Annotated in this window: 123 protein-coding genes, 1 other RNA gene, 1 pseudogene, 1 riboswitch and 3 other annotated features (1 of these 129 cut by a window edge); of the genes and pseudogenes, 101 read left to right on the top strand and 24 right to left on the bottom strand. The window is 47.0% G+C overall.

The features are described 5' to 3' along the window. From R5H20_RS16720 to ysxE, 5 genes are all read left to right on the top strand, one after another. A protein-coding gene (locus tag R5H20_RS16720) for a uroporphyrinogen-III synthase (protein ID WP_006637867.1) crosses the window boundary here: on the top strand, positions 1 to 132 show its 3' end. Its footprint begins 657 nt before the window's first position; the window shows 132 of its 789 coding nt (coding positions 658-789); the start codon falls outside the window, past its left edge; it ends in the stop codon at positions 130 to 132. A gap of 3 nt (positions 133 to 135) precedes the next feature. Continuing rightward, positions 136 to 1110 (top strand): porphobilinogen synthase, encoded by a 975-nt coding sequence (gene hemB / locus R5H20_RS16715; RefSeq protein WP_006637866.1) that lies wholly within the window; start codon positions 136 to 138, stop codon positions 1108 to 1110. A gap of 26 nt (positions 1111 to 1136) precedes the next feature. Continuing rightward, the gene (hemL, locus tag R5H20_RS16710) at positions 1137 to 2432 is read left to right on the top strand and encodes a glutamate-1-semialdehyde 2,1-aminomutase (RefSeq protein ID WP_006637865.1); all 1296 of its coding nucleotides are present in this window, start codon (positions 1137 to 1139) and stop codon (positions 2430 to 2432) included. A gap of 148 nt (positions 2433 to 2580) precedes the next feature. Next, positions 2581 to 4212, top strand: a complete 1632-nt coding sequence (locus R5H20_RS16705) for a LysM peptidoglycan-binding domain-containing protein (protein ID WP_088272780.1) — start codon at positions 2581 to 2583, stop codon at positions 4210 to 4212. Between the two features lie 15 nt (positions 4213 to 4227). Further along, positions 4228 to 5250 carry a spore coat protein YsxE gene (ysxE, locus tag R5H20_RS16700; RefSeq protein ID WP_006637863.1) on the top strand — a complete coding sequence of 341 codons (1023 nt, stop codon included), beginning with the start codon at positions 4228 to 4230 and terminating at the stop codon, positions 5248 to 5250. A gap of 27 nt (positions 5251 to 5277) precedes the next feature. On the opposite strand, the gene R5H20_RS16695 is transcribed toward ysxE, so the two are convergent. Next, the gene (locus R5H20_RS16695) at positions 5278 to 5469 is read right to left on the bottom strand and encodes a hypothetical protein (protein WP_006637862.1); all 192 of its coding nucleotides are present in this window, start codon (positions 5467 to 5469) and stop codon (positions 5278 to 5280) included. A 167-nt stretch (positions 5470 to 5636) separates the two neighbouring features. Next, positions 5637 to 5866, top strand: a binding site (T-box leader). A 57-nt stretch (positions 5867 to 5923) separates the two neighbouring features. Here R5H20_RS16695 and R5H20_RS16690 point away from each other — a divergent pair. The 11 genes from R5H20_RS16690 to minD all read left to right on the top strand — a co-directional run bounded on the left by R5H20_RS16690 (position 5924) and on the right by minD (position 17599). After that, positions 5924 to 8566 (top strand): valine--tRNA ligase, encoded by a 2643-nt coding sequence (locus R5H20_RS16690; protein WP_006637861.1) that lies wholly within the window; start codon positions 5924 to 5926, stop codon positions 8564 to 8566. A 74-nt stretch (positions 8567 to 8640) separates the two neighbouring features. Beyond that, positions 8641 to 9939, top strand: coding sequence for a bifunctional folylpolyglutamate synthase/dihydrofolate synthase (locus R5H20_RS16685; protein ID WP_006637860.1), 1299 nt, complete (start codon positions 8641 to 8643; stop codon positions 9937 to 9939). Positions 9940 to 10086: 147 nt separating this feature from the next. Then, complete coding sequence (locus tag R5H20_RS16680) at positions 10087 to 10821, top strand: prepilin peptidase (protein ID WP_006637859.1); 735 nt, start codon at positions 10087 to 10089, stop codon at positions 10819 to 10821. 197 nt (positions 10822 to 11018) lie between these two features. Next, complete coding sequence (locus R5H20_RS16675) at positions 11019 to 12050, top strand: SPOR domain-containing protein (protein WP_006637858.1); 1032 nt, start codon at positions 11019 to 11021, stop codon at positions 12048 to 12050. A 150-nt stretch (positions 12051 to 12200) separates the two neighbouring features. Continuing rightward, complete coding sequence (locus R5H20_RS16670) at positions 12201 to 12773, top strand: Maf family protein (RefSeq protein WP_006637857.1); 573 nt, start codon at positions 12201 to 12203, stop codon at positions 12771 to 12773. A 54-nt stretch (positions 12774 to 12827) separates the two neighbouring features. Next, complete coding sequence (gene radC / locus R5H20_RS16665) at positions 12828 to 13502, top strand: RadC family protein (protein WP_006637856.1); 675 nt, start codon at positions 12828 to 12830, stop codon at positions 13500 to 13502. Positions 13503 to 13589: 87 nt separating this feature from the next. Beyond that, positions 13590 to 14600: a rod shape-determining protein gene (locus R5H20_RS16660; protein ID WP_006637855.1), complete on the top strand. Its 1011-nt coding sequence runs from the start codon at positions 13590 to 13592 to the stop codon at positions 14598 to 14600. Between the two features lie 30 nt (positions 14601 to 14630). Next, on the top strand, positions 14631 to 15539 hold the full coding sequence (gene mreC / locus R5H20_RS16655) for a rod shape-determining protein MreC (RefSeq protein WP_006637854.1): 909 nt from the start codon (positions 14631 to 14633) through the stop codon (positions 15537 to 15539). After that, a complete protein-coding gene (gene mreD, locus R5H20_RS16650) occupies positions 15536 to 16054 on the top strand; it encodes a rod shape-determining protein MreD (protein WP_006637853.1) in 519 nt (172 codons plus the stop codon). The genes mreC and mreD overlap by 4 nt, the downstream gene beginning before the upstream one ends. A 55-nt stretch (positions 16055 to 16109) precedes the next feature. Continuing rightward, positions 16110 to 16790, top strand: coding sequence for a septum site-determining protein MinC (gene minC / locus R5H20_RS16645; protein ID WP_006637852.1), 681 nt, complete (start codon positions 16110 to 16112; stop codon positions 16788 to 16790). A 2-nt stretch (positions 16791 to 16792) separates the two neighbouring features. Next, entirely contained in the window at positions 16793 to 17599 is an 807-nt protein-coding gene (minD, locus tag R5H20_RS16640; protein WP_006637851.1) for a septum site-determining protein MinD, read from the top strand. A 47-nt stretch (positions 17600 to 17646) separates the two neighbouring features. Here minD and R5H20_RS16635 read toward each other — a convergent pair whose 3' ends face one another. Together R5H20_RS16635 and R5H20_RS16630 are read right to left on the bottom strand one after the other, a co-directional pair. Next, positions 17647 to 17979 (bottom strand): ArsR/SmtB family transcription factor, encoded by a 333-nt coding sequence (locus tag R5H20_RS16635; protein WP_006637850.1) that lies wholly within the window; start codon positions 17977 to 17979, stop codon positions 17647 to 17649. Then, positions 17979 to 18413 carry an SRPBCC family protein gene (locus R5H20_RS16630; RefSeq protein ID WP_006637849.1) on the bottom strand — a complete coding sequence of 145 codons (435 nt, stop codon included), beginning with the start codon at positions 18411 to 18413 and terminating at the stop codon, positions 17979 to 17981. Before R5H20_RS16630 ends, R5H20_RS16635 begins: the two co-directional genes overlap by 1 nt. Before the next feature lie 148 nt (positions 18414 to 18561). On the opposite strand from R5H20_RS16630, the gene R5H20_RS16625 reads away from it, so the two are divergent. From R5H20_RS16625 to pheA, 9 genes are all read left to right on the top strand, one after another. Further along, a complete protein-coding gene (locus R5H20_RS16625) occupies positions 18562 to 19338 on the top strand; it encodes a peptidoglycan DD-metalloendopeptidase family protein (RefSeq protein ID WP_006637848.1) in 777 nt (258 codons plus the stop codon). Beyond that, entirely contained in the window at positions 19331 to 20197 is an 867-nt protein-coding gene (locus R5H20_RS16620; RefSeq protein WP_006637847.1) for a M50 family metallopeptidase, read from the top strand. The genes R5H20_RS16625 and R5H20_RS16620 overlap by 8 nt, the downstream gene beginning before the upstream one ends. 59 nt (positions 20198 to 20256) lie before the next feature. Further along, positions 20257 to 20332 (top strand) — a sequence feature (ribosomal protein L21 leader region). Positions 20333 to 20344: 12 nt separating this feature from the next. Beyond that, a complete protein-coding gene (gene rplU, locus R5H20_RS16615; RefSeq protein ID WP_006637846.1) occupies positions 20345 to 20653 on the top strand; it encodes a 50S ribosomal protein L21 in 309 nt (102 codons plus the stop codon). Positions 20654 to 20665: 12 nt separating this feature from the next. After that, positions 20666 to 21007, top strand: coding sequence for a ribosomal-processing cysteine protease Prp (locus R5H20_RS16610; RefSeq protein WP_006637845.1), 342 nt, complete (start codon positions 20666 to 20668; stop codon positions 21005 to 21007). 12 nt (positions 21008 to 21019) lie between these two features. Beyond that, positions 21020 to 21301, top strand: a complete 282-nt coding sequence (gene rpmA / locus R5H20_RS16605) for a 50S ribosomal protein L27 (RefSeq protein WP_006637844.1) — start codon at positions 21020 to 21022, stop codon at positions 21299 to 21301. A gap of 244 nt (positions 21302 to 21545) precedes the next feature. Beyond that, complete coding sequence (locus R5H20_RS16600) at positions 21546 to 22136, top strand: sporulation initiation phosphotransferase B (RefSeq protein ID WP_006637843.1); 591 nt, start codon at positions 21546 to 21548, stop codon at positions 22134 to 22136. 21 nt (positions 22137 to 22157) lie between these two features. Further along, positions 22158 to 23444 carry a GTPase ObgE gene (obgE, locus tag R5H20_RS16595; RefSeq protein ID WP_006637842.1) on the top strand — a complete coding sequence of 429 codons (1287 nt, stop codon included), beginning with the start codon at positions 22158 to 22160 and terminating at the stop codon, positions 23442 to 23444. 95 nt (positions 23445 to 23539) lie between these two features. Next, positions 23540 to 23983 carry an ACT domain-containing protein gene (locus R5H20_RS16590; RefSeq protein WP_006637841.1) on the top strand — a complete coding sequence of 148 codons (444 nt, stop codon included), beginning with the start codon at positions 23540 to 23542 and terminating at the stop codon, positions 23981 to 23983. Between the two features lie 26 nt (positions 23984 to 24009). Further along, the gene (gene pheA / locus R5H20_RS16585) at positions 24010 to 24861 is read left to right on the top strand and encodes a prephenate dehydratase (protein ID WP_006637840.1); all 852 of its coding nucleotides are present in this window, start codon (positions 24010 to 24012) and stop codon (positions 24859 to 24861) included. 47 nt (positions 24862 to 24908) lie between these two features. On the opposite strand, the gene R5H20_RS16580 is transcribed toward pheA, so the two are convergent. After that, entirely contained in the window at positions 24909 to 25451 is a 543-nt protein-coding gene (locus tag R5H20_RS16580; RefSeq protein ID WP_006637839.1) for a transcription repressor NadR, read from the bottom strand. After that, complete coding sequence (locus R5H20_RS16575; protein WP_006637838.1) at positions 25420 to 26598, bottom strand: IscS subfamily cysteine desulfurase; 1179 nt, start codon at positions 26596 to 26598, stop codon at positions 25420 to 25422. Before R5H20_RS16575 ends, R5H20_RS16580 begins: the two co-directional genes overlap by 32 nt. A 98-nt stretch (positions 26599 to 26696) precedes the next feature. Between R5H20_RS16575 and nadB the strand changes: the two genes are divergently transcribed. From nadB to R5H20_RS16540, 7 genes are all read left to right on the top strand, one after another. Then, positions 26697 to 28271 carry an L-aspartate oxidase gene (nadB, locus tag R5H20_RS16570; protein WP_006637837.1) on the top strand — a complete coding sequence of 525 codons (1575 nt, stop codon included), beginning with the start codon at positions 26697 to 26699 and terminating at the stop codon, positions 28269 to 28271. After that, the gene (gene nadC, locus R5H20_RS16565) at positions 28252 to 29109 is read left to right on the top strand and encodes a carboxylating nicotinate-nucleotide diphosphorylase (RefSeq protein WP_006637836.1); all 858 of its coding nucleotides are present in this window, start codon (positions 28252 to 28254) and stop codon (positions 29107 to 29109) included. Before nadB ends, nadC begins: the two co-directional genes overlap by 20 nt. 3 nt (positions 29110 to 29112) lie before the next feature. Further along, complete coding sequence (gene nadA / locus R5H20_RS16560) at positions 29113 to 30222, top strand: quinolinate synthase NadA (RefSeq protein ID WP_006637835.1); 1110 nt, start codon at positions 29113 to 29115, stop codon at positions 30220 to 30222. Between the two features lie 112 nt (positions 30223 to 30334). Further along, on the top strand, positions 30335 to 31495 hold the full coding sequence (safA, locus tag R5H20_RS16555) for a SafA/ExsA family spore coat assembly protein (RefSeq protein ID WP_006637834.1): 1161 nt from the start codon (positions 30335 to 30337) through the stop codon (positions 31493 to 31495). A 181-nt stretch (positions 31496 to 31676) separates the two neighbouring features. Then, positions 31677 to 32291: a YhcN/YlaJ family sporulation lipoprotein gene (locus R5H20_RS16550; RefSeq protein WP_006637833.1), complete on the top strand. Its 615-nt coding sequence runs from the start codon at positions 31677 to 31679 to the stop codon at positions 32289 to 32291. A 111-nt stretch (positions 32292 to 32402) separates the two neighbouring features. Then, positions 32403 to 33125, top strand: coding sequence for a YebC/PmpR family DNA-binding transcriptional regulator (locus R5H20_RS16545; RefSeq protein ID WP_006637832.1), 723 nt, complete (start codon positions 32403 to 32405; stop codon positions 33123 to 33125). Positions 33126 to 33269: 144 nt separating this feature from the next. Further along, positions 33270 to 33590, top strand: a complete 321-nt coding sequence (locus R5H20_RS16540) for a hypothetical protein (protein ID WP_006637831.1) — start codon at positions 33270 to 33272, stop codon at positions 33588 to 33590. A gap of 72 nt (positions 33591 to 33662) precedes the next feature. On the opposite strand, the gene R5H20_RS16535 is transcribed toward R5H20_RS16540, so the two are convergent. Beyond that, positions 33663 to 33845, bottom strand: coding sequence for a DUF8096 family protein (locus R5H20_RS16535; protein WP_006637830.1), 183 nt, complete (start codon positions 33843 to 33845; stop codon positions 33663 to 33665). 423 nt (positions 33846 to 34268) lie between these two features. On the opposite strand from R5H20_RS16535, the gene R5H20_RS16530 reads away from it, so the two are divergent. The 4 genes from R5H20_RS16530 to R5H20_RS16515 all read left to right on the top strand — a co-directional run bounded on the left by R5H20_RS16530 (position 34269) and on the right by R5H20_RS16515 (position 36122). Next, entirely contained in the window at positions 34269 to 34979 is a 711-nt protein-coding gene (locus R5H20_RS16530) for a poly-gamma-glutamate hydrolase family protein (protein ID WP_006637828.1), read from the top strand. Positions 34980 to 35062: 83 nt separating this feature from the next. After that, positions 35063 to 35527, top strand: a complete 465-nt coding sequence (locus R5H20_RS16525) for a DinB family protein (RefSeq protein WP_006637827.1) — start codon at positions 35063 to 35065, stop codon at positions 35525 to 35527. An 82-nt stretch (positions 35528 to 35609) separates the two neighbouring features. Next, the gene (locus R5H20_RS16520) at positions 35610 to 35789 is read left to right on the top strand and encodes a small acid-soluble spore protein H (protein WP_006637826.1); all 180 of its coding nucleotides are present in this window, start codon (positions 35610 to 35612) and stop codon (positions 35787 to 35789) included. Between the two features lie 33 nt (positions 35790 to 35822). Further along, complete coding sequence (locus tag R5H20_RS16515; RefSeq protein WP_006637825.1) at positions 35823 to 36122, top strand: hypothetical protein; 300 nt, start codon at positions 35823 to 35825, stop codon at positions 36120 to 36122. A 36-nt stretch (positions 36123 to 36158) separates the two neighbouring features. Here R5H20_RS16515 and R5H20_RS16510 read toward each other — a convergent pair whose 3' ends face one another. Both R5H20_RS16510 and R5H20_RS16505 read right to left on the bottom strand, forming a co-directional pair. After that, positions 36159 to 36287, bottom strand: coding sequence for a hypothetical protein (locus R5H20_RS16510; RefSeq protein WP_255130738.1), 129 nt, complete (start codon positions 36285 to 36287; stop codon positions 36159 to 36161). A gap of 87 nt (positions 36288 to 36374) precedes the next feature. Next, complete coding sequence (locus tag R5H20_RS16505) at positions 36375 to 37082, bottom strand: protein kinase domain-containing protein (protein ID WP_006637824.1); 708 nt, start codon at positions 37080 to 37082, stop codon at positions 36375 to 36377. Between the two features lie 223 nt (positions 37083 to 37305). Between R5H20_RS16505 and R5H20_RS16500 the strand changes: the two genes are divergently transcribed. The 7 genes from R5H20_RS16500 to yajC all read left to right on the top strand — a co-directional run bounded on the left by R5H20_RS16500 (position 37306) and on the right by yajC (position 42362). Then, positions 37306 to 37854, top strand: coding sequence for a BofC C-terminal domain-containing protein (locus tag R5H20_RS16500; RefSeq protein ID WP_006637823.1), 549 nt, complete (start codon positions 37306 to 37308; stop codon positions 37852 to 37854). A gap of 144 nt (positions 37855 to 37998) precedes the next feature. Further along, positions 37999 to 38604 carry a Holliday junction branch migration protein RuvA gene (gene ruvA, locus R5H20_RS16495; protein WP_006637822.1) on the top strand — a complete coding sequence of 202 codons (606 nt, stop codon included), beginning with the start codon at positions 37999 to 38001 and terminating at the stop codon, positions 38602 to 38604. A 10-nt stretch (positions 38605 to 38614) separates the two neighbouring features. After that, positions 38615 to 39616: a Holliday junction branch migration DNA helicase RuvB gene (ruvB, locus tag R5H20_RS16490; protein ID WP_006637821.1), complete on the top strand. Its 1002-nt coding sequence runs from the start codon at positions 38615 to 38617 to the stop codon at positions 39614 to 39616. Then, positions 39613 to 39813 carry a DUF2905 domain-containing protein gene (locus R5H20_RS16485; protein ID WP_006637820.1) on the top strand — a complete coding sequence of 67 codons (201 nt, stop codon included), beginning with the start codon at positions 39613 to 39615 and terminating at the stop codon, positions 39811 to 39813. Before ruvB ends, R5H20_RS16485 begins: the two co-directional genes overlap by 4 nt. Before the next feature lie 34 nt (positions 39814 to 39847). Continuing rightward, entirely contained in the window at positions 39848 to 40876 is a 1029-nt protein-coding gene (gene queA / locus R5H20_RS16480) for a tRNA preQ1(34) S-adenosylmethionine ribosyltransferase-isomerase QueA (protein ID WP_006637819.1), read from the top strand. A 29-nt stretch (positions 40877 to 40905) separates the two neighbouring features. Beyond that, complete coding sequence (gene tgt, locus R5H20_RS16475) at positions 40906 to 42051, top strand: tRNA guanosine(34) transglycosylase Tgt (protein WP_006637818.1); 1146 nt, start codon at positions 40906 to 40908, stop codon at positions 42049 to 42051. A gap of 47 nt (positions 42052 to 42098) precedes the next feature. Continuing rightward, the gene (yajC, locus tag R5H20_RS16470; protein ID WP_087962507.1) at positions 42099 to 42362 is read left to right on the top strand and encodes a preprotein translocase subunit YajC; all 264 of its coding nucleotides are present in this window, start codon (positions 42099 to 42101) and stop codon (positions 42360 to 42362) included. A gap of 77 nt (positions 42363 to 42439) precedes the next feature. Here the strand turns inward: yajC and R5H20_RS16465 are convergent, their stop codons facing one another. Further along, on the bottom strand, positions 42440 to 42823 hold the full coding sequence (locus tag R5H20_RS16465) for a TIGR04086 family membrane protein (protein ID WP_006637816.1): 384 nt from the start codon (positions 42821 to 42823) through the stop codon (positions 42440 to 42442). Positions 42824 to 42978: 155 nt separating this feature from the next. On the opposite strand from R5H20_RS16465, the gene R5H20_RS16460 reads away from it, so the two are divergent. Continuing rightward, positions 42979 to 43629: a DUF421 domain-containing protein gene (locus tag R5H20_RS16460; RefSeq protein ID WP_006637815.1), complete on the top strand. Its 651-nt coding sequence runs from the start codon at positions 42979 to 42981 to the stop codon at positions 43627 to 43629. A 6-nt stretch (positions 43630 to 43635) separates the two neighbouring features. Here the strand turns inward: R5H20_RS16460 and spoVB are convergent, their stop codons facing one another. Then, on the bottom strand, positions 43636 to 45189 hold the full coding sequence (gene spoVB / locus R5H20_RS16455; RefSeq protein ID WP_006637814.1) for a stage V sporulation protein B: 1554 nt from the start codon (positions 45187 to 45189) through the stop codon (positions 43636 to 43638). Positions 45190 to 45305: 116 nt separating this feature from the next. Here spoVB and R5H20_RS16450 point away from each other — a divergent pair, with 116 nt between their 5' ends. From R5H20_RS16450 to dtd, 8 genes are all read left to right on the top strand, one after another. Next, on the top strand, positions 45306 to 45602 hold the full coding sequence (locus R5H20_RS16450; RefSeq protein WP_006637813.1) for a post-transcriptional regulator: 297 nt from the start codon (positions 45306 to 45308) through the stop codon (positions 45600 to 45602). Positions 45603 to 45641: 39 nt separating this feature from the next. Next, positions 45642 to 47867 (top strand): protein translocase subunit SecDF, encoded by a 2226-nt coding sequence (gene secDF / locus R5H20_RS16445; RefSeq protein ID WP_006637812.1) that lies wholly within the window; start codon positions 45642 to 45644, stop codon positions 47865 to 47867. Positions 47868 to 47998: 131 nt separating this feature from the next. Continuing rightward, the gene (locus R5H20_RS16440) at positions 47999 to 48505 is read left to right on the top strand and encodes a cation:proton antiporter regulatory subunit (RefSeq protein ID WP_006637811.1); all 507 of its coding nucleotides are present in this window, start codon (positions 47999 to 48001) and stop codon (positions 48503 to 48505) included. A gap of 146 nt (positions 48506 to 48651) precedes the next feature. Then, positions 48652 to 48945, top strand: a complete 294-nt coding sequence (locus R5H20_RS16435; RefSeq protein WP_006637810.1) for a LapA family protein — start codon at positions 48652 to 48654, stop codon at positions 48943 to 48945. 67 nt (positions 48946 to 49012) lie between these two features. Continuing rightward, on the top strand, positions 49013 to 51373 hold the full coding sequence (recJ, locus tag R5H20_RS16430; RefSeq protein ID WP_006637809.1) for a single-stranded-DNA-specific exonuclease RecJ: 2361 nt from the start codon (positions 49013 to 49015) through the stop codon (positions 51371 to 51373). A gap of 5 nt (positions 51374 to 51378) precedes the next feature. Beyond that, positions 51379 to 51891: an adenine phosphoribosyltransferase gene (locus R5H20_RS16425; protein ID WP_006637808.1), complete on the top strand. Its 513-nt coding sequence runs from the start codon at positions 51379 to 51381 to the stop codon at positions 51889 to 51891. 167 nt (positions 51892 to 52058) lie between these two features. Next, positions 52059 to 54260: a RelA/SpoT family protein gene (locus R5H20_RS16420; protein WP_006637807.1), complete on the top strand. Its 2202-nt coding sequence runs from the start codon at positions 52059 to 52061 to the stop codon at positions 54258 to 54260. 12 nt (positions 54261 to 54272) lie between these two features. Then, positions 54273 to 54716 carry a D-aminoacyl-tRNA deacylase gene (dtd, locus tag R5H20_RS16415; RefSeq protein WP_006637806.1) on the top strand — a complete coding sequence of 148 codons (444 nt, stop codon included), beginning with the start codon at positions 54273 to 54275 and terminating at the stop codon, positions 54714 to 54716. Between the two features lie 28 nt (positions 54717 to 54744). Here dtd and R5H20_RS16410 read toward each other — a convergent pair whose 3' ends face one another. Further along, the gene (locus R5H20_RS16410; RefSeq protein WP_006637805.1) at positions 54745 to 56322 is read right to left on the bottom strand and encodes an N-acetylmuramoyl-L-alanine amidase family protein; all 1578 of its coding nucleotides are present in this window, start codon (positions 56320 to 56322) and stop codon (positions 54745 to 54747) included. Between the two features lie 144 nt (positions 56323 to 56466). Here R5H20_RS16410 and R5H20_RS16405 point away from each other — a divergent pair, with 144 nt between their 5' ends. The 6 genes from R5H20_RS16405 (at position 56467) to R5H20_RS16380 (ending at position 61826) form a co-directional block, all read left to right on the top strand. Next, positions 56467 to 56631 carry a YrzK family protein gene (locus R5H20_RS16405; protein ID WP_006637804.1) on the top strand — a complete coding sequence of 55 codons (165 nt, stop codon included), beginning with the start codon at positions 56467 to 56469 and terminating at the stop codon, positions 56629 to 56631. Between the two features lie 55 nt (positions 56632 to 56686). After that, positions 56687 to 56921, top strand: a binding site (T-box leader). Positions 56922 to 56999: 78 nt separating this feature from the next. Continuing rightward, complete coding sequence (gene hisS, locus R5H20_RS16400) at positions 57000 to 58274, top strand: histidine--tRNA ligase (RefSeq protein WP_006637803.1); 1275 nt, start codon at positions 57000 to 57002, stop codon at positions 58272 to 58274. A gap of 14 nt (positions 58275 to 58288) precedes the next feature. Continuing rightward, positions 58289 to 60067: an aspartate--tRNA ligase gene (gene aspS / locus R5H20_RS16395; protein ID WP_006637802.1), complete on the top strand. Its 1779-nt coding sequence runs from the start codon at positions 58289 to 58291 to the stop codon at positions 60065 to 60067. Between the two features lie 68 nt (positions 60068 to 60135). Beyond that, a non-coding RNA gene (gene ssrS, locus R5H20_RS16390) (6S RNA) lies at positions 60136 to 60331 on the top strand. A gap of 171 nt (positions 60332 to 60502) precedes the next feature. Further along, positions 60503 to 61267 (top strand): tRNA threonylcarbamoyladenosine dehydratase, encoded by a 765-nt coding sequence (locus R5H20_RS16385; RefSeq protein ID WP_006637801.1) that lies wholly within the window; start codon positions 60503 to 60505, stop codon positions 61265 to 61267. Positions 61268 to 61571: 304 nt separating this feature from the next. Next, positions 61572 to 61826, top strand: coding sequence for an SF0329 family protein (locus R5H20_RS16380; protein ID WP_051056674.1), 255 nt, complete (start codon positions 61572 to 61574; stop codon positions 61824 to 61826). A 17-nt stretch (positions 61827 to 61843) separates the two neighbouring features. On the opposite strand, the gene R5H20_RS16375 is transcribed toward R5H20_RS16380, so the two are convergent. Next, the gene (locus R5H20_RS16375; RefSeq protein WP_006637800.1) at positions 61844 to 63109 is read right to left on the bottom strand and encodes a replication-associated recombination protein A; all 1266 of its coding nucleotides are present in this window, start codon (positions 63107 to 63109) and stop codon (positions 61844 to 61846) included. Between the two features lie 360 nt (positions 63110 to 63469). Here R5H20_RS16375 and cymR point away from each other — a divergent pair, with 360 nt between their 5' ends. From cymR to R5H20_RS16270, 21 genes are all read left to right on the top strand, one after another. Next, on the top strand, positions 63470 to 63886 hold the full coding sequence (cymR, locus tag R5H20_RS16370; RefSeq protein WP_006637799.1) for a cysteine metabolism transcriptional regulator CymR: 417 nt from the start codon (positions 63470 to 63472) through the stop codon (positions 63884 to 63886). 19 nt (positions 63887 to 63905) lie between these two features. Next, positions 63906 to 65060: a cysteine desulfurase family protein gene (locus tag R5H20_RS16365; RefSeq protein ID WP_006637798.1), complete on the top strand. Its 1155-nt coding sequence runs from the start codon at positions 63906 to 63908 to the stop codon at positions 65058 to 65060. A gap of 92 nt (positions 65061 to 65152) precedes the next feature. Then, positions 65153 to 66271: a tRNA 2-thiouridine(34) synthase MnmA gene (gene mnmA, locus R5H20_RS16360; RefSeq protein WP_006637797.1), complete on the top strand. Its 1119-nt coding sequence runs from the start codon at positions 65153 to 65155 to the stop codon at positions 66269 to 66271. Between the two features lie 122 nt (positions 66272 to 66393). Further along, on the top strand, positions 66394 to 67014 hold the full coding sequence (locus tag R5H20_RS16355; RefSeq protein WP_373870185.1) for a tetratricopeptide repeat protein: 621 nt from the start codon (positions 66394 to 66396) through the stop codon (positions 67012 to 67014). 75 nt (positions 67015 to 67089) lie between these two features. Then, positions 67090 to 69456 (top strand): SF1B family DNA helicase RecD2, encoded by a 2367-nt coding sequence (locus R5H20_RS16350; protein ID WP_034326475.1) that lies wholly within the window; start codon positions 67090 to 67092, stop codon positions 69454 to 69456. Between the two features lie 88 nt (positions 69457 to 69544). Next, positions 69545 to 70006 carry a PRC-barrel domain-containing protein gene (locus R5H20_RS16345; RefSeq protein WP_006637794.1) on the top strand — a complete coding sequence of 154 codons (462 nt, stop codon included), beginning with the start codon at positions 69545 to 69547 and terminating at the stop codon, positions 70004 to 70006. A gap of 17 nt (positions 70007 to 70023) precedes the next feature. Continuing rightward, entirely contained in the window at positions 70024 to 70215 is a 192-nt protein-coding gene (locus tag R5H20_RS16340) for a hypothetical protein (protein WP_006637793.1), read from the top strand. A 15-nt stretch (positions 70216 to 70230) separates the two neighbouring features. Next, a complete protein-coding gene (locus R5H20_RS16335; protein WP_006637792.1) occupies positions 70231 to 70362 on the top strand; it encodes a DUF3918 family protein in 132 nt (43 codons plus the stop codon). A 94-nt stretch (positions 70363 to 70456) separates the two neighbouring features. Further along, on the top strand, positions 70457 to 71515 hold the full coding sequence (locus R5H20_RS16330; RefSeq protein ID WP_006637791.1) for an AI-2E family transporter: 1059 nt from the start codon (positions 70457 to 70459) through the stop codon (positions 71513 to 71515). Between the two features lie 343 nt (positions 71516 to 71858). Next, entirely contained in the window at positions 71859 to 74495 is a 2637-nt protein-coding gene (gene alaS / locus R5H20_RS16325; RefSeq protein WP_006637790.1) for an alanine--tRNA ligase, read from the top strand. Between the two features lie 87 nt (positions 74496 to 74582). Next, positions 74583 to 74849, top strand: a complete 267-nt coding sequence (locus R5H20_RS16320; protein ID WP_003183920.1) for an IreB family regulatory phosphoprotein — start codon at positions 74583 to 74585, stop codon at positions 74847 to 74849. 6 nt (positions 74850 to 74855) lie between these two features. Then, positions 74856 to 75272, top strand: a complete 417-nt coding sequence (ruvX, locus tag R5H20_RS16315; protein ID WP_006637789.1) for a Holliday junction resolvase RuvX — start codon at positions 74856 to 74858, stop codon at positions 75270 to 75272. 12 nt (positions 75273 to 75284) lie between these two features. After that, positions 75285 to 75572 carry a DUF1292 domain-containing protein gene (locus tag R5H20_RS16310; RefSeq protein ID WP_006637788.1) on the top strand — a complete coding sequence of 96 codons (288 nt, stop codon included), beginning with the start codon at positions 75285 to 75287 and terminating at the stop codon, positions 75570 to 75572. A gap of 105 nt (positions 75573 to 75677) precedes the next feature. Beyond that, a complete protein-coding gene (gene mltG, locus R5H20_RS16305; protein ID WP_006637787.1) occupies positions 75678 to 76778 on the top strand; it encodes an endolytic transglycosylase MltG in 1101 nt (366 codons plus the stop codon). Positions 76779 to 76952: 174 nt separating this feature from the next. Then, a complete protein-coding gene (locus tag R5H20_RS16300; RefSeq protein WP_006637786.1) occupies positions 76953 to 77615 on the top strand; it encodes an O-methyltransferase in 663 nt (220 codons plus the stop codon). Continuing rightward, positions 77612 to 78541: a peptidase U32 family protein gene (locus R5H20_RS16295; RefSeq protein ID WP_006637785.1), complete on the top strand. Its 930-nt coding sequence runs from the start codon at positions 77612 to 77614 to the stop codon at positions 78539 to 78541. The genes R5H20_RS16300 and R5H20_RS16295 overlap by 4 nt, the downstream gene beginning before the upstream one ends. 14 nt (positions 78542 to 78555) lie before the next feature. After that, entirely contained in the window at positions 78556 to 79824 is a 1269-nt protein-coding gene (locus R5H20_RS16290; protein ID WP_006637784.1) for a peptidase U32 family protein, read from the top strand. A 4-nt stretch (positions 79825 to 79828) separates the two neighbouring features. Next, on the top strand, positions 79829 to 80464 hold the full coding sequence (udk, locus tag R5H20_RS16285) for a uridine kinase (RefSeq protein ID WP_006637783.1): 636 nt from the start codon (positions 79829 to 79831) through the stop codon (positions 80462 to 80464). A gap of 239 nt (positions 80465 to 80703) precedes the next feature. Further along, positions 80704 to 81180 (top strand): transcription elongation factor GreA, encoded by a 477-nt coding sequence (gene greA, locus R5H20_RS16280; RefSeq protein WP_006637782.1) that lies wholly within the window; start codon positions 80704 to 80706, stop codon positions 81178 to 81180. 55 nt (positions 81181 to 81235) lie between these two features. After that, positions 81236 to 82990 carry a peptidoglycan D,D-transpeptidase FtsI family protein gene (locus R5H20_RS16275; RefSeq protein WP_317907648.1) on the top strand — a complete coding sequence of 585 codons (1755 nt, stop codon included), beginning with the start codon at positions 81236 to 81238 and terminating at the stop codon, positions 82988 to 82990. A 63-nt stretch (positions 82991 to 83053) separates the two neighbouring features. Beyond that, the gene (locus R5H20_RS16270; protein ID WP_006637780.1) at positions 83054 to 83728 is read left to right on the top strand and encodes a YrrS family protein; all 675 of its coding nucleotides are present in this window, start codon (positions 83054 to 83056) and stop codon (positions 83726 to 83728) included. 37 nt (positions 83729 to 83765) lie between these two features. Here R5H20_RS16270 and R5H20_RS16265 read toward each other — a convergent pair whose 3' ends face one another. Then, a complete protein-coding gene (locus R5H20_RS16265) occupies positions 83766 to 83963 on the bottom strand; it encodes a DUF2536 family protein (protein ID WP_006637779.1) in 198 nt (65 codons plus the stop codon). A gap of 186 nt (positions 83964 to 84149) precedes the next feature. Here R5H20_RS16265 and R5H20_RS16260 point away from each other — a divergent pair, with 186 nt between their 5' ends. The 7 genes from R5H20_RS16260 to R5H20_RS23635 all read left to right on the top strand — a co-directional run bounded on the left by R5H20_RS16260 (position 84150) and on the right by R5H20_RS23635 (position 88846). Then, a complete protein-coding gene (locus R5H20_RS16260; RefSeq protein ID WP_006637778.1) occupies positions 84150 to 84791 on the top strand; it encodes a class I SAM-dependent DNA methyltransferase in 642 nt (213 codons plus the stop codon). 20 nt (positions 84792 to 84811) lie between these two features. Further along, the gene (mtnN, locus tag R5H20_RS16255) at positions 84812 to 85507 is read left to right on the top strand and encodes a 5'-methylthioadenosine/S-adenosylhomocysteine nucleosidase (RefSeq protein WP_006637777.1); all 696 of its coding nucleotides are present in this window, start codon (positions 84812 to 84814) and stop codon (positions 85505 to 85507) included. Positions 85508 to 85559: 52 nt separating this feature from the next. Continuing rightward, positions 85560 to 86483 carry a PLP-dependent cysteine synthase family protein gene (locus R5H20_RS16250; protein WP_006637776.1) on the top strand — a complete coding sequence of 308 codons (924 nt, stop codon included), beginning with the start codon at positions 85560 to 85562 and terminating at the stop codon, positions 86481 to 86483. A 1-nt stretch (position 86484) separates the two neighbouring features. Beyond that, the gene (locus R5H20_RS16245; RefSeq protein WP_006637775.1) at positions 86485 to 87627 is read left to right on the top strand and encodes a bifunctional cystathionine gamma-lyase/homocysteine desulfhydrase; all 1143 of its coding nucleotides are present in this window, start codon (positions 86485 to 86487) and stop codon (positions 87625 to 87627) included. 85 nt (positions 87628 to 87712) lie between these two features. Continuing rightward, entirely contained in the window at positions 87713 to 87946 is a 234-nt protein-coding gene (locus tag R5H20_RS16240; protein WP_006637774.1) for a YrhC family protein, read from the top strand. A 397-nt stretch (positions 87947 to 88343) separates the two neighbouring features. Continuing rightward, positions 88344 to 88493: a YrzI family small protein gene (locus R5H20_RS16235; protein ID WP_006637772.1), complete on the top strand. Its 150-nt coding sequence runs from the start codon at positions 88344 to 88346 to the stop codon at positions 88491 to 88493. A 167-nt stretch (positions 88494 to 88660) separates the two neighbouring features. Next, positions 88661 to 88846, top strand: a complete 186-nt coding sequence (locus R5H20_RS23635) for a hypothetical protein (protein WP_006637771.1) — start codon at positions 88661 to 88663, stop codon at positions 88844 to 88846. Positions 88847 to 88920: 74 nt separating this feature from the next. Here R5H20_RS23635 and R5H20_RS16225 read toward each other — a convergent pair whose 3' ends face one another. Continuing rightward, positions 88921 to 89076 (bottom strand): YjcZ family sporulation protein, encoded by a 156-nt coding sequence (locus R5H20_RS16225; protein ID WP_006637770.1) that lies wholly within the window; start codon positions 89074 to 89076, stop codon positions 88921 to 88923. A 305-nt stretch (positions 89077 to 89381) separates the two neighbouring features. On the opposite strand from R5H20_RS16225, the gene R5H20_RS16220 reads away from it, so the two are divergent. The 5 genes from R5H20_RS16220 (at position 89382) to R5H20_RS16200 (ending at position 97692) form a co-directional block, all read left to right on the top strand. Further along, positions 89382 to 89984, top strand: coding sequence for a class I SAM-dependent methyltransferase (locus tag R5H20_RS16220; RefSeq protein ID WP_006637769.1), 603 nt, complete (start codon positions 89382 to 89384; stop codon positions 89982 to 89984). 174 nt (positions 89985 to 90158) lie between these two features. Next, positions 90159 to 93302: a S8 family peptidase gene (locus R5H20_RS16215; RefSeq protein WP_006637768.1), complete on the top strand. Its 3144-nt coding sequence runs from the start codon at positions 90159 to 90161 to the stop codon at positions 93300 to 93302. 167 nt (positions 93303 to 93469) lie between these two features. Continuing rightward, positions 93470 to 93646, top strand: a complete 177-nt coding sequence (locus tag R5H20_RS16210) for a hypothetical protein (RefSeq protein ID WP_157678830.1) — start codon at positions 93470 to 93472, stop codon at positions 93644 to 93646. A 229-nt stretch (positions 93647 to 93875) separates the two neighbouring features. Beyond that, positions 93876 to 94448, top strand: coding sequence for a TetR/AcrR family transcriptional regulator (locus R5H20_RS16205; RefSeq protein WP_006637766.1), 573 nt, complete (start codon positions 93876 to 93878; stop codon positions 94446 to 94448). A 34-nt stretch (positions 94449 to 94482) separates the two neighbouring features. Then, on the top strand, positions 94483 to 97692 hold the full coding sequence (locus R5H20_RS16200) for a bifunctional cytochrome P450/NADPH--P450 reductase (RefSeq protein WP_006637765.1): 3210 nt from the start codon (positions 94483 to 94485) through the stop codon (positions 97690 to 97692). 34 nt (positions 97693 to 97726) lie between these two features. Here the strand turns inward: R5H20_RS16200 and R5H20_RS16195 are convergent, their stop codons facing one another. Both R5H20_RS16195 and R5H20_RS16190 read right to left on the bottom strand, forming a co-directional pair. Next, positions 97727 to 98095, bottom strand: a complete 369-nt coding sequence (locus R5H20_RS16195) for a YoqO family protein (RefSeq protein WP_006637764.1) — start codon at positions 98093 to 98095, stop codon at positions 97727 to 97729. 151 nt (positions 98096 to 98246) lie between these two features. Continuing rightward, positions 98247 to 99461 (bottom strand): MFS transporter, encoded by a 1215-nt coding sequence (locus R5H20_RS16190; protein WP_006637763.1) that lies wholly within the window; start codon positions 99459 to 99461, stop codon positions 98247 to 98249. Between the two features lie 120 nt (positions 99462 to 99581). On the opposite strand from R5H20_RS16190, the gene R5H20_RS16185 reads away from it, so the two are divergent. Then, positions 99582 to 100472 (top strand): LysR family transcriptional regulator, encoded by an 891-nt coding sequence (locus R5H20_RS16185; protein ID WP_006637762.1) that lies wholly within the window; start codon positions 99582 to 99584, stop codon positions 100470 to 100472. A gap of 115 nt (positions 100473 to 100587) precedes the next feature. Here the strand turns inward: R5H20_RS16185 and R5H20_RS16180 are convergent, their stop codons facing one another. Then, the gene (locus R5H20_RS16180) at positions 100588 to 101538 is read right to left on the bottom strand and encodes a cupin domain-containing protein (RefSeq protein WP_006637761.1); all 951 of its coding nucleotides are present in this window, start codon (positions 101536 to 101538) and stop codon (positions 100588 to 100590) included. Positions 101539 to 101651: 113 nt separating this feature from the next. Here R5H20_RS16180 and R5H20_RS16175 point away from each other — a divergent pair, with 113 nt between their 5' ends. Further along, positions 101652 to 102455 (top strand): uroporphyrinogen-III synthase, encoded by an 804-nt coding sequence (locus tag R5H20_RS16175; RefSeq protein WP_006637760.1) that lies wholly within the window; start codon positions 101652 to 101654, stop codon positions 102453 to 102455. A gap of 44 nt (positions 102456 to 102499) precedes the next feature. Here the strand turns inward: R5H20_RS16175 and R5H20_RS16170 are convergent, their stop codons facing one another. Continuing rightward, a complete protein-coding gene (locus tag R5H20_RS16170) occupies positions 102500 to 102895 on the bottom strand; it encodes a winged helix-turn-helix transcriptional regulator (RefSeq protein WP_006637759.1) in 396 nt (131 codons plus the stop codon). 103 nt (positions 102896 to 102998) lie between these two features. Between R5H20_RS16170 and R5H20_RS16165 the strand changes: the two genes are divergently transcribed. The 7 genes from R5H20_RS16165 (at position 102999) to kdpDN (ending at position 111391) form a co-directional block, all read left to right on the top strand. Further along, entirely contained in the window at positions 102999 to 104276 is a 1278-nt protein-coding gene (locus R5H20_RS16165; protein ID WP_236835524.1) for an MFS transporter, read from the top strand. A 28-nt stretch (positions 104277 to 104304) separates the two neighbouring features. Then, entirely contained in the window at positions 104305 to 105153 is an 849-nt protein-coding gene (locus R5H20_RS16160) for an aldo/keto reductase (RefSeq protein ID WP_029419274.1), read from the top strand. A 241-nt stretch (positions 105154 to 105394) separates the two neighbouring features. After that, positions 105395 to 105540, top strand: a riboswitch (cyclic di-AMP (ydaO/yuaA leader). A 226-nt stretch (positions 105541 to 105766) separates the two neighbouring features. Continuing rightward, entirely contained in the window at positions 105767 to 105844 is a 78-nt protein-coding gene (kdpF, locus tag R5H20_RS23630) for a K(+)-transporting ATPase subunit F (protein ID WP_081605373.1), read from the top strand. Positions 105845 to 105870: 26 nt separating this feature from the next. After that, positions 105871 to 107541, top strand: a complete 1671-nt coding sequence (kdpA, locus tag R5H20_RS16155; protein WP_006637756.1) for a potassium-transporting ATPase subunit KdpA — start codon at positions 105871 to 105873, stop codon at positions 107539 to 107541. Between the two features lie 68 nt (positions 107542 to 107609). Further along, a complete protein-coding gene (kdpB, locus tag R5H20_RS16150) occupies positions 107610 to 109622 on the top strand; it encodes a potassium-transporting ATPase subunit KdpB (protein ID WP_238548700.1) in 2013 nt (670 codons plus the stop codon). A 12-nt stretch (positions 109623 to 109634) separates the two neighbouring features. Further along, positions 109635 to 110210: a potassium-transporting ATPase subunit KdpC gene (gene kdpC, locus R5H20_RS16145; RefSeq protein WP_006637754.1), complete on the top strand. Its 576-nt coding sequence runs from the start codon at positions 109635 to 109637 to the stop codon at positions 110208 to 110210. A gap of 20 nt (positions 110211 to 110230) precedes the next feature. Next, the gene (gene kdpDN, locus R5H20_RS16140; protein ID WP_040348241.1) at positions 110231 to 111391 is read left to right on the top strand and encodes a KdpD-like non-kinase potassium sensor; all 1161 of its coding nucleotides are present in this window, start codon (positions 110231 to 110233) and stop codon (positions 111389 to 111391) included. Positions 111392 to 111443: 52 nt separating this feature from the next. On the opposite strand, the gene R5H20_RS16135 is transcribed toward kdpDN, so the two are convergent. Together R5H20_RS16135 and R5H20_RS16130 are read right to left on the bottom strand one after the other, a co-directional pair. After that, positions 111444 to 111962 carry a methylated-DNA--[protein]-cysteine S-methyltransferase gene (locus R5H20_RS16135; protein WP_006637752.1) on the bottom strand — a complete coding sequence of 173 codons (519 nt, stop codon included), beginning with the start codon at positions 111960 to 111962 and terminating at the stop codon, positions 111444 to 111446. Further along, positions 111959 to 112528 carry a bifunctional transcriptional activator/DNA repair enzyme AdaA gene (locus R5H20_RS16130; RefSeq protein ID WP_006637751.1) on the bottom strand — a complete coding sequence of 190 codons (570 nt, stop codon included), beginning with the start codon at positions 112526 to 112528 and terminating at the stop codon, positions 111959 to 111961. The genes R5H20_RS16135 and R5H20_RS16130 overlap by 4 nt, the downstream gene beginning before the upstream one ends. A 218-nt stretch (positions 112529 to 112746) precedes the next feature. On the opposite strand from R5H20_RS16130, the gene catA reads away from it, so the two are divergent. Further along, positions 112747 to 113397, top strand: a complete 651-nt coding sequence (catA, locus tag R5H20_RS16125; RefSeq protein ID WP_006637750.1) for a type A chloramphenicol O-acetyltransferase — start codon at positions 112747 to 112749, stop codon at positions 113395 to 113397. A gap of 46 nt (positions 113398 to 113443) precedes the next feature. Here the strand turns inward: catA and R5H20_RS16120 are convergent, their stop codons facing one another. The 4 genes and pseudogenes from R5H20_RS16120 to R5H20_RS16105 form a co-directional block, all read right to left on the bottom strand. Beyond that, complete coding sequence (locus tag R5H20_RS16120) at positions 113444 to 113791, bottom strand: DUF4064 domain-containing protein (protein ID WP_006637749.1); 348 nt, start codon at positions 113789 to 113791, stop codon at positions 113444 to 113446. Between the two features lie 95 nt (positions 113792 to 113886). Next, a complete protein-coding gene (locus R5H20_RS16115) occupies positions 113887 to 114024 on the bottom strand; it encodes a hypothetical protein (RefSeq protein ID WP_155910171.1) in 138 nt (45 codons plus the stop codon). 383 nt (positions 114025 to 114407) lie between these two features. Next, entirely contained in the window at positions 114408 to 114662 is a 255-nt protein-coding gene (locus R5H20_RS16110; protein WP_006637748.1) for a YciI family protein, read from the bottom strand. Between the two features lie 29 nt (positions 114663 to 114691). Then, positions 114692 to 114970: pseudogene (locus R5H20_RS16105) on the bottom strand (YrhK family protein). Positions 114971 to 115343: the final 373 nt, after the last annotated feature.

The raw sequence follows: 115343 nt of genomic DNA, 5'->3' as shown, positions 1-115343 counted from the left end.
GCTTTTATCAGCATCGGGCCTTTGACGAGAAAGGCGCTGTCTGAATACGGAATCCCTTCAGCTATGCCGGAGGTTTATACAATAGATGGAATGCTGGACATGATGTGCCGCATTTCAAGAAAAGGAGAATGACAAATGAAATCATCATTTCACAGGCACCGCCGTCTGCGGACAACCGCAGGCATGCGGCAGCTGGTAAGAGAAACCGAACTGAGAGCAACTGACTTTATATATCCGATATTTGTCACAGAAGGCGAGAATATAAAAAGTGAAGTGGAATCCATGCCTGGCGTGTATCAGCTGTCATTAGACAGACTGAGGGAAGAAGTCGAGGAAGTTGCCAGCCTGGGCATTCAATCGGTCATTGTCTTCGGTGTGCCTGAACACAAAGATGCTGTTGGAAGTGAAGCATATCATGATCACGGCATTGTCCAAAAAGCGATTTCGAAAATTAAAGAGGATTTCCCCGAGCTTGTCGTCGTTGCCGACACATGCCTTTGCGAATATACAGACCACGGCCACTGCGGCCTTGTGGAGAACGGCGAAATCTTAAATGACGAATCTCTCGTTCTATTAGCGAAAACGGCGGTCAGCCAGGCCCGCGCCGGTGCAGACATTATCGCTCCGTCCAACATGATGGACGGTTTTGTCGCCGCTATCAGGGAAGCGCTTGACGAGGAAGGATTTACAAACGTGCCGATCATGTCGTACGCTGTAAAATACGCGAGCGCGTTTTACGGCCCGTTCCGCGATGCCGCCGGAAGCAGCCCGCAGTTCGGGGACAGAAAAACTTATCAAATGGATTATGCCAATCGTTTGGAAGCCATCAGAGAGGCGAAATCCGATGTGGAAGAAGGCGCTGATTTTCTGATCGTCAAACCGACGCTCTCCTATCTGGATATTGTCCGCGAAGTGAAAAACGAATGTAATCTGCCTGTTGTCGGATACAATGTAAGCGGAGAATATGCTATGGTGAAAGCGGGAGGCCAAAACGGCTGGATCGATGAAAAAGCGCTTGTCCTTGAAATGCTGACAAGCATGAAACGGGCCGGCTGCGACTTGATCATTACGTATTTTGCCAAAGATGCGGCAAAATGGCTTGCGGAATAAGGAAATTGGACTGGAGGTTTTAGAGAATGCGGAGCTATGAAAAATCTAAAGCTGCTTTCAGGGAAGCGCAGCAGGTGATGCCGGGCGGAGTGAACAGTCCGGTTCGCGCTTTTAAATCGGTAAACATGGACCCGATTTTCATGGAGCGGGGCAAAGGGTCAAAGATCTATGATATTGACGGAAATGAATATATCGATTACGTCTTATCATGGGGGCCGCTCATTTTGGGACATAGCAACGAACAAGTGGTGAACGGCATTCAGAAGACGGCTCAATACGGGACAAGCTTCGGTGCGCCGACAAAGGTTGAAACCGAGCTTGCCAAGCTTGTCATTGAACGGGTCCCTTCCATAGAAATCGTCCGGATGGTCAGCTCTGGAACAGAAGCGACGATGAGCGCCTTGAGACTGGCACGAGGATACACGGGCCGGAATAAAATCGTGAAATTTGAAGGCTGTTACCACGGCCACGGCGATTCGCTCCTCATCAAAGCCGGCTCCGGAGTCGCGACGCTCGGTTTGCCGGACAGCCCGGGGGTTCCCGAAAGCATTGCCAAAAATACGATTACAGTCCCTTACAATGATCTTGAAAGCATGAAGCTCGTCTTTAAGGAATTCGGAGATGACATCGCCGGCGTCATCGTCGAGCCGGTCGCCGGCAATATGGGCGTCGTGCCGCCGGTTAAAGGGTTCCTTGAAGGGCTCCGCGAACTGACGGAAACATATGGCGCTCTATTGATCTTTGATGAAGTCATGACAGGCTTCAGGGTGGACTACAATTGCGCCCAAGGCTATTTCGGCGTGACGCCTGACTTGACGTGTCTCGGAAAAGTGATCGGCGGCGGGCTTCCTGTCGGCGCCTACGGAGGTAAAGCCGAAATCATGGAGAAAATCGCGCCAAGCGGACCGATTTATCAGGCAGGCACACTGTCCGGAAACCCGCTTGCGATGACGGCCGGACTTGAAACATTGAAACAGCTGACACCTGATTCCTACCGGGAATTCTCGCGCAAAGCAGACCGCCTGGAAAAAGGGATCTCCGAAGCCGCCCGGAAAAACGGCATTCCTTATACATTTAACCGCGCGGGGTCAATGATCGGCTTCTTTTTTACAAACGAGCCTGTCATTAACTATGACACTGCTAAGCGGTCGGATCTCAGCCTATTCGCCGACTATTATAAAGGAATGGCGGATGAAGGCGTGTTCCTTCCGCCATCTCAGTTTGAAGGGCTGTTTTTGTCAACCGCCCACACGGATGAAGACATTGAATATACGATCACAGCCGCTGAAAAGGTATTCAGCGCGATCAGCTGCACAAAGTAAAAGCGGACGGGGCTGCCGGCATTGCCGGCGGCCTTTTTGCATGCGCCGTTAACAATCCGGTTTTTTTTCTGTTCATATTTTGACGCTGTTTTTCATACATCTTTACTGACATCTAATTTTAAAAATTAGGTGAAGGGAGGATATCAGTTTGCCGCAAAACCATCGTTTGCAATTTTCTGTAGAAGAGTCGATCTGTTTTCAAAAAGGACAGGAAGTATCGGAATTATTATCGATATCATTGGATCCTGACATTTCGGTTCAGGAAGTGAATGATTATGTATCCATACGCGGGTCATTAGAGCTGACAGGCGAATACAACATAGATCAAACCCGGGAGTATGCTGAGCTGCCTGCGACAAGCCGATTTGTGGAAGACGTGACATTGAAGGGAGACGGAAGCGCCGAGCTGACGCATTGCTTCCCTGTTGATATTACCATTCCAAAAAACAAGGTAAGCCATTTAAACGACGTGTTTGTCTTTATTGATGCTTTCGATTATCAGCTGACAGATGCCCGCATGCTGACGATCCAGGCGGATTTGGCGATTGAAGGTCTGCTGGATGTGAGCGGGGAGGACGAAGAGAAAAAAGAGACGCACCCCCAGCCGGTTCTCGAGGAAGCGTCTCAGTATGAAGAAGAGCCTGAACCGGCGTACAGGGCTTATTCCAGCGAAGAAAAGGATGCTGATGACGCCGCGGAAAAGCCATTCTCGATTAACCTTGACAGTCCGTACGAATACCAGGAAATCGAAGAAGAGCAGGCAGACGAAGATGACGGGGAGAGCGATGAAAACACAGTCCCGATCTATCAATCGTTTCTCGGCGAATCCGAAAGTGAAGTAAAACCGTTTTTTACTGCATCACTCTCTGCCGCGGAAAGAACGAAGCGGGAACAGGAAACCCATAAGGAAGCGCCTGATAATGAAGAGCACGTAAAAGCGGAATTGGCAATGAAAGAGAGCAGAGAGGGCAAAAAAGCGGAATTGGCAAGGAAAGAAAGCGAAGAGGGCAAAAAAGCGGAATTGGTAAGGAAAGAAAGCGAAAAGGGTAAAAAAGCGGAATTGGCAAGGAAAGAAAGCGAAGAGGGCAAAAAAGCGGAATTGGCAATGGAAGAGAGCGAAGAGAGCAAAAAAGCGGAATTGGCAAGGAAAGAAAGCGAAGAGGGCAAAAAAGCGGAATTGGCAAGGAAAGAAAGCGAAGAGGGCAAAAAAGCGGAATTGGCAAGGAAAGAAAGCGAAGAGGGCAATAGAGCGGAAATAGCAATGAAAGAAAGCGAAGAGCCTGAACCGCTTTACAGAACTTACCCCGGCCATGAAGAAACAAAAGAAGCGCCGTTCTACGGGGTTCCCCACATTTTGCAGGATGAAGAGGAACAGGATGAGAGGGAACCACAGTCCTTTGAAATTGAAGTGAAGCAGGAAGCAGCTGAAGAAGAGTCTGAACCAAGCCATTCGATTGAAATTCCGGAATACTCATTTCATGAGCAGGAAGAACCTGAAAAAGAAAGGGATGAAAGCGGAGAAGGCGATGAGGCGGACGGATCAGTCAAGGAGAACGACAATGCGCTTTATTTAACGAAGCTATTTACAAAACAGGGAGAGGAGGAGTTTACGCGAATGAGAATGTGCATCGTTCAGCAACATGATACAATCGATCTTCTGTGCGAACGTTACGGCATTAATGCCCAGCAGCTCATCCGGATGAATTCCCTTTCTCTTGATGAGGAAATAAAAGAAGGACAAATCCTTTATATTCCCGACTACCATAACAGCCATGCCTAATGCGTGGTGAACGGAATGGAAGACATTCAGCCTGTATTAAAAGAATACGGCCTTGCCGCTCAATATATTGAGCCTGTCAGCCGAAAAGTGTGGAAGGTATACACGGACCACGGCGTGTTTGCCATGAAAAAGCTGGAGGCTTCAAGGAATACCCGTTTTACTGACCAGATGATCTTGCTTGAGGAGAAAGGCTACAGAAATTTCGTCCCCGTTTACAGGAATCGGGCCGGGGAATTTTTGACCGGGGCGGGCGCCGATTTCTGCTATTTGATGCCATGGCTTGCTCTTGAAAAAGAGGAAGAACGTGATCAAAAGCATGAATATTTATTTCGAGAAATCGCCCTTCTTCACCAAAGAACCGAAAAAGAGACTCGATTGAGGAAAGAGGATATCATCGGGCACTATGAACGGACAAAACGAAAGTGGGAAGCGCAAAAACAAAGATATGAAGAGATTGTCGCCGCGGCTGAAAAAGAATGGTATATGTCTCCCTTTCAGCTTCAGGCGGCGATGTATTACAGAGAGACGATATCGGCCGTCGACTTTGCGCTTGAACGCCTTGATGATTGGCATGAAGCCATCAAAGATAAAGAGTCTTCCAGACTCGTCTTAAATCACGGGCAATTATCGGTTCATCATTTTCTCTATAATGATATGGGAACAGGCTATTTTACCAATTTTGAAAAAGCGGGATATGCACCGCCTGCAAATGACCTGATCGTATTTTTTACAAGAACGTTCAAGACGAATCCCGTCATATGTCCGGAATGTGTGAACTGGTTTTATGCGTATCACAAAGCCTATCCTTTGCGGGAGGAGGAAATCAGCTTATTTTTAAGCTATATGGCATATCCGGCACCCGTCTTTTCCGTGCTGAAGCGCTACCAGACCGGGAACCGCTTCGGGGAGAAAGAAGAATGCGCAAGACTGCTGAAGGCGTATTGGCAAATGAAAAATGCGGAACCGCTTGTGATGAATATTCATGAAACAGAGGAAAACCGCAAGCTCCAGGAAGAAACAGAGTCCCCATCAACATGATGCGGACTTTTTTGCTTGCAGCCGGTTTTATATCCAGTCAAGGTGAAAGGCGCATGCAAGGAAAATGAGAATGCCCAAGAGGAGAACGTCAAATGTCGTTGGAAAGATTATGGTTCGAATGCCTTGAAAGACCGTAATCGGGAGGACGACCTGGACAGCGACAAGTCGGATTTGTTTTAGCCACGGCTGAAGTGAGTATGTGTTGAATTTTTTTCGCACCTTATGCCTCCTCTCCTTTTCGTTACAGCATCATATGAGAAAAATAAGCTCATGTGCATGGCCCAATCTCGTATAAAACGAGAGAAAAACGGAAAAGATGATTGACGAAATAAAAAAAGATTTAGTAATATAAGAACAAGAAAAAGTACGTGCTGAAAAGTCAATGATCACCCGCTTTGAATGGGAAGAGTACAAAAACAGACGCTTACAGAGAGGGAAGCCGCCTGCTGAAAGGTTTTCCAGCCAGTCTTTTTTGGAAGGTCGCCCAGGAGCGCAATTTCTTGAACTAGAGTAGAGAAATTCGGGAAAGCCCCGTTATCCCATTTAAGTGCGTGAATGCCTGTTTGGCATTCATGAAAAAAGGTGGTACCGCGAGAGAGTTCTCTTCGTCCTTTTACAGGATAAAGAGGACTCTTTTCTATTGATCAGCCGTTTATACGCTGGAGGTTTGAAAATGGATAAACAAGAACTGACGATGCCGACAAAATATGACCCGGCTACAATTGAAAAAGACAGATATGAATATTGGGTGAACGGCAAATTTTTTGAAGCCAAAAACGATCCTGAAAAAGAGCCGTATACTGTTGTCATTCCGCCGCCGAATGTAACAGGAAAGCTGCATTTGGGCCATGCCTGGGATTCGACGCTGCAGGATATCGTGACAAGAATGAAGCGGATGCAGGGCTATGATGTGCTTTGGCTGCCGGGCATGGACCATGCCGGCATCGCGACGCAGGCAAAGGTTGAAGCCAAACTCCGCGAAGAAGGAAAAACCCGCTATGATCTTGGACGGGAAAAATTTCTCGAGGAAACGTGGAAATGGAAAGAGGAATACGCTGATTTCATCCGCAGCCAATGGGCAAAACTCGGCCTCGGCCTCGATTATTCGAGAGAGCGGTTTACCCTTGATGACGGGCTCTCAAAAGCGGTGCGCGAAGTCTTTGTCAAGCTTTATGAAAAAGGGCTGATTTACCGCGGAGAATATATCATCAACTGGGATCCGTCCACAAAAACGGCTCTATCCGACATAGAAGTCATCTATAAGGATGTTCAAGGCGCGTTCTACCATATGCGCTATCCGCTCAAAGACGGCTCAGGCTCGATTGAAATCGCGACGACCCGTCCGGAAACAATGCTCGGAGACACAGCCGTAGCGGTTCATCCGGAAGATGAACGGTACAAACACTTAATCGGAAAAACAGTGATTCTGCCTATTACGGGAAGAGAAATTCCGATTGTCGGTGACGACTACGTCGATATGGAATTCGGTTCAGGCGCCGTTAAAATCACGCCGGCACACGATCCGAACGACTTTGAAATCGGTAACCGCCACAATCTCGAGCGGATTCTCGTCATGAATGAAGACGGTACGATGAATGACAATGCCCTTCAATACAAAGGCATGGACCGTTTTGAGTGCCGTAAAGCGATTGTCAAAGATCTTCAAGAACAGGGCGTGTTGTTCAAAATCGAAGAGCATACGCATTCCGTCGGCCACAGCGAGCGCAGCGGCGCCGTCGTTGAGCCTTATCTTTCAACGCAATGGTTCGTGCAAATGCAGCCGCTTGCCGATGCGGCAATCGAATTGCAAAAAAGTGAAGGGAAAGTCAATTTCGTTCCAGACCGTTTTGAAAAAACCTATCTACACTGGATGGAAAATATCCGCGACTGGTGCATTTCCCGCCAGCTGTGGTGGGGTCATCGAATTCCGGCCTGGTATCATAAAGAAACGGGCGAAATCTATGTTGGCGTTGAAGCGCCGGAGGATGCCGAAAACTGGGAGCAGGACAAAGATGTTCTTGATACATGGTTCAGTTCGGCTCTGTGGCCGTTTTCGACAATGGGCTGGCCTGACGTTGACACGGAAGATTTCAAACGCTACTATCCGACAAACGTCCTGGTCACAGGCTATGACATCATTTTCTTCTGGGTGTCCAGAATGATTTTCCAAGGCATCGAGTTCACTGGAGAGCGTCCGTTTAAAGACGTCTTGATCCATGGACTGATCCGCGATGATCAAGGCCGCAAGATGAGCAAATCGCTCGGAAACGGAGTCGATCCTATGGATGTAATCGACAAGTACGGCGCCGATTCGCTCCGCTATTTTCTTGCGACCGGAAGCTCGCCTGGACAGGACTTGCGCTTCAGCTTTGAAAAAGTTGAATCAACATGGAATTTTGCAAACAAAATCTGGAATGCTTCAAGGTTTGCATTAATGAACATGGACGGCATGACGTATGAAGAGCTTGATTTATCAGGTGAAAAATCGGTTGCTGATAAATGGATTTTAACAAGATTAAACGAGACGATCGAAACGGTGACACAGCTCGCTGACAAATATGAATTCGGAGAAGTCGGCCGCCATTTATACAACTTTATTTGGGACGATTTCTGCGATTGGTACATTGAAATGGCCAAACTTCCGCTTTATGGCGATGATGAAGCGGCTAAAAAGACGACACGTTCCATTTTGGCGTATGTTTTGGATCAAACGATGCGGCTCCTGCACCCGTTCATGCCATTCTTGACAGAAGAAATTTGGCAGCACCTTCCTCATCAAGGCGAATCGATCACGGTCGCGAAGTGGCCTGAAGCCGTCAAAGAATATACCGACAACAAAGCCGCGGCCGACATGAAGCTTCTCGTTGAGGTGATCCGCGCTGTGCGGAACATCCGCAGCGAAGTCAATACGCCGCTCAGCAAACAAATCGAGCTCTATATTAACACAAGCACTCCTGATGTCGCAGAACGTCTTGAAGAAAACCGCTCATATGTGGAACGTTTTACGAACCCGAGCGTGCTTCAAATCGGTACGGACATCAAGACGATTGATAAAGCGATGACCGCCGTTGTATCAGGCGCGGAATTGATTTTGCCGCTTGAGGGCCTGATCAACATCGATGAAGAAATCAGCCGCCTTCAAAAAGAACTCGACAAGCTGACGAAAGAAGTAGAACGGGTTCAGAAAAAATTGAGCAATGAAGGCTTTATGAAAAAAGCGCCTCAGCACGTTATCGACGAAGAACGGGCGAAAGAAGCGGATTATACGGCAAAACGCGAAGCTGTAGAAAAACGAATCGCTGAATTGAAAAACTAGAAAATGAAAATGAGGTGTTTTTCAGTCTTCATCAGGCTGGGAAACACCTTCATTATTGAAGGGAAGGAATAGCCTTGTTCAGTACTTTTGATGAAGCGCTCAGCTGGGTTAACGGAAGGCTTAAATTTGGGATAAAACCGGGACTCGGGCGAATGGAAAAGCTGCTCGACGCGCTTGACCGCCCGGAGAAGAAGATCAAAGCCATACATGTGGCCGGAACGAATGGAAAAGGCTCAACGATCGCTTTTATCCGTTCGATACTAAATGAAGCCGGGTATACGGCAGGCACGTTCACTTCTCCTTATATCATCACCTTTAATGAGCGGATCAGCGTAGACGGCATTCCGATTTCGGATGAGGAGTGGACGGCGCTTTTTAATGAAATCGCACCGCTCGTGCTCGAGCTTGAAAAAACCGAATACGGGGCGGCTACGGAATTTGAAATTATTACAGCATGCGCATTTTTATATTTTGCCAAATACCGCAAGACAGATTTTGTGATTTTTGAAACCGGCCTTGGCGGCCGTCTCGATTCGACCAATGTCGTAGACCCGATTTTGACGGTCATCACGACCATCGGTCATGACCACACCGCCATTTTAGGAGAAACCCTCGAGGAAATCGCAGCTGAAAAAGCCGGGATCATCAAGTGCGGCGTTCCCGTTTTAACAGCCGTTCATCAGCATGAAGCGGCAGAGGTCATCAAACGGAAAGCGGCTGAAAGCGGATCTTCCTTCATATCCCTTTATGAACATTGCGACATATACGGGGAGCGTTCATTGCCGGATGGGGAGCAGTTTTCGCTGAGGACGCCGGGGCATCAGTATGAAAAGATGGAAACCGGTCTGATGGGAACCCATCAGCGGCAAAATGCGTCCTTGGCGATTCTGGCCGTTGAATGGCTCGCCGCTGAACAACATGCTGCCATTCGTTCTGAGGAGCTTCGTGCCGGTTTGAAAAAAGCGGCATGGGCCGGACGTTTTGAAAAAGTGCTCGAAAAACCGCTTACGTTTATTGACGGCGCCCATAACAAGGAAGGCGTCGACAGGCTGGCTGAGACGATTGCCGCTCATTTTGGGGAGCGAAACATCCATGTTTGTTTTAGTGCATTAAAAGATAAGCCATATCAGGACATGATCCGCAAATTGGAGACGTTTGCGTCTTCGGTTCATTTTACATCCTTTGATTTTCCGAGAGCCGAATCCGCCCAAAAGCTGTATGAACAATGCCATGCCCGCTGTAAAACGTATGATGAAAACATCGCTTCCGTTTTCCGGCTGATCGACGAAAAAGCAGCGGACGAAAAAGCACTTGTGATCATCACGGGTTCGCTTTACTTCATTTCCGCCGTCAGGTCGGCACTAAAAGAATAAAGGGCAAAAAATGCGTTTTCAGCCCCCGGCTGGGAGCGCATTTTTAGATTTTAAGAAAAGCGCGTCTTTCCCCGGTTTGCTAAACTTATAGCCTCCGGCCCTTTCAGATTCAGGCCGGCAAATCATGCGAGAGGCTGATGTCTATTGATGTATTTATTTATATTCGGTTTAGTGCTCGGTTCTTTTTTTAATGTGGCCGGCCGCCGCATACCCGAGAACACCTCTTTGATCGCTCCCCGCTCCGCCTGCCCTGACTGCTGCCGCCCGCTCACTTTTCTTGAACTGATTCCGGTGTTGTCCTATATATTGCAGAGGGGAAAATGCAGGGGATGCAAACGGCCTGTTTCCATCGTGTATCCGGCCGTTGAGCTTGCGGCGGCATTGCTGTTTGCCTTTGCCTATTTAAGGATTGGCGATCCCGGAGAGCTTGTCATCGCGCTTTTCCTCATTTCTTTATTGCTTATCGTGTTTGTCTCAGATGTGATGTATATGGTCATACCTGATGCCGTCCTTTGTTTTTTTCTGCCTGTTTTTGCCGCCGGGCGCATCCTGTTCCCGCTTGAGCCTTGGCATTCAAGCTTAACTGGAGCGATTGCCGGTTGTCTGCTGCCGCTTGTTGCGGCTGTGATGACGAAAGGCGGCATCGGCGGGGGAGATGTAAAGCTGTTTGCCGTTCTTGGCATCGTCCTCGGGGTTCGCCAGATTTTGCTCGTATTCGTTCTGTCTGCGGCTGCCGGAATGGTGATGGGTTTCGCGGCGATGCTGGCTGGGAAGCTAAAACGAAGAGAGCCATTGCCATTTGCGCCCGCCATTTTGATCGGAACATTGACAGGCTATTTTTATGGCGACCCGCTGATCGGCTTATACATTCAGATGATATGATGAAAAATTTGACGAAACCTTTTTGAACGAGACGACAAAAGTCTTGTTCTTTTTTTTGCAGGCTGTGATAAAGTGTGGACAATAAGAGGGACAGGCCTTTAGGGGATCTCCTCCTTCCTTCTGGCTTCCCTCTAATAGAATCGTTTTTTCCTGCATGCTTATCATAAAATCAAAAACGGAAAGCGAGGGAAGTACATATGAAAAAACGGAAAAGCAAGAGAAATTCGGCCCGGAACATTGGGAAAGAAGATCCGCTTAAAGTGATGATCAACGGGAAAGAAGAGACGATATACGGAACTGAGAAAGAGGCGCCGAAAAAAAATCAAGAAAAGAAACTCACTTTTTCGAATTGGGAAGAAAAGCGAAAGGCCGAGCAGGAAGTGTCGGCTTCCAAAGAAAACAGCAAACCCGAAACAGACGACGAGTTTACATGGGCTCCGCCTGATGAGGAAGAAGACGTGTTTCAAGATGATCCCAAAGTGGTGGCGCCCTACAAAAAGAAAAATGAAGGCAAAGTCTATCAAAAGGCGAAAAAATCGTTCTCTTACCCTTTTAAGCGTTTTGCAGTGACCATTATATTCGCCGTTTTGCTCGGTACAGGCCTCGGTGTGTTTGCTCTTAATCTCGCATCAAATCAAGAAGAAGTGCCGGCATCAGCAAGCCTCGGTGCGGATGAGGGAGGCGGCAAAACCGCCAAAGCCGGCGACACGACAGGAAGCGATGGGGGAGAAAAAGCAGTCAGCGAAGCAGGTGCCGATCTTAAAGCCTTTGCCGTTCAAGCGGGCAAATTCTTTTCAAAGGAAGGGGCGGAAACCTTGGCGTCTCAGATCGTGGAAAAGGGCTATGCCGCCGTTCCGCTGGAAAAAGATGACGGATATTATGTCATCGCCGGCATCGCCGGAGAGAAGCAGATGACCTCACAGCTCGGGCAGATATTGATTGATCACGATTTTGAAGCATGGGGCGGAAAAGAGCTGTCATTTTCGCTTGATTCAGGCTTATCACCGGCCTTTAAAGAAGCGGCGGAGCTGTCAGCCAAGGCGATTCTCGGCGCAGAGGTGACCGAAAAAAACATCGCCGATCTCAAAGCGGAAATTGATGGAATCCAACCGGAAGGCGACTCTAAAAAGGTGAAAGAGGGCATACTGAAAGCCGTGGACCTGCTGGAAAAACCGACTGCAGCGAACGGCTGGAAAAGCCAGCAGCTATTGCTCAGCCAAATCAAGTAATCAGGAACCAGCCGATGCGCTGGTTTTTTTATTTTTCGCTTTTTGTCATCAAAAAGTTACTTTTCTGAAATTGTGGCTGAGCCGTTCTTTTGGTAGGATAAACAAGTATCTTTTTTCTGATAGCAAAAACCCATGAAAGGATGGCTACTGATGACACAACCGCTGATTTTAGCTTCGCAATCACCCCGCAGAAAGGAACTCCTCAATCTTTTGCAAATACCATACAGCATCGTTGTCAGCGATGCAGAAGAAAAATTAAATCGAAACTTTTCCCCCGCAGAAAACGTCAAATGGTTGGCGGAACAAAAAGTGCGGGTAGTAGCCGACCAATATCCTGATGCTGTCGTGCTTGGGGCCGACACCATTGTTTGTTTTGAAGGCGTCTGTCTCGGCAAACCGAAAGATGCCGAGGAAGCGGAAAGAATGCTTAAAATGCTTTCCGGTCAGACCCATTCTGTGCTTACGGGTGTCTGCATCAAGTCAAACAGCAAATGCGAAACATTTTTTGAAGAGACCGAAGTCACGTTCTGGCCCCTTGACGAAAAAGAAATCAGCGCCTATATCGATACAGGCGAACCGTTTGATAAAGCGGGCGCCTATGGCATACAGGGAAAAGGCGCGCTCTTTGTCAAACATATAAAGGGAGATTATTATTCCGTCGTGGGGCTGCCGATTTCAAAAACGATGAGAATGCTGAAGCGATTTGGTCTGAACTCCTATTGATAAACCGAACGGGAAGGGGAATCACAGGGAGGGTTTACCATAAGCGACATGCCAATGAAATTAAGAGATTTTCCGGAGGATGAAAGGCCGCGCGAACGGCTGCTGAACATAGGCGCCGAAAGCCTGTCGAACCACGAACTGCTGGCGATTCTTTTAAGGACCGGGACAAAAAAAGAATCGGTCCTGCAGCTGTCAAACCGCCTTCTTCAGACGTTTGACGGTCTGCGTCTGCTGAAAGAAGCCTCGGCTGAAGAGCTTTCCAGCATCTCCGGCATCGGCCGCGCAAAAGCCGTTCAAATATTGGCGGCTCTCGAGCTGGGACGGCGGATCCACCAGCTTGTATATGAAGAGCGTTATGTGATCCGTTTTCCTGAGGATGCTGCCAATTTGCTGATGGAAGATATGAGGTTTTTGTCTCAGGAACACTTCGTTTGCCTTTATCTGAATTCTAAAAACCAGGTGATTCATAAGCGCACGGTTTTTATCGGAAGCTTGAATTCCTCCATTGTTCACCCGCGGGAAGTATTTAAGGAGGCCTTAAAGCGGTCTGCCGCTTCTTTCATCTGCGTGCACAACCACCCTTCTGGAGATCCGACCCCAAGCAGTGAAGATATTGATGTAACAAGGCGTCTCAATGAATGCGGACAGCTGATCGGAATCGAATTGCTCGATCACATTGTCATCGGCGATCAAAAATTTGTGAGCTTAAAAGAAAAAGGCTATTTGTAACACTTTTTTTTTCATTAAATTAAGCTATAATAGAATTTATGGGTTTTTGCTTAGGAATTTCGTTTTAAGAAAGGAAGATACATACAAATGTTTGGAATTGGTGCGAGAGACCTTGGAATAGATTTGGGAACGGCGAATACGCTTGTTTTTGTGAAAGGAAAAGGAATTGTCGTCAGGGAGCCTTCAGTTGTTGCGCTCCAAACGGATACAAAGCAAATTGTCGCAGTGGGAAATGATGCGAAAAATATGATCGGACGGACTCCCGGCAATATCGTTGCCCTCCGCCCGATGAAAGACGGAGTCATCGCCGATTATGAAACGACGGCGACGATGATGAAGCATTATATCAGCAAAGCTGTGAAAAACAAAGGCTTGTTTGCAAGAAAACCGTATGTGATGGTTTGTGTACCTTCAGGGATTACGGCTGTAGAACAGCGCGCGGTTATCGATGCCACACGCCAGGCGGGCGCTCGTGATGCATATCCGATTGAAGAGCCGTTTGCCGCAGCCATCGGCGCGAACCTTCCTGTTTGGGAGCCGACCGGCAGCATGGTTGTTGACATCGGCGGCGGTACGACCGAAGTCGCGATTATCTCCCTTGGCGGGATTGTGACATCCCAGTCTATCCGGGTAGCGGGGGATGAAATGGATGAAGCGATCATCTCTTATATCAGAAAAACGTATAACTTGATGATCGGTGATCGTACAGCTGAAGCTATCAAACTTGAAATCGGCTCGGCCGAAGCCACCGAAAACGGAGAAAGCATGGAAATCCGCGGCCGGGATCTTTTGACAGGGCTGCCGAAAACAATCGAAATCACTGAGAAAGAAATTACTGCGGCGCTCCGTGATACGGTGTCCGCAATTGTTGACGCCGTAAAAAACACGCTTGAAAAAACCCCGCCTGAACTTGCGGCTGACATTATGGACCGGGGAATCGTCCTGACGGGCGGCGGCGCGCTTCTTCGCCACCTTGACAAAGTCATCAGCGAAGAAACGAAAATGCCGGTTTTAATTGCGGAAGACCCTCTTGACTGTGTAGCGATCGGAACAGGAAAAGCACTTGAACAAATTCATCTATTTAAAGGGAAAAATTAAGGACACAGGGAATAGAAGAGGTGTATAATCATGCCGCAGTTTTTTACGAATAAACGGTTGATGCTTTTACTCCTTTGTATCATCATTTTGGTGGCAATGATTGGATTTTCGTTGAAGAACGACCGTAATGCAACTTGGCCCGAAAAATTCATTGGCGATACAACTGGTGTATTCCAAAACATTTTTCATACGCCCGCCCAGTTTTTCGCGGGCTTCTTTGAAAATATAGAAGACTTAAAAAACACTTATAATGAAAATGAGCGCCTTCGGAAGAAACTTGACGGCCAAACGCAATATGAAGCAAAACTGCAGGAGCTTGAAAATGAAAACAAGTCTCTTCGCAAAGAACTCGGCCATTTGAAGTCGATCAGAGATTACAATCCGATTTTGGCTACTGTCATCGCGAGAAATCCCGACAAGTATGAATGGTGGAATCTGATTACCATTAACAAAGGCTCAAAGCACGGCGTTGAAAAGGATATGGCCGTCACGGACGAAAACGGCAACCTGATCGGAAAAATCAAAAGCACGAAAGTGAATAACTTCACTTCCACTGTTCAGCTTTTAAGCGCAACAGACAGAAACAATCGAATTTCCACCGTCATCTCGGCTGATAAAGGCAAGAAAACCGTAAACGGCATTATTAATGGTTATGACGCCGATAAAAAGGCGCTGTCAATGGAAATTATTGAGCCTGATGAAGAAAGGGAAGTCAAAAAAGGCGACCTTGTCGAAACCTCCGGGGCAGGCGGAGTTTTTCCGAAAGGCTTGACGATCGGAAAGGTGACAGAGGTCGAACCGGATTCCTACGGTTTGACGAAAATCGCTTACGTGAAGCCGGCTGCTGATTTATATAACCTTGATAATGTAATCGTCGTTGACCGGACGCTGGATACGGTCGATGTAGACAAGATGGATGAGAAGGAGGAAGGTTCGTGAAACGTTTCCTTCTTCCTGTCATCATGATGTTTGTTTTGTCATCTGAAAGCGTCTATGCCGATTTCATCAGGCTGCCCTTTACAAGCGATGACCAGCAGCTGATTCCCCGTTTTCTGCTGCTTGTCCTGGTTTTTATGACGGCCTATGTCAATCAGCCGTACGCCATTACATATGGATTTATTTTCGGACTGTTATATGATATTAACTACACTGACCTATTAGGTGTGTATATGTTCGGATTTGCCGGTATTTGCTATTTAACGTCAAAGGCGTTTAAAGTGTTGCAGACAAACGCTCTTGTCGTCATCTTTATAGCGGTGCTTGCCGTCTCTGTGCTTGAATTTTACCAATACGGCGTGCAGACGCTGATTCGCCCGGAGATCATGCCGTTCTATCAATTTGTACTGGGAAGGCTGCTTCCTACGCTCGGATTAAACGCTGTTGCGGGGATTTTGCTCATTTACCCGTTTAAAGTGTTTTTTACCAGTCTAAAGAAAGAGCTTCGGGAAGAGTAAAAAAAGGATTTTATCAAGCCGATGTCGAAATGAGTATGATGTTGAGGTGAACACCGTGAAGACCCAAAAGCAGCAATATGTAACAATTAAAGGAACGAAAAATGGACTGACGCTTCATCTTGATGACACATGCTCTTTTGAAGAATTATTGTACGGTCTTCAGGATATGCTGTCACTCGAACATTATATGGATGGGAAAGGCCAGAAAATCAGCGTTCTCATTAAGCTTGGCTACCGCTATGTGACAGAGGAGCAAGAAGCAAAGCTGACAGAAGTGATCACTGAGAAGCAGAATCTGTTTATCCACTCCATTGAAAGTGAAGTCATGACCAAAAAAGAAGCAGACCGCTTAAAAAAAGAAAGCGAAATCGTTTCTGTCGCTAAAATCGTCCGCTCGGGACAAGTGCTTGAAACAGAGGGCGATTTGCTTCTGATAGGGGATGTGAACCCGGGAGGAATGGTGAAGGCCGGAGGCAATATTTTTGTTCTCGGCTCATTAAGAGGGATTGCCCACGCTGGTTTTAATGGAAATAAACGAGCTGTTATTGCGGCTTCGGACATGAGACCGACTCAATTGCGCATCAATCATGTGCTCAACCGCTCCCCAGACCACATCCAAGAAGGGAACGACATGGAATGTGCTTATTTAGACGAAGAAGAGAATATGGTCATTGACCGCCTTCAACAATTGGCTCATTTAAGACCTAGTTTAACAAGGCTTGAGGGAGGAATGTAAAGTTGGGTGAAGCTATCGTAATAACCTCGGGGAAAGGCGGAGTAGGAAAAACGACGACATCCGCGAATCTTGGCACCGCCCTTGCCATTTTGGGAAAGCGTGTATGTCTTGTTGATACAGATATTGGATTGCGCAACCTGGATGTCGTCATGGGCCTTGAAAATAGAATTATCTATGATCTGGTGGATGTTGTGGAAGAAAGATGCAAAATCCATCAGGCGCTTGTGAAAGATAAACGTTTTGATGATCTGCTATATTTGCTTCCGGCGGCACAGACGAGCGATAAATCGGCGGTTCTGCCTGAGCAAATGGTCAAATTAATCCAGCAGCTGAAGCAGGATTTTGATTATATCATCATCGACTGTCCGGCAGGAATCGAACAGGGATATAAAAATGCGGTTTCGGGCGCAGACAAAGCCATCGTTGTCACGACACCGGAAATTTCCGCCGTTCGTGATGCCGATCGGATTATCGGTCTTCTTGAAAAAGAAGAAAACATTGAACCGCCCCGTCTGATCGTCAATCGGATTCGCAACCATTTAATGAAAAACGGCGATACTCTTGACGTTGATGAAGTGATCCAGCATTTATCAATCGAATTGATCGGCATCGTCGCTGATGATGATGATGTCATCAAAGCATCCAACAACGGAGAGCCGGTTGTCATGGATCCCAATAATAAGGCTTCAATCGCATACCGGAACATCGCCCGCCGCGTTCTCGGCGAGTCCGTGCCTTTACAGTCGTTTGAAGAAGAAAATAAAGGCGTATTTGCCAGAATCAAATCGTTTTTTGGCGTTCGCTCGTAATGCAAAAAGCAATCTCAGGTGATGAGATTGCTTTTTTTAATAGAATTTCATTCCGCATCTTCATTCTCCACATAATGCTTCAGCATGGAGAGCTTGTTATCCCAATACCGTTCGAAATAGGAGAGCCATTCTTGCAATTCAATCAGCGGTTCGGGGTGAAGCGTGTACAGTTTTTCTCTTCCCGACTTTCGTTCACTCACAAGCCGTGCATCAGACAAAATCCGCAGATGCTTGGAGACGGCTGTCCGGGTCATCGGGAAATGGCTGCTGATATCGGTAATGGGCATTTCCCGATCAGCGAGAAGCTTCAGCAGTTTTCTCCGCGTTGGATCAGCGACCGCCCGAAACACATCATGTTGTTTTTGCGCTGATGAAGACACTAGTTTTCAACAGCCTGACGAAGCTTTTTGTTGACGATCGCTTCCCAGCCGTTGTTCATTGTGTCCCGGACAGACGACTGACTTTGTCCCGCTTTTGGATTGATATCTTCAGGCTCTCCCCATCCGGAGTGAATCAGAGTAAACTCTGTTTTGCCGCCGTCTGTTTCTTTTAATTCAAATGTCACGACCCAGCCTGATGTATCCCAGCTGAAGGCGAGGCGATGCGGGGCTTCAAGCTCAATCACTTTGCACGGTGATGGACCAAACGGCGACTGCAGGGTAAATTCATATCCGATTTCAGGCTGAAAATCGTTCGGCATGAACCAGACTGATATTCCTTCGCTCGTGGCCACCGCCTTCCATACGTTTTGAATCGGTGCATCAAAAGTCACCCTTTTATGTATATCAGGCACACGATTGTTTTGTTCTGTCATTGGTAATACCTCCGTCAAAAAAAATAGAACCAAAAGGTTTCGCTTTTATTATATAAAACCTTTTGGTTTCATGTCAATGTTATCGGTATAAATATGATGGACAAGACATATCATGTACAAACCAACCTGGATGTAAAGGATGAGGGTGATGAGTCACAGAGCAGATGAAATTCGCAAAAGAATGGCGAAAAAAAGACGGAAAACGCCGGGAAACGGGGCAGACCGCTTTGATAGAACAAAGCCGCCCGCCTGGACAGCCTTTTCAGAGGATAAACCTGAAGAGTTTCCCCCATATAAGGGGAGTTCAACTCTGATCAATGGAAAGCATCCGCTTGTGAAAGCCGATGCGCTCATCATAAAATGCCTCCTGTCAGCGTGTCTCGTTCTTGTTTCTGCCATTGCCTACAAAGGCCAATTTGAACCTGTAAAACAGATAAAACCCGTGATCGGACAGGTTTTCTCAGAAGAATTTCAGTTTGCGGCCCTTGAGCATTGGTATCAATCAACGTTCGGACACCCGATTTCCCTATTTCAGCCGAAAAACGGCAAACAGACTGATCAATTAGAGGTAAACCAGGGGCTTGTCACCCCTGCGATGGGGAAAGTTCAGGAAAAATTTTCCGGTGAGGGAATTAAAGTGGAAACGGAAAGCGAAACGATTGAAAGCATGAAAGAGGGCTATGTCGTTGAAGTGGAAAAAAGCCCAGAAACTGGACTGACCGTTGTCATTCAGCATGCTGACAACAGCCATACTTACTACGGCCAGCTGAAAAAAGCGAATGTCGCTTTATACGATTTTGTCGACAAAGGAGCCAAGCTCGGAACGATTCAGCAAAATAAAGACCATAAAGGCGTCTATTATTTTGCGATCAAACAAGGAGAGGAATTTGTCGATCCGATACAGGTGATATCATTTGGTGAATAGATGGACAGAGCTCATCACAAAGCTTCATATTCATCCATTGCTATGGCTTGTGATGGCGCTCGGTTTAATGACCGGGCATGTAAAAGCATTATTTTGTTTAATGATCATTATTTTGATCCACGAGCTCGGCCATGCCGCCGCCGCCGTTTATTTTTCATGGAGAATCAAACGCATTTTTTTGCTTCCGTTTGGGGGAACGCTTGAGGTTGACGAGCATGGCAACAGACCGTTGAAAGAAGAGCTTGCCGTCATTGCGGCGGGCCCGGTCCAGCATATCTGGCTTCAATTCGCAGCCTGGCTTTTGTCAGCCAATTCGCTGATTGAACCGAAAATGTTTGACATGTTCACATTTTACAACATGACGATCCTGCTTATTAATTTGTTCCCTGTCTGGCCGCTTGATGGGGGGAAATTGCTGTTTCTGCTCTTTTCGAAATATGTTCCGTATCAAAAAGCACAGCAACTGAGCCTGTCGGTATCGTGTTTCTTTTGCGCTATATGTATCATTGCGGTGTTAGCGATTTCTCCTATGCAGCTGAGCGCCTGGGTGCTGCTCGTTTTTCTGGCCGTCTCCCTTTATCAGGAATACAGAAACAGGCATTACGCCCATATCCGTTTTCTGCTTGAGCGCTATTACGGGAAAGAGCGGGAAGTCCGCCGGCTTTCGCCGCTTACCGTTTGCGCAGATGAACAGATATACGATGTGATGCTGATGTTCAAAAGAGGCTGCAAGCACCCGATCATCGTCGAGAAAGACGGGGCAAAACTGAGCCAGCTTGATGAAAATGAAGTTCTTCACGCCTATTTTGCCGATAAGCGAACAACATCTTCAATGGAAGAGCTTCTTTTGGTGTATTGAGAAACTCATTGACATTCGGCTCTAATTTTGATATATTTTTTAATGTTATGGATGTAGCACCCGTGCTACAACCGCTCAGCACAGGTGTTAAGTGCTTTCTTAAGCCCCCTGTGACTGGCGAGTCTTAGTTTATTAGGAGGTGCAGAGATGTACGCAATTATTCAAACAGGCGGAAAACAAATCAAAGTTGAAGAAGGTCAAACAGTATACGTTGAAAAGCTTGCTGCTGAAGCTGGCGAAACAGTTACGTTTGACAATGTATTGTTTGTCGGCGGTGAAAACGTAAAAGTTGGCAACCCGACGGTTGAAGGTGCTACGGTAACAGGCAAGGTTGAAAAACAAGGCCGCGCTAAAAAAATTACCGTGTTTAAGTACAAGCCGAAGAAAAACCAACACAAAAAACAAGGTCATCGTCAGCCTTACACAAAAGTTGTCATTGAAAAAATCAACGCTTAAGGCGTGTAGGATATGATTCAAGCAACGATTACAAGATCCCGATCGAACAAAGGCATTTTGTCCTTTGAAATGTCGGGGCACGCGAATTTTGCTGAACATGGACAGGATCTCGTTTGTGCAGGAGCATCGGCTGTTGCCATCGGGGCCATCAATGCGGTCATCAAGCTGACAGGCATTGACCCGGTTCTGGATCTTGGGGAAGATGGAGGATTTTTGTCTTTTGCATTCCCCGATGAGACGGATCAGGAAGCGAGGGAGAAAGCCCAGCTGCTTCTTGAAGGCATGCTCGTTTCCCTGCAAACCATCGAACGGGACTACAAAGGTTACCTAAAAGTAACCGAGAAAAGAATATAGGAGGTGAGTTACATGCTTAGACTAGATCTTCAGTTTTTCGCTTCTAAAAAAGGAGTAGGTTCAACAAAGAACGGACGTGACTCTGAGGCAAAGCGCCTTGGTGCTAAACGTGCTGACGGTCAATTCGTAACAGGCGGTTCCATCCTTTACCGTCAACGCGGAACAAAAATTTACCCAGGTGAAAACGTGGGCCGCGGCGGAGATGACACTCTATTTGCGAAAATCGACGGAACTGTTAAATTCGAACGTTTCGGCCGTGACCGCAAAAAAGTGAGCGTATATCCTGTAGCCTAACCTTTAAACGAAACTCCGGTCGTTCTTGACCGGAGTTTTTTACATAGACCACCATTTCCCATTTAAAACGCAAAAACACTGTCCGGCAGATGGCGACCGCCGCAGCAAAAGCCGGATCCCGCTCTGATTCTGCTTCGCTTAAAGCGATAAACGTGTTTCATTTATACAGCCTTCTCTGTTATAATTCAAAGTACAAACCGAATCAGACTCCTAAAAGAGAGACCAAACGATTGGGAGTGCCAAAATGGAAGAAATTTCGAAAAAACGAGAAAAGAATATGGATGATACGGCTTTGACCCATGAGCTCATCCACTTACTCAGCCATTCAAGACACGACTGGATGAATAAACTTCAATTGATTAAAGGAAACCTAACATTAAAGAAATATGACCGCGTGTTTGAAATCATTGACGAAGTGGTCATAGAAGCTCAGCATGAATCAAAGCTTTCAAACCTGAAAATACCGCGTTTTGCTTATGATTTGCTTACATTTAACTGGACGGCTCATTCACTGACTCTTGAATATGAGGTGATCGGGGAAGTCAGGGACCTTTCTGCCTATGATGAGAAACTTGTGATTCTCGCCAGAAAGCTGTTCCGGATTTTTGACGACTCCGTTTCCGAAGGCAGTGAGAATCATTTAACCTTTACGCTCCAGACGGATGGGCCTGACGGCAGTCTCGTCATCTACCTGGACTTTCACGGCGTCTTCACAAAGCTGACCGGTTTTGAAGAATTACACCAATCAGATGAAGATTTTTATCAAATCAAGCGGCTTGATGTTTCAGATCGGGAATGTCTTGCTGAAATCCATATCAAGTCATGCGGTTTTTGAAGGAATAGAACGGAGGACATTATGTTTGTTGATCAGGTAAAAGTATATGTTAAAGGCGGAGACGGAGGCAATGGAATGGTCGCTTTCCGCCGCGAAAAATATGTGCCTAAAGGCGGCCCCGCAGGCGGAGACGGCGGAAAAGGCGGAGATGTTGTTTTTAAAGTCGACGAAGGCCTGAGCACACTGATGGATTTTAGATATCAAAGGCATTTTAAGGCGCCGCGCGGAGAGCACGGAATGTCCAAAAATCAGCATGGCAGAAATGCGGATGATATGGTCGTTAAAGTTCCGCCGGGCACCGTTGTCATTGATGATGATACAAAACAGGTCATCGCCGATTTAACAGAGCATGGACAGGAAGCCGTCATTGCTAAGGGCGGCCGCGGCGGCCGTGGGAATACGCGGTTTGCCACGCCAGCAAATCCGGCTCCTCAGCTTTCAGAAAACGGCGAACCGGGCAAAGAGCGCTATGTCGTTCTTGAGTTGAAGGTTTTAGCCGATGTCGGGCTTGTCGGTTTTCCGAGCGTCGGAAAATCAACGCTTTTGTCTGTCGTTTCTTCGGCAAAGCCCAAAATCGCCGATTACCACTTTACGACGCTCGCCCCGAATCTGGGGATGGTTGAGACCGATGACGGCCGCAGCTTCGTGATGGCCGATCTGCCGGGACTGATCGAAGGGGCTCATGAGGGCGTTGGCCTCGGCCATCAATTCCTCAGACATATCGAGAGAACGCGTGTCATTGTTCATGTGATTGACATGTCCGGCCTTGAGGGACGTGATCCTTATGAGGATTATGTGACAATCAACAAGGAGCTTGAGCAGTATAATCTCAGGTTGACCGAACGGCCGCAGATCATTGTCGCCAATAAAATGGACATGCCTGAGGCGGAAGAAAATCTCAAGGCGTTTAAAGAAAAGCTGACAGATGATCATCCCGTTTTTCCGATCAGCGCGATTACAAAACAAGGATTGCGGGATCTGCTGTTTGAAATCGCCGACCGCCTGGAAACAACACCGGAATTTCCTCTTTACGATGAGGAAGAACTCACCGAAAACAGAGTCATGTACAAATTGGAAGAGGAAGAGGCGCCATTTGAAATTACACGTGACCCTGACGGCACCTTCGTTCTGACGGGGGCCAAGCTAGAACGCTTATTTAAAATGACTGATTTTTCAAGGGACGAATCTGTCAAGCGGTTTGCCAGACAGCTTCGCGGAATGGGCGTTGATGACGCCTTGCGCGCGCGGGGAGCAAAAGACGGGGATATCATCCGTCTCATGGAGTTTGAATTTGAATTCATTGACTGATCATGCCGGAGAGTTTGCCATTGCAGACTCTCCGCATGTTAACTGTTAGAACGCTTTTTTAGGATACAGGGTTTTTTAAAAGGAGAGAAAAGTCAGTGAAAGAGGAGACCTTTTATCTTGTCAGGGAAGACGTACTGCCTGAAGCGATGCGGAAAACGCTTGAGGTTAAAAAGCTGATCGAACGGAAGAAAGCCGAATCTGTAGCTGAAGCCGTCCAAAAAGTCGATTTGAGCAGAAGTGCTTTTTACAAGTACAGGGATGCGGTGTTTCCTTTTTATACAATGGTCAAGGAACAAATCATTACGCTTTTTTTTCATTTGGAAGACCGTTCGGGCACATTGTCCCACCTGCTTCAGGTCGTCGCCGAATCGGGCTGCAACGTTCTGTCGATTCACCAGACCATCCCCCTACAGGGAAGGGCGAATGTCACATTATCCGTCAGTACGAGGGGAATGGTCGGAAATGTTGATTTGCTGATGAACAAATTAAGAAAGCTGGAATTCGTAGAAAAGGTCGAAATACTAGGTTCGGGCGCTTAAGGGAGAGAAGTGTATATACTATGAATATGAAAGTCGGTTATTTAGGTCCAGAAGCTACATTTACCCATTTGGCCGTCTGCTCTTGTTTCGCAGACGCCAATCAGCAAGCATATAATACAATACCTGCCTGCATGGACGCAGCCATGAACGGTGAAATCGATCTGGCTGTCGTTCCCCTGGAAAATGCGATCGAAGGATCGGTCAACCTGACAATCGATTATTTGATACATGAACAGCCGCTTTATATTGTCGGGGAAATCACGGCGCCGATCCGCCAGCATTTGCTTGTCCATCCTTCGAGAAAAGAAGAATGGGAGGATATCGAGAAAATTTATTCCCATTCACATGCGATTGCGCAGTGCCATAAATTTTTGCACGGCCAGTTTGAGTCTGTTCCGTTTGAATATGCCACTTCAACGGGAGCCGCTGCAAAATATGTAAGCGAAAACCCTGGAAAAAACATCGCGGTGATCGCCAATGAAATGGCGGCGAAAACATATGAATTAGACATTGTAAAACGGGATATTCATGATTATGAACATAATCATACCAGATTTGTGATGCTCCATCCGGATCAACATACTTCCATTCAAGTCAATCCCGAATTGGCAGCAAGACCGAAGACCACATTGATGGTGACGCTTCCTTCAGACAGATCAGGGGCGCTTCATCAAGTGCTGTCCGCGTTTGCCTGGAGAAATTTGAATCTTTCCAAAATTGAATCCAGGCCGACAAAAACCGGGCTTGGAAATTATTTTTTTATTATTGATATTGAAATGGCGTTAGACGAGGTTTTGATCCCTGGTGCTGCAGCAGAGCTTGAAGCATTGGGCTGCAAAGTAAAGATGCTCGGGACTTACTATGCGTATACAATATAATGAAAAAGGTCCTTTGCCGTCATGGCAGAGGACCTTTTGTTTTTGCCTTATTCGGGAATTAAGATGCCCGCTTTTTTCAGAGCGTCACAAACTTGGTCAATTTTCTCTTCATCATCTGCCACCAGGGTGTGAAGGTGTATGCCGTTTGTCAGCTGTGACAGGTAAGCGGCTTTTGTGGACGAGATTTTTTTCACAAAATCGGAGACTTCCTTTCTCGTGCTAACTCTGATCGATGCAGTTAGATCACCGTATACGGGATGCTCGATCGTGACATCTTGAACCGTCACTCCAAAATCGACAATCATGTTCAGCTCTTCTTCCGTTCTGCCGGGTTCGTGATCGCAGGCGATGATGCGCTTGACCGGCTGTTTATCGGCCGTTTGCGTCCGCAAATACATATATCCTTGGCTTGTGGCTATAATCGGTTCATTTTTGGCTTTTAATAAAGAAATATCCTGCACAATCACCTGTCTTGAAACCGCAGCTTTTTTCGCCAGCTCGCCGCCGGTTAGAGGCGCCTCTGATTCTTTCAGCCAAGCGAGCAGCCGTTCGCGGCGCTCACTTCCCGTGAGTTTTACTCCGTCTGTCAATCCGATGGTCTCCTTTCTCATGATTCATAGCTTCAAATACATCCAACAATTGATCGATGTGTTCTTTGGATGTGTCAGATCCGAAGGAAATGCGGATGAATTGAAGAGCCTGTTCCCTTTGGATGCGAAGGGCCTTCATCGTGTTTGACGGCTCATGATAGCCGGCGGAACACGCGCTCCCCGTTGAAATACAAATTCCCCGCCTGTTACATTCCAGCATAACATATTGTCCTTCATAGGAATGAAAAAAACAACCCAAAATATGCGGAAGCACTTGAAGCTGAGGCGAATCCGGGACCGCAGAGGAAATCGGAAGCCGCCGCTCCCGTAAACCGCGGAAAAAATACGAGCGCAGCTTTTGGTGTTTTTCCAAAACGGCGTCCATGCCGCTGACCGTCCGTTCTGCTGCTGTGATAAAAGCGCCGATTCCAGGTACGTTGACGGTTCCGCTTCGAAAGCCGTTCTCATGCAGTGTGCCTGGATAGGCCGGTTTCCAGTTTACGCCAGGGCGGATATAAACAGCGCCAGTGCCTTTAGGTCCGTAGACTTTATGGCTTGACACAGATAAAGCGTCGACACCAAGCTGTTCAACGCTGACGGGAATTTTGGCAAATGTCTGAACGGCGTCGCTATGCAGAAGGACATCCCGTTCATGCAAAAAGGCGGACAATTCGGCGAGCGGCTGGATGACTCCTGTTTCTGAATTGGCGTGCTGGATCGAAACAAGCCCAGTATCAGGGCGGAGGTGCCGTTTTAAAATATCGGTTGTGATGATCCCGGAAGCATCGGGTTTCATCACGCCAACCTCATAGCCCAGCTCCGCCAGATACCGCTTCAAAATATGCATGGATTGATGCTCCATTTCCGTCATTAAAAAATGGCGTTTCCCTGAAGGGAGGCCTTTCAAGATCGATTGGACGGCCAAGAAATTAGACTCCGTACCCCCGCTCGTAAAATAAATACCTTCTGCCTCACCTGACATCATCTCTGCCAGCTTCATACGGCAGTAATGCAAAATGCTTTCCGATGTTCCGCCCGCATCATGCAGGCTGCTTGAATTGCCGTAAACTTCAGTGCTGAGCTTTTGAAACGCTTGAACGGCCTCCCGTAAGACAGGGGTTGCCGCTGCATAGTCAAGATAAATCACCTGTTTAGACTCCCATTCTGTAAAAAATACTTGAGTTTATTTTATCTATATGTAAATATAGGTGTCAAGACACATGTAAATTCACAGGGGGAATCATCATGTCATGTCAGACCATTATTGTCGTCGGAGCCGGAGCGGCTGCGCTGTCTTTTGCTGCGGCAATGCCGCCTTCATATGAAGTCATTGTTATTACGAAAGAATCTGTGCATGACAGCAATTCGACACTTGCTCAAGGCGGTATTGCCACGTCTATAATGCCGGAGGACTCCATTGTTCAGCATGCAGAGGATACATTATACGCCGGCTGCGGCCACAATCATGTAGAAACGGTCAATGATGCCATTGTTGACGGACATCGGCTCGTTCATGAGCTGATCAGCCAAGCGTTCCCATTTGACAAAGACCAGCAAGGGCGCCTCAGGCTTGGAAAAGAGGGGGCGCACTCGGCCAACCGGATTTTGCATGCCGGCGGAGATGCGACAGGAAGAATGCTGATTCGTCATTTAGCCGACAAGCTCGGTTCGAATGTCGTGCTGAAGGAGTATGAAGCCGCTGCTGATTTATGGATCGAAAATGGCTGCTGTGCGGGCGTCTGGACAAAAGATAGCACGGGAGAGGTTCGCTTGAGAAAAGCGGATGGTGTTGTGCTGGCTACGGGAGGATGCGGAAACCTTTTTCAAATGCATACGAATGACCGCTCGGTGACAAGCGACGGGCTTTCACTTGCATACCGAGCCGGGGCCGAACTGACCGATTTGGAGTTTGTTCAGTTTCACCCCACACTTCTCGTGAAGAAAGGGCTTGCCCTCGGTCTTGTTTCAGAGGCTGTGCGCGGGGAAGGCGCCGTCCTGATAGATGAAAACGGACAGAGGGTCATGGAAGGGGTGCATCCTATGAAGGATTTGGCGCCCCGCGACATTGTATCAAGAGCGATTCATCATAAACAGAAAGCCGGGAGCCGTATATTTTTGGATATCACGAGCATACCGGACTTTACCCAGCGGTTTCCGACGATTTCTAGTCTCTGTGATAAAGCGGGAATCTCAATCGAACAAGGGCGGCTTCCCGTATCGCCGGGGATGCACTTTTTAATGGGCGGGGTATCTGTCAACAGGTGGGGAGAAACGGCCGTTCCACATCTTTATGTCGTCGGGGAAGCGGCATGTACGGGATTTCACGGGGCCAACCGGCTGGCAAGCAATTCTCTTCTGGAATGTCTTGTTTACGGAAAAAGAGCGGCAGAACGGATACAAACAATGAAACACAGAATGCCCCTCAGCGGAAAAGCGCCAAAACCGGAAGAGATTGTATTTTCCGTCCCTGAATGCAGCTTGGAGGACATCCAGAAAAACATGACGGCTCATGTTTCAATGATCCGCTCAGAAGCCGAACTGCGGAATGTGAGAAATTGGCTTGAAGAGATGCCGGTTCAGCGTATAAATGTGAAGGATATCACAAAAGCAGAGCTTGAATTGGCGCATTCGTGGCAGACGGCCAAGCTGATGACAGACTCAGCTCTTCTTCGGACAGAAAGCAGGGGGGGGCATTTCCGTTCAGATTTTCCTGCAAGAGATGATGCAAACTGGAAAGGAAAACAAATCGTCCATTCAAAAGGACGGATCGCGATAAGACACAACGAAGGGATTGTGAATCATGCAGCAGCTCATGCTTAAGCACATGCTTGAACATTTTTTCAAAGAAGACATCGGCTGGGGAGATCTCACTTCACAGGCCGTTTTTAGTGAAGACCATATATGCGAGGCTGCCATTTCTGCCAAGGAAAACGGCGTGTTTGCAGGGGCGATGGTCATAAAGGAAGGATTCGCCCTGATCGATCAAAAAATCGCCGTTGACATCAATAAAAAAGATGGTGAACCTGTTGCAACAGGAGAAGTGATCGCCCGCCTCAAAGGTCCTGCGGCTTCCCTTTTGACAGGTGAACGGGTCGTTCTGAACCTCATCCAACGAATGTCGGGAATCGCCACGCTGACGAAGCGGTCGGTGATGCGGCTAAATGATCCCGATATCAGGATATGCGATACAAGGAAGACGACTCCCGGCCTCCGCATGCTTGAAAAATACGCCGTCAAAATAGGAGGAGGCTTTAACCACCGTTTTGGACTGGACGGCGGCATCATGATCAAGGATAACCATATTGCGGCCTGCGGTTCAATCGGAAAAGCGGTGGAAAAAGCGCGGGCAGCCTGTGGGCACATGGTCAAGATTGAAGTGGAAATCGAGTCTGAGAAAGAGCTCGCAGAGGCGGTCGAAGCAGGGGCCGATATCATTATGTTTGACAACTGTCCTCCGGAGACGGTTCGGCGATTTTCGGATATGACGCCTCCCGGCATTATAACGGAAGCCTCTGGCGGCATATCGTTCGAAAACCTGCCGGCGTACAGGGGGACGGGGGTTGATTATATTTCTCTAGGCTATTTAACACATTCGGCAAAGGCCGTTGATTTTAGCATGAATGTCAATTTGAACAAAATGATCGGATTGGAGAGGTAACAGATGTCTATTGTAAACTTGATCAATCATACGAACGGAAGCATGATGCCCGAGTATTATAAAAAGCTCGCCGAAGAAGACATGAAGGAAAGGATTCGGCGAATCAAAAAAAAATACGGGGAAAAGCTGTTTATCCCCGGTCATCATTATCAAAAAGACGAAGTCATCCAATTTGCGGATGCAACAGGGGATTCGCTCCAGCTCGCCCAAGTGGCCCAGCAAAATAAAAAAGCAGAATACATTGTGTTTTGCGGCGTACACTTTATGGCGGAAACCGCAGATATGCTGACGGCAAAAGAACAGGTCGTCGTTTTGCCTGATATGAGAGCGGGGTGTTCAATGGCCGACATGGCCAATATTCGGCAAACAAACCGGGCGTGGGAAGAGCTGACAAAACGATTCGGCGACACGATTATTCCGCTGACATATGTGAATTCAACCGCCGAGATTAAAGCTTTTACCGGCAGAAACGGGGGAGCGGCCGTCACATCGTCAAATGCGAAACACATTCTGACATGGGCGCTCACGCAAAAGGAGAGGATTTTATTTCTTCCCGATCAGCATCTCGGACGCAATACTGCGTATGATCTCGGCATTCCCCTCAGCCGGATGGCGGTATGGGACCCTATTGAAGAAGAGCTGCTGTATGATGGTGATCTTCAAGATGTGAAGGTCATTCTATGGAAAGGGCATTGCTCAGTCCATGAAAAATTTACCGTCAGCAATATCAAAAATGTAAAAGAACGCGATCCCGGCATCAATGTCATTGTGCACCCGGAATGCTCACACGAGGTCGTGATGCTCAGCGATTTCAGCGGGTCGACAAAAAAAATCATTGATACCATCAGTAAAGCGGAGCCGGGAAGCAAATGGGCGATTGGGACAGAGATGAATCTTGTGCAAAGAATCATCAAGAGACATCCTGACAAACAAATCGAATCTCTCAATCCGGATATGTGTCCATGTTTGACGATGAACCGAATCGATCTGCCTCATTTATTATGGTCTTTGGAGCAGATTGATAAAGGTGAACCGGCAGGCGTCATAAAGGTCGAAGAAGCCGTTGCAAAAGATGCCGTCGCCTCTCTTAACAGGATGCTCGGCATCAGTTAACAAAAAGAACAAGTTTTTATCATAACCCCTCCTGCCACCGCATAAATTTGTGAGGAAACATATTTGTTATTCTAATGCGTTCGTTCACGTTTTTGCATAGGAGGGGAAAACGTTGAAAATCCATATTGTCCAAAAGGGCGACTCTCTAGAAAAAATTGCAGAACGATACAATGTTGACTTTCAGGAACTGAAAAAACTGAATTCTCAGCTGAGCAACCCCGATCTCATCATGCCCGGAATGAAAATAAAAGTGCCGTCAGGGGGAGTGCCGGTCAAAAAAGAAGAACAGCTCAATATGCGGAAGGAGCCGCCTAAAAAGAAGGAATTGCCCAAAAAAACGGAACTTCCAAAAAAAACGGAGTTTCCAAAAAAACAGGAGCATCCTTTTGCAAACGAAAAGCCTAAAGGGAAGATCGACATTGAAGATACAAAGCCAAAAGAAAAGCCTTCGACTCCTTATGTTCCGCCTGTCCCCAATTTAGGCCAGCCGGGGCTGCCCGAAGGCGACATTTCCAATCTATATCATAGCGTAAATCAGCTCCATCAGCCGTTCGTACCTCCAACACCTTATGAACATCAAGAGAAAACGCCAAATTTGCATTTTCCATGGACAAATAAGGAGGAGAGTAATATGGAAAACGTCAATTATCCGAACATTCCGCAGCCGCCGCAAACAGGCGGAGCAGGTGAGGAAAACAAACAGTTTCACGGAGTGCCGAATGTAGCTCCCGTTTCATATCATCCTCATCCTCACCATTATCCATTTTATCCCGGATGTTTAATTCCTGTTTCCCCTGTATTGCCGGGTTCAGGTTTATGCTATCCATGGTATCCTTACCCTGCTCATATGCCTTATATGCACCATATGCACCACATGCATCATCCTGGCTATGTATCTCCGGCTGAATATGACGGAGACGATGACGATGATATGGACTACGATAATATGGGGCATGATAATGCAGGCCATCATCAATATCCATACCATCAACAGCCGATTACGGCACCGGCCTTTATGCAGGCTCAGGCGCCGTACCCTAACCAGGCATACCCTGGATATGCACCGCCTAATGCCGGGCATGCGGGTAAGCCAAACATGGGGCATGGTGATGATGACTGCGGATGCGGACCTGATTTTAAAGGCGGATATCCAGGCGGCGCGCCATATGGACAAATGCCGCAAATGGGCAGCCCTTACGGCATGGGAGGATACGGCCAGCAGCAGCCGTCAGGCGGTCAAATGTTTAACAGACCTGAAGAAGACGAAGACTGATGTGACACGGGACGATGAAACATCGTTCCTTTTTTTAATGTTGCTTTTTTCAAAACGCTTCATACCCAAAAATGTTCGCTTCCATTGTCTATAACTGTCAAGGGTATCTCCCCGGATCCCGCACATCCTAAAAAAGAGCATGATGCTCAAAAATCAGCGGTTTTCACGGGGGGTTCTACCATTGGATAAGAAGCTGAAAGTGTTCTCAGGCATTTTACTTTTAACGGCTGGTCTTTCAGCATGCGGCTATAACGATGCTGCAGATACGAGAAACAATACCCGTCCAATCGGATATTATTCAAATAACGCAGATCGTGATGCCGGTGACGGCCCTGTAACGGATATGCTTGAAAACATGAACGGAAGAAACGGCACAACAAACGTAGCAAATGACGATCGGGTTCCGACAGGAGACGGAACGTACAGCAGGGGAGATATGAACTATCATAACCATCTGGTCAATACGGCTAACACGGGATATGATAGACCGCAAAACCGCAAAATCTCAAGAAATATTACCGAGCGCGTTAATAAAATGGATCATATTAATGAAAGCCAGGCCGTTGTGACCGATGAGACGGTAATCATCGCGGTGCGCGCCGACAGAAGGCTGACAAATGATGATAAAAGACAAATTCGAAAAACAGCCAAGGATTTTGCGGGTAACCGCAGAGTTCAAATCGCTGCTGACGACGGCACATTCACAAGGCTTCGGGAAATGAATGACGATCCTCAAAATGTAAGAGACCGCGGGGACGCTACAAACAATAATCTGAACCGCTTGCGGAACCAATAAGCCGAAATTGCCGGGCGTAATCCCGGCAATTTTGCCATTTTCTTTACAAAAGCGGCCCGAAACGTATAAAGTGATACATAGAGACGAGAATTTTTTTGGAGGTAGAAAGATATGGCTGGCCATTCTAAATGGAAAAACATTCAGAGACGCAAAAATGCTCAGGATGCAAAACGAGGCAAAATCTTTATGAAGCTTGCCAAAGAAATTTATGTTGCGGCAAGGGAGGGCGGACCTGACCCGGAATCAAACGCAAGCTTGCGCCTCGTCATCGACAAAGCCAAAAATGCAAACATGCCGAACGACAATATTGACCGGGCCATCAAAAAAGCGGCCGGAAACCAGGACGGCAGCAATTATGAGGAAATTACATATGAAGGCTACGGTCCTGCCGGTGTGGCTGTCATGGTCAAATGTTTAACAGATAATAAAAACCGGACAGCGACAAACGTCAGAACCGCATTCAGCAAAAACGGCGGAAGCCTTGGAGAAACGGGCTGCGTTTCTTATATGTTCAACCGGAAAGGATACATTGTCATCGAGCGTGAAGAGCTTGAGACAGACGAAGAGGAATTCATGCTGGAGGTCATTGATTTAGGCGCAGACGAGCTTGAAACGAGCGATGAGCTGTTTGAGATTTATACAGAACCGGAACAATTTGAGGGTGTCAAAAAGGGGCTTGAAGAACGGGGGTATCAGGCGGCTACAGCAGAAATCACGATGATTCCGCAAACATATGCCGAAGTTGATGAAGCGGTTCAGGAAAAAATCGAAAAACTCGTTGATGCGCTTGAAGATGATGATGACGTTCAGGAAGTATATACAAACGTTCACTAAAAAAAGGGACGCCATTGCAAGGGGGCGTCCTTTCTTATGTTTTCACACATTTAGAGGCCGTCTCAATCTGCTGCGGAGACAAGATTTTTTTTTGATCATATAGTAATGAAGAAGACTTGGCAAAATGAAAGGGGGATATAACAAATGGCTGAAAAGCATGAAAACGAAAAACAAGGACTATCGCTGAATGCAGGCCAGCTGGACGCTGAGACGGCTCAAGTCATTGAAAAAGTCAACCATCTGATTTCCGGCTTTGGGCAATCCATTTTTGAATTGGTAAAGGAGAACAGTAACATCAATTTAAGCGAAGCTGATTTGACAAACAGCGAAAATACGGAGATGAACCAAGCCATTCAAAATATCATCAACGATTATATCCAAAATATCAACAGCCTGAATTCCGAGCTGGGTGGAAAGATCGCTAATTCAATTACCGGAACGATTTCACAGAAAGAAAACAACTAAGACCGTTGACCTTGGTTTGTCGGCAAAGCTGCAACAGCCTTGTCGACATTTTTCTACATATGCACCTTTTGACTAAATGCTTTTTTTCATGCCGCAGCGCCGGCATTCCCGCAAAAATTGGCCGTTTTTTACAGAACTTTTAAAGAGCGTGTAATCACAATTGTCACAGCGGCCATGATGCATATCCGGATATTGATTGTAGTCGTAAACAATTGTCAAATCATACCCTTTTGTTTCATATTCTGGTTCTATCATATTATTCACCTGCTCTTTTATCATCAGGTAATAGGATAACAGAAGGAGATGAAAAATGAAATACGCCATGATATATCGATGATCTCAGTTTGGCATCTTTTTTTATCAAACCGTATACCCCTTTTCTGGAAAAACGGATTCGCTTCAGGGCACATGCGTTTTTAGAAAAAAACTGCTTCCTTCTGGACATTTTCCTATCGGCTTTTCTTCTTAACATTTATATATCTTTCAATCTATTGAAAAAGTAGTGTTTTAATAAAAAACTTAAAATTTTTATTTTTTATCAAACTTATTCATAATTGAATGCGTAATATGGAAAGCGTAAAATAACTGTGTCACAAAAAAGCAAAAAAAGCATATAACAGACAGGCGTGGCGGACATGCCTATACCTGTAAGATAAGATGCAAAAGGGGAAGAAAAACATGAAGAAGAAGGTGTTCATCTACTTGGTGATCGCAGCCGTGATGATTAACGGCGTATACAGGTGGGCGGAAAAAACGTCCAGATATGAATATCAGCGCCAAGCCGGCGACAGGTATACCAGTTTTGAGGAACTGAAAGCGCATGAGAAAGACAGCTATAATATCGACTATCATGAAGAAGCCGGAAGCGACTGTCTCATTTTTTCTCCCCACGGAGGAAGAATTGAAGGGGGGGTCAGCGAGCTTGTCCGCGCTTTTAACGATGATTTTTCAACGTATTTATTTGAAGGGAGAAAAGCTGAAAACAATTCGGATCTGCACATTACAAGCACAAATTTTGATGAGCCTCTGGCAATGCAAAAAATAAAAGAACACCGCTATACGATCGCGTTCCACGGTTATTCGGGAGACCGCCCGCATACCTTGGTCGGCGGGACGGACAGAAGGCTGGCAAAAGCCATTGTCAGATCTCTTAAAAAATCAGACTTTTCAGCAGAGCTGGTGAAAGTGGACGGCAAATTTGCCGGAACAGATTCCGAGAATATCAACAACGAAAGCCAAACCGGTTTAAGCGTGCAGCTGGAAATCAGCACGGCGCAAAGAGAAGATTTTTTTGAAGATTTTTCCTACAAAGAAAGAGAAGATACAAAAACACGGAAGTTTTATCGATATGTCCGTGCGGTTCGAAAGGTATTGGAAGACAAATGTTAAGGCGCAAGCTTTTTTTATCATTCCTGAGGAAAAACATGTTATTCTATGATTGATCTGCCACATCAAAAAGGGGGAATTCGAAAATGGCACGCAAAAACAGCATCATTCAGGAATTTTTATCACACCGCACAGTGACGGAAGAACTGATTCAAAAAATTGACGAAAAACATCTGGATTACAAACCGACTGAAACGTCAATGTCTGCGAAAGAATTGGCTGTTCATATTCTCGATTCTTTTTATAAGTTTGCTTTAACGGCCAAGGAAGGGAACGCCGGCGCGTTCAAACAGAAGGCGGAAGTGCCGGACACAAGCCTTGCCGATCTTGCGAAAACGTATACCGAGAAAACGAACCAGCTGCTCGAATCTTTTACTGATGATGAATTGGAGCGTGAAATCGACCTGACGACGACATTTGGCATGAAAGTGACCGCTGAACAGCTTATTCAGTTTGCGATCGGCCATGAGATTCACCACAAAGGCAACCTGTTTGTCTATGTGCGTGAAATGGGACATACCGACCTGCCTTTATATGTTAAAATCCGCTGATCTGCAAAAAAACGCAGTCATAAAGAATACGATAGCGGCATGGTGTGCACATTATGGATAAAACCTAAAGGAGGATGCCATGATGAATACACAGCGCGCTCAGGAAATCGTAGAATCTCCGGTGATGGTTGATGTCACTTACAACGGCAAGCAAATTTATATTCAGCATGTCGATCAGCAGAATGAAACCGCCCGAATTTATCCGCTCGGCCAGCCTGAAAATGAACAGGAAGTGCCGCTGGCGAGCTTGAAAGAGCATTAAGAGAAACCCCTTCGTATAGGAGGGGATTTTTTTATGGACATGCTCTTATTGAGTGAAGTATTCAAGTTTATTTTTAGAATTTTACTGGCGATTGAAAAATCATGTAAAGTCACTGACGCCGATCTGCCGATAAAAAGAGGATGTAAAATGGCTTTCATTTTCTTGATCATTTCAATGCTCGCGCTCGGAGCCGCTTTCGCAACGTTTTTTTATATGATGTTAAATAACGGCTTAAAAGGGGCGCTTGACTTGTCCAAAAGGCCGGTGGGATTCATGGCCGGGGCATTTTTGTTTTATATCGCGGCGTTTGTCCTTTTCATCATCGCCCAGTGAATCAAAAAACACTCGCATCACACGAGTGTTTTTTGATTAGTTGATGATTTTTACAATCCCTCTGACAGCCCACCTCAGCAAATAAAACAAAGGCTCAATCAGATCCACAAAGGAGAAAAAATCCCACTTGTCATCACTTTGTTTGTTTTTCTTCTTTTTTCGCAATCCCGCCTCTCCTTTCACAAAAGGTATACGGCACAAATGGCTGCGGGGTTTCATAAAAAATGCGTTTTTATCTTCGACTTCCGGCTTTTAAGAAAGAAATTTGTTTTTTCTGGCGGCCCATTGTTTTTGCAGCCAGCTTCTTTTATAAAGAAAAGAGATCATTTCCATCCATAATTTAGGGAGCTTTTGCGGGAATCCGTTTTTTTTATAAAAAATTTGATAAGCTGTTTTTAAGTCATCCCACTGTGTGCATTCTTTCGTTTGCAAAAATCTGGCGACATCGATGACTTTTATTTGCCCGGAAGGCGTCAGTATCAGATTGCGCAGATGGATGTCAGACGGATTCAGCCCCCTGCGCCGCGCGTCGTTTAACGCGCGGTCCACCTCCTTGATCATGTCATCCTGAATGGGGATCCCTTTATTGAGACACTCATAAAATGTATGTCCTTGAATATATTCCATTAGAATATACGAATGTCCCGTCTCATAAATATCGGGATAATAAGAAGAATCGGACAGCTTTTTGTATATTTCCGCTTCTTTTTCAGCGGTTTTTCTAAACTCGGGAAAAAAGACCTTCAGCGCCATTTCCCTCCCCTGATCGGTCAGCTTAAACACATAAGCGCTTCGTCCTTTCCCGATGAGTTCTATTTCATCGGGCTTTTTGACAAGCTTGTTAAATCTTTTTTTCGTGTTATATATAACGGCTTCTGCATAAGTTTTTGCCTTTGTCACGCCTGAGTTCACCTTCTTTTTAAGGGCTCTTAAAGAATCTCTATAATGTTGTTTATACATGAGATTGGACGATTTTGCATCCTAAATGCCTGAAACAATATGAATCGCTAAAAAAAGTAATAATTGTAAACGGATTGTAAAGCGATTGTCTCATCAAAAAACTGCGGCCTCCGGCGGCGGCATTCGCGCATTTTCATATGAGAAACTGCGGGAAATGGTTAATTTCCAACGGCGTTGGTCACACTATGAGTAAAATCGTGAAGGCAAAAAGAAGGTGATATTGATGAACAGCCGAAAAGTGAGGAAGAAAAACGGGTTTTTACTGCTTTGCAGCTTGTCTCTGGCTGCCGTTTTCAGCTTTCAGCAGAGTGCTGCCGCAGCCGAACCGGCCCCCGATAAAAAGCCGGCTAAAGTTCACATTCAGTTTGAAAAAGTGTATTTGGACGGTGATGTTGGAATTGAAAACCGGGAAGTCACCATTGGCAAAGTGGAGGATTTCAAAGTCGCTTACAAAGGATGGCAGCTTATTGATCATAAAAAGAATTTCATGTTGTTTCGCAAGCAGGTCGATGACATCTCTCCTCTCAGCAAAACAAACGGCTATATCGGCGTGACGGAAGACGGCGTTATTTCGACGTTTCACGGACGCCCGGGAATTTTATCTGAACCGATTCAATCCTTTTTCCAGATTGATATAAAACGCCTTGAAAGCCGGATGGCCGATGATCTCAAGAAAGGCATTCCATACCGTACGAAAAAGGAATTTGAACATGTCATTGAGGCAGTAAAATCGTCCGGAAACCGGCATCATTTGAAGGATATGAAGACATGACGCAGTTATGTCTTTTTTTAAGTGTAAAAAAGATTTGATCATCGGTACGTGCGTTTGCTGCTGAGCGAACATATGTTAACTTTTTCATTCTAGCTTTGCCTGTTTTATGTTACAATGAAGAGCAGTCAAAGAGGTGAATGAACGTTGATCGAATTTGTTAAGGGGACCATTGAATATGTATCGCCCCAGTATATCGTGATTGAAAACGGCGGAATCGGATACCAGGTCTTTACCCCGAATCCATTTATTTATAAAGAAAAAAGCAAAGAAACAATTTATACATACCATTACATAAAAGAAGACGCGTCTTCCCTGTACGGATTTTCGGCAAGGGAAGAAAGAATGCTGTTTGCAAAACTGCTTGATGTGACGGGAATCGGCCCGAAAGGAGCGCTTGCCATCCTTGCTTCCGGCGATCCCGGGGCGGTTATTGAAGCGATTGAAAATGAGGACGAAGCATTTCTGGTCAAATTCCCCGGTGTGGGCAAAAAAACAGCCAGACAGATCATTCTCGACTTGAAAGGAAAATTGGCGGATGCCGTCCCAACAATGGCGGCGAGCCTGTTCAACCATGAGGAGCGGGAGCAGGCGCATGAAGCTTCAACCGCGCTCGAGGAAGCGCTTGAAGCTTTAAGCGCGCTCGGCTACTCTGACCGCGAAATTAAAAAAGTGCTGCCTCACTTGAAAAAAGAAGAGGCGCTCTCAACGGATCAATATGTCAAAAAAGCACTGCAAAAACTATTAAAGTAAGGTGATGTTCATGGATGATCGGCTTGTATCAAGTGAACTAGACAACCATGAATCAGCGATTGAGCAGAGTTTGCGGCCGCAAAAGCTCGCTCAGTACATCGGCCAGGAAAAGGTCAAAGATAACCTCAGAATCTTCATCGAAGCTGCGAAAATGAGGGAGGAGACATTGGACCATGTCCTCTTATACGGCCCTCCCGGATTGGGGAAAACGACGCTTGCCGCAATCATCGCCAATGAAATGGGTGTAAACATCCGCACGACATCGGGGCCCGCGATCGAACGCCCCGGCGATTTGGCGGCGATTCTGACGGCGCTTGAGCCGGGAGACGTATTATTTATTGACGAAATCCACCGTCTGCACCGCTCGATCGAAGAAGTCCTGTATCCGGCGATGGAAGATTTCTGCCTTGATATCGTCATCGGAAAAGGTCCGTCAGCCCGCTCCGTCAGGCTGGATCTTCCGCCTTTCACGCTCGTCGGCGCAACTACAAGAGTAGGGCTTTTGACGGCGCCGCTCAGAGACAGGTTTGGCGTTTTGTCAAGGCTTGAGTATTATAACCAGGACGAGCTGTCAAACATCGTCGTCAGAACGGCAGAGCTGTTTGAAGTTGATATTGACCCGCTCTCCGCCCGGGAAATCGCAAGACGGTCAAGGGGCACACCGCGAATTGCCAACAGACTCTTAAGGCGGGTCAGAGATTTTGCCCAGGTGCTTGGCAACAGCTCCATTACGGAAGAGGTAGCGGTTGATGCGCTTGAGCGCCTTCAAGTGGACAGACTCGGGCTCGACCATATTGACCGTAAGCTTTTATTGGGCATGATTGAAAAATTTGGCGGCGGCCCCGTCGGCATCGATACGATTTCCGCCACGATCGGCGAGGAATCCCATACGATTGAAGATGTGTATGAGCCTTATCTTCTCCAGATCGGCTTTATTCAAAGGACGCCGCGGGGACGCATTGTAACCCCTGATGTTTACAGCCATTTTAAAATGGAGGTTCCAAAGCCATGACTGACTTTCCAAAGATGCTGATGCTTTTAGGCGCTGTCATTTTTGCCGTCGGTTTATTCATGCAAGTCATCGGCAAACTGCCGGGAGACATTTTTGTAAAAAAAGGGAATGTGACATTTTTCTTTCCGGTTGTCACGTGTATTGTCATCAGTATCATCCTGTCCGTGCTGTTCTCAATCTTCGGACGGATGAAGTAAGATCAAAGTATACAGATAGAATAAGGTGAAAAACATGAAAGTAGAATTATTTGATTTTGACCTGCCGGAGCGTCTGATTGCCCAGGTTCCGCTTAAAGAACGGGACGCTTCCCGGCTGATGGTGCTTAATAAACAAACGGGGGACATCACCCACAGCACCTTTAAGCACATCATTGATTTTATGCAGGCGGGCGACTGTCTCGTGCTGAACGATACGCGGGTTCTCCCTGCACGCTTATTCGGCATTAAAGAAGAGACAGGTGCCAAGGTCGAAGTGCTCCTGTTAAAACAGGAGGAAGGCGACATCTGGGAGACGCTCGTCAAACCTGCCAAGCGGGTGAAGCGGGGCACCGTTCTTACGTTCGGTGACGGACGTCTTACAGCAGTCTGCACAGAAGAGCTCGACCACGGCGGAAGAAAAATCGAGTTCCGCTATGAAGGGATTTTCTACGAGGTGCTTGAATCCCTCGGCGAAATGCCGCTGCCTCCTTATATCAAAGAACAGCTCGATGATAAGGAGCGCTACCAGACGGTATATTCCAAGAAACAAGGATCAGCGGCTGCGCCTACGGCCGGGCTGCATTTTACGGAAGAAATACTTGAAGCGCTCAAACAAAAAGGCGTGGAGATTGCATTTATCACCCTTCATGTCGGACTCGGAACATTCCGGCCTGTCAGCGCGGAACATGTGGAAGAGCATGATATGCATGCCGAGTTTTATGAAATGACGGAAGAAACGGCCGCGATTCTTAACCGCGTCAAAGATAGCGGGGGGCGGATCATTTCCGTCGGCACGACTTCGACGAGAACCCTGGAAACGATCGCTTCTGAGAATGACGGCCGTTTCAGGGAAGCGAGAGGCTGGACGTCTATTTTTATTTATCCGGGCTATACGTTCAAGGCGATAGACGGGATGGTTACGAACTTTCATCTGCCGAAATCCTCGCTTATCATGCTTGTCAGCGCGCTTGCGGGAAGGGAGCACATCCTTTCCGCCTATCGAACCGCCGTTGAACACGAATACCGGTTTTTCAGTTTTGGAGATGCAATGTTGATTCAATAAATTTTTAAAACGAATGGAGGGCTCATCTTTTGTCGCAGCAACCGATACGCTATGAGTTCATAAAAGCATGTAAACAAACAGGAGCAAGGCTGGGGAAAGTGCACACACCCCACGGCTCATTCGAAACCCCGGCGTTTATGCCGGTGGGAACGCTCGCAACGGTCAAGACAATGGCGCCTGAAGAGCTGAAAGAAATGGGCGCCGGCATTATTTTGAGCAATACGTACCACCTTTGGCTCAGACCGGGCCACGAGATCGTCAAAGAAGCGGGCGGCCTTCACAAGTTTATGAATTGGGATCGCGCGATTTTGACCGATTCGGGAGGCTTCCAGGTATTTTCTTTGAGCGAATTCCGCAAGATTGAAGAGGAAGGCGTTCATTTCCGCAATCATTTAAATGGGGACAAATTGTTTTTATCTCCAGAGAAGGCGATGGATATTCAAAACGCTCTCGGATCTGATATCATGATGGCTTTTGACGAGTGCCCTCCTTATCCTGCGGAGTACGATTATATGAAAAAATCTGTTGAACGGACGAGCCGCTGGGCAGAGAGATGCCTTGCCGCCCATAAACGCCCTGATGAACAGGGGCTGTTCGGAATCGTGCAGGGCGGCGAATATGAAGATTTGCGAAAACAAAGCGCAAAAGACTTGATTTCACTGGATTTCCCGGGATATGCTATAGGTGGACTATCTGTGGGTGAACCGAAGGACGTGATGAACAGGGTACTGGAATTTACGATGCCTTTGCTTCCTGCGGATAAACCTCGGTATTTGATGGGAGTGGGCTCGCCTGATTCCCTCATTGACGGTGCGATCCGCGGAGTGGACATGTTTGACTGCGTGCTGCCGACCAGAATCGCGCGCAACGGAACGCTCATGACAAGCGAAGGGCGTCTCGTCGTCAAAAATGCCAAGTATGAAAGGGATTTCAGGCCAATTGACGAACATTGCGACTGCTATACGTGCCGCAACTATTCACGGGCGTATATCAGACATTTGATCCGCTGCAATGAAACGTTTGGAATTCGCCTAACTTCTTATCATAATCTTTATTTTCTGTTAAAATTAATGGGGCAAGTCAGAGAGGCCATTCGTGAAGATCGTTTAGGTGATTTCCGGGAAGAGTTTTTTGAGCGCTATGGGTTTAATAAACCGAATGCTAAAAGTTTCTGACACATAAACGAAGAAAGCGATTCAAACCATTTGAAAGGGGTGAAAAAATAATGGAGATGCTTGGAACATTACTTCCGATTATTTTAATGTTTGCGGTTCTTTATTTCCTGTTGATCCGTCCGCAGCAAAAGCAGCAGAAAGCTGTCCGCCAAATGCAGGAGGAGCTGAAAAAAGGAGATAAGGTCGTAACGATCGGCGGCTTGCACGGTATCGTCGATTCGCTTGACGAAAACAAAGTTGTGATCAAAACCGGTGATAATACCCGTTTGACATTCGACCGCCGCGCAATTAGAGAGGCGTCAGCCGAATAGTGACGAAAAGCTTATACATAAGCGAAAAGAAGGGAGCGGATTTTTCCGCTCCCTTCTTTTTTGTTTGGCAGATTCTATTAGGCGCGGCCTCCCTGGAGATTGACCCCGAATACCCCGCCCAGCATGCTGACGCCCATAAATCCGGCGTGGTACAGCACCTGTTTGAGGTTGAAGGCTTCACCGAAGCCGAGATATTGAAACAGAAGCACGGTAAGCGAGAAACACAGGGCTGTCAGCCCCCCGATCAGCCATCCCTTTTCCTTTGCTTTTCCTCCCGAAATAAATCCGCCGATGAACAGGGTGATAAAAGATATGGCGGTAATGAACCAGTTGAATGAGCTTTCTGATAATGATGTCATCGTTAATAAAAGAGACACCAGCAGGCTTCCTGCAAACATGAGGGCAAAGATGACGACCAAGCTGTACAGGATTCCTTTGCCGACTTGTTTTGGCTCGTTCATCACATTCCTCCTTTCTGAAAATGGATGGGCTCGTCTTTTTAAATGTATTCCGGCATACCAGGAAATAGACTAAGCCCTTCCATGCTTTTTGTACATAAAAGCATGATTTTAACAAAGGCTATGACAGATATATTCAGAAGAAGGAGGCGGCCGTTTTGGAGGAAATTCTCACTCTGGTGTTTCGGACGGTCTTTTTGTATGTTCTCATCTTTGTCCTGTTTCGTTTAATGGGAAAGAGGGAAATCGGAGAGTTAAGCATACTGGATCTCGTCGTGTTTATCATGATGGCCGAAATCGCGGTTCTGGCTATTGAAAATGTTAATGACCATATTTTCAAAACGATCGTGCCGATTCTTGTTTTGACCTTGATTCAAGTTATTTTTGCGTATTTATCGTTGAAGAACCAAAAAATCCGCCAAATCCTCGATGGAAAGCCGACCATTATTATAGACCGCGGAAAAGTCGACGAACATGCAATGAGAACCCAGCGCTACAACTTTGACGACCTGCTGACACAGCTGAGGGAAAAAAACATTGAACGGATTGCTGATGTATCGTATGCGATTTTGGAGCCGACAGGAGAGCTTTCCGTTTTTACAAAAGATCATACAAATCATCAGATCGAACTGCCGTTGATCATTGACGGAACCATTCAGGAAGAACACCTGCAGCGAATCGGAAAAGATCAAAAATGGCTTGAACAAATGCTTGAAAAAAAGGGGTATCCCAGCCTTTCCAAGATTTCTTTCTGCACGTATCATAAAGGCTCTTTTTTTGTTGATATAAAAGATGAATACAAATCATAGTCAAAATTACGAAATCCAGCGGCCGAACAGAGGAAAGCGCTGGATTTCCTCTTTTTTAATAAGTCTGAACGCGATCAATAGAACCATGTACAGGCAGCCCGTAAGCAAGACGCAGAAGACTAGGCGCATCGGTTCAGCCTGATCAAGAAAAAGGTGCCGCTTCATCCAAAAGCTTATCCAGCCGGATATGAAAATGACAGCAAAGGACATCATATATTCCCTCAGATTGATGCTGATGGGGAGCACTTTGCTGACGGTCGCCGCATGCAGCAGTGTGACGAGGATCATTCCGGTGACGATGGCCAGCGCCGCCCCCATGATGCCGAGCGAAGGTCTTGAAGCAAGCGCGAAAATCAGCCCCGTTTTTACAACCGCTCCGACCAGGCTGTTCATCATGGCCGCGCCGGCCAGGTTTAAGGCCTGCAAAACCGCCTGCAGAGGTCCTTGGAAATAATAAAATAAAAAGAATGGAGCCATGACCTTGACATAGATGGCGGCATTTGACGATCCGTACATCACGCTGACAAGCTCATCCGCGTAGGAAAACAAAATCACAGCCGAAATGCCTCCGCTTAAAAGGCAAAGCCTCATCGCCTGTTCGAGCCTGTATTCGACGACTTGTATCTTCCTCTGCTCAATTCCTTCGCTGATGGCAGGAACAAGCGCTGTTGATAAAGAATAGGTAATGAAGCTTGGAAGGGTGAGAAGCGTCATGGCAAACCCGGTCAGCTCGCCGTACTGGCGTGTTGCGGCTGAAGCGGCGATGCCGGCGATGGCGAGGCTCTGGGCGACGACAATCGGTTCAAAGAACCAGGAGAGGTTGCCGATAAACCGGCTGCCTGTCGTCGGAAGCGAGACGCTCATCAGCTCAAAAAACGTACGCCGCCCCGTTTTTAACGATTGAAAAAAACGTTTCCGTATGCGGATTTTCTTTTTGTATTTAAAAGCGATAAACAAATAAACAAGGGAGGCGAGTTCGCCAAATACGGAAGACAGCATTGCCCCGGCCGCCGCATACTCGATTCCGAGCGGCAGAAACGCCGTGGTACAGACGGCGACGAGCGAGATGCGGACAATTTGCTCAAGCACTTGTGAAACAGCCAGCGGCCGCATATTTTGCTTTCCTTGAAAATAGCCCCGCAGCACGCTCGAAACGGCGATGATAGGGACGACCGGCGTGACCGCCAAAAGCGGGTAAAGCGTTCTTTCGTCCGTAAAAAGCGTATCGGCCATCAGCGGCGCATACATGAGAAACACCGGGGTGATGAGCATGCTGAGCCCGCCCGTAACCGCGAGCGATATCACCAAAATCTGCTTCATTTTCCGGTGATCGCCCCTGGCTTCGGCCTCTGCCACGAGCTTGCTGATAGCGACGGGAAGGCCGAATTGGGTAATGGTCACCGCGAGGAAAAAAGTCGGAGCCGCCATCATATAAAGACCGACGCCTTCCTCGCCGATGAATCTTGCGATGACAATCCGGTTGATAAAGCCGAGCACTCTCGTCATCAAACCCGCCGCTATTAAAATGAGCGTTCCTTTTAAAAACGTCTGCTTGGTCATTTCTAAAGTCCCCTGCCTTCTCAAACAACCTGTAATCATATACAATAAGATATGCGCATACATCGTCCAAGCATGACAAGTCTCTCTGAAAAAATCTGAAAGGAGCGTGGCTTAGCATGGACAAACATCCGGCTGATATGTATAAGGACCATTTAAAACCCTTTCTTAAAAGCAAGCTGGAAGAGTTTATGATCCTCGGCTATGATGATATTGAAATAGAGGAATTATGGTCATACTTATTGAATAAGAAATGGAAGAATCGGAAAAATGTCCAAATTCATCAGCTGGCCGCTGACATTTTATCTGTGAAAATTGGCGAATTTATGAACTATGCAACCGTAGAATCGTTTAAAACGTCTAATTTACTCGACAGCAAAGAAGGGCAGGATATGCTCGATGAGCTGCTGAAGTAACCGTCGATTTTTTGGGTTGATTTAAGGAGGAAATACATAATGAAAAAAGGACGCTTGATTGCGTTTTTCCTTACCGTTCTATTGATCGGTACGGGACTTGGAATTTTGACGAAGCCGGCTGCCGAAAACATCAGCCTAGGCCTTGACCTTCAAGGCGGCTTTGAGGTTTTGTATGAGGTTCACCCTGCCAAAAAAGGCGATAAAATCAACAAGGATGTCCTCGTCAGCACGGTTGAGGCGCTAAACAGAAGGGCGAACGTTCTCGGCGTAAGCGAACCGAACATCCAAATTGAAGGAAACAACCGGATCAGGGTTCAGCTGGCTGGCGTACACAATCAGAACAGGGCGCGCGAAATTTTGTCCACACAGGCGCAGCTTTCTTTCAGGGACACGAATGACAGGGAGCTTCTGAACGGAGCAGACCTCGTGGAAAACGGCGCTAAGCAGGCATTTAAGCCGGATACGAATGAACCGATCGTTACGATCAAGCTCAAGGATGCGGATAAATTCGGAGAAGTGACGAAGAAAGTCCTTGATATGAAACCGAATAACCAGCTGGTCATCTGGCTTGATTACAAAAAAGGCGATTCCTATCAAAGGGAGTCAAAAAAAGCGGATCACAAATACATTTCCGCGCCAAACGTCAGCCAGGTGCTCAATACCTCTGACGTTATGATCGAAGGGAATTTCACGGTTCAGGAAGCCAAGGACATGGCAAACATTTTGAATGCCGGAGCACTTCCTGTCAAATTGGTCGAAAAGTACTCGACATCAGTCGGTGCGCAGTTCGGCGAGCAGGCTTTGCATGATACGGTGTTTGCGGGAATCGTCGGTATCGCTATTATTTTCTTGTTCATGTTATTTTATTACCGCCTGCCTGGTTTTATTGCGATCGTTACACTGTCAGTCTACATTTATATTACCCTGCAGATCTTTGACTGGATGAATGCCGTTCTGACGCTTCCGGGGATCGCTGCGCTTATCCTCGGTGTAGGTATGGCTGTCGACGCCAATATCATTACCTATGAACGGATAAAAGAAGAGATCAAGCTCGGAAAATCGGTTCGTTCGGCTTTCAGGTCCGGTAACAGAAGATCGTTTGCGACGATTTTTGACGCGAATATTACAACGATAATTGCCGGAATCGTTCTGTTCATCTTTGGTACGAGCTCTGTCAGAGGGTTTGCGATAATGCTAATTCTTTCGATTTTGACAAGCTTTATAACGGCTGTATTTCTATCGAGGTTTTTGCTCGGACTTCTTGTGGAAAGCCGCTGGCTCGACAGGAAAAAAGGCTGGTTCGGCGTTCGCAAAAAAGACATTTTGGATATCAGCAAAACAAATGAACATACAGAGCCGCCGACGCGGTTTGATAAATGGGATTTTGTCAGCAAACGCAAATGGTTTTTCGCATTTTCGGGCATTCTCTTGGCAGCGGGTCTTGTCGTCCTGCTAATGTTCAGGCTGAACCTCGGCATTGATTTCTCAAGCGGTTCAAGAATTGAAGTGCAAAGCGACCACAAACTGTCAACCGAGCAGCTTGAAAAGGATTTTGAACAGGTCGGGCTGGCACCGGATTCGATTCTCCTTTCAGGAGAAAAGGATAATCATGGTGTCGCAAGGTTTGTCGGAGTTCCGAATCAGAAAAAAATTGCCGAAGTGAAAGACTATTTTAAAGACAAATACGGAAGCGAACCGAATGTAAGCACCGTGTCGCCGACTGTCGGGAAGGAGCTGGCGAGAAACGCGCTGTATGCGGTGATCGTCGCGTCCATCGGGATTATTTTGTACGTCTCAATCCGCTTCGAATACAAAATGGCGATTGCGGCCATCGCCTCCTTGCTGTATGACGCGTTTTTCATCATTGCCGTCTTCAGCCTGACAAGGCTAGAGGTGGATATTACCTTCATTGCCGCAGTGCTGACGATCATCGGTTATTCGATCAATGATACGATCGTTACATTTGACAGAATCAGAGAGCACGTGAAAAAGCGCAAACCGAAAAACTTCAGCGACTTGTCGCATATTGTGAACCTAAGCTTGCAGCAGACGTTCACGCGTTCGATTAATACGGTGCTGACCGTCGTCATCGTTGTCATTGCGCTTCTCATTTTTGGCGCAGCGTCAATCACGAACTTCTCCGTTGCGCTCTTGGTCGGTCTTTTAAGCGGCGTATATTCATCGCTTTACATCGCAGCCCAAATCTGGCTTGTGTGGAAGGGCCGCGAATTTAAAAAGCCTAAACAAAAACCGGAAGAAGTATAATACATCAGGACTGCCCCTTCGCCGGGCAGTCTTTTCTATGTCTCATTGATCTTAAAATTGACTTTTGCTATAATGACTGGACTTCAATGATGTGTGTGTAAAAAAGATTGAAGAGGATGAGGTGGACTTTTATGAGAATGCGCGAGTCTGAGCTTCCGGGCATCGGCAGAAAGGTTGAAATGTTCACGCGCAGCGCTGAAAAGATAACCATCGTTCTTCATGATGACGGAATGAGAGAGCTGTATCATTTTAATGAAGATGATGAAGAGGAATATGTCTCAGCCGTTCGTTTTGATGATGATGAAGCAAGGCAAATATCAGCGATTCTCGGCGGAGTGGCATATAAGCCAAAGGCGCAGGAATATGTCGAGGCTGCCATTGATGAGCTGGCGATCGAGTGGTTTACAATAGAAACGGGGGCATCGGCCGCCCGGCAATCGATCGGAAGCATCGGAATTGGCGAAAACTATGGCGTTACCGTCATAGCAGTCGCCAAAACAGGCCATGACAACAACATGATGACCCCTGACTCAGAAACGGTGGTCAATGAAGGAGATACCCTTGTGATGTCCGGTGAAAGAAAAGAGCTGAGCCGCCTGATCAGGGAAAAGCTGACGGCAAAAGAAGGAAACGATTGAAAGCGTTCTCTTTTTGCCGGTGTCCTTTTTCGCGGGAGCCGCGCAAATCTTTTTTTCTTCCTCTTTCTATGGAATGCTTTTTTGTTTAGAATTGGAGCATGACGGGAAAAAATGTTTGACAGCTACGTGAATTGAGGTGACATATGATGAACAAACAATGGACATTAATTGCCGCACTTATATTTACACTGATCGTCGCTATTTTCGCGGTCATCAATGTAGAGCCTGTAAAGGTCGATTTTCTTTTCGGAACAGCTGAATGGCCTCTGATTCTCGTGATTTTGGCTTCTGTGCTGATGGGGGCGCTCATCATCGGCTCTGCCGGCGCCTTTCAGGTGATGAGGCTGAAGAAAGAAGTCAGGGCGCTTAGAAAAGAAGAGCGGGCAAAAAAACCGGAAGCAGAGACAAACCTGCCGGGATCGCCTGATCCATCTGAATGAATGGATCAAAATAAATTGAATCCCCTCAGCTCACTCTAGTATAATAGGGTGGTTGAGGGGTGAATTTATGTTAGCGTCAAAAATGCGTTGGGATGTGCAAACACCCGACAAAGAAAAGGTGGAGTCGCTCTCCGGACAATTGGGTATCACTCCCCTTGCCGCCTCATTGCTTGTCATGAGAGGCTGCGATACAGCTGATCAAGCAGCTTCGTTTTTGCACGGCAAGGATGTCGGTTTTCATGACCCATATCTGCTTAAAGATATGGAAAAAGCAGTTCGGCGAATCGAACAGGCTATTTCAGAACATGAACATATCATGATTTATGGTGATTATGATGCGGACGGTGTGACAAGCACGACCGTTCTTTTGCAGACTTTAAAAAAATTTTCAGCACAAGTCGATTTCTATATACCCGACCGTTTTAAAGAAGGCTACGGCCCTAATGAAGCGGCATTCCGTCAAATAAAAGATCAGGGATATTCGTTGATCATCACTGTGGATACTGGGATTGCCGGCGTACATGAAGCAGATGTCGCCAAGGAGCTCGGCATCGATCTGATTATTACAGACCACCACGAGCCCGGTCCGGTATTGCCTGACGCGTATGCGATCATCCATCCGAAGCAGCCCGGCTGCAGCTACCCTTTTAAAGAACTGGCGGGAGTCGGGGTGGCTTTTAAGCTTGCCCATGCCCTTAGCGGGGACGTTCCAGAGGAGCTGCTCGACTTATGCGCCATCGGTACGATTGCCGATCTCGTACCTCTTCATGATGAAAACAGGCACATCGCCAAGCTTGGAATGGCGCAGTTCAGGAAAACAAAGCGTCCTGGTTTAATCGCGCTGACCAAGATAGCGGGTGCGGAGATTCAAAACGCGAATGAAGAAACGATCGGTTTTCAAATTGCTCCACGCATTAATGCAGTCGGCAGGATTGACCAGGCTGACCCGGCCGTTCATCTGTTGAATACTGAGGACGAAACAGAAGCGATCGAGCTGGCCGAGGAAATCAACAGCCTGAATAAAGAGCGCCAAAAAATCGTCAACCAGATCACAGAGGAAGCGGTTGAAATGATAGAGGAGCAGGGGCTTGACCAGCCTGTGATCGTTGCCGCCCGGCCCGGCTGGAACCCCGGAGTGGTCGGAATCGTCGCTTCCAAGCTTGTCGAACGGTTTTACCGGCCGGCCATCGTGCTTGGAATTGATGAAGAAAAAGGGATCGCCAAAGGATCAGCACGAAGCATCAAAGGCTTTGACCTGTTTCAAAACCTTTCAGAATGCCGGGATATCCTTCCCCACTTCGGCGGCCATCCGATGGCTGCCGGGATGACGCTGAATCAGGATGACGTCGGCGCCTTAAGAGAAAGAATCAACAGGCAGGCCGAAGCTGTGTTAACAGAGGAAGATTTCATTCCCGTACAGGAGGTTGATCTTTGCTGCCGATTGGAGGATATAACGGTTGACAGCATTGCCGAAATGAACATGCTGGCTCCATTTGGCACGGGAAATCCAAAGCCGTTTGTGCTTGTCGAAGACGTCGAAATTGAGGAAGCGAGAAAAATCGGCGCCAATCAGAATCATCTGAAGCTCATGCTGGCCGACGGTCAGGCGAAGCTGGACTGCATCGGCTTTTATAAAGGCGAAATCGAAGAGAGCGTCGTTCCCGGAGCAAAGATTTCTCTTGTGGGCGAATTGTCGATCAATGAATGGAACAACAGAAAAAAACCGCAGCTGATGATAAAAGATGCGGCTGTGAAAGAATGGCAGCTGTTTGATTTTAGAGGAAAGCGGACATGGGAAGAACAAATCCTGAAACTGGACCCGGAAAAACGCGTATTCATTTGTTTTCGAGAGGAATCCAGAGCAAAACTGGCGGGTACCGGTCTTCGGGATGAGCTGATTCTGATTCGCGGGGAAGAAGATGCAGTTCGAATCGATCTACATAATCGCTATGCGGTTTTCATTGATACGCCGCAGTCGATTGACATATTCGACCATGTAATAAACGGAAAGCGGCTTGAGCGGATTTATTTAATTTTCACTCAAACGGATGACCACTTTTTCTCAACTTTCCCGACAAGGGACTATTTTAAATGGTACTATGCTTTTCTTCTGAAGAGAGGTTCCTTCGACTTGGTCAAATACGGCGCAGAGCTGGCCAAGCATAAGGGCTGGACAAAAGACACAATTGATTTTATGACAAAGGTGTTTTTTGAGCTCGGTTTTGTTACAATAGAGAATGGTGTTTTATCTGTTGTGTATGGTGCCGCAAAACGGGATTTGACAGATTCTGAAACCTACCGGAAAAAACAGCGCCTGATTGAATTGGAGCAAAAGCTTTTATATTCTTCGGCGGATGAGCTTAAACAGTGGCTGAGTAAGCGGATGGATGAGAGTTCTGAAGCTTACGAAAGTATGAGGAGGACATGAAACAGATGGATTTGAAGAAATATGTAACGATTGTACCGGATTACCCGAAGGAAGGCGTACAATTTAAAGATATTACAACATTAATGGATAAAGGAGAAGTCTATCGCTACGCGACTGATCAAATTGTGACTTATGCGAAAGAAAAGCAAATTGATCTCGTCGTCGGACCGGAAGCACGCGGCTTTATCATCGGCTGCCCTGTCGCATACGCTCTCGGCGTAGGATTTGCGCCTGTCCGCAAAGAAGGGAAACTTCCCCGTGAAGTGATTAAAGTCGACTATGGTTTGGAATATGGAAAAGATGTACTGACGATCCATAAAGATGCCATTTTGCCGGGGCAGCGCGTCTTGATCACAGACGACCTTCTGGCAACAGGGGGAACAATTGAAGCGACGATCAAGCTTGTTGAAGAGCTCGGCGGTGTTGTTGCCGGAATCGCTTTCTTGATTGAGCTGACATATCTTGAAGGCAGAAGCAAACTTGACGGATATGATATTTTAACCTTGATGCAATACTAAACAAATTTTATACTATAAAAAGCACTCATAAACGCGGGTGCTTTTTTTCCTATTAAAAAAAATGTTGTATGCCGTTGTGTTCTTTTCAGTTTCTTCTCTTTACATCTGTGACATTTTTCTTGATAATAATTACAATACAGTTTTTCAATTATAAAAAAGGTGATTCCATGGCGAACGAACAAGTATTAACTGCTGAGCAAGTCATTGAAAAGGCGAAAGCTTACCTTTCCGATGAACATGTTGCTTTTATAAAAAAAGCTTACCAGTATGCGGAAGACGCACATCGCGAACAATACCGCAAATCGGGTGAGCCGTACATTATCCATCCGATCCAGGTGGCGGGTATTCTGGTCGATTTGGAAATGGACCCTGCAACGATAGCGGGAGGGTTTCTCCACGATGTTGTTGAAGATACAAGCGTCACGCTTGAAGATTTAAAAGAAGCGTTTAACGAAGAAGTCGCTATGCTTGTCGACGGCGTCACGAAGCTGGGGAAAATTAAATATAAATCACAGGAAGAACAGCAGGCGGAGAATCATCGGAAAATGTTTGTGGCTATGGCTCAGGACATCCGCGTCATATTGATCAAACTGGCTGACCGCCTTCACAATATGAGGACGCTGAAGCATTTGCCGCAGGAAAAACAGCGGAGAATCTCGAATGAGACGCTGGAAATTTTCGCTCCGCTGGCACATCGCCTTGGGATTTCCAAAATAAAATGGGAGCTTGAGGACACCGCTTTACGGTATTTAAATCCGCAGCAGTATTACCGGATTGTCAATTTAATGAAGAAAAAGCGGGCCGAAAGGGAATTATACGTTCAAGAAGTCGTAAATGAAGTAAAAAACCGCGTTGAAGAGGTCAATATTAAAGCTGATTTCTCAGGGCGTCCAAAGCATATATACAGCATATACAGAAAAATGGCGATGCAAAATAAGCAGTTCAACGAAATCTATGACTTGCTCGCCGTGCGCATCTTAGTCAACAGCATTAAGGACTGCTATGCTGTGCTCGGGATTATTCATACGTGCTGGAAGCCGATGCCCGGCAGGTTCAAGGATTATATCGCAATGCCGAAGCCGAACATGTATCAGTCTCTTCATACGACTGTCATCGGTCCGAAAGGTGATCCGCTTGAAGTCCAGATCAGGACGTTTGAAATGCATGAGATCGCTGAATACGGGATTGCGGCTCACTGGGCGTATAAAGAGGGCAAGAGCGTCAATGAGGACGCAAGCTTTGAGAAAAAACTGTCCTGGTTCCGCGAGATTTTGGAATTTCAAAATGAATCAAGCGATGCCGAAGAGTTTATGGAATCCCTTAAAATCGATTTGTTTTCTGATATGGTGTTCGTCTTCACGCCAAAAGGGGACGTGATCGAGCTTCCGTCAGGTTCAGTACCGATCGATTTTTCATACAGGATTCATTCGGAAATCGGCAATAAAACAATCGGCGCCAAGGTGAACGGCAAGATGGTCACCCTTGACTATAAGCTGCGCACAGGAGATATTGTTGAAATTTTGACGTCCAAGCATTCATACGGTCCGAGCCAGGACTGGATCAACCTGGCACAGACGTCCCAGGCGAAGCATAAGATCCGCCAGTTCTTCAAAAAGCAGCGCAGGGAAGAGAACGTTGAAAAAGGCCGGGAGCTTGTCGAAAAAGAGATTAAAAATCTCGATTTTGATGTGAAAGACGTGCTGACTCCCGAGAATCTGCAAAAAGTGGCCGATAAGTTTAACTTCTCTAATGAAGAAGACATGTATGCGGCCGTCGGCTATAACGGCATTACAGCGGCTCAGGTCGCCAACCGGCTGACGGAAAAAGAACGGAAAATGCGGGATCAGGAAGAACAGGTGAAAACCATTCAGGAAGTCACGGCTGAAACGAAGCCGTACCAAGGTAAAAGACGGGAAGCCGGCGTTCGGGTGAAAGGCGTTGAAAACCTTCTCATCCGCCTTTCAAAATGCTGCAACCCCGTCCCTGGCGATCCGATTGTTGGTTTCATTACAAAAGGCCGGGGTGTATCCGTTCACCGCGAGGACTGCCCGAATGTTTTGACAAGTGAAGCGCTGGACCGGCTGATTCCGGTGGAATGGGAGCATGAGCCGCAAACGCAGCGGAGAAAAGAATATAATGTCGAAATTGAAATATTGGGCTATGATCGCCGCGGCTTGCTCAATGAAGTGCTTCAAGCAGTCAATGAAACGAAAACGAATATTTCATCCGTCTCCGGAAAATCGGACCGCAACAAAGTGGCCACCATCCATATGGCCATTTTCATCCAAAATATCAATCATTTGCACAAAGTAGTCGAACGGATTAAGCAAATCAGAGATATTTATTCAGTACGCAGGGTGATGAATTAGGGGGAAAGCGTCATGAAATTAGTTGTTCAGCGCGTCACAGATGCAAGCGTCTCAGTCGGCGGCGAAATTGTCGGCGAAATCGGCCTCGGCTTGATGGTCCTTGTCGGCGTGACCCATGAGGATACGAGCGAAGATGCCGCATATTTGGCGGAAAAGCTCGTCAACCTCCGTATTTTTGAAGACGAAGGCGAAAAAATGAATCTTTCACTATTGGATGTGGGGGGCTCTGTTTTGTCGGTCTCTCAATTCACGTTGTATGGAGATACAAAAAAGGGGCGCCGGCCGAATTTTACAAAAGCGGCCAAACCGGATATGGCGCTTCAATTGTATGAAGAATGGAACGGCCTTCTTCGCGCAAAAGGCGTGTCTGTCGAAACGGGCAGGTTTGGGGAAATGATGGATGTCAAATTGACCAATTCCGGCCCGGTCACCTTTATCATGGATTCAAAAGCATAAAAAAAGCTGCCTGAAAAGGCAGCTTTTTTTATTTGAAATAGTTCTCAAGTCCGCTTCTGATTCCATCAGTCACTCTTTCGCGATAAGCATTCGTGCTTACGACCGCTTCTTCCTGGGGATGGCTTAAGTATCCGAGTTCAAACAGCGCGGCAGGCCGGTTGTTTTCCCTCAGTACAAAATAATCCCCAAATAAAACGCCGCGGCTTGGCAGAGGCGACTGCTTTTCGATTTCGGACTGGACATCTGCGGCAAGCTCCCTGTCTTTGGACGGACTGTAATAATAGGCCGTATTCCCTCTGACAGAGGCATTTGCAAAACTATCATAGTGAATGCTGATAAAAGCGTCGGCATTGCGATAATGGGAGGTCGCAACACGCGACTGCAAGCTGACGAAAGAATCGTCATTCCGGGTCATATAAACGTTGACTCCGTCTGCTTTCAATTTTGCCGCGAGCAGTCTAGCTGTTTTAATGGTCAGCCTTTTTTCAAGCGTTCCCTGTGTGCCGATTGTTCCGCTGTCATGTCCGCCATGTCCGGCATCAATGACAACCGTTTTGTTTTTGATCGAACCGCTCGAACCGGACGGCTTTGATAAAGGCGGTTCTGAACTGCTTGATTCATCCGTGCCGGATGATGCAGACGTTTGAACGACCCAGCTTGCGATGTATGCCGATTGGCCATTGGACAGCGCAATTTCATACCAATCGCCTTTTGTTCGGCTGATTGAATAAGATTCGCCTTTCTGTGCGCGTTTGACGATCGGCGATGAAGTCGAAGGCTCGCTTCTGAGATTCGTGCCATCGTAAACAATGGTCACTTCCCGGCCTGAGCCTGACCGGCTGCCGGTTTCCTTGGATTCGGCTTTTTGTTCATTATTCGACACAATATAGTGGCTTGCGACCCAGCCTTTTTGTCCGTTGAACTCGATTTCATACCATCCGTGCTGTTCGTTTAAAATCGTCACGGTTGTATTTCGGTTGAGCGAAGCGATGATTCTCGCTTGGTGGGAAGCTGAACTTCTGACATTGAGGGTCGATACGCCGACGGCTCCAGTCTTGGCAGACGTGCTGTTTGAAGATGATTTAGCCGCTGTCTTACCGGAAGCCCCGCCCGTGACGTAATCGGAATGAACCCAGCCGGTTGTGTTTTGATAGGAAATCTTGATCCAGTTACCATCAGTCTTTAGGATAGAAGCCTGTTCGCCTTTAGGGAATGTACCGCTGACTCCATATGAAGTGCCCGGCCCTTTTCTGATTCTCAAGTCTGTTGCGGCTGAAGTCACTTGTCCGTTGGCAGATCCGGAAGATTGAGATCCACCGGAGATTTGATCATTTTTCTTAATGAGCCAGGACACAACCCAGCCTTTTTGTCCGCCGCCCAGCTGGATTTGAACCCAATCCCCTTTTTCCCCGAGAATCGGATAGGTTTCATCCCGCTTGATGACGCTGACAATTCCGTGGCTCAGTCCGGGGCCGCTTCTGACATTGATTGTGTCGGTGGCGACTACGGCTTCCCCTATGGCTGCAGAAGCTGTATTTGATGATGTATAAAAGGCTGCTTGAGCGATGAGGATCATCGATAATATCAAGATTGCGTTTTTCTTCATGCTGATTTTTCATCTCCTCCTCTCTTGAAAAAACTTGAGAACAATACTTCTTCCTTTATATCGTATATTCCTTGTTGTTTTTTTAATAAAATCAAAATGATTTGTTCATACTATATAAAAAATCATTCAAAAGGATGTTGAAATATGAGGTATAATAAAAGTATGGGTAAGGCGATTCACGAACAAGAAGCGAATTTGCACCTTAAAGACCATTCTGACCCAGAGCACATCGGCTACCTCGAAGAAACAGCGACAGAACTCGGCCTCACATCAAAAGAGTCAATGAAGAATAAAAACAATCGCAATTAGGGTTGACATGAAAACGTAACCCTCGTATTATAATATAAATTAGTGTACATATGAGTTTGAACTGAAGATGGAGAATAGTAGGTAAGAGTACGTGAATAGAGAGGAACCGCCCTGGGCTGAAAGCGGTCTGCACGGTATCTTATCCGAATGAACACTCCGAAGGTTTCCCGCTGAAAGCTCTGTTTCCGAGTGATTAGGCGGAGGACGTAACCTGCGTTAAAGGTGTGAAAGCGGGAACTTGTCAAAGTTTCAACTAGGGTGGCACCACGGGTATAACTCTCGTCCCTACTATTGGTTTTATAGTAGGATCGGGGGTTTTTTCTATTTTTCAGATGAGAAAATGGTATGAAAATGAGGAGGCTTTACAAATGGCATTTAATATTCCAAGGGGAACCCAGGATATTCTCCCCGGTGAATCAGAGCGCTGGCAATATGTCGAAAACATTGCGAGAGAGACATGTCATGCATATCACTATCAAGAAATCAGAACGCCGATTTTTGAACATACGGAATTATTCTCCCGGGGTGTAGGAGAGTCGACGGATATCGTCCAAAAAGAAATGTATACCTTTGCTGATAAAAAAGGGAGAAGCCTGACGCTCCGTCCCGAAGGCACGGCTTCTGCCGTACGCTCTTTTGTTGAAAACAAATTGTTCGCAAACCCAATCCAGCCGACAAAGCTTTATTATATCGGCCCAATGTTCCGATATGAACGGCCCCAGACCGGGCGCTACCGCCAATTCTACCAATTCGGCATCGAAGCGATCGGTTCAAGCGATCCGGCGATTGATGCGGAAGTCATTGCGCTGGCGATGAGCGTATATCGAAAAGCGGGGTTGAAAAATATAAAGCTTGTCATTAACAGTCTTGGCGACAAAACGAGCAGAGCTGCGCACAGAGAGGCGCTGATCCGCCACTTTGAACCGAGGATTGATGAGTTTTGCGGAGACTGCCAAAAACGGCTTCAGCAAAACCCGCTCAGGATTTTGGACTGCAAAAAGGACAGAGACCATGAGCTGCTGAAATCTGCTCCTTCCATTCTTGAGTATTTAAATGAAGAGTCTAAAGCATATTTTTCAAAAGTGCAGCAGTACTTAACAGACATTGGAATTTCGTTTGAAGTTGATCCGAATCTTGTCAGAGGGCTTGACTACTACAACCATACGGCTTTCGAAATCATGAGTGATGCGGAAGGCTTCGGCGCCATTACGACGCTGGCGGGCGGCGGGCGGTATGACGGCCTAACCGAGGAAATCGGCGGACCGAAAGCGCCTGGCATCGGCTTTGCGATGAGCATTGAACGTCTGCTCGCAGCGCTTGACGCCGAAAATGTGAAGCTTGCCATTGATCAAGGAATCGACTGCTATATTGTGACGCTGGGCGAAAAGGCTAAGGACTTTTCCGTGTCCCTGCTCTACAAGCTGAGGGAAGAAGGACTTTCCGCTGAAATCGATTATGAATGTAAAAAAATGAAAGGCCAGTTTAAAGCCGCCGACCGTCTCAATGCCAAGTATATTGCGATTTTAGGTGATGATGAACTGAGCCAGAATAAAATCAATGTCAAAGACGCGGAAACGGGAGAGCAGCAGGAAGTCAAGCTTGATGAATTTATCCGTTATATGAAAGCACATACTGAAAGGTAAAGGAGAGGAACGCTTTGTTTGGACGAACGTATTATTGTGGCGAAATTACAGAGAAGGCGATTGGAGAAACCGTCGTATTAAAAGGATGGGTTCAAAAAAGACGCGACCTCGGAGGTTTGATTTTTATCGATTTAAGAGACCGATCCGGCATCGTCCAGGTTGTCTTTAATCCCGATCTTTCCAAAGAGGCGCTGGAAACGGCTGAAACGATCCGCAGCGAATACGTGCTCGATATCACCGGCAAAGTCGTTGCTCGTGAAGAAGGCACAGTCAACCAGAATCTGAAAACCGGGAAAATCGAAATTCATGTGGAGTCAGTAACCGTGCTGAGCGCGGCCAAAACGCCTCCTTTTGCGATCAGCGACCAGGCTTCTGAAGTGTCTGAAGATCTGCGTCTGAAGTACCGCTATCTCGACCTGCGCCGTCCGGCGATGTTCAGCACACTGGAGATGCGGCATAACGTCACGAAATCCGTCCGCCGCTTTTTGGATGACAATGGATTTCTCGATATCGAAACACCTGTATTGACCAAAAAAACGCCTGAAGGAGCGCGCGATTATCTCGTACCGAGCCGCGTTCATGAAGGGGAATTTTATGCTCTGCCGCAGTCTCCCCAGCTATTCAAGCAGCTCTTGATGGTGTCCGGCATTGACCGCTACTATCAAATTGCCCGCTGCTTCAGGGACGAAGATTTACGGGCGGACCGCCAGCCGGAATTTACGCAGATCGATATTGAAATGTCGTTTATGAGTCAGGAAGACATCATGAAGCTGGCTGAAGAGATGATGGCCCGGGTGCTCCGTGAAACACAGGGAATTGAAATTTCACTGCCGCTGCCGCGGATGTCTTACGAAGATGCGATGAACCTTTACGGCTCTGACAAACCGGACACACGCTTTGGGATGCTGTTGACCGATGTGTCGGAAGTTGTGAAGGATTCCGATTTTAAAGTGTTTGCGTCAGCCGTGGCAAACGGGGGCGCGGTTAAAGCGATTAATGTAAAAGGAGCGGCTGCAGAATATTCGCGCAAGGATATCGATGCGCTCGGCGAGTTTGCCGCGAACTATGGCGCGAAAGGGCTTGCTTGGCTGAAAACTGAAGCGGACGGTCTTAAAGGTCCGATCGCGAAGTTTTTCCAAGATGGGAAGCAGGAAGCGCTTGTCAAAGCGCTTGACGCCCGTGACGGGGATTTGCTGCTTTTTGTGGCTGACCGGCTTGAGGTTGCGAACGATGCTCTTGGGGCGCTGCGCTTAAAGCTCGGCAAAGAATTGAATCTAATCGATGAAAGCCTGTTCAACTTTTTATGGGTCATCGATTGGCCGCTGCTCGAGTACGATGCTGAAGAAGGGCGTTTCTATGCTGCGCACCATCCGTTCACAATGCCTGTCAGAGAAGATCTTGATCTGATTGAAACGAAACCTGAAAAAATGAAAGCGCAGGCCTATGACCTTGTCTTAAACGGCTATGAGCTTGGCGGCGGATCGATCCGTATTTTTGAAAAAGACGTTCAGGAAAAAATGTTTGCGCTTCTCGGTTTAAACGAGGAAGAGGCGCAAGAGCAGTTCGGCTTCTTGCTTGAGGCGTTTGAATACGGGGCTCCGCCGCACGGAGGAATCGCCCTCGGACTCGACCGGCTTGTCATGCTTCTCAGCGGCCGCACCAACCTAAGAGATACGATCGCCTTCCCGAAAACGGCGAGTGCAAGCTGTCTGTTGATGGAAGCTCCAAGTGAAGTGGACAGCGCCCAGCTTGAAGAGCTGCACCTTGCAGTTAAACGCAAAGTTCGACAGTAAATTGTAAAATATACGGCTGTACATCCCATTGAAAATCAAAGGGACGTATGATATTATTTTTAACAAATAAAGTCCTGATGTGTTTGTTGTACACCTAGTTTTGACCGAACATTTTTTTACTTGGGAGTTCGTTGTTTTCAAACGGAGTAAATGCCTCTTTTCATTCCGAAGCGTGGAGGACTTGCAAAGTTTGGAACAGAACACCCACCTGCCGAGAGCGGGATCAAAACGAAGGAATACGACAACGGCACAATCGGGACTTTTTTTGCGTCTTTGAAACGGAGTGGAAGTATCGGACGGTTTTAGGCCATACTTAGGATACTCTATGAGGCCAAACAAAAAATATGAATGAAAATCAAACAGAAACAGCTTGTTTAATCCCCCGATTATGATAAGATACTATCGGTGACTGTATATAAAGATGGAGTGAGATTCTTGTTACATCAGTTTTCACGTAATGAATTAGCGATTGGTAAAGAAGGATTGAATATTTTAAAAAACAGCACGGTTGCCGTTCTGGGAATCGGCGGGGTCGGTTCGTTCGCAGCGGAAGCGCTCGCCCGTTCAGGAGTCGGTAGAATCGTGATGGTCGATAAAGACGATGTTGACATAACGAATGTAAACCGCCAGCTTCCGGCTTTGCTTTCAACGGTCGGCCAGCCGAAGGTCGATCTAATGAAAGCGCGGATTGCGGATATTAATCCGGAATGTGAATGCATCGCCTTGAAGATGTTTTATACGGAAGAAACGTATGAGCAGTTTTTTGCTTATGAACCGGATTATGTGATTGACGCCTCAGACACGATTCATTATAAGATTCATTTGATGAAGGAGTGCCTTAAGCGGAACATCAAGATCATATCAAGCATGGGTGCCGCTAATAAGACGGACCCGACGAGATTTCAAGTCGCCGATATTTCCAAAACGCATACAGATCCGATTGCAAAAGTGATTCGGACAAGGCTGCGAAAAGAAGGCATTACAAAGGGCATTAAAGTCGTTTTTTCTGACGAAAGCCCAATCGTCATCCGTGAAGATGTGCGCAAAGTCGTCGGGAATGATGAGGCGAAAATCCGCAAAGCGCAGATGCCGCCGTCATCAAATGCATTTGTTCCGTCTGTCGCCGGTTTAATCATGGGCGGCCATGTCATCATGGAGCTTTTGAAAGATATTCCAATTAAACGGGTGAAAGATAAATAAGCAAAAAGGACAGCAGCAGCTGCCTTTTTTTGTGTCATGGAGGGCCGTTTGGCAAGAAGATGGAGCAAAGCTAAACAGCAGTTGGATCAGCTGATCTGCGCGACCCTAAAAAATCGGGTGCACTTTCACGTTACGGCATATCGGAAAGCTCATGATCAAATGGGAAGGGCTTTTATTACTGTAGACGGGAAAGATATATTCAGCATGTGCACGCTTGCAGTGATAAATAAAACGGCCGAAATAGAGTCCCGATTCGAAAGAGTGAGGGGTGTGGAAGATGTGCTGGTAAACAGGCGGATTCACGATGAAGCATTGCAAGAGGCAAACGGGGACGGATATTTTTTTAAATACGCTTAACGAATATTTTGCAAACAGCATTGATCAAACGCTGTCATCTGAACAAGTCCTCGTCAGAATGCTCGGAATGATCGACAGAAGAACGGGACAGCGCCGCCTGTTGAAAATGGAGCCGTCCATCAAGCATGAACACGAAATGATGGCGTATTTTTATAAACTCAGAATGAAAGCTGAAAAACAAACGGCCTGTCTCCCCGGTTAAAAGGGACAGGCCGTTTGTTATTTTTTCTTCATCAGCTTGTCATATATTTGCTTTAGCGCCAATTCGAATTTCCCCGTCTGCTTCGGCTGGTAATATACTTTGTTTTTTAAAGGATCGGGCAGGTATTGCTGCTCGACCCAGCCGTTCTCATAATCATGCGGATATTTATACTCTGCGCCTCTGCCAAGCTCTGCCGCCCCTTTGTAGTGGGCGTCTTTTAAATGTTTCGGCACATCGCCGATTTTCCCCGAACGGACGTCTGCCAAAGCCTGGTCAACGGCAAGGATGGCCGAATTCGATTTCGGCGACAGACAAAGCTCGATCACCGCGTTTGCCAAAGGAATGCGCGCTTCGGGAAATCCGATTCGCTCTGCCGCTTGAATCGCTTGAAGCGTTCTTCCTCCGGCCTGCGGGCTCGCCAGTCCAATATCTTCATAGGCGATGACGAGAAGCCGCCGTGCAAGGCTTTCCAAATCACCGCCTTCAATCAGCCGCGCCAAATAATGGAGAGCTGCGTTTACATCAGATCCCCTGATCGATTTTTGAAAGGCGGAAATCACGTCATAATGGGCGTCGCCGTCCTTGTCATGGGCAAAGCTTTTTTTCTGCAGACATTCTTCCGCGGTCTCAACCGTAATATGGATGATTCCATCTTCATTTTCTTTAGTCGACAGCACGGCAAGCTCCAAAGCATTCAATGCCGACCGGACATCTCCGCCGCAGCCTGCCGCGAAATGGTCAAGCGCCGCCTCATCAATTTCAATATGATAAGAACCTAAACCTCTGTGTTCGTCGTGAAGCGCCCGTTGAATGGCCGTTTTGATTTGCTCCGGGCTCAAAGGGTGCAACTCGAAAATTTGCGTTCTGCTCCTGATCGCCGGGTTAATCGCGTGGTACGGGTTTGCCGTCGTCGCACCGATCATGATGATCATTCCGTTTTCCAAATACGGAAGGAGGAAATCCTGTTTGCCTTTATCAAGCCGGTGCACCTCATCCAATATTAAAATCACCTGGCCGGACATTTTCGCCTCTGCGGCAACGGCTTCCATGTCCTTTTTATTGTTGATCACCGCGTTCAGCTTTCGGAAGGCGATGCTTGTACTTCCGGCAATGGCTGTTGCGATCGATGTCTTCCCGATGCCGGGAGGCCCGTATAGGATCATGGATGAAAGGTGTTTTGCTTCCACCATCCTGTGTATGATTTTACCTTCTCCCACGAGATGGTCCTGGCCGAGTACCTCTTCTATTTTTGTCGGACGCATTCGAAATGCCAATGGTTTCATGATCAATCTCTCCTGAATGTATTCTTTTTATAGAGTAACGGAAAAAAGACGATTAGAAAAGAAATGAATATGGCAAGCTGAATATATGGGCGGAAAATGAAAGTTTATATAAAGTGTGCTATAATAACCTGTAATCTATCAGACGGACAAGCAAAAAAGCTTGTCGGCATACTACAGCTGGATCACGATCCTGAATGAAAAAACGGACGAATGCACGACTTCTCTCAGGCTAGACGCCAGCGGAAATCCCGGCCGGCCGCGTCTCGGAATGGAGCCCGGCTAAGGATCTCACGTCCTGTGAGAAACGGCGGGTACCTTCGTCCTGAAGGCATGATTTTTTATAGGTTAGAGGTGTTTATTTTGAAAATATCAACTAAAGGCAGATACGGGCTGACGATTATGATCGAGCTTGCGAAAAAGCATGGGGAAGGCCCGACATCTTTAAAAAGCATTGCCCAGACAAACGATTTATCAGAACATTATTTGGAACAGCTTGTTTCGCCTTTGCGGAATGCAGGGCTTGTAAAAAGCATCCGCGGCGCTTACGGCGGCTATATTCTCGGCGATGAGCCCGCTTCCATCACGGCCGGCGATATTATCCGCGTACTGGAAGGGCCCATCAGCCCCGTGGAAGTGCTTGAAAATGAAGAGCCTGCAAAGCGCGAGCTGTGGATTAAGATCCGCGACGCCGTCAAGGAAGTGCTTGATTCCACGACGCTTGAAGATTTGGCAAGCTATACGGACGGCGATCAAGAAGCTTATATGTTTTACATTTAAAATTGAGGTGTAATGTAGGATGGAACGGATTTATTTAGACCATGCAGCGACTTCTCCGACTGACCCGCGCGTAGTCGAAAAAATGCTGCCTTACTTAACAGAAAACTTCGGCAATCCTTCAAGCATTCATTCCTTCGGCAGAGAGAGCCGGAAATGGGTTGATGACGCGAGGGCGCTGATTGCTGAAGAAATCGGAGCGCATCCGAATGAAATCGTTTTTACGAGCGGCGGAACGGAAGCCGACAATATGGCGATTGTGGGAAGCGCGCTGGCGAATAAGGACAAAGGCCGCCACATTATCACAACGAAGATCGAGCATCACGCCGTGCTGAATCCGTGCAGCCGGCTGGAGGACATGGGTTTTGACGTGACATACCTTGACGTTGATCAAAGCGGCCGGATTTCCGCCGGGCAGGTCGAAGCTGCGCTGCGCGATGATACCATCCTTGTAACGGTGATGTACGGAAATAATGAAGTGGGAACGCTTCAGCCGATTGCGGAAATCGGAGCGCTTTTAAAAGACCATCAGGCTTTGTTCCATACAGATGCCGTTCAGGCGTTTGGCTTTTTGCCGATTGATGTAAAGGAAATCCATATCGATATGATGTCTGTTTCCGGGCATAAATTGAATGGACCGAAGGGGACAGGCTTTTTATATGTCAATGAAAAGGTGAAGCTCAAACAGATTCTTGTCGGAGGCGAACAGGAGCGGAAACGCCGGGCCGGAACGGAAAATGTACCGGGAATCGCGGGGCTGAGTGAAGCCGTTTCTCTTTTAAAGCAGGAGAGAGATGAAAAAACGGCCCTTTACCGCCGGTTCAAAGCAATGATCATCGAAACGCTTGAAAACGAAGCCGTCCGCTTTGAAGTAAACGGTAGTCTTAATGAAGGACTCCCGCATATTTTGAATTTGTACTTCCCCGGCATTTCCGTCGAGTCGCTGCTTGTAAACTTGGATATGGCCGGCATTGCAGTGTCGAGCGGATCAGCCTGCACCGCCGGATCGGTTCTTCCTTCACATGTTCTCTCCGCCATGTTCGGCGAACACGCAGATCAGCTGACCTCATCCATTCGCATCAGCTTCGGCTTGGGCAATACAGAGGAGCAGGTGAAACGCGCGGCGAAGGAACTTGCCAGCATCGTGAAGCGCCTTGGTTCGGCGGCTTCCGTGTAATGAGCGCGAGCTAAAGATTCGCATCCCGCCTGGAAATGATGTTATGATCTGTGAAGGATACGTAATGAATTGATTTATTGGAGTTGATGAAAATGGCGAAGCGGCCTGAAGATACACGGGTGGTCGTCGGAATGTCCGGTGGCGTTGATTCATCTGTGGCAGCCTTGCTGCTGAAAGAGCAAGGCTATGATGTCATCGGAATTTTTATGAAAAACTGGGATGACACGGATGAAAACGGCTTTTGCACCGCGACGGAAGATTATGAAGATGTCATTAAAGTGTGCAACCAGATCGGCATCCCATATTATGCGGTGAATTTTGAAAAGCAATATTGGGAAAAGGTTTTTCAATATTTTCTCGATGAATATAAAGCGGGAAGAACGCCGAATCCCGATGTGATGTGCAATAAAGAAATTAAATTTAAAGCTTTTTTGGAGCATGCTTTGTCCCTTGGCGCGGATTACCTCGCCACTGGCCACTATGCGAGGGTCGACCACACCGGCGAACGAGTGAAAATGCTGAGGGGGCTTGATGAAAATAAAGATCAAACCTATTTCTTAAATCAGCTGACAGAAGAGCAGCTGAGCAAGGTGCTGTTTCCGATCGGCGATATGCAAAAAAGCCGCGTCCGCGAAATAGCCAAGGAAGCGGGTCTTGCTACGGCAACGAAAAAAGACAGCACAGGCATCTGTTTTATCGGCGAACGGAATTTCAAAAACTTCCTCAGCCAATATCTCCCAGCGCAGCCGGGCGAAATGCGGACGATGGAAGGCGAAGTCAAAGGCACGCACGACGGTTTGATGTACTACACGATCGGGCAGAGGCACGGCCTTGGCATCGGCGGAAGCGGAGAGCCTTGGTTTGTCGTCGGAAAAGACCTTGAACAAAACATTTTGTATGTTGATCAGGGCTTTGACAATCCGCTGCTTTACTCAGATAAAATCACGGCGACGAATGTCAGCTTTGTACACGGCGGCGTCTTCGGAGATGAAGAGGAGCTTTCTTGCACGGCTAAGTTCCGGTACCGGCAAGCCGATCATGAAGTCGCTGTCAGAATGACCGGAAACGGCGAAGCGGAAGTCGTTTTTAAAGAGCCTGTCCGCGCCGTGACGCCTGGACAAGCGGTTGTCTTTTACAGAGGAGAAGAGTGCCTCGGGGGCGGTACGATTGACGATGTATTCAAAGACGGGCAAAAGCTTTGGTATGTATAAAAGAACAAGGCTCCGGGCGTGCGCCTGGAGCTTGGCGGCTGTCGACTTTGTCGATGGCCTTTTTAAAATCGAGCACGAAAGGGAGAAAGCTTTTGGACTACAATCAAATCGGAATTGACGCCATGCAAAAAGGAGATTTTGAAAAAGCGGCAGAAGCTTTTACAAAGGCGATTGATGAAAACAGCGGGGATGCCGTCCCATACATCAATTTTGCAAATCTGCTCTCGGCGGTCGGCGAATTGGATCGGGCGCTCGCATTTTATGAAAGGGCCGTCAGCCTTGATGATAAAGCCGGAGCGGCTTATTATGGAGCGGGAAATGTATACGTGATGAAGGAACGCTACCAAGAGGCGAAGGATATGTTTGAAAAAGCATACCGGACGGGGATGGAAAACAGCGACTTGTTTTATATGCTTGGGACCTCGCTGATGAAGCTTGAGCAGCCAAAGCTTGCCATGCCGTACTTGCAAAGGGCGGCCGAGCTGAATGATGCCGATTATGAAGCGCGTTTTCAATATGGGATGTGCCTTGCCAATGAAGGCATGCTGGATGAAGCGATCGCCCAGTTTTCCAAAGTAACCGAGCTTGATCCGACACATGCCGATGCTTATTATAATTTAGGCGTGGCTTACGCTTATCAGGAAAACCGGGAAAAGGCGCTTGCCATGCTGAATAAAGCAATCGAGATTCAGCCGGACCATTTACTGAGCGTCCGGGCAAAAGAGCTGCTTGAAGAAGCTTGATGCCCCTGCACGCATAAGGCGGAGCTTAAAGGAGGGAGGACTACAGTGAAACATCAACATCCTGACCAAATTCAAATGGAAGAAGCATCCTTTCTGAAAGGAACGGTAACGGCCGTCATCTATCATAATGAAACAAACCTCTATACCGTACTGAAAGTGAAGGTTCAGGAAACATCTGAATCATTTGATGAAAAAACCGTTTCTGTCACAGGGTACTTTCCGGCAATCTTTGAAGATGAAACGTATACTTTCTACGGAAAAACCGCCTCCCATCCGAAGTTTGGCCTGCAATTTCAAGCAGATCATTTTAAAAAAGAAGTTCCGACGACAAAAGAAGGCGTCATCCAATATTTGTCGAGCGACCTATTTGAAGGCATCGGCAAAAAAACGGCGGAAGAAATCGTCAAAAAGCTCGGGGAAGGCGCGATCAACAAGATTTTGGGAGACGCTTCCGTGCTTTATGATGTGCCAAAGCTTTCAAAGAAAAAAGCGGATAAGCTTGCCGCTCTTCTTCAGCAGCATCAGGGGCTTGAGCAGATCATGATTTCCTTGAGCGAGTTTGGCTTCGGGCCGCAGCTGTCCATGAAAATTTATCAAGTATATGAATCGGAAACGCTGGATAAAATCCGTGAAAATCCGTATCAGCTCGTCAAGGATGTCGAAGGAATCGGCTTTATTAAAGCGGATGAACTCGGCGGCAGAATGGGGATTTCCGGCAGGCATGCGGAACGGATCAAAGCGGCGATTTTATATACGGTTGAAGCGACATGCCTTCAGGAAGGGCATACTTACATAGAAACAAAACAGCTCATTATCGAGACGCAGAAGCTGCTGAACCAGTCGTCTGACGAAGAAAAAGTCACGGAAATGGATGTGGCGGATGCGATCATTTCCCTAGGTGAACAGAAAGATCTGTTTATTGAAGACGACAGGTGCTATTATCCGTCGCTTTACTATGCTGAACAAAGCTTTGCCAAAAGAGTCCAGACGATCGCGGAACAAACCGAATACGATGACCAGTTTCCCGAATCGGAATTTTTGCTTGCTTTAGGCGAGCTTGAAGAACGAATGCAAGTCCAATACGCGCCAAGCCAAAAAGAAGCCATTCAAAAAGCGCTGATGTCCCCGATGCTGCTTTTGACCGGAGGACCCGGCACGGGAAAAACGACAGTCATCAGGGGAATCGTCGAATTGTACAGCGAGCTGCACGGTTTAAGTTTAAATCCGGCTGATTATAAAAAGGATGAAACCTTTCCGTTTGTACTGGCTGCGCCGACGGGTAGAGCGGCCAAGCGGATGAGCGAATCGACGGGTCTTCCCGCTGTGACGATCCACAGGCTCCTCGGCTGGAACGGAGCGGAAGGTTTTACACATGACGAAGATAACCCGATCGATGGGCGGCTGCTGATTGTCGATGAGACGAGCATGCTTGATATATGGCTTGCCAACCAATTATTCAAAGCGATTCCAAACCGGATTCAGGTTATCATGGTGGGAGATGAAGACCAGCTCCCGTCTGTCGGACCGGGACAGGTGCTCAGGGATCTCCTTGCATCAAATCTCATTCCCTCGGTCAGATTAACCGATATTTACCGGCAGGCAGAAGGCTCTTCAATCGTGGAATTGGCGCATGATATGAAAAAGGGGAGGCTGCCGGAAAATTTGACGGCCCCGACTAAAGACCGCTCATTTATCCGCTGCCGTCAGCAGCAAATTAAAGAAGTGGTTGAAAAAGTCGTCAAAAACGCATTGCAAAAGGGCTATTCCGCCCGGGACATTCAAGTGCTTGCCCCGATGTACAGGGGTCCGGCGGGAATCAATGAATTAAATGCGCTTTTGCAGGACATCCTCAATCCGCCAAAACCAAAAGGCAGGGAGCTAAAGTACGGGGATGTCGTCTACAGGACGGGCGACAAGGTGCTCCAGCTTGTCAATCAGCCTGAGCATCATGTGTTCAACGGTGATATGGGCGAAATTGTTTCTATTTTTTACGCGAAGGAAAATACGGAAAAAGAAGACATGGCTGTCGTTTCTTTTGACGGCAACGAGATCACAATTACAAAAAAAGATTTCAATCAGTTTACACATGCTTACTGCTGTTCGATTCACAAATCGCAGGGCAGCGAATTTCCGATTGTCATTCTTCCCGTCGTCAAAAGCTATTACCGGATGCTGAGAAGAAATTTGCTTTATACGGCCATTACAAGAAGCAAAAAATTTCTCATTTTGTGCGGTGAAGAGGAAGCGCTTGAATGGGGCATAAAAAATAGAGAATCCTCTGAAAGGCAGACATCTTTGCAGAGAAGGCTGCATCAGGCGGTACATGAAGAGGACGAGGAGCTGCTGGCGCTCCAAAAAGAACTGCCTTTCAGCGTGTATGACGCCAACATCGGTATGGAAGGCATCACACCTTTTGACTTTATGGAAAAAGAGGCGGAATAAGTCGTTTCCATGGAATCCATTTCATCGTATGAGTCCCATCCCAAAGGCAGAACATAAGACTGTTCTGAAAAAGGTGGTTGATCACACTTTGAGAACATGCAACGAGCTGGAAGGGCTCAATGTTTACGACAGGCGGTCGTTTTCTTTGCTTGGGGTGGTTACAGATATTTGTTTTTCCCAGGAAGGGACATGTCTCGGATTTGTCATGGAAGAAAAACGGCGGTTCTACCACCATCGTTCGCTTCTTCCGCTTCCCTCTGTCACTGAGATTAAAAGTGACGGCATATATGTTGATTTTTCCGAATTTAAGCCGATGCAAATCCCAAAACAAAGCTTTTCATATGACCAGCTCAAACAAAAAATGGTTAAGAACGGCGCAGGTGATACACTGGGAATACTGGAAGATGTATACTTTTCTTCCGACTCGGGCATAATCGTAGCATATGAACTCTCAGACGGTTTTTTTGCCGACCTGTCAGGCGACAAAAAGCATGTCCAGCCATCAGGGGAACCGCTTGAAGTAGGCAGAAGCACAATCGTCTTGAATTGAAGAAGAGGTGTGTTCGAATGCTCATTTGCCCGAATTGCAAAAGCAAAAACATCGGCAAAATCGGTGTGAATCAATATTATTGCTGGGGATGCTTCATTGAGCTGACCCTGTCGAAAGGAAAAATCTCAACCCATCAGGTGGAAGAAGACGGAACATTGAGCAGTCTTGACGATTTGTTTACGGATGATGAACGTACGATTAACCTTTGAATGGAGGTTAGAGATTTGAATCGGACAATGACTTCTCTCATTTCTTTAGGAGCAGGAGCTTTAATGTACCGGATGATGTCGCAAAACGACATGCTGAACAGACGGAACATGAGAAAGCTCAGAAGACGCGTCAGGAGAATGTTTTAACGGTGAAGGATACCCTTGTTTTAAAGGGTGTCCTTTTTTGCCTCCTTCGGAATAATTCACCCGAGAAATCAAAAGCTAACAGGGGGTGAAAAACATGCTGAAAAAACCGCTGCAGCTTTTGATGTGGATCTCAATTTTGATGCTCTCTTTTTTAACCATTTATATCTTTTTGCAGCTCAGAATGATTTGGGAGCCGGTATCCCTGCTGCTGAAGTCGATTCTGATCCCTTTGGCGATTGCGGTTTTTATCACTTATCTGCTTCTGCCTATCGTTGAAAAAATTCATCAGGCGGGCGTGCCGAGAACGCTGAGCATATTAATCATTTATCTCCTGTTTTTTGGAGGGCTCGGCTATGGGTTATACAAAGGCATTCCCATCTTTATTCAACAGCTGACAGAGCTGTCTGAAGGCATTCCCATTCTGGCCGCGTCATACGAAGGCATGCTTGATAAATTGCATGATCATACAAATAGCTGGCCTGATGGCATGCATGATCGAATCGACCGGTTCGTCAATCAGACAGAAGAGTTTGTGGGAAGCTGGGTGGAGCGGACGATCACAAGCATCCGTTTTGTCTTCGACTATATGCTTGTTGCAATCATTATTCCCTTTCTCGTTTTTTATATGGTGAAAGATATCGACACGATGAAAAAGGCGGTCTGGTATATAACGCCGGCCTCTTGGAGAAACAGAGGCAGCGCATTCTTGCGGGATGTGGACGATTCGCTGGGAGACTACATCAGGGGGCAGCTTTTTGTATGCATGGTCATCGGCTTGGGGGCCTGCCTGTCATTTTGGTTTTTCGAACTTCCTTATCCGCTGATACTCGGCCTAATTATTGGAGCGACAAACGTTATCCCGTATTTCGGCCCCATCATCGGGGCGGTTCCGGCCGTTATGGTTGCGGCGGCTTTGTCGACGAATCTTATCATTGTTGTGATCATCACGATCCTGATTTTGCAGTTTATCGAAAGCAATATTCTTGGTCCGCTTGTTGTCGGAAAAAGCCTGCACATGCACCCTGTCGTCATTATGCTCGGTCTTCTTGCCGGGGGCGAATTGGCCGGCATCATCGGCATGATTCTCGCGGTTCCGGTGATGGCCGTTTTAAAGGTCATGTTCACCCATTTTTTAGCTGCAAGGAAAGCCTGATCCCAGAGAAGATTGACATTCCCCTTTTCGTTGTCTATAATTTCGAAATAGACATACATACGTATCTCGACTGACGGATCCGAGTATACTGAAGCCCTGTTTACCAGAGAGAAGCTCCTTTAGGCTGAAAGAGCTTCAGCAGAAGAGCAGTAGAAGCTAGTCCTGAGTGCAGGCGAAATCCTGCCGTCTTTATCCGGCGTTACACGGATATCAAGGTGATGGACGAATCTTGTCCATAATCAGGGTGGTACCGCGAGAGGAGCTCTCGTCCCTGTGCATACGCGGGTTTGCATAGGGCGGGGGCTTTTTATATTGCATGTGATCAATTAAAGGAGGAATAAAGGTGAAGACATTATCATCCGCAGAAGTGCGTCAAATGTTTTTAGATTTCTTTAAAGAAAAGGGGCATTCCGTCGAACCGAGCGCCTCTCTTATTCCGCATGAAGATCCATCACTGCTATGGATTAACAGCGGAGTCGCGACGCTGAAAAAATATTTTGACGGACGGGTGGTGCCGGAAAATCCGCGCATCTGCAATGCGCAAAAATCAATCCGGACAAACGATATTGAAAACGTCGGAAAAACAGCGCGGCACCATACATTTTTTGAAATGCTGGGCAATTTTTCGATCGGCGATTATTTCAAAGAAGAAGCGATCGAGTGGGCGTGGGAATTTTTAACCGACAAAAAATGGATCGGTTTCGATCCGGAGCGCTTATCCGTTACCGTGCATCCCGAAGACGAGGAAGCCTACGACCTGTGGGCGAAAAAAATCGGCATTCCGGAAGAGCGGATCATCAGACTTGAAGGGAACTTCTGGGATATCGGGGAAGGACCGAGCGGACCGAATACGGAGATTTTCTATGACCGCGGCGAAGCTTATGGTAGCGATCCGGCGGATCCCGAACTGTATCCGGGCGGAGAAAATGAACGCTACCTGGAAATCTGGAATCTCGTGTTTTCCGAGTTCAACCACAATCCCGACGGGACGTACACACCTCTTCCGAAGAAAAATATTGATACGGGAATGGGGCTTGAACGGATGGTATCCGTTATTCAAGACGCCAAAACAAACTATGATACAGATTTGTTTATGCCGATCATTAAAGCGACCGAATCGATTTCAGGAGAATCCTACGGAACAGCCAGTGAAAAGGATGTCGCCTTCAAGGTGATCGCCGACCATGTTCGGACGGTGGCATTTGCAGTAGGCGATGGAGCGCTTCCGTCAAACGAGGGCCGCGGCTATGTCATCAGAAGGCTGCTTCGCCGCGCCGTACGCTATGCAAAGGCCATTAATATCAACCGGCCGTTTATGTATGAACTCGTTCCTGTCGTAGCGGATATCATGGCCGCTTTTTATTCCGAAGTCAAAGAAAAAACGGAATTTATCGCCAAGGTTGTCAAAACGGAGGAAGAACGTTTCCATGAAACGCTGAATGAAGGTTTGGCGATTCTGTCTGCCGTCATTCAAAAAGAGAAAGAAAAAGGAAACGGCATAATTTCCGGCGCAGATGTCTTTAAGCTTTATGATACGTACGGATTCCCTGTCGAACTGACTGAAGAGTACGCTGAAGATGAAGGCATGAAGGTCGATCATGAAGGCTTTGAACGCGAAATGGACAAGCAGCGCGAACGGGCCCGCCAGGCGCGCCAGGATGTCGGCAGCATGCAGGTTCAAGGCGGCGCACTCCGCGATATCAAGACGGAAAGCGAATTCGTCGGCTATACAACGCTGAAAACAGACACGAAAGTCGCCGAGATCCTACAGGATGGCGAGCTTACCGATGAGGCGCATGAAGGAAGCAAAGTCCAGCTGATATTGGAGAAGACGCCGTTCTACGCCGAAAGCGGCGGACAAATCGGCGACAAAGGCTGGCTGAGAAGCGAGGAAGCCGCCATCCGCATCACAGATGTAAAGAAAGCGCCCAATGGCCAGCATCTCCATGAGGGCATCGTTGAAAGCGGAGCGGTTCGAAACGGCATGATCGTGGCCGCTGAAGTGACAGAGCGCCTCAGAAAAGACATCATTAAAAATCACACGGCGACACACCTTTTACACCAGGCATTAAAAGATGTGCTCGGAACGCATGTCAACCAAGCCGGATCGCTCGTATCCGACAGCCGTCTCCGCTTTGACTTTTCACATTTCGGACAAGTCACAAAAGAAGAGCTGGCACAGATCGAAACAATTGTGAACGAGAAAATTTGGGATTCGATTCCGGTCGAGATTGACTTAAAACCGATCGATGAAGCAAAAGCGATGGGTGCCATGGCATTATTCGGCGAAAAATACGGAGACATTGTCCGCGTTGTCCAAGTCGGCGACTACAGCCTCGAACTGTGCGGAGGCTGCCATGTCAAAAACACGGCTGAAATCGGCCTTTTCAAAATCGTTTCCGAATCAGGAATCGGCGCCGGCACGCGCCGCATCGAAGCAGTAACCGGACAAGGCGCATATCAGGAAATGAACGCGAAGCTTGAGCTTCTCGAACATGCTGCAGATATGCTGAAAACCAATGTGAAAGAAGTACCGAAACGGATCGAATCGCTTCAAGCAGATGTAAAAGAGGCGCAACGAGAAAACGAATCCCTGCTCGCCAAGCTCGGCAATAAAGAGGCCGGAGAGATTTTGGAAAAAGTGAAAGACATCGGCGGAATCAAACTGCTTGCAGAACAAGTAAATGCGAAAGACATGAATCACCTCCGGACGATGGTTGATGAACTGAAGGTGAAATTAGGATCTGCCGTCATTGTACTCGGTGCAGTACAAAACGAAAAAGTGAATATTTCCGCCGGAGTTACAAAAGATTTAATAGAGCGGGGTTTTCACGCCGGAAAAATCGTCAAACAAGTTGCAGAAGCGTGCGGCGGAGGCGGAGGCGGCCGTCCTGACATGGCCCAAGCCGGCGGAAAACAGCCTGAAAAATTGGAAGAAGCTTTATCTTCTGCAGAAGAATGGGTGAAATCCGTTTTATAAAAAGCCGATGTAGTGTAGAATAATCATAGGAGAAGGATACTCAGGCTGAAAACTTTGCCTGCGAATTTGGGAAAGAGGTGCAAAACGGTGAGCTCATTTGATAAGACGATGAAATTCAACTTTTCCGACGATTCAATGGAGACGAATGTAAATGAAGTGCTGATTACCGTCCATGACGCGCTTCAGGAAAAAGGCTACAACCCGATCAACCAGATTGTCGGATACTTGCTATCAGGTGATCCCGCTTATATTCCAAGGCATCGAGATGCACGCAATTTGATTCGGAAAATAGAAAGAGACGAGATAATCGAGGAATTGGTTAAATCGTACTTAGAACAGCATAAAGAGGCGTAAAAAAGAATGCGAATACTAGGTTTGGATTTAGGGTCAAAAACGCTCGGCGTTGCGCTGAGCGATGAAATGGGCTGGACGGCTCAGGGAATTGAAACGATTAAAATCGACGAAGCGGGCGGCGACTACGGTCTGAACCGCTTGGCTGAGTTAATGAAAGACTATACAATAGATAAAATTGTACTCGGTTTTCCCAAAAATATGAACGGTTCCGTCGGTCCAAGAGGAGAAGCCAGTCAGAAGTTTGCGGAAGTGCTTGAAGACGCGTTTCATATTCCCGTCGTGCTCTGGGACGAACGGCTCTCGACGATGGCGGCCGAAAAGATGCTGATTTCAGCTGACGTCAGCAGGCAAAAACGAAAAAAAGTAATCGATAAAATGGCAGCCGTGATGATCCTGCAAGGGTATCTCGACAGCCTAAACTAATGAGGTGATCAAATGGAACATGGTGAAAAAAACATTACGATTGTAGACGATAAAGGAAATGAACAGCTTTGTGAGGTACTCTTCACATTTGACAGCGATCAATTTAATAAATCATATGTCCTATATTATCCGGTTGAAGCACAGGATGAAGAAGAAATTGAAATTCACGCATCAAGCTTCATCCCGAACGAAAACGGCGAAGACGGCGAGTTGATGCCGATCGAAACCGAGGAAGAATGGGAGATGATCGAAGAGACGCTGAATACGTTTTTAGCGGATGAAGAGGAAGACGAAGAATAAAAAAGCCGCCGCACGGCGGCTTTTTTTTATGAAATCCTTTTGTAATAAATTGCCGAATGAAAACGAATCATGTAGTATATAGCATGGGAGGAGAGGAGGACATAAATGTTTGAAGATCAGACTAAGAAACCGTTTATCAAAAAACTCCTTAATCATAAAATCAAATTTTGGGCGGCTGTTGCGGCAGCGCTGATTATTTTGATTGCAGGCGGTGCATCGCTTTATGTAAAATCCGCACTTGAGCCGGTCAATAAAAACAGCGAAAAAGCGGTCAACGTGTATATCCCGAAAGGTTCGACGATTTCAACGATCGCTGCCAAACTGAAAAAACAAGATTTAATTAAAAATGAAAAAGTGTTTATCGCCTATGTAAAATTCAAGCATGCCGAAGGCTTTCAAGCGGGAAACTTTCAGCTCAGCCAGTCGATGGGGCCGGCTGAATTGATCGAGAAGCTGACAAGCACTTCACATGTACCGGCCTTTAAAATCATCATTCCAGAGGGCCGTCAGCTTAGTGAAATCGCCGACATTATCGCAGGCCAAACCAATTATTCGAATAAGGACATCATGAAAAAGCTTGATGACAAAGGGTTTATCAACCAACTGAAAAAGAAATATCCGAAGCTGATCACGGATGATGTGCTAAACAAAAACATCAAGCATCCGCTGGAGGGGTATCTCTATCCTGCGACATACCCTTTTTATGATCCGCAGACAAAACTGGAAACCATCATCGAAGCGATGATCAAACAGACCGATAAGGTGGCCGGAAAATATCAGTCACAGATGAAGGGCAAAAACATGTCTGTTCACAAAACGCTCACATTGGCATCATTAATTGAAGAAGAAGCGACTGAAAAAGCGGATCGTCACAAAATTTCCAGTGTGTTCCATAACCGTTTAGGCAAAAAAATGCCGCTGCAGACGGATCCGACCGTGCTCTACGCGCTCGGAAAACATAAAAACCGCGTCGTATATAAAGACCTTGAGGCGAAATCTCCCTACAATACGTACACAAATACGGGACTTCCGCCAGGGCCGATTGCAAATGCAGGGGAAACATCGTGGGAAGCGGCATTAAATCCGGATAAAACGGAATATGTTTATTTCCTTGCCAAGAAAAACGGAGAAGTCGTTTTTACAAAAACGCTGAAAGAGCATAATAAAGCAAAATCGAAATATATTACAAACGGCCAGAGCGAGTAAAGCCTGGACGGCCAGTCAAGGAGAGTAAAAAATTACTCTCCTTTTATTCGCAAAAGCAAAGGTTTTATGGTAAAATATATCGGGTTGTTTATTAGAGAAAACACATTCACTGCTTTAGGAGAGTTCTCACATCTGACCTAAAGCTCTTTTTATGAAAGGGAGGCTCATCTGCCTGTGAAGATCGGACACGAAGAACTAACCGGCTATTTGGAACGGCTTCAAAAGCCGCGGCCGGAAGAAATTATGAAGCTTGAGGCCTATGCTGAGGCGCATGGGGTGCCCATTATGGAACCGACCGGAATTGAAGCGCTGCTTCAGCTTCTGTCGCTCAAAAATCCGAAAAAAATTCTTGAAATCGGTACCGCCATCGGCTACTCGGCGATTCGAATGGCGCTGAAACTCCCTGAAGCAGAAATTTTTACGATCGAGCGCGACGAAAATAGGTATCATGAGGCGATTCAAAACATTCAGTCCTTCCAGCTTGAAAACAGAATCCACGTTTTCTTCGGCGATGCGCTTGAAGCGTCTGCCGCCGTACAATCGATGGCGCCCTATGACGCGCTGTTTATTGATGCTGCAAAAGGACAGTACCAGAATTTTTTCAGCTTATACGAACAGATGCTGGCAGACGATGGCATCATTTTTACAGATAACGTCCTTTTCAAAGGACTTGTCGCCGGAGATCACAGTCAAATAGAAAGCAAACGGATCAAAAAGCTTGTCTCAAAAATAGATGATTACAATCATTGGCTAATGGAGCATCCGGATTATGAAACAACGATTTTGCCGGTAGGAGATGGCTTGGCCGTTAGCAAAAAAGAGGTGAAACGGATATGAAAAAACCTGAACTGCTTGTGACACCGACAGCGGTCAGCGATATTAAGCCTTTGGCAAAAGCCGGGGCTGATGCGTTTATCATCGGTGAGCAAAGGTACGGTTTGCGCTTGGCCGGGGAATTTTCAAGAGCGGATGTAAAGGAAGCGATCCTTCAGGCCCATGGGGAAGGCGCCAAAGTGTATGTCGCGATGAACGCGATTTTCCATAATGATAAAGTACCTGAATTGAACGATTATCTTTCATTTTTAAAAGAGGCCGGCGCCGATGCGGTCGTATTCGGCGATCCCGCGGTACTAATGGCTGCGAGGGAATCCGCGCCAAACATGCCGCTTCACTGGAATACGGAAACAACCGCAACCAATCACCATTCATGCAATTATTGGGGACGCAAGGGAGCAAAGCGCGCGGTATTGGCGAGAGAGCTCAACATGGACAGCATGATCGAAATAAAAGAGAAAGCCGAAGTTGAAATCGAAATCCAGGTACACGGGATGACTTGCATGTTCCAGTCAAAACGTTCATTGATCGGCAACTATTTTGAATACCAGGGCAAGGTCATGGATATCGAAGGCAAGAAAAAAGAAAAAGGCATGTACCTTCATGACAAAGAACGCGGCAATAAATATCCGATATTCGAGGATGAAAACGGCACGCACATCATGAGCCCGAATGATGTATGCATCATTGACGAGCTCGAAGATTTAATCGATGCCGGAATCGATTCGTTCAAAATCGACGGGATTTTAAAATCCGCGGACTATCTTGTACAGGTTACAGCCATGTACCGCGAGGCCATCGATCTTTGCATCACGGACAGGGAAGCGTATGAAGATAAAAAAGAACAATGGATTGAGCGGATCGAAGACCTGCAGCCCGTAAACCGCAGCATCGATACCGGATTCTTTTTCAAAGAGACAGTATACTAAAAAGGAGGGTAACCATGACTGCAGTTCAAGATAAAATTTCCAAAATCGTCAATGGAAAACGCGTCATCACAAAAAAACCTGAACTTCTCGCGCCGGCGGGCAATTTGGAAAAACTGAAAATCGCCGTCCACTACGGAGCAGACGCTGTGTTTATCGGCGGTCGCGAATATGGACTCCGCTCCAACGCAGATAACTTTTCAATTGAAGAAATGGCTGAAGGCGTCGAATTTGCAAATCGGTATGGAGCGAAAATTTATGTTACAACAAATATTTTTGCTCACGAAGAAAATATCGACGGCCTTGATGACTATTTACGAGATTTGCAAGGGGCGGGCGTATCCGGCATTATCGTGGCCGATCCGCTGATCATTGAAACATGCCGGAGGGTCGCTCCGAAGCTTGAGGTGCACCTCAGCACCCAACAGTCCCTGTCAAACTGGAAAGCCGTCCAATTCTGGAAGGAAGAAGGGTTGGAACGAGTCGTGCTTGCACGTGAAACAAGCGCGCTTGAAATCAGGGAAATGAAAGAGAAAGTAGATATCGAAATCGAAACCTTCATCCACGGTGCGATGTGTATCGCATACTCCGGACGATGCGTCCTGAGCAATCACATGACGGCGAGGGATTCAAACCGCGGAGGCTGCTGCCAGTCATGCCGCTGGGATTATGACTTGTATCAGACGGACGGAGCGAACGCGCTGCCGCTTTATGGAGAAGACGATGCGCCGTTTGCCATGAGCCCAAAGGATTTGAAGCTGATCGAATCGATTCCGCAAATGATTGAAATGGGAATCGACAGCTTAAAAATCGAAGGGCGGATGAAATCGATCCACTATATTGCAACAGTCGTCAGCGTGTACCGAAAAGTGATCGATGCCTATTGCGCAGATCCCGACGGTTTTACCATCAAGGAAGAATGGCTGAAAGAGCTTGACAAATGCGCAAACAGAGACACGGCCCCTGCTTTCTTTGAAGGAACGCCGGGATATGAAGAGCAAATGTTCGGCGTGCACGGCAAAAAGACAACATACGATTTTGTCGGACTCGTGCTGGATTATGATGAAAAAACAAAAATGGTTACGCTCCAGCAGCGAAACTTTTTTAAAACCGGAGATGAAGTCGAATTTTTCGGCCCGGAAATTGAAAATTTCACAACTAAGATTGAAACGATTTGGGACGAAAAAGGCAATGTGTTAGATGCAGCCCGCCATCCCCTGCAAATCGTCAAATTTAAAGTGGACAAGAAGATCTATCCAAGCAACATGATGAGAAAGGGGCAGTAATGGCATGGGAAAGAAACCGGTAGTCATTGGAATAGCGGGAGGCTCTGGATCTGGAAAGACAAGCGTGACCAGATCGATTTATGAACAGTTCAAAGGCCACTCCATTTTAATGCTTGAGCAGGATTTGTATTATAAAGACCAGAGCCATCTGCCTTTTGAAGAAAGGCTGAATACGAACTATGACCACCCGCTTGCATTTGATAATGACTATTTGATCGAGCATTTAAACGAATTGCTCGAATACCGGCCGATTAAAAAGCCGATCTATGATTACAAGCTGCATACGCGTTCAGAAGAAGTCGTGCATGTTGAGCCAAAAGATGTTATTATTTTGGAAGGAATCCTCGTTCTTGAGGATGAAAGGCTCCGTGATTTGATGGACATCAAGCTGTACGTCGATACAGATGCCGATCTTCGTATTATCAGAAGAATGCTTCGCGACATTAAAGAAAGAGGACGTTCGATTGATTCTGTCATCGAACAGTACATTTCCGTCGTCAGACCGATGCACAATCAATTTGTCGAGCCGACAAAACGCTATGCTGATATCATAATTCCGGAAGGCGGACAAAATCGCGTCGCCATTGATTTGATGGTTACAAAAATACAAACAATTCTTGAACAAAACGCGATTTTATAATAACATAGCATAGACAAAGACAACTCTGACCATATTATGTATAGAAATTGAAGGGATCTCGCTTGAGCCCTTCTTTAACTGTATAAGCACGATTTACCGGAGCCTTCCATCCGGTTTACAACATACTTTACAAATATGGGAGAGAAGAAGGGGACATGGGGTTGTCCTCATTCTTGTATATTCAAGTCTATACTCTCACATACAAGTGATGAGGGACCAACTAGAAGGAGTGAAGGAACATGGCACAAGAGAAAGTTTTTCCTATGACAGAAAAAGGGAAACAAAAGCTGGAAGAAGAACTTGAGTATTTGAAAACGGTTAAACGCAAAGAGGTTGTTGAGCGCATCAAAGTCGCAAGAAGCTTCGGCGATCTCTCTGAAAACTCTGAGTATGATTCAGCAAAAGAAGAGCAGGCCTTTGTAGAAGGGCGCATCACAGCGCTTGACAATATGATTCGCAACGCAAAGATCATCGAGGATGACGGGGAAAATTCAAACATCGTCACTCTTGGAAAAACAGTTACATTTAAAGAGCTTCCCGACGGAGAGGAAGAATCCTACACAATCGTGGGAAGTGCGGAGGCCGATCCGTTTGAAGGGAAAATCTCCAATGATTCTCCAATCGCCAAAAGCCTGATCGGCAAACAGGTGGGAGATGAAGTCACCGTGCAGACACCGGGCGGAGAAATGCTTGTAAAAATTGTGAAAATTTCATAAAGTTTGTTTAGCAGACGAACACCTCGTCCACAATGTGGATGAGGTGTTTTTTATCATGAAATTACGCAAGCGCATGAAATGGATATCAATTTTGATGTCGGCTGCACTTTTGTTTCTGCTCATCAGGTTGGCGGAAATTCAATTGTTTTTCACCGAATCCTTTTCCAAATGGAATGTGAACTTAATTCAGGAAAGCGTGAAACAGCGCACGGAGGAGGTTCAGATTTCTGACGGGAGAGGATCTTTTTTGGATCGCAGCGGAAAACCGCTGTCAGTCAGCCAAAAGCCGGCCATCGTGCTGTTTCCGTTTTTGAAAAAACAATCATGGCCGATTGAGGAAGCAGCCGCCATTTTACATATGTCAAAAGAAGAGCTTAATCATAGCCTTGATAAGGCAAAAAAACCCGTGATTCTCACGAAAAATGACAAAGGTCTATTTTCCAAAACGGCGCTCGAAAAAATCAATAAACTGAAATATCCGGGAATATACGGCGTATACATAGAAGAAACAGAAAAAAACAGACTAGCTTCACATACGATAGGCATGACAAATCAGGATCCGGAGCTGCTTCGGAAAAAATACCCGCATAAAGACAGCCTGTCCATCAGCACGAAAATCGGCACCTTCGGCCTTGAACGGACATTTGATGAATTCCTGCTGCCCGAACAAGATACAAAACTTTTATATCATGTTGACGGATTGGGAAACCCTTTGTTCGGAATGGACGTCAAGTATACGGCAGATGCGAATCCGTTCTATCCGCTGCAAGTCAAAACAACGATCGATAAGACGATCCAGCAATCGCTTGAAGAAATCCTGGACGATCATCATCTGAAAAAGGGCGGCGCAGTTCTCCTTGATATCGAAAACAGCAGCGTTTTGGCAATTGCCAGCAAGCCTGATTTAAATATGGCCTCACAAAAAACGAGGCATAATTATATGCTGACCCCGATGTATCCCGGCTCTGTTTTTAAAACCGTGATCGCGGCTGCGGCGATAGAAAACGGCCTTGATCACCCGTCCAAAACGTTCAACTGCAACTTGAACCTTTACGGTGAGCCGGGGGATGACAAAGGGAGGCTGAATATGGAAGACGGCTTTGCCGAAAGCTGCAATTATACATTCACGAGCCTGGCGGATCAGCTGATCAAGAAGAACGGCTCAATCATCGAGGATACAGCGGAAAAGCTCGGACTAACAGGACGGGTCGGCTGGGAAGGACGACTTTACCACCAGCGGGATTTCAAGCAGTTTTACCATGAAGTATCCGGGGCAATCTGGGGGGATGAACAAGATAAAAAAGTCAAAAAAGCGGTTGCGCAAACGGCCATCGGCCAAAAAAACGTCAGGCTCACCCCTTTGGAAATCGCGAATATGATGGCGACCATTGCCAGGGGCGGCGAGAAAAAACAGGTCAAAATCGCAGACGAGATCGAATACAAAAACGGTACATTGATGGCTTCGTTTAAAGATCAGGAGCTGCCGGGGAAAACGATTGATCATTACACCGCACAGAAACTGCAAAAACTGCTCAGAAAAGTCGTGACATCTGAAAAAGGGACAGGCAGACGCTTCAGCGACCTTCCATATGATGTAGCCGGAAAATCGGGGACGGCGCAGACAGACAGGACGACAAAGGATCACAAAACTCTCTATCATAAATGGTTTGCCGGTTATTTTCCGGCGGACAAGCCAAAATACGCGCTCGCCGTCGTCCACATGGACACGCCGGAAGGCAAGGCTGCGACAAATGCTGCATTTTATGATATTGTTAAAAAAGTATATGAAATTGAAAAGAACCAGACATAGAAGAATGCCTCACGTGATGATAAAATAGGAAGCGAGGCAAGAGGGAAAAAGGAGTGCAAAGAATTGAGCGAAACAAGGGAATCTCGATTTGAAAACCGTGATAAGCGCAGGAAAGCAAATCTTGTGCTTAACATTTTAATAGGCATTGTATTGGTTTTAATCGTTGTTGTTGCCAGCAGTCTGATGATGAACAGCCCGAAAGAACAAGCGCAGCAGGATGTCTCAAAAAACGATTCCGAACAAACGACGGAAGCCCCTGCTTCGAATGACAAAAAACAGACATCAGACGAGGACATCAAGGACAAGGATAAAGGAAAAACAGAGTCAGATGACAAAGAAAGCAGCGATTCAGACAAAGAAAAAGCTTCAGACGAGGATCAGTCAAAATCAGATGATCCGTTCGAAGGGGCAAAAATTACTGAAGGCGGCTCCAGCGCCAACGTTGAAAAAACGATCATCAATCCGGACTGGAAGCCTGTCGGCACCAAACAAACCGGAGAGCATACGGCAACATATGATTCTTCATCCCAGGACTGGGGGGAAATGCTTGAAGCGATCTCTTACGCAACAGGCGTTTCCAAAGACAACATGACGGTGATCTGGCTCGGAAACAACGGCAGTCCTCAAGATGCAAAAGGAACGATTCGAACGAAGGACAGCGGTGTGAAATATCAAGTGGCCATCACATGGGTTGATGGAAAAGGATGGAAACCGACAAAGGTTGAAAAGCTAAAATAAACGAAAAAGCGGCGGTGATTGAAACCGGCCGCTTTTTTTATGCTTTAAAAAGGACGACAGCGCTGTACATGATCCGTCCATCGATAACCGCCGTCTGATGGGAAACGGAGTGAACCCTGAGAAGAAGAGCCTGATTGTTTTCGATCTGCTGATTGACTTTCTTTTCAAGCTCCTCTATCGTCTGGGCTTCAAAAAATTCGATTTTATCGTTGATGAGGTCAAGCTCAAATTTCATAAACCAATCCTCCATTCGTTCAAGTCAATCCTAATTAAAACAGAGAAGCAGCCGTGTGACAAGGGAAATATCACCAGGGCTTTTTTGTATCAAAAATCAAGAACTTATGTTAGGATAAGAACTAATTAAGTTTTTAATCATACTATACTTATAGGAATTGTAAAAATAAATGGAGAGTGACGATAAATGGGAAGAGAGTTCATTTCTTTATTTGAGAACTGGGCAAATTCTTATGATGATACAGTAGTCGGGCATGACCTTCAATATAAAGACGTATTCCGGAACTATGACGCCATTTTGGATGATGTTGTGAAGCGTTCCGGGAACAAGGTGATCGAATTCGGCGTCGGCACAGGCAATCTGACCGCAAAACTCATCGCCGCCGGAAAACAAGTATACGGCATTGAACCTTCACAAGCGATGAGAGATATCGCCGCAAACAAGCTGACGGAAGACGCGGAAATTGCTGACGGGGATTTTCTCGATTTCCCATCTCCGCCATTTTCTCCTGATACGATTGTCAGCTCATACGCCTTTCATCACTTGACAAATGAGGAAAAGCGCGAAGCCATCAGGCGATATGGAAATATGCTTGCAGAGCATGGTAAAATAGTGTTTGCTGATACCGTGTTCAAGGACCGCGATTCCCATATGTCCGCCATTAAGAATGCAAAAAACAGAAGTTTTAGCCAATTGGCGGAGGACCTTGAAACGGAACATTATCCGACGATTTCCGAGATGGAAACCATCTTCGCCTCAGAACAATTCAGGGTTGCCTTTCAAAAGCATAATGATTTTGTCTGGGTAATGGAAGCGGCAAAATTGTAAATTTGAAGGGAAGTTATGATATGAAGATAGCAGTTATCGGAGCAATGGAAGAAGAAGTCACGATCCTGCGCAGCAAATTGGAGCAGACAAACCGGGAAGTGATCGCAAACTGTGAATTTACTAGCGGAACCTATGAAGGAAAAGAGGTTGTGCTTTTAAAATCAGGCATCGGCAAAGTCAATGCCGCCATGAGCACGACGATCCTGCTCGACCGCTTTAAGCCCGATGTTGTCATTAACACCGGTTCAGCCGGAGGCTTCCATCACTCGCTTAATGTGGGGGACATCGTCATTTCCACTGAAGTCCGCCACCATGATGTCGACGTGACGGCCTTCGAGTATGAGTATGGACAGGTTCCAAATCTGCCAGCCGCTTTTCGCGCTGATGACAAATTGGTAAAGACGGCGGAAGCGGAAGCGTCTGATCTCGGGACTTTTCAAGTTGTCAAAGGAACAATAGCGACCGGGGATTCCTTTATGAGCGATCCTGAACGTGTAGCCTTCATTCGCGGCAAGTTTAAAGACCTCTGCGCCGTTGAAATGGAAGCGGCTGCCGTCGCCCAGGTCTGCCATCAGTTTGATATTCCTTTCGTTGTCATCAGAGCGCTTTCTGATATTGCCGGAAAAGAATCAGAGATATCATTTGACAAATTTTTGGAGCAGGCTGCGAAACATTCGACAGAGCTTGTGCTCCGCATGATCAAACAAATCAAATAAAACAGGGGGGCGCGCCCTCTCTGTTTTGCACCTCTTAAAGGAGGAAGGAAACATGAATGTGGTGACTGATATCACACAGTTAATCGGAGAAACGCCTCTTTTGCAGCTGCTGAATATCCAGCAGCCAAAAGGCGTCAACATATATGCAAAGCTCGAAATGATGAATCCGGGCGGAAGCATTAAAGACCGGTTGGGAGAGATGCTGATTGACGAAGCGCTCAGTTCGGGAAAGCTTACACCCGGGGGCACGGTGATCGAAGCGACGGCAGGCAATACCGGCATCGGCTTGGCGCTGGCTGCCAGAAAGCACGGCATCACTCCTGTTTTTTGCGTGCCGGAGCATTTCAGCATGGAAAAGCAGGCCATCATGAAAGCCTTGGGAGCAACAATTGTCAATACGCCGAGAAGCGCTGGGATGAAAGGCGCGATTGAAAAGGCGCTTGAACTGAAGAAGGAGACGCCCGATTCTTATTGCGTTTTGCAGTTTAAAAACCAAGTAAATCCATTGACTTACTATAAAACGCTCGGTCCGGAAATTTGGAATGACCTTGACGGACAGGTAGACGTGTTTGTCGCAGGGGCCGGATCAGGCGGCACATTTGCAGGAACCGCCCGGTTTTTGAAAGAAAGAAATCCGGCGATTAAAACGGTCATTGTCGAACCGGAAGGCTCCATATTAAACGGTGGAGAGGTCCACGCCCACAAAACCGAAGGCATCGGGATGGAGTTTATTCCCGAATATATGGATCAAAGCCATTTTGATGAGATTTATACCGTTTCCGATGATGATGCGTTCCGGCTCGTAAAGGAGGCCGCTGAAAAGGAAGGACTGCTGATCGGAAGCTCATCAGGCGCCGCTTTATTCGCGGCATTGAAAGAAGCTGAAAAAGCTAAGGAAGGAACAAACATTGTGACCGTTTTCCCGGATGGCAGCGATCGCTATTTAAGCAAGAAAATATATGAAGGGGGAATATAAAATGAAGCAAAAAACGAAGATGATTCACGGCGGTATTACAGGAGATGAACAAACAGGCGCGGTTTCCGTTCCGATTTACCAGGTCAGCACCTATAAACAGCCGCGGGCCGGACAGCATACTGGATATGAATATTCACGAACAGGGAATCCGACGAGGACAGCCCTTGAATCTTTGATCGCTGATCTTGAAGGAGGAGCGGCAGGCTATGCCTTCGGCTCCGGAATGGCCGCTGTCACGGCGGTTATGATGCTGTTTAACAGCGGCGACCATATCATTTTGACTGATGATGTCTATGGCGGCACATACCGGGTGATGACCAAGGTGATGAACCGCATCGGCATTGAAGCGACCTTCAGCGATACGAGCAGCATCGGAGACATCGAAAAAGCGATAAAGCCGAACACGAAAGCGATTTATGTTGAAACCCCGACAAATCCGCTTTTGAAAATCACCGATCTGAAAAAAGTCTCTGAAACGGCGAAAAAGCACGGTCTCTTGCTGATCGTCGATAATACGTTCTATACACCGTATTTCCAGAATCCGCTTTCCTTTGGAGCCGACATCGTGCTTCACAGTGCGACGAAGTATTTGGGAGGGCACAGTGATGTCGTCGGCGGACTTGTGGTCACCGCTACGAAAGAGCTTGGGGAAGAGCTTCACTTTATTCAAAATTCCACAGGCGGCATCCTTGGTCCGCAAGACTCCTGGCTATTGATGAGAGGCATGAAAACGCTCGGCCTGAGAATGGAAGCGCATGAACAAAACGCCCGCAAAATCGCCGCGTTTTTGGAAGGCCATCATGCCGTAGAAAAAGTGTATTATCCAGGCTCTCCATCCCATCCCGGCCATGAGCTCGCCAAACAGCAAAGCACGGGATTCGGCGGGATGATTTCCTTCGATATCGGCAAGGAAGAAAATGTTGACCTTGTGCTGGGAAGACTGAAGCTGTTTACCATCGCTGAAAGTCTGGGTGCCGTTGAAAGCCTGATTTCGGTGCCGGCGCGGATGACCCACGCATCGATTCCGCGCGACCGCAGGCTTCAGCTCGGCATCACAGATGGGTTGATCCGCATTTCTGTCGGCATCGAAGATATTGATGATCTATTGGAAGATTTAAAAGAAGCGCTTGATTCGCTCGCATAAATTGGCTGAATTTACATGTCTGGTCAACTGTCAAACTATGTTATTCTAATTCATATCCATTATGAATCTGGCAGGTGATCATGACATGCGCAAGAAAAAGGTTAAATCTTTGATGGAAGACTATAAACAATTCGCTTTTACACTTCTCAGTGTCAGCGCATTTTTATATATTGGCACCGTCATCCCTAACGAAGGGCTTGGGATGGATCAAAAAACGATGATGATGCTCGCGACATGCGGGTTTTTAGCGGCAGCCTTCTTTTGTGTGAAGCGCTCGCTCAAATATAAAAAACAATTGGATGAAATGGAAGAATCATAAACAGAGGACCGGGATCAGCGGTTCTCTGTTTTTTTTATGAGACGAAAAAAAGTGTCCATTTTTTGAAAAAGCGGTTTACAATCAGGAATTTGATGGATATACTTACAAAGTAAACAAAAAGCAAAGGAGGTTGATGAACATGAAAAATGCAATCGCTACATACACTAGACTCTGTGAATATCATGATTCATTCAACCTGTGGGAGACATTGTGCCCTTCCTTAACCGATGCTTTGACAGCACTCTGAAAACGTTGGGAAGTGAAAACAATACGCTGCTCCTCCCGCAAGATAAAGACACACACGTTTTTATCTGGCGGTTTTTGTTTGCGCCCGCAGGTTTGTCAAATAATCTGCGGGCTATTTTTGTAAAAGCGAACTTGAAAGGAGGTGAGCGGTATGACAATTAATTTATTCTTCTTAACATTGACCATTCAAAAACGATTTAAAAGTCCGGAAGAATACGAACGAGAATACGAGATCGAACAGCTGTACAATGAAATGAGGGATCGCCAGCTACAATATCTTTATATGAACAGCCAGCGTTAACCCCGGCCAAATTACACATTAAAGGAGGAGATGATCATGATGATGTACAGAAAGGAATTATTGGCGCATTACACACTGGAGAAGGACCAGGTTTAGCCGGTCTTAACAGGTCCCAATCGGCGATTGTCTGCATACGATAAATCAAATGCAATCAAGAAGTGCAGGTGATGAATATGCAGAAAGATGGCAGAATGCCTTTTATCGGCCACGGGTATACTTCAATGCCCCATTCCTTTAAGCATGGCTACGGCACCGCCAAAGAATGGTTCAGGCGCGCCAAATCGGCTATTGGCCGCCATACTGGTATTATTAGAGAGAAGCAGAAAACAATTGTTTTCTGCTTCTTTTCATAGGATGGTTCTTCTAAAAACGGGATGTTAGAGGCTAGATAAAAAGAGGAGGGCTGAACACTCCTCCTCCTGCTGTGTTAGTAGACGTAGCTAGCGCCGATGATAATCAAAAGAATGAAAAGAACCACGACAAGCGCGAAGCCGCCGCCATAACCGAAACCGCCGTAGCCGCCGCCGTAGCCATATCCGCAGCAGCCTCCCCAGCGGCCGAAACCGCCATAGCCAAAGCCCATAAATAGCACCACCTTTTCACGAAAGTTCCCTACATTCTATGCGCTTATACGATAATGGAAAGGGCGAATCAACCACATAGCAAAAAGCGGCTCCTGTCCACTCTTTTTTTAAGGCGAAACATTTTCATAGCAAAGGCCGTCTAGTTATGGCACGGGCCTTTTAGCCGGTTTATTTTTTCGATTTCCTTTTAATCCCCGGTTTAACGGCCGATATGATTGGAGAAGGGCCCGTTTTTGCCTCCGGTTTTGTCCTTGACTGCATAAATCAAAATCGGGCTAATAAGAACTAAAGCAGGTGTTTTGACGTGTTTGAACAATGGCTTGGAAAACAATTGCGGAGTCCGAGAGGCATTTTATCAAAATGGGTTGCTTCTTATATGGAAACCGGAAATCATGATATAAACGAATGGACGATTCAGTTATTGGACATCCAGCCGTATGACCGTATCCTTGAAATCGGAACGGGCGGCGGAGCGGCTCTCAGCCGGATAGCGGAAAAGCTGGAAAGCGGAAGGGCTTGCGGAATTGATTCATCCAAAAGCATGATAAAACAAAGTCTGCGCCGGACTGAGCGTTTAAGAGAAGAAGGAAAAGCGGAGATTAAGTACGGCCGCGCCGAAAACATACCGTTTGCCGACCGCTCGTTTCATAAGGTTTTTTCCGTGCATACGGTTTATTTTTGGACGGACGCCCGACAGGCGTTAAAAGAAATTTACCGCGTTTTGCAAATTGACGGAACATTAAATCTTTCCGTCCATCTCAAAGAACAAATAAAATTATCAAAAAAAACGAAAGATTTTACTTTATATACAGAAGAACAGATCAGGGATCTGCTTGAAAAAAATCGCTTTCGGGAAATCAATGTACATATGTACAAAAATTATTGCTGCATTACGGCAGTGAAATGAGAACGATACATGACAAAACCCTCTCAAAATAAGAGGGTTTTTCTATTGCAAAAATCATGAAGTTGATGCTTAAATATCATATTTTTGTTTTTAGAAGAAAAGTATTCCAATCAACTGATAAACATGGTTTAATAGCGAAGTAAACGTTTTTACTATATTTGGCGGAGGTATTTTATGAAAAAAAGGAAAATTAGCGGTTCTATTATTTTCATTCTCATGTTCGCCTTGATTTTTGGCCAGCTTCCTATTGTGAAAGCCGGTGCTGCGGCTGACGCACCCGTTGATGAGACGGCGCTGACGATCGCAAGCCCTGTAAAAGCAGCATTTAAAAACAATGAGGAAGCACACTGGTATAAAGTTGAACCTTCTGAAAAAGATGTTGCGGATTTTACGCATTTTCGGTTCAAGCTTCAATCAGATCAAGAATTGAATATTTCAATTTACTCCAGTTTGGAAAATGCAACCGAGGGACATACTTTTGATCGGTACAACGGCTTTTCATACGAAAAAAATCCTGGAATCATTGATTTTCCGGTTGCCTGGAAAGGACCTTACTACGTAAAAGTGGAAAATCACAATGACGAGGAAACCGACAATACGTCAAATACAGATGTTTCTTACACCATCAGCTATGAAGGCGTCACCCTTCCGCCATCAGATCAGCAGGCTGAAGAGGATTGCCCTGCGGAATTAAGCGTTTCCGAAAGGGAAAACGGAAAAAGCATTCTGCAAGATTTAAGAACGATTAGAGATGGTGTCCTCTCGAAAACGGAAAAAGGGAAATCTCTCTCTTCTCTATACTATAAAGCCGCTCCTTTCATAAGTGCGAAAATGATCTTCGACAAATCGCTGCGCAATGGTGTATACCGCGATCTAGTGCAGTTGAAAAAACTGTTTGGCGATGTCGCCAAAAACGGATCGTCAAGCACATACACGATCACAAAAGAAGATCAAAAAGCAATCACCAGCCTTTACTCGGCAGCACGCGAAACGGTACCCGAATCTTTAAAAAAACAGCTTGATGAAACAGCTGAAGAAATCGATATTGCAAACACAGCCGGCAGCAAAGTATCAGCGCTTTTCGCAAAAGCCGGTTTGACAGATTCAAACATATCAGCGGCACCTGAAAACCGCTATATTGTGAAATTAAAAGACGGCAAAAAACTGAGTTCCTTTGCAGCTAAAGCTAAGGCATTTGGCGCGGAATCCGTCGACTCCATCAAAAAAAGCAAAGCAGCTTTGGAAAACATGTATGTGCTGGAACTGGACCGGCATGATTCAGACGGATACAAGGCCGCCGCAAAGAAATATAAAGCAGCTGCCGACAAGCTGTCCAGACTTCCTGAGGTGGAGTTCGTCGAACAGGTCCGCCAATATCGGGCACTATCGGCCGATAGCCAGTACTCCTATCAATGGTCGCTGAAAAACAATGGCAAAGACCGGGCCGCAAACGCCGACATCCAATTTGAAAAACTTCAAAAACTGCTGAATGGAAAAACGTTAAACGAAACGGTCATAGCGGTTGTCGATACCGGTGTCGATCATACGCTTGCAGACTTAAACGGAGTTGTCAAACATGAGGAAGGCTACAACTACATCGGCCGCAACACAAATGCGATCGATGATAACGGACACGGCACACATGTGTCAGGCATCATCGCAGCGGCGGCTGATAATCACTACTCAATGGCAGGCATCAATGCACACGCAAAAATTCTCCCGGTGAAAGTGCTGGATTCTTCAGGCGGCGGAGACACAGAGCAGATCGCATACGGGATCATATATGCCGTTGACCACGGAGCCAAAGTGATCAATCTGAGTCTTGGAGGACCGTACAGCCGGGTGATCGAATACGCCCTGAAATATGCCGCGGACAAGAATGTGACGGTCGTTGCTGCAAGCGGGAATGACGGCCTTTCAGAAATATCATATCCGGCGTCTTCAAAATACGCTTTATCCGTAGGTGCGACCAATCAGATTGACCTTGTCTCCGACTACTCCAACTATGGAAAAGGACTCGATATGGTAGCACCAGGAACCGATATTCCAAGCCTTGTTCCTGATGGAAATGTGACGTATATGAGCGGTACATCAATGGCTGCGCCGCACGTTGCCGCCGTTGCGGGACTTCTTTTGTCAGAAAAACCGTCTTTAAAACCAAAGGAAGTGGAAAAGCTGCTGACGGAGACGGCTGCTGATGTCTCATTTGAGGAACAGGACAATCCGGGCTCTGATTTTGACGATGGAATGGAGCCTGAGCCTCCGGCACCAGGATATGACTTTGTCTCGGGATGGGGAAGATTGAATGCGTACCATGCGGTAAGTGTTTTAGAGCTGAAATTGAAGGTCAATCCGATTTTAGACCATGATCGAGCTGTCAAAGGTACCGCGAAAAGCGGATCAACGGTTAAAGTGATCAGCGGAAGCAAAGTGCTGGGAACGGGAACGGCGGGCAAATCAGGAGCCTTTTCGGTAAAAATCCCGGCTCAGGCAGCGAACCATGTTCTCCATGTCGTTGCAACAGGCCATCAAGCTGAGGCATCGCTTCGGGCCGTCGTGGAAAAAGGGCCGAAAAAACCGTCTGTCAAGCGCGTCACCAACAAGGATGTCTATGTGAAGGGCACAGCGCCGGCAGGCTATACAGTCAACATAAAAAATAAGTCAAAAAACATCATCGGATCAGCAAAAGCGGATGCTTCAGGAGCATTCAAAGCCAAAATCGCCAAACAAAAAGAATACACGATTTTGTATGCCACCGCATCAGCGGATGCCTACAGGGAAAGCAGTGAAGTCAAAATCACGGTCGCCGACGTGATTCCGCCGCATGCGCCTAAAATCAATCCGGTCTCTGATAATAGCAAAGAAATCAAGGGCAAAACCGAAGCGGGCGCACAGGTCACGGCAAAGGTAAAAGGAAAAACGATCGGCTCGGCCAAAGCGAACGGCAAAGGGGAATACCGTCTCAAGATCGCCAAGCAAAAAGCGGGAACGACCATCAGTGTGACCGCAAAAGACAAAGCGGGCAACACCAGCAAAACGGCGAAAATAACCGTTATAGACAAAACCCCGCCTTCCGCACCGAAAGTGTATACCGTGTCAAGCAATAGTACGGCCGTAAAAGGTAAAGCTGAAGCGAATGCCAATATCATCGTCAAAGCCGGCAAGAAAACCATCGGCACCGGCAAAGCGAATAAAAAAGGCGATTTCTCCATTAAAATAAAAAAGCAAAAGGCAAATACCGTATTATCAGTCACAGCGAAAGACCAGGCAGGAAATATGAGCAAAGAGAGAAAAACAACCGTGAAAAAGGCAAAATAGTTTGATGGACCGGGAGCTGATGTTCAATCAGCTCTTTTTTTGCTGCTTTTGCGCCGGTTATGGTGCTGTTATTGTCTGTTTTCCGGAAATATAAAACGCATGCCATTCGTGCGGACTTTGCAGAAAGGCGACATGCAAAAAAAACGAAAGTATACACAGAAGGCATCGTGGCATCAAGCCGAAAAGGATGGAATCTTCGCACTGTCGCTTTAAGGGCGGGGCCGCATATATCGAACATCTCACAGGCATCTCTCGGCAGAGCTATACAGCAAAATGTGTCAGGGTTTGAAAAACTCGGACGTCCGCTGATGGCCGCCGTTTGGGCAAGCAACCCTGAGTCATAAAAAATAATATATAAGAATACTATCAAATGAGGATCATTGAATCGTTAAGCAGATAGGCGATTTTTGTGTATTTTGGACTGTGAACCGACATGGGCAGTTTTTCCCCATTTTGTTTTTTATTCAAAAAAATTTATATTAAAAAAGGAATTTTGAGAGCATCTGTCAAAATTGAATGGCATAGACGTTTGCGGAATGAATGTTCATTCCTACCTTTCGGAGGTCGAAATAAATGGAGCAGGAAAGCAAGTATAACAAAATCATTGAAGCTTCACTCGTCCTTTTTGCAGACCGCGGCTTTGATGCCACAACCATTCCGATGATTGCAAAAAAAGCAAACGTCGGGGCAGGCACCATTTACCGCTACTTTGACAGCAAAGAGGCTCTTGTCAATGTACTGTTTCAGGACAGTGTGAGGCGTTTTACAGAAAAGGTAAAGAAAGGCTATCCCTGGCATCAGAGTGTTCGCAGCCAATTTCACCATATTTTCCGCTGTCTTTACGAGTTTTCGCAGGAGAATATCCATGCGCTTTACTTCCTGGAAATTAACAAAACTTCACACTATTTGACGGAAACGAGCCGGGAAGTCCTGAATGAACTTTTAGATTTTGTCTATTTATTTTTTGAAAAAGGCAAGGAGGCAAACATGATTCACCCGTTGCCGTCACACATCTTGACAGCGATTGTTTTTGGAGCATTCGTTCATATTCAAAAACTGGTCAAAGCCAAAGAAATTGAAGACCCTTCCGGCTTGATGGAAGAAATTGAAGAACGCTCTTGGCATGCCGTTAAACGCCACAATTGATGCCGATCTTCGATCAATAGAAAGGATGATTTTGATGAACAAGCTAAACTCGATTCCAATCCCGAAAACATTCGGCCCTCTCGGCAATCTTCCATTGCTTGATAAAACCAAGGTGTCTCAATCGCTCTGGAAAATCGCGGATGAATTCGGACCTATTTTTCAATTTAAGTTTGCAGAGACGATCGGTGTTTTTGTTTCAAGCCATGAACTGGTGTCAGAGGTCTGTGATGAATCCCGGTTTGATAAAAACATGGGGAAAGGGCTTTTGAAGGTTCGCGATTTTAGCGGAGACGGACTGTTCACAAGCTGGACGCATGAACCCAACTGGCGGAAAGCCCACAACATTCTTCTGCCGAGCTTCAGCCAAAAGGCGATGAAAGGCTACCACTCGATGATGCAGGATATTGCGGTTCAGCTTATTCAAAAATGGCTCCGCCTTAATCAGAATGAAAGCATCGATGTTCCGGATGATATGACGCGTCTCACTTTGGATACCATCGGCTTATGCGGCTTCAACTACCGTTTTAACAGTTTTTACCGGGATGGGCAGCATCCGTTCATCGAGAGCATGGTTCGCGGTTTGAATGAAGCGATGAGACAGACGAAGCGCTTCGAGCTGCAAGATAGGCTGATGATCAAAACAAGGCGGCAGTTTAACCATGACGTTGAATCGATGTTTTCACTTGTCGACAGGATCATCGCCGAACGCAAACAAACCGGCGGCGGGAACGGAAACGATCTGCTGTCCCTCATGCTTCATGCGAAGGACCCTGAAACCGGCGAAAAACTCGATGATAAAAACATCCGCTATCAGATCATCACGTTTTTGATCGCGGGGCACGAGACGACGAGCGGTTTACTATCATTCGCCCTTTATTTTCTCCTTAAGCATCCCCGGGTGCTTAAAAAGGCTTATGAAGAAGCTGACCGGGTGCTCACAGATCCCGTGCCTTCATATCAACAGGTTCAGCAGCTCAAATATATCCGGATGATTTTGAACGAATCGCTGAGGCTTTGGCCGACGGCACCTTCTTTTTCCTTGTATGCGAAGGAAGAAACGGTGATCGGCGGCAAATACCTGATTCCAAAAGGGCAAAGCGTATCAGTTCTGATCCCAAAACTGCACAGGGATCGAAGCGTCTGGGGAGATGACGCTGAATCATTCCGGCCTGAGCGGTTTGAACAAATGGACGGCATTCCGCAAAACGCGTACAAACCGTTCGGAAACGGCCAGCGCGCCTGCATCGGCATGCAGTTCGCGCTTCATGAAGCGACAATGGTTCTCGGGATGATCCTTCAGTATTTTGAACTTGAAGACCATACGAATTATCAACTGAAAATAAAAGAATCGCTTACGATAAAACCGGAAAACTTTACGATGCGGGTAAGGCCGAGAAAAGAGAGCATGCCGATGATGGCGGCCGGTCATCAAGAAAAACAAACCGCTGCCGTAAAGGATGGCCATTCACAGCAAGCCGCCGAGCATGGGCACGGCACTCCGCTGCTCGTCCTATACGGCTCGAACCTGGGAACAGCCGAAGATGCAGCAAGACAGCTGGCAGACGAAGCGCTTTTGCAAGGCTATCAAACCAGGACGGCCGAGCTTGATCAATATAAGGGCAGCATTCCGAAGGAAGGGGCGGTGCTGATCGTAACCGCCTCTTACAACGGACATCCGCCCGATCGTGCAAAGGAATTCGTCGATTGGCTTGAACAGGATCATGAAAAAGACTTAAACGGCGTCAAATATGCCGTATTTGGCTGCGGGAACAGCAGCTGGGCCAGCACCTACCAGCGGATTCCCCGTCTGATTGACAGCGCATTGGAGAAAAAAGGCGCCAGCAGGCTCCACAAGCTTGGAGAAGGAGACGCCAACGATGATTTTGAAGGCAGTTTTGAGGCTTGGCAAAACGGTCTGTGGCCCAATTTAAGAAAAGCATTTTCTCTAGATGAGCAGCGGCAGCAGGAAGCTGACAGACAAGCGCTTTCCGTCGAATTTATCAGCGCACCGGCCGCCTCGCCCCTTGTCAAAACGTATGAGGCGTTTACGGCGCATGTCTTAGACAACCGTGAACTTCAGAGAGGAAACAGCGGAAGAAGCACACGGCATATTGACATCTCTTTACCGGAAGGAGCTGCATATACAGAAGGAGATCATCTCGGTGTGCTTCCGCAAAACAGCAGGGCGCTGATCGGCCGGGTTTTCAAGCGGTTTGGCCTGAGCGGAAATGAACACGTGCTGATCAGCGGAGAACGCCCTGCCGCCCATTTGCCATTAGATCGTCCGGTCAATCTCAGAGCTCTGTTCCAAAACAGCGTTGAACTGCAGGAACCGGCTACGAGAACCCAGCTTCGTGAACTGGCCGCCCACACGGTGTGTCCGCCTCATAAGCGGGAGCTTGAAGAACTGTTGGAAGATGAGGCCTATAAAGCACAGGTTTTGCAGAAACGTTTGACAATGCTTGACCTGCTTGAGCAATATCCGGCCTGTGAGCTGCCGTTTGCCCGATTTTTGGCGCTCCTGCCTGCATTGAAGCCGAGATACTATTCCATTTCATGCTCGCCTCGGCAAAACGGACAAAAGACGAGCATCACAGTAGCGGTTGTGAGCGGTCCGGCGCTGAGCGGACGGGGCCAATACCGCGGGGTGGCATCAAATTATCTGGCGGAGCTCAACCCGGGGGACAGCCTTTCTTGTTTTATCCGCAAGCCTTCTTCAGGCTTCAGACTGCCGGATGATCCAGAAACACCGGTCATCATGGTCGGACCAGGAACGGGAGTCGCACCATACCGCGGCTTTCTGCAGGCGCGCCGCGTCCAAAAAGAAGCTGGGGCAACGCTTGGCGAAGCCCATTTGTATTTTGGCTGCCGTCATCCGGAAGAGGATTATCTATATCGCGATGAATTAGAAAAAGCAGAGCGGGATGGGATCGTACAGCTGCACACTGCATTTTCGCGGCTGGAAGGCCGGCCGAAAACATATGTTCAGGATCTGATGAAGGAAGACGCAGAAATGCTGATTCATCTCCTGGATAAAGGTGCCCGCTTATATATTTGCGGAGACGGCGCGCGAATGGCTCCGGACGTCGAGCGTACTCTGTGCGAGGCATATGAAAACGTATATCGGGCAAGCAGAGGAGAGGCGCAAAACTGGCTCTCCAATCTGCAAGCAGAAGGACGCTATGCAAAAGACGTCTGGACTGCCGCCGTTTCTGCCGAGGCATCTTTATCGTTCCAGGCGTAAACGCAAAAAGAGACAACCCGTTTAGGTTGTCTCTTTATGACTTTGAAAATATTTCGTTTATGTAAGAGATGATGATGGCTGCCAGAACAAGAACCGATAAAATATAAACGGCTTGGGCAGGCGTTTCCCAGCCGCTGAAAAAAGGCAGGCTGATGATCGATTCACGGCCTTTGATGATCACAAACGCCAGCAAAGCCGTTCCGATGATCACGCCCGTTCCTTTCCAGAGAAGCGCTTTTCGGCTCTCCTTTTTCATCTCGTCCCATATGTACATCAAGGCGAATACAAAGCCCGCAATGGATAACATGTCAGGCAGTATGCCGCTGTTATTCAATCTCCATCTTAGACAAATGCCCAAAACAATAGAAACCATCAATCCGCAGAATCCCGTTTTCTTCAGCAAAGAAATCCCCCTCCGTCAAACATGATAGCGGATCGTAAGGGAAAAGCCAACATGACGGACTGCATTCGATTTCTAAAAACGGCTGATCTTCAGAAGGAAATGTCATGCCGGCTTTGATCTATATATCGGCGTTGGTTGAAAAAGGTTTAGGTCAATCCTTTGCTTCAACACATTCCCTTGACAGCTGTTTCTTTTCCCTTTCGGCAAAGAAAATCACCGGGTAGGCGATCAATAGCAATCCCGCAATAAAAGCGATGATTCCCGTCCATGCGAAATGGATCCAGAAAAAACCGCCGAACGAACCTGCCAGGCTTGAGCCGAGATAATAGCTCAGCAAATAAAGGGAAGAGGCTTGAACGCGCTGATCATCGGCCTTCTGGCCAACCCAGGAGCTGGCGATCGAATGGGCGCCGAAAAATCCGAACGTAAAGACGGCAATGCCGGCAATTTTCAGCGGCAGCCACGAGAAAAGCGTGATCAAGGCGCCCGAACCCATGATGGCGATGGCGATTTTGATCATCAATGGGCTGCCGAAGGCGTCGGCTTTCTTTCCCATATAAACCGAGCTGAGCGCACCCGCCAAATAAACGATGAAGATCAAACCGATGACCGTTTGCGACAGCCGGTATGGAGGGGCCATCAGCTGAAATCCGATATAATTAAACATCGTGACAAAGCTGCCCATTAAGATAAAGCCAAGAGAAATCAGCAGCATGAGCCGCCTGTTAACAAGAACGGCTCTGTAAGCTCCGCATGTTTTTTTGAAATTGGTTTGCTGTTTTACGGAGTGCCGGGGCCGCGGCAGCAAATGCCAAAACAGATAGCTCAGCACGACGGAAATGGCGCCGATGATGCCGAGCGCCTCCCTCCAGCCGAAAAGGTCTGTCAAAAGGCCGGTCAACAGTCTGCCGCTCATGCCGCCGAGGCTCGTGCCGCTGATGTAGAGCCCCATCATTTTCCCAAGCCCCTTCGGATCGAATTCTTCACCGACATAGGTCATGGCGATGGCCGGAACACCCGCGAGAAAGAACCCAAGCAGGCCCCTCATGACAAGAAGGGCGGCAAAGTTCGGGCTGAACGCTGTCAACAGGCCGAGGATGGATGTTGAAAAAAGCGACAGCGTCATGATCGTTTTGCGGCCAAATCCGTCCGCCAATGCCGCCGCCATCAGTAAAGAGAATGCCAATATGCCCGTTGAGATTGATAATGTTACACTTGCCGCCGCCGCGGAAATGCCGAATTCCTCTGCAAATACCGGCATCAGCGGCTGTGTGGTGTACAATGTGGCAAACGTGACAAAACCGCTGATAAATAAGGCGATGCTTGCGTGTTGATAGTCCTTCGTATGCGGCTGAATGTATTTCATGCTGGTCCCTCATTTCTGCAATCTAGCTCTATGATCCATCCTACGCTTTCATTTGTGATGTGTCTAATTTATAATAACTATAGATATGATGCATTTTTGTTATGATAAGGAGGTGAAAGAGTGGAGCTCCATCAAATTGACAATTTTATCGCCGTCAGCAAGCATCGGCATTTTACAAAAGCCGCAATGGAGCAAAGCATTTCACAGCCGGCTTTGAGCCGTTCCATCAAAAAGCTTGAGGAAGAATTGGGCGTGCCTTTGTTTATCAGAAAATCAAAATCTGTGCGGCTGACAAGGTATGGCGAACAGTTTCTCGTTAAAGCAAAAAAAGCGCGCCATGCGCTTGATGAAGGGGTTCAGAAGGTCCGACAAAGCGCAGATCCCGATTACGGAGAAGTCTCGGTCTCTTTTTTGCATACACTTGGTTCCTGGGTCATGCCGCAGCTCATCGCCGAATTTAAAAAACTGCACCCCCATGTAGGATTCCGCCTTTATCAAGGGGCGAACGAAGTGCTGCAGCACATGGTGGAAACGGGCGAAGCCGATATTTGCATGAGCTCGCCGCCGCTGCCGAACGAACTGCTTGAGTGGACCGTTTTGGATAAAGAGCCGCTTTATCTGGTGCTGCCTGCCGACCACCCGCTGGCCGGCCAAAAAGAAATCGCGATGAAAACGATAGCCGATGAAGATTTCGTCGGATTTAAGCCTGGATACGGACTTCGCTATGTGTTCGATCAAATGTGCCGGGATTTAGGGATCAGTCCGAAGCTTGCATTTGAAGGAGAGGAAGTATCGACCATTTTGGGGCTTGTTTCGGCAGGGCTCGGTGCGGCGATTCTGCCGAAAACCTCAGAACATGTCCATTCCCCTGTCGCGTACTGCCGTGTTGCAGATTACCGCTGTGAACGGATGATCGGCCTTGCCGTCTTAAAAGACCACTATTTATCGCCGGCGGCGAGCAATTTTAGAATGTTTGTCATTGATTACTATCAGAGAAACGGCCGTCCCTAAGAAAGGGAAAAGGAGTTCAGGGGAAAATCGGGGAGCGTGGGGAATCAGGGCCTTGCGAAGCTCTGAAAAAAGGAGCCGCCACCGAAACATGCCGGCTCCTTTTTGAAACCCCGTTTTATTTCTCATAATGTTGAAACTGAATATCCAATGTCCGCAGGTACGTTTGCAGTCCGGCATCTTGAATCGGAATGATGTAGGCGGCTTCGCCTGATTCGTTATGGTGGGAGTGCCATAACCCGGGCGGTGTAATGAACGCTTTTCCGGTTACCCAGTCGACTCTGACCGGATCAATGATTTCTTTTGTTTTGGGATCGATCCGGCTGCCGACCAATGTATACGTCCCTGGCGCGGCATAGGCGACAAAATCAAGAGCCACCGACTTATGGCTGTGGGGCGCTTGTTTGGAGCCCGGAGGAACGATTCCGAACATCGCCCACAGTACGTGTGTGATGGTTAACGTCTGATCGAATTTATCATTGTTTAACAGAACAGAAATACGGTTGCGAAAGCGGGCGTCGGGGGAATTGGCAGCTTCGGCTAATTTTTCTTTTGCCTGTTCGGCGGTGTAAAGAGTCGGCTTAAAGCGCGCTTCAGCTGCGTTTACTCCTAAATAGCGGAGAAGCGGCGAGTCTGTTATATAATAGATGGATGCGTCTTCCGCTGCGGTATGGCGGCTGTTTGAACCTGCGGGCAGCGTTAAAAAGTCGCCTTTATGCCACTGGATTGTTTCTCCATTGACATCTGTGCTGCCGGAACCCTCAATCACGTAATATAATTCGCTTGTCGCGTTCGGGCTCGTATTGATCGTATCACCCCTGCGAATCGTGATAAAGTGGGCGAGAAGGGACGGGCTTGATGCGGGATAATCGGTTTTAAGCTCTTTTGAGATGTCCAATGGAATCATCCGCGTATCCCCTGACCGGTACAATTCCGGCCCGAATTCTTTAACCGGCACCGGACTGATGCTTCCGCTTCCAATCGGATCGGAAGCGGTGGTATACTCGAAAAAACGGGCATGCTTCGTCAATTGTTCAGCACGGGTGTCAAAACGGGAATCGGTCGACATCTGAAAAACCTCCTGTTAATTTTTTGATAATTCTATCATATCTCACATGGAAGATGTTAGTAAACCGAAAAACTTGAGATTCATATAAAAAGATAAAGAAAGAGGGATTGGCAGTGGTAAAAGGATTAACCGGCAAACGGATTGCCATCGGCGGTTCGCGGAAAATCGAAGAGATCAGCACGCTGATTGAAAAACAAGGCGGGATTTCAGTCGCCCGCTCTCTTCAAGGAACCGTATTTTTAGCGGAAAAAGAAGTCGGGCCCGAATTGCAGGCCTTTGTAGAAACGGGAGCCGACTGGGCGGTTTTTACGACTGGAATCGGTACAGAAACACTTGTCAGTCTTGCAGAGAAGCTTGGGCTCCGTGACCGGTTTTTGCACGTAATCCGCCAGGCAAAGGCGGCATCAAGAGGATACAAAACCGTGTCTGCCTTAAAGAAGCTCGGCATTACTCCGGAGGCGTCTGATGAAGACGGTACGACGGGCGGGCTGATACACGCCCTTGAGCCTTACGATTTGGCCGGAAAACGGGTCATGGTGCAGCTCCACGGAGAAAATGCGCCGGCGCTGCTGGCGTTTTTAAAGGATAAAGGGGCATCCGTATTCCCGCTTTTGCCTTACCGGCATACCCCTCCGAAGCAGGAAACCGTCTCCTTATTGTGTCAAGAGATCATCGGCCGTGAGGTGGATGCGGTTTGTTTCACGACCGCCGTTCAAGTCCGTTCGCTTTTCAATTTCGCCAGAGAAGCAGGTATCGCGGGAGAAATCGTCAAAGCGTTTCAGGAACATGTGACAGCGGCCGCTGTCGGGAAAGTGACGGCAGAAGCGCTGAGAGAGGAAGGGGTTGAACGTCTGCTCGCTCCGGAGCTGGAGCGGATGGGGGCGATGATCGTCGAACTGTCCCGCTATTATTCGTAAAGCAAATAAAAAACGACATTCCACCCAAAGGAATGTCGTTTTTGTTATTTTTCCTGAATGCCGGGCTTTTCCTTTAATTTATCATTCAGCACACTGTCTTCCAAAACTGCGAATTTATCTCCGTAGACCCTTGTGATATGTTTTTCACCCCATGCGCACAGCGAGTCCAAGATATTCCGCAGGGTCCAGCCGTATTCGCTGAGCTCATATTCCACTTTTGGAGGAACCTGCTGGTATACGATCCGGTTAATGACGCCGTCTTCTTCTAATTCCCGCAATTGCTGGGTCAGCATTTTTTGCGTAATGTTCGGCATGAGCCGCTTCAATTCGCTTGTCCGCTTTTTACCGTGCGTCAAATGGCAGAGGATGACGCATTTCCACTTTCCGCCGATGACTTCGAGAGTTGCTTCAACCGAAATATTGTATTTTTTCTGCTTCATATTCTTCCTCCGATCGATAGGCACTTAAAAGTGCCTATCATACTTTTCAGTTCCTATAGTACTTGCAAGTGCGTACTTTTTTTTATCACTGATATGTACCATAATATCATTTGCCGGCAACAATTCGCTATACCAAAATCATAGGGGGAATCAAATGTCTTCTTTTCATAAAAAACGAAGTATATTAGCGCTTTTGGCTTTGGCCGTCAGCGCATTCGCGATCGGCACGACAGAGTTTATCAGCGTTGGCCTGCTGCCGCTGATTGCCGATGATCTGCATATTTCGGTTACGACAGCAGGGCTGACCGTATCTTTATACGCCTTGGGAGTCACGTTCGGAGCGCCTGTTTTAACAGCCGTTACATCGGTTATGTCCCGGAAAACGTTACTGCTGTTGATTATGATGGTGTTTATGATCGGGAACGGCATTGCCGCATGTGCCGGAAGCATCGGCGTTCTTTTGACCGCCCGCGTGCTCTCCGCATTTTCACACGGTGTTTTTATGTCGATCGGCTCGACGATTGCCGCCGGCCTTGTTCCGGAGCATAAAAGAGCCGGAGCGATTTCCATCATGTTTACGGGGCTGACCGTCGCGACGATTACGGGTGTTCCGATCGGCACTTTTATTGGGCAGCAATTCGGCTGGAGGTTTGCCTTTATTGCGATCGTCGCCGTCGGCGTATTGGCTTTTATTGCAAACAGCATCCTTGTGCCTGGCGACTTGCCGAAAGGCGTCCGGACGACATTCCGCAGTCAGCTGAAGCTTGTGAAAAGCGGCCGGTTATTGCTTTTATTTATCATTACCGCTTTGGGATACGGAGGCACGTTTGTCGTCTTTACGTACTTGTCCCCGCTGCTGCAGCATGTCACCGGTTTTAAAGAAGAAGCCGTCGCTGTCATTTTGCTTGTATACGGCATTGCCATTGCGCTCGGCAACATCATTGGCGGTAAAGCCGCAAACAAAAAGCCGCTGACCGCATTGTTTTATATGTTTATCGCCCAGGCTGCCGTGCTTTTCGTCTTGGCGTTTACAGCGCCTTTTAAGCTGGCAGGCTTGATCACGATCATTTTGATGGGATTTTTGGCTTTCATGAATGTTCCGGGGCTGCAGGTTTATGTCGTCATGCTTGCCGAACGGTTTGTACCGGGTGCGGTGGATGTCGCATCTGCCGTCAATATTGCGGCCTTTAATGCAGGCATTGCCATCGGATCATATTTAGGGGGGGTGATCACAGAATCGGTCGGACTCATTCATACCGCATGGGTGGGCGGATTCATGGTGTTGGGCGCCGTCGTGCTGACAGGCTTGAGCCTTGCTCTTGAACGCAAAGAACAACACGATGGCCGCAACTTGCAAAAAAATTTAGGGGATTGCATCTGAAAACAAAATGGATAACAGGAGGTCTCATATGATGACTGCAACACATTTACAAGATCGAACAGAATTGCATAATGGCGTGAAAATGCCCTGGTTTGGCATCGGGGTGTTTAAAGTGGAAGAAGGGCCGGAACTGGTGAATGCCGTGAAGACGGCCATCGCCCACGGCTACCGGAGCATTGACACGGCAGCGATATACGGAAATGAGGAGGGAGTCGGGGAAGGCATCCGTCAAGGCTTGCAAGAGGCAGGCATTTCACGAGAAGATCTATTTGTGACATCAAAGGTCTGGAATGAAGATTTAGGATATGAAGAGACAATCGCGGCCTATGAGAAGAGCCTCAGCAAACTCGGGCTTGATCAATTGGATTTATTTCTGATCCATTGGCCCGTTGAAGGCCGGTATAAAGAGGCGTGGCGGGCGCTTGAAACTCTTTATGAAGCTGGACGCGTCAAAGCGATCGGCGTCAGCAACTTTCAAATCCATCATCTTGAAGACTTGATGAAGGATGCGAAAATCAAACCGATGGTCAACCAAGTCGAGTGCCATCCGCGCCTGACGCAAAAGGAGCTGCAATCATTTTGCAGAGCGCATGGAATTCAGCTTGAAGCATGGTCCCCATTAATGCAGGGACAATTGCTTGATCATCACCTTCTGAAGGACATCGCGAAAAAGCATGGCAAAACCGCAGCCCAGGTGATTTTGCGCTGGGATTTGCAAAACGGCGTCATCACGATTCCAAAATCGACAAAAGCGCATCGGATCGCAGAAAACGCGGATATATTCGATTTTGAGCTGACCAATGAGGAGATGGCGCAAATCGATGCTTTAAACGAGAATACCCGGGTCGGCCCAGATCCTGATAACTTTGATTTTTAAAATGGAAGGCACCGTTCGAATGTTCGGACGGTGTTTTTTGGATTGTTCCCAACCCTTTATTCACAAGTGGAGATCAAGAAAATGTCAGGGATAATAAGAAAATAGAAGTAATCAAACGATTTGATGCTGTAAAAGGCTGATAAAAGATAAAAATAAGCCAATTTGGTCATTTATGAAGCTTTACACTAATATGCAACGAGCGTATTATAAATCTCATCAAAAATCTGAATAAAATTTCCAATTATCGTAATCGCTGAATTCCAGACTGGAAGCGGGGGAACCATTTTTTGTGGCGCGGCCACTTGGGGTGAATCCTTTTGAAAGGTAAGGTGACTCTTTGCACCTGAATCCGACAGCTAACCTCGCAAGCGTTTGAAGAGAACCCAAATGCGTGCGGAAAGCACGGTTTCTTAACTGTGCCCAAAACCAAAGCCGTAAGAGGTTTGTTCTCTTGCGGCTTTTTTTCATGCAAAAAAATCAAGGAGGTGAGGAAATGCTGGATATCGCCATGTGGGCCATCGTCGTCTGTTTAGCAGCAGTGATGCTGTTATTGCTGAAATGGGCGGGAAAAACGATCAGCTAATCGACAAAGCCGGGGAAGGAGGAATGTCCGATGATGTTACTGGCAGCTGCGGTCATCGCCGCGTTTGTCTACTTGATGTACGCTCTTTTAAATCCGGAAAAATTTTAACTGTAAACATATTGGGGGTTAAAGAAATGACAGCGTTTATTTCCATATGCTGCATCCTGCTGATCGCTTTATTGCTGGCTAAACCAATGGGGCTTTACATAGCAAAAGTATTCGACTACGCCCCTTCTGCAATCGATAGGTTTTTTTATCCGGTTGAACGCGTGTTTTATCGCATCGGCGGTGTGAAAGCGGAAAACCAATCCTGGAAAAAGTACGCCGCCGCTTTAATTGTCACGAATACGGTTATGATATTGATCGTTTACCTCGTATTCCGGCTTCAGGGAGTGCTGCCCTTAAATCCTGCTCATATTGCGGGAATGGAGCCGACACTTGCGTTTAATACGGCGATCAGTTTTATGACCAATACGAATTTGCAGCATTACAGCGGTGAAACCGGGCTTTCTCTGTTTTCACAAATGACGGCCATTATCTTTTTAATGTTTGCCGCGCCGGCCACTGCGCTTGCAGCTGCCATTGCGATGATTCGCGGACTAGCCGGAAAGCCGTTCGGAAATTTTTACATTGATCTCATCCGCTGCATCACTCGAATTCTGCTGCCGATTGCAGTGGTTGCGACAATTGTTTTTGTGGGTCTCGGTGTACCGCAAACACTTGATTCTTCCGTAACCGTAAAAACGATAACCGGAGGGGAGCAATCGATTTTGCGGGGGCCTGTCGCGTCCTTTTTATCGATTAAAGAGCTCGGAAACAACGGAGGGGGGTATTTCGGCGTAAACTCGGCACATCCATTCGAAAATCCAAATGGGTGGAGCAATGCGCTGCAAATGTTGCTTATGCTGTTGATGACCGTTTCCCTGCCGTTTACCTATGGAAAAATGGTTGGAAATCTGAAGCAGGGTCGAATCCTTTTCATTTCGGCAGGCTTGTTGTTTTTATTCATGGTTGGTGCAGCCTTCATAACCGAATCCGGCGGAAATCCGGTGATCAATCAAACGGGTATCCAGCATGGGGAAGGCAGTATGGAAGGAAAAGAAGTCCGTTTTGGAACTGTGTATTCAGCCTTTTATGCGATGGTCACAACTGCGAGTGAGACAGGAGCGGTCAATACGATGCATGATACGCTTGCGCCGCTTACAGGCCTCTTGGCATTGCTCAATATGATGCTGAACACGGTGTTCGGCGGCTTTGGCGCCGGATTTATGAATATACTGCTCTATGCGATGATCACTGTTTTCTTGTCGGGATTAATGGTCGGAAGAACGCCTGAATTTTTGGGCAAAAAAATTGAAGGAAAAGAAATGAAGCTTTTAGCAGTCACCCTGTTGATTCATCCGTTGTTGATATTGGGGGCCTCGGCGCTTGCCATCTTTACTCAGGTGGGGCGGGAGGCGATTTCAAATCCAGGTTTCCATGGGATCAGCCAAATTTTATACGAATTTACGTCTTCGGCCGCTAATAATGGTTCAGGATTTGAAGGGCTGAAGGACGCGACGCCATTCTGGAACTTATCGACAGGAATCGTGATGTTCATCGGCCGTTATTTCTCAATTGTTACGCTATTGGCGGTCGCCGGATCGTTGTGCAAGAAAAAAACCGTCCCGGAAACCATTGGGACATTCCGGACAGATTCAAGTATTTTCGCCGGCATTTTCATCACCTCGATTTTGATTGTCGGAGCGTTGACCTTCTTCCCTGTCCTGGTGTTAGGACCGGCCGCGGAATTTTTAACATTATGAAAGAGAGGATGCATAACATGAATGATTTGAACCATGCCCATCCGCACCTCGAATCAGATTCGGGCCAAATGTCGAATCAATCGATCGTAAAGGACGCGGTTAAAAGGGCTTTTATCAAATTACATCCGAAAACGATGGCTAAAAATCCGATTATGTTTATCGTTGAAATGGGATTTTTGATAACAATACTGCTGTCTGTGTTTCCGCAGTTTTTCGGCAGTACGGCAAATCCATGGTTCAATCCGGCGGTATCCGTCATTTTGCTGTTGACGGTTTTATTCGCCAACTTCGCCGAGGCGCTTGCTGAAGGAAGAGGAAAAGCGCAGGCCGATTCTTTAAAACAAACGAAGAAAGGAGTATGGGCCAATAAAGTAACAGGTGACGGAAAGACGAAAAAAGCATCGTCTGACGAATTGCGAAAAGGAGACGTTGTCATTGTTTCCCAAGGAGAAATGATCCCCGGCGACGGCGAAGTGATCAGCGGTCTCGCTTCAGTTGATGAATCGGCCATAACGGGTGAATCAGCGCCTGTCATAAAAGAGCCGGGAGGCGATTTCAGCTCCGTTACCGGAGGAACCCGGGTTGTCAGCGACTCGATTAAAGTAAAAATCACAAGTGACCCCGGCGAAACATTTTTAGACCAGATGATCGCTTTAGTTGAAGGGGCGGAAAGACAAAAAACACCGAATGAAATCGCGTTGAATACAGTGTTGACGAGCCTGACCATCATCTTTCTCATCGTTGTCGCGACACTTCCGTTTTTTACGGATTATCTCGGCTTTCACATTGACCCGGCGGTCTTGATTGCACTGCTGGTCTGCCTGATTCCGACGACAATCGGAGGGCTTCTGTCGGCTATCGGCATTGCCGGCATGGATCGCGTCACCCGTTTTAACGTACTTGCGATGTCAGGTAAAGCGGTTGAAGCCGCCGGTGATATTAATACGATTATTCTTGATAAAACCGGAACGATCACATTTGGAAACCGGATGGCGAGCGAGTTTGTCCCGGCCGGCCAAGAAACGCTTCAAACGGTCGGCGAATACGCGGCGCTCTGTTCCATTCATGATGAAACGCCTGAAGGACGTTCGATCATCGAGCTTGCCAAAAAACAATCCATTCCATTTGACGCTTCTGCCGCCGAAGACGGGGAATGTATAGAATTCAAGGCGGAAACCAGGATGAGCGGCATCAACCTTCCGGATGGAACAGCCATTCGCAAAGGCGCCGTTGACGCGGTGAAAAAATGGGTGATACAGAACGGCGGAACGGTCCCGCCTGATTTTGACCGGGAAAGCGAGCGAATTTCAAAAGAAGGCGGCACCCCTCTGGCTGTGGCTGCCGGGGATCAACTGTACGGTTTGATTTATTTAAAGGATACCGTAAAACCGGGGATGAGAGAACGCTTTGAAAAGCTTCGGAAAATGGGGATTAAAACGATCATGTGTACAGGCGACAACCCTTTAACAGCGGCCACGATTGCAAAGGAAGCCGGGGTGGATGATTTTATCGCGGAAAGTAAACCAAAAGACAAGATCGATGTGATCAAACGCGAACAAGCAGAAGGAAAGCTGGTCGCTATGACAGGCGATGGAACAAATGACGCGCCTGCGCTGGCGCAGGCCGATGTCGGGCTTGCCATGAACAGCGGAACAACGGCAGCAAAGGAAGCGGCCAATATGGTTGATCTCGATTCCGACCCGACGAAAATTATTGAGGTCGTATCGATCGGAAAACAGCTGCTCATGACCCGCGGCGCTTTGACAACTTTCAGTATCGCAAATGATATCGCCAAATATTTTGCGATTATTCCTGCGATGTTTATGACGGCGATTCCCCAAATGGCATCGTTGAATATCATGGGACTCGCTTCGCCGATGTCGGCGATTTTATCGGCGCTGATATTTAATGCGCTGATCATTCCGCTGCTTGTGCCGCTGGCAATAAGGGGAGTCGCATACAAGCCGATGAATTCAAACGCGCTGTTGGCCCGCAATTTATTGATGTACGGACTTGGCGGTGTGCTCGTCCCGTTTATTGGAATTAAGCTGATCGATATGATCATGCAGATCATGGTGTGAGGAGGATCAATCATGAAGGAAATCGGCCCTGTTATCAGAATCAGTCTGCTCTTGATGATCGTTTGCGGACTTGCTTATCCGTTGGCTCTGACCAGCATTTCACAAGCCGTAATGCCTGAAAAATCGATGGGAAGCCTTGTTTATGACAAAAAAGGAGAGGCTGTTGGATCTGAATTAATTGGCCAGCCATTCACTGATCCGCGCTATTTTAACAGCAGAGTATCAAGCATCGGCTATGATGCCTCAGGATCCGGATCGCCAAATGAAGCTCCGTCAAATCCCGCTTTGCTGAAACGCGTAAAAACATCCATTGAAAAATGGAAGCGGGAGAATCCCGATGTACCTGTCAATCAACTGCCGATCGATTTGGTCACAAATTCCGCATCGGGATTAGACCCCGATATCAGTCCTGCCGGAGCAGCAGCGCAAATTCCGAGAATCAGCCGGCTGACGGGAATATCGAAAAAACAGCTGCAGCAATTGGTTGAGGTACACACAAAAAAGGCATCCATGTTCAGTGAAGCGCGGGTTAATGTCTTGCTTCTGAATATCGACCTGAAAGAAAAACTAACATCAGGAAAATCTTGAAAAGAGGCGGAGAAGCTGTGATGCGAAAAAACAGCCGCGACTATCGAAGAAAAACGCCTGAAGAGCTGCTGGCAGAAATTGAACAGCTCAAAAGAGGGAGCTGGACGATTTATATCGGCTCGGCGCCAGGTGTAGGGAAGACGTACCGAATGCTTCAGGAAGCGCACGATGTAAAACGTGAAGGAATAGACGTTGTCATCGGTTTGGTCGATACGCATAACAGGAAGGAAACGGCTGCCTTGATAAGGGGACTTGAGGTCATTCCTAAACGAAAAATTGAATATAAAGGAAAAACGCTTGAAGAAATGGATGCCGCTGCGATTATTGAGCGAAAGCCTGATCTTGTCATCATCGATGAACTGGCTCATACCAATATACCCGGCTCGAAAAATGAAAAACGATACATGGATGTGGAAGATATATTAAGAGAAGGCGTCAATGTCCTGTCGGCCGTCAACATTCAGCATATTGAAAGCGTTCATGATATTGTCCAGCAAGTGACAGGCGTAAAAGTCAGGGAGCGGATTCCCGACCGGATCTTGGATCTTGCCAATGAAGTCATCCTCATTGATGTGACACCGGAAACGCTGCAAAAGCGGCTGCGGGAAGGCAAAATTTATGAACAGCATAACATCCAGCAGGCTTTGACTCATTTTTTCACAAAAAATAATTTGGCCGCACTCAGAGAGCTGGCCTTACGCGAAGTCGCCGATGATGTGGATGACCGGATAGAACGTCTAAACCGGCAGAACGGCTATAGCCGGCCAAGGGGAACAAATGAAAAAATACTGGTGTGCGTCCAGCATGGCAAAAATGCCGAGAAGCTGATCCGCCGGGGATGGAGAATTGCCAACCGGCTGAAGGCGGAGCTGTTTGTCTTACACGTGTCCCGCAAAGCCAAGGATCAAATGACGGCAAATGAAAGACATAAAATTCAGCAATGGGAACGTCTTTGCGGGCAATTTGGCGCCGGGTTTATCTTCCTGCCCTCAAATGACCGCCGTATTTCAGAGGCGATAACCGGGGTGGCAAAACAAAACAATATTACACAAATCGTGCTGGGACAGTCCGCCCGTTCCAGATGGGAGGAGATTTGGAAAGGATCAATTGTCAATAGTATGATGCGTCATACAGACGGAATCGATATTCATATTGTGTCAGATGATAAAACTTCCAATTGATTGAGGCTGCAGACACCGTTCGTTTCTTTCGAACGGTGTCCGTTTCAGCCATTCAGCGCAGCGGAACTGCTTTTTCCAGGATAAGCAGATTTTTTTTCATTTCCAAACCGCCCCGGTACCCTGTCAAACTGCCGTTTTTTCCAACCACCCGATGACAGGGGATGATGATTAAAAGCGGATTGGCCCCGATCGCCGCACCCACCGCGCGCACGGCTTCAGGGTTTTCGATCCGCTCCGCAATATCCGAATAGGAGCAGGTTCTTCCATAAGGAATGTCCCGCAATGCATGCCAGACGGCCAATTGAAAAGGCGTCCCATAAAGGTGGACGGGGCAGCTGAATTCTGTAAGTTCGCCATTCAAATACGCTGTCAGTTCATTGATATACGGCTGCATTGCTTGCTCATCCCGGACCAGCATATAGTCCGGGAACCTTTTTTTAGACCAGGCCGCCAGCTCATCAACATGCTGACCGGGCGATCCGACAAAACAAAGCCCCTGTGCTGTTGCCGCAATATAAAACGTCCATTGACTGTCACGAAGCATGCTCCAATACAAGATTTCAGCGCTCATAACTGTATCCCCCGCTTTCTTTTCCGAAACTCTGTCGGCGTCTGACCCGTTTTCTTTTTAAACAGGGAGGCGAAATAATCCGCATTCAGGATGCCCACCTTTGAAGCGATTTGTGAAATCGTTTGATCTGAAAACGCAAGAAGCCCGCACGCTTCTGATATTCTTTTCTGACTGATATATTCAAGCGGGGACATCCCTTTAATCCGCTTAAATGTCCGCTGCAGATGAAAAGGGCTGGTATGGCACCTTTCAGCCAAATCCGTCAGTGTCAGGGGTTCATGATAATATCTCCCGATGATCATCGCCGCCCGTTCGGCCAGCTCTTCATCAGGAAGCAGAGGGCCGTCCGGATTGCATCGTTTGCAGGGACGGTAACCTTCTGATAAAGCTTGTTGTGCATCCGGGAAAATGCGAACATTTTCGATATGGGGAACCCTCGATTTGCAGGAGGGGCGGCAAAAGACGCCTGTCGTTTTCACCGCGTAAAAGAATACGCCGTCATAAGATGAATCATTTTCAACAATGGCCCGCCACTTTTCAGGCGTAAGGACCGTTTTATCATTCATGTGATCACCCCGATGTATGTCAGTATAACCTGAAAACGGGCGATGCGGGAGAGGTTAAAATGGATGAGCAAGATGACAAAGGAGTTTTCCCGCGCTTGCTCCGAAAAGCCGTTGCATGTTACTGTGATGGAAGAAAGATGACATGAGGTGAGGTTGTTGGTGAAATCAGTGGACCACCCCTCCTAAAATAAAAATTCGATTATTTTAGGAGGCTAAACATGAATTTCCAAAGAATTGAACTTGAGCATTGGCATAGAAAACCTTATTTTGAACATTACATGAAAGCGGGGAAATGCTCATACAGCATAACGGCTAACATCAATGTGACCGGGCTGCTGAACAGTCTGCGAGACAAGAAAGTCAAGTTCTATCCTGCTTTTATTTACATGGTGTCGAGAATAGTGAACGCCCACCCCGAATTCAGAACGGCATTTCATGACGGGCAGTTGGGATGTTGGGAACAGATGAATCCGTGCTATACGGTTTTTCATCAGGAGGATCAGACCTTTTCCGCCTTATGGTCGGAATACTCACGTGATTTTCCGCGGTTTTATCAAAACTATGTGGGGGACATCGAGAGGTTTGGAGACAAAAAAGGATTATGGGCAAAAGGTAAATTTCCTGCCAACACGTTTTCCATTTCCTCAATTCCATGGGTTGACTTTACGAGCTTTCATCTGAACCTGGCGAACAGCGACCATTTGCTCCCTATCATAACAAACGGGAAATTCTTTTCAGATGGAAAAGAGACATATTTGCCTGTAGCACTGCAATGTCATCATGCAGTATGTGACGGTTACCATGCGGGTGTTTTTATCAATGAATTGCAAAAGCTGACTGATTCATGCAGAGAATGGCTTGTGCGGTGAAATCGTGCGATGAAAAAAGAGGCCTGATATAGGCCTCTTTCTTGTATTATGCGGCTGTAGAATTCGTTTTGTCTTTTCTCACCAATCCCATAATACCTGCGATCATAATAAGGACAGCCGGTAAGATATAGAACATGAAAATACAAATAAATCCGCCGACAGCAGAAATAATCAGCAAAATTCCGCCAAGCTTTGGTTTGCTTTTCACCAAAACAGAGCCAATAATGGCAAGAATGGAAAGGAAAACTGCGCCCCAGCCTAATCCAATGATTTCGCTTGTTCCAGACGAGCTGAATGATGCGTCGATTCCGCCGATCATTAATGCCATAAAAGCTCCAATAAAACCGAAGATACCGCCAATTAAACCTAATACAAATTCTGTCGTTCTTTTCATTATGTATAAAACTCCTTTGTTTTTACCAGTGTTTTCACTGATATTGGTTTATGATTTATCCAATCGCCACAGTTCCATTTCCCTCTTTTACTGCATTAGTTTCTTTGCCCTCTGTTTAACGTTCCCTGTACCTCGCCTCCAACACCACCGCTAATTAACAACATTATGATTGCGCCGCTTTGTTCAGGATAAAATGATGCGGTGTCAAAAACGTCATCTTCAGGATCGTCCATTCTAAAATTCTTCCTCTTGTATTGATTGGAGAACTGCCGCAGTTGGATACATCATCAGCCGTGTGCATGGGCAAAAAAACCTTTTGATTAACACCTCCAGTTGGTAAAATGAACACTCTTACTATAATAGGTTTAAATACCCATTTTTTCAACAGGTTTTTCGAAAAAAATCATACGTTTGGTCTTGGGTGCACACATTTTGTATCGGTTCTAGTTCCTATTTCTTTAATTGATTTTGAGGGCTTTGTCAAATGAGCGGTTCAGGACATGGGTAAAAAGAACATGCTCTTGATTGAGAAATCACCATTTTCAAAGTGAAGATTTCATTTTTCAGAAAAATAAGCCTTCTCACGATCGAGAAGGCTTATTGCGCGTGACAGAGGTTATTTTGTCAGCCATTCTTTAACCACAAGTATAGAAGCGCCGCTTTCGATGAGCGGGTCGGAATGTCCGATTTTTTGGGCTTCTTCAAAAGAATCCGCTTGGATGAGATACGCTCCTCCGCTTCCATCTCCAAACGGGCCGTACATCTCCAAACGGTTTTCCTCTTTTAGCCGGTTTAAATAGTCATAGTGAGCAGGCACATATGTATTGTCAAAGTTTTCAGTCCGGGTTGTCATGAGCAAATATCTTGTCATCAAACATTCCTCCTTAAAATACCTTTATTTTAGCACAAAAAGGAAGGCTGCTGATAAACATTAAGATGTCTCCTGCAATGAACATCATGAATCAAACGGATCGCCGGCCTGATCGCCAAGCAGAAGGCTCCGGGCAGCAAAAAGCCAAACTCCCGCCGGATCTAATTGATCAGAAAAATAGAAAAAGCTGCCGACATGAAACAAAATGCCGATAATAAAATCTTTTATAAAAGACCTTATATCTTTTTTTTGAAAAACTGTTCGTACCGGTTGATTTTCCCGGTTATTTCGTCTGCTTCTTTTGGCAAAACTCTTTTTCTCTTGCCCTTATGAAGCGTCTCATCAACATGGAATGGCAACGCGGCGCCGCAATGGTGTGATTGTTCATCATGGCATTCCCAATAGTATGATAAATAGACTGCTATTTTCATGTGTTTTGAGTGCATTATAATTCGAATATCGCAAGGGGAGGTGACATGGATATAAACAATAAGACAAAGCAGCCGGTATCTCCAAAGGGCTGGTTTTCCTGATGGCGATCACTTCAGGCTTTATTGCGGCCAATATTTATTTGAACCAAACGCTCCTAGTCAGCATGGGACAGACCTTCACGTGACAGCTGCACAGGTGGGGCCTGATCTCCACCATTCCCCAAGCGGGTTATGCATTAGGGAATTTCAT

Source organism: Bacillus sp. KICET-3, from assembly GCF_033261025.1.
Classification (GTDB): Bacteria; Bacillota; Bacilli; order Bacillales; family Bacillaceae; genus Bacillus; species Bacillus sonorensis.
The sequence above is the reverse complement of the archived record's forward strand: the minus strand, read 5'-3'. Positions and strand labels throughout refer to the sequence as shown.

Excerpts from the sequence above, each read along its gene's own strand:
- hemB (WP_006637866.1), top strand. The coding sequence starts at position 136 with ATGAAATCATCATTTCACAGGCACCGCCGTCTGCGGACAACCGCAGGC.
- hemL (WP_006637865.1), top strand. The coding sequence starts at position 1,137 with ATGCGGAGCTATGAAAAATCTAAAGCTGCTTTCAGGGAAGCGCAGCAG.
- ysxE (WP_006637863.1), top strand. The coding sequence starts at position 4,228 with ATGGAAGACATTCAGCCTGTATTAAAAGAATACGGCCTTGCCGCTCAA.
- R5H20_RS16690 (WP_006637861.1), top strand. The coding sequence starts at position 5,924 with ATGGATAAACAAGAACTGACGATGCCGACAAAATATGACCCGGCTACA.
- R5H20_RS16680 (WP_006637859.1), top strand. The coding sequence starts at position 10,087 with ATGTATTTATTTATATTCGGTTTAGTGCTCGGTTCTTTTTTTAATGTG.
- R5H20_RS16675 (WP_006637858.1), top strand. The coding sequence starts at position 11,019 with ATGAAAAAACGGAAAAGCAAGAGAAATTCGGCCCGGAACATTGGGAAA.
- R5H20_RS16670 (WP_006637857.1), top strand. The coding sequence starts at position 12,201 with ATGACACAACCGCTGATTTTAGCTTCGCAATCACCCCGCAGAAAGGAA.
- radC (WP_006637856.1), top strand. The coding sequence starts at position 12,828 with ATGAAATTAAGAGATTTTCCGGAGGATGAAAGGCCGCGCGAACGGCTG.
- R5H20_RS16660 (WP_006637855.1), top strand. The coding sequence starts at position 13,590 with ATGTTTGGAATTGGTGCGAGAGACCTTGGAATAGATTTGGGAACGGCG.
- mreC (WP_006637854.1), top strand. The coding sequence starts at position 14,631 with ATGCCGCAGTTTTTTACGAATAAACGGTTGATGCTTTTACTCCTTTGT.
- R5H20_RS16630 (WP_006637849.1), bottom strand. The coding sequence starts at position 18,413 with ATGACAGAACAAAACAATCGTGTGCCTGATATACATAAAAGGGTGACT.
- R5H20_RS16625 (WP_006637848.1), top strand. The coding sequence starts at position 18,562 with ATGAGTCACAGAGCAGATGAAATTCGCAAAAGAATGGCGAAAAAAAGA.
- rplU (WP_006637846.1), top strand. The coding sequence starts at position 20,345 with ATGTACGCAATTATTCAAACAGGCGGAAAACAAATCAAAGTTGAAGAA.
- R5H20_RS16610 (WP_006637845.1), top strand. The coding sequence starts at position 20,666 with ATGATTCAAGCAACGATTACAAGATCCCGATCGAACAAAGGCATTTTG.
- rpmA (WP_006637844.1), top strand. The coding sequence starts at position 21,020 with ATGCTTAGACTAGATCTTCAGTTTTTCGCTTCTAAAAAAGGAGTAGGT.
- R5H20_RS16600 (WP_006637843.1), top strand. The coding sequence starts at position 21,546 with ATGGAAGAAATTTCGAAAAAACGAGAAAAGAATATGGATGATACGGCT.
- obgE (WP_006637842.1), top strand. The coding sequence starts at position 22,158 with ATGTTTGTTGATCAGGTAAAAGTATATGTTAAAGGCGGAGACGGAGGC.
- pheA (WP_006637840.1), top strand. The coding sequence starts at position 24,010 with ATGAAAGTCGGTTATTTAGGTCCAGAAGCTACATTTACCCATTTGGCC.
- nadB (WP_006637837.1), top strand. The coding sequence starts at position 26,697 with ATGTCATGTCAGACCATTATTGTCGTCGGAGCCGGAGCGGCTGCGCTG.
- nadC (WP_006637836.1), top strand. The coding sequence starts at position 28,252 with ATGCAGCAGCTCATGCTTAAGCACATGCTTGAACATTTTTTCAAAGAA.
- nadA (WP_006637835.1), top strand. The coding sequence starts at position 29,113 with ATGTCTATTGTAAACTTGATCAATCATACGAACGGAAGCATGATGCCC.
- R5H20_RS16545 (WP_006637832.1), top strand. The coding sequence starts at position 32,403 with ATGGCTGGCCATTCTAAATGGAAAAACATTCAGAGACGCAAAAATGCT.
- R5H20_RS16540 (WP_006637831.1), top strand. The coding sequence starts at position 33,270 with ATGGCTGAAAAGCATGAAAACGAAAAACAAGGACTATCGCTGAATGCA.
- R5H20_RS16535 (WP_006637830.1), bottom strand. The coding sequence starts at position 33,845 with ATGATAGAACCAGAATATGAAACAAAAGGGTATGATTTGACAATTGTT.
- R5H20_RS16530 (WP_006637828.1), top strand. The coding sequence starts at position 34,269 with ATGAAGAAGAAGGTGTTCATCTACTTGGTGATCGCAGCCGTGATGATT.
- R5H20_RS16525 (WP_006637827.1), top strand. The coding sequence starts at position 35,063 with ATGGCACGCAAAAACAGCATCATTCAGGAATTTTTATCACACCGCACA.
- R5H20_RS16520 (WP_006637826.1), top strand. The coding sequence starts at position 35,610 with ATGAATACACAGCGCGCTCAGGAAATCGTAGAATCTCCGGTGATGGTT.
- R5H20_RS16515 (WP_006637825.1), top strand. The coding sequence starts at position 35,823 with ATGGACATGCTCTTATTGAGTGAAGTATTCAAGTTTATTTTTAGAATT.
- R5H20_RS16505 (WP_006637824.1), bottom strand. The coding sequence starts at position 37,082 with ATGTATAAACAACATTATAGAGATTCTTTAAGAGCCCTTAAAAAGAAG.
- R5H20_RS16500 (WP_006637823.1), top strand. The coding sequence starts at position 37,306 with ATGAACAGCCGAAAAGTGAGGAAGAAAAACGGGTTTTTACTGCTTTGC.
- ruvB (WP_006637821.1), top strand. The coding sequence starts at position 38,615 with ATGGATGATCGGCTTGTATCAAGTGAACTAGACAACCATGAATCAGCG.
- R5H20_RS16485 (WP_006637820.1), top strand. The coding sequence starts at position 39,613 with ATGACTGACTTTCCAAAGATGCTGATGCTTTTAGGCGCTGTCATTTTT.
- queA (WP_006637819.1), top strand. The coding sequence starts at position 39,848 with ATGAAAGTAGAATTATTTGATTTTGACCTGCCGGAGCGTCTGATTGCC.
- R5H20_RS16465 (WP_006637816.1), bottom strand. The coding sequence starts at position 42,823 with ATGAACGAGCCAAAACAAGTCGGCAAAGGAATCCTGTACAGCTTGGTC.
- spoVB (WP_006637814.1), bottom strand. The coding sequence starts at position 45,189 with ATGACCAAGCAGACGTTTTTAAAAGGAACGCTCATTTTAATAGCGGCG.
- R5H20_RS16450 (WP_006637813.1), top strand. The coding sequence starts at position 45,306 with ATGGACAAACATCCGGCTGATATGTATAAGGACCATTTAAAACCCTTT.
- secDF (WP_006637812.1), top strand. The coding sequence starts at position 45,642 with ATGAAAAAAGGACGCTTGATTGCGTTTTTCCTTACCGTTCTATTGATC.
- R5H20_RS16440 (WP_006637811.1), top strand. The coding sequence starts at position 47,999 with ATGAGAATGCGCGAGTCTGAGCTTCCGGGCATCGGCAGAAAGGTTGAA.
- R5H20_RS16435 (WP_006637810.1), top strand. The coding sequence starts at position 48,652 with ATGAACAAACAATGGACATTAATTGCCGCACTTATATTTACACTGATC.
- recJ (WP_006637809.1), top strand. The coding sequence starts at position 49,013 with ATGTTAGCGTCAAAAATGCGTTGGGATGTGCAAACACCCGACAAAGAA.
- R5H20_RS16425 (WP_006637808.1), top strand. The coding sequence starts at position 51,379 with ATGGATTTGAAGAAATATGTAACGATTGTACCGGATTACCCGAAGGAA.
- R5H20_RS16420 (WP_006637807.1), top strand. The coding sequence starts at position 52,059 with ATGGCGAACGAACAAGTATTAACTGCTGAGCAAGTCATTGAAAAGGCG.
- dtd (WP_006637806.1), top strand. The coding sequence starts at position 54,273 with ATGAAATTAGTTGTTCAGCGCGTCACAGATGCAAGCGTCTCAGTCGGC.
- R5H20_RS16410 (WP_006637805.1), bottom strand. The coding sequence starts at position 56,322 with ATGAAGAAAAACGCAATCTTGATATTATCGATGATCCTCATCGCTCAA.
- R5H20_RS16405 (WP_006637804.1), top strand. The coding sequence starts at position 56,467 with ATGAGGTATAATAAAAGTATGGGTAAGGCGATTCACGAACAAGAAGCG.
- hisS (WP_006637803.1), top strand. The coding sequence starts at position 57,000 with ATGGCATTTAATATTCCAAGGGGAACCCAGGATATTCTCCCCGGTGAA.
- R5H20_RS16380 (WP_051056674.1), top strand. The coding sequence starts at position 61,572 with ATGAAGCATTGCAAGAGGCAAACGGGGACGGATATTTTTTTAAATACG.
- R5H20_RS16375 (WP_006637800.1), bottom strand. The coding sequence starts at position 63,109 with ATGAAACCATTGGCATTTCGAATGCGTCCGACAAAAATAGAAGAGGTA.
- R5H20_RS16365 (WP_006637798.1), top strand. The coding sequence starts at position 63,906 with ATGGAACGGATTTATTTAGACCATGCAGCGACTTCTCCGACTGACCCG.
- mnmA (WP_006637797.1), top strand. The coding sequence starts at position 65,153 with ATGGCGAAGCGGCCTGAAGATACACGGGTGGTCGTCGGAATGTCCGGT.
- R5H20_RS16355 (WP_373870185.1), top strand. The coding sequence starts at position 66,394 with ATGCAAAAAGGAGATTTTGAAAAAGCGGCAGAAGCTTTTACAAAGGCG.
- R5H20_RS16350 (WP_034326475.1), top strand. The coding sequence starts at position 67,090 with ATGGAAGAAGCATCCTTTCTGAAAGGAACGGTAACGGCCGTCATCTAT.
- R5H20_RS16340 (WP_006637793.1), top strand. The coding sequence starts at position 70,024 with ATGCTCATTTGCCCGAATTGCAAAAGCAAAAACATCGGCAAAATCGGT.
- R5H20_RS16330 (WP_006637791.1), top strand. The coding sequence starts at position 70,457 with ATGCTGAAAAAACCGCTGCAGCTTTTGATGTGGATCTCAATTTTGATG.
- ruvX (WP_006637789.1), top strand. The coding sequence starts at position 74,856 with ATGCGAATACTAGGTTTGGATTTAGGGTCAAAAACGCTCGGCGTTGCG.
- R5H20_RS16310 (WP_006637788.1), top strand. The coding sequence starts at position 75,285 with ATGGAACATGGTGAAAAAAACATTACGATTGTAGACGATAAAGGAAAT.
- mltG (WP_006637787.1), top strand. The coding sequence starts at position 75,678 with ATGTTTGAAGATCAGACTAAGAAACCGTTTATCAAAAAACTCCTTAAT.
- R5H20_RS16295 (WP_006637785.1), top strand. The coding sequence starts at position 77,612 with ATGAAAAAACCTGAACTGCTTGTGACACCGACAGCGGTCAGCGATATT.
- R5H20_RS16290 (WP_006637784.1), top strand. The coding sequence starts at position 78,556 with ATGACTGCAGTTCAAGATAAAATTTCCAAAATCGTCAATGGAAAACGC.
- udk (WP_006637783.1), top strand. The coding sequence starts at position 79,829 with ATGGGAAAGAAACCGGTAGTCATTGGAATAGCGGGAGGCTCTGGATCT.
- greA (WP_006637782.1), top strand. The coding sequence starts at position 80,704 with ATGGCACAAGAGAAAGTTTTTCCTATGACAGAAAAAGGGAAACAAAAG.
- R5H20_RS16275 (WP_317907648.1), top strand. The coding sequence starts at position 81,236 with ATGAAATTACGCAAGCGCATGAAATGGATATCAATTTTGATGTCGGCT.
- R5H20_RS16265 (WP_006637779.1), bottom strand. The coding sequence starts at position 83,963 with ATGAAATTTGAGCTTGACCTCATCAACGATAAAATCGAATTTTTTGAA.
- R5H20_RS16260 (WP_006637778.1), top strand. The coding sequence starts at position 84,150 with ATGGGAAGAGAGTTCATTTCTTTATTTGAGAACTGGGCAAATTCTTAT.
- mtnN (WP_006637777.1), top strand. The coding sequence starts at position 84,812 with ATGAAGATAGCAGTTATCGGAGCAATGGAAGAAGAAGTCACGATCCTG.
- R5H20_RS16250 (WP_006637776.1), top strand. The coding sequence starts at position 85,560 with ATGAATGTGGTGACTGATATCACACAGTTAATCGGAGAAACGCCTCTT.
- R5H20_RS16245 (WP_006637775.1), top strand. The coding sequence starts at position 86,485 with ATGAAGCAAAAAACGAAGATGATTCACGGCGGTATTACAGGAGATGAA.
- R5H20_RS16240 (WP_006637774.1), top strand. The coding sequence starts at position 87,713 with ATGCGCAAGAAAAAGGTTAAATCTTTGATGGAAGACTATAAACAATTC.
- R5H20_RS16235 (WP_006637772.1), top strand. The coding sequence starts at position 88,344 with ATGACAATTAATTTATTCTTCTTAACATTGACCATTCAAAAACGATTT.
- R5H20_RS23635 (WP_006637771.1), top strand. The coding sequence starts at position 88,661 with ATGAATATGCAGAAAGATGGCAGAATGCCTTTTATCGGCCACGGGTAT.
- R5H20_RS16225 (WP_006637770.1), bottom strand. The coding sequence starts at position 89,076 with ATGGGCTTTGGCTATGGCGGTTTCGGCCGCTGGGGAGGCTGCTGCGGA.
- R5H20_RS16215 (WP_006637768.1), top strand. The coding sequence starts at position 90,159 with ATGAAAAAAAGGAAAATTAGCGGTTCTATTATTTTCATTCTCATGTTC.
- R5H20_RS16205 (WP_006637766.1), top strand. The coding sequence starts at position 93,876 with ATGGAGCAGGAAAGCAAGTATAACAAAATCATTGAAGCTTCACTCGTC.
- R5H20_RS16200 (WP_006637765.1), top strand. The coding sequence starts at position 94,483 with ATGAACAAGCTAAACTCGATTCCAATCCCGAAAACATTCGGCCCTCTC.
- R5H20_RS16190 (WP_006637763.1), bottom strand. The coding sequence starts at position 99,461 with ATGAAATACATTCAGCCGCATACGAAGGACTATCAACACGCAAGCATC.
- R5H20_RS16180 (WP_006637761.1), bottom strand. The coding sequence starts at position 101,538 with ATGTCGACCGATTCCCGTTTTGACACCCGTGCTGAACAATTGACGAAG.
- R5H20_RS16170 (WP_006637759.1), bottom strand. The coding sequence starts at position 102,895 with ATGAAGCAGAAAAAATACAATATTTCGGTTGAAGCAACTCTCGAAGTC.
- R5H20_RS16160 (WP_029419274.1), top strand. The coding sequence starts at position 104,305 with ATGATGACTGCAACACATTTACAAGATCGAACAGAATTGCATAATGGC.
- kdpF (WP_081605373.1), top strand. The coding sequence starts at position 105,767 with ATGATGTTACTGGCAGCTGCGGTCATCGCCGCGTTTGTCTACTTGATG.
- kdpA (WP_006637756.1), top strand. The coding sequence starts at position 105,871 with ATGACAGCGTTTATTTCCATATGCTGCATCCTGCTGATCGCTTTATTG.
- kdpB (WP_238548700.1), top strand. The coding sequence starts at position 107,610 with ATGTCGAATCAATCGATCGTAAAGGACGCGGTTAAAAGGGCTTTTATC.
- kdpC (WP_006637754.1), top strand. The coding sequence starts at position 109,635 with ATGAAGGAAATCGGCCCTGTTATCAGAATCAGTCTGCTCTTGATGATC.
- kdpDN (WP_040348241.1), top strand. The coding sequence starts at position 110,231 with ATGCGAAAAAACAGCCGCGACTATCGAAGAAAAACGCCTGAAGAGCTG.
- R5H20_RS16135 (WP_006637752.1), bottom strand. The coding sequence starts at position 111,962 with ATGAGCGCTGAAATCTTGTATTGGAGCATGCTTCGTGACAGTCAATGG.
- R5H20_RS16130 (WP_006637751.1), bottom strand. The coding sequence starts at position 112,528 with ATGAATGATAAAACGGTCCTTACGCCTGAAAAGTGGCGGGCCATTGTT.
- catA (WP_006637750.1), top strand. The coding sequence starts at position 112,747 with ATGAATTTCCAAAGAATTGAACTTGAGCATTGGCATAGAAAACCTTAT.
- R5H20_RS16120 (WP_006637749.1), bottom strand. The coding sequence starts at position 113,791 with ATGAAAAGAACGACAGAATTTGTATTAGGTTTAATTGGCGGTATCTTC.
- R5H20_RS16115 (WP_155910171.1), bottom strand. The coding sequence starts at position 114,024 with ATGGACGATCCTGAAGATGACGTTTTTGACACCGCATCATTTTATCCT.
- R5H20_RS16110 (WP_006637748.1), bottom strand. The coding sequence starts at position 114,662 with ATGACAAGATATTTGCTCATGACAACCCGGACTGAAAACTTTGACAAT.